At 66.8% G+C, this 113,624-nt stretch carries 104 protein-coding genes, 1 tRNA gene and 1 pseudogene (1 of these 106 running past the window's edge); 47 read left to right on the top strand and 59 right to left on the bottom strand.

The features are described from left to right. Positions 1-164: 164 nt before the first annotated feature. The 7 genes from RTX79_RS08460 to aspS form a co-directional block, all read right to left on the bottom strand. Positions 165-2,075, bottom strand: coding sequence for a potassium transporter Kup (locus RTX79_RS08460; RefSeq protein WP_123700595.1), 1,911 nt, complete (start codon positions 2,073-2,075; stop codon positions 165-167). A gap of 39 nt (positions 2,076-2,114) precedes the next feature. Next, a complete protein-coding gene (ruvA, locus tag RTX79_RS08465) occupies positions 2,115-2,708 on the bottom strand; it encodes a Holliday junction branch migration protein RuvA (RefSeq protein WP_042613465.1) in 594 nt (197 codons plus the stop codon). 13 nt (positions 2,709-2,721) lie between these two features. Further along, positions 2,722-3,243 (bottom strand): crossover junction endodeoxyribonuclease RuvC, encoded by a 522-nt coding sequence (gene ruvC / locus RTX79_RS08470; RefSeq protein WP_057506871.1) that lies wholly within the window; start codon positions 3,241-3,243, stop codon positions 2,722-2,724. Positions 3,244-3,251: 8 nt separating this feature from the next. Then, the gene (locus RTX79_RS08475) at positions 3,252-3,977 is read right to left on the bottom strand and encodes a YebC/PmpR family DNA-binding transcriptional regulator (protein ID WP_312683184.1); all 726 of its coding nucleotides are present in this window, start codon (positions 3,975-3,977) and stop codon (positions 3,252-3,254) included. 94 nt (positions 3,978-4,071) lie between these two features. Beyond that, positions 4,072-4,704 (bottom strand): esterase/lipase family protein, encoded by a 633-nt coding sequence (locus RTX79_RS08480; protein WP_312683185.1) that lies wholly within the window; start codon positions 4,702-4,704, stop codon positions 4,072-4,074. 90 nt (positions 4,705-4,794) lie between these two features. After that, positions 4,795-5,328 carry a GNAT family N-acetyltransferase gene (locus tag RTX79_RS08485; protein WP_312683186.1) on the bottom strand — a complete coding sequence of 178 codons (534 nt, stop codon included), beginning with the start codon at positions 5,326-5,328 and terminating at the stop codon, positions 4,795-4,797. Between the two features lie 81 nt (positions 5,329-5,409). Beyond that, the gene (aspS, locus tag RTX79_RS08490; RefSeq protein WP_312683188.1) at positions 5,410-7,161 is read right to left on the bottom strand and encodes an aspartate--tRNA ligase; all 1,752 of its coding nucleotides are present in this window, start codon (positions 7,159-7,161) and stop codon (positions 5,410-5,412) included. A gap of 159 nt (positions 7,162-7,320) precedes the next feature. On the opposite strand from aspS, the gene RTX79_RS08495 reads away from it, so the two are divergent. Next, the gene (locus tag RTX79_RS08495; RefSeq protein WP_312683190.1) at positions 7,321-8,076 is read left to right on the top strand and encodes a DUF3011 domain-containing protein; all 756 of its coding nucleotides are present in this window, start codon (positions 7,321-7,323) and stop codon (positions 8,074-8,076) included. 30 nt (positions 8,077-8,106) lie between these two features. Here RTX79_RS08495 and RTX79_RS08500 read toward each other — a convergent pair whose 3' ends face one another. Together RTX79_RS08500 and RTX79_RS08505 are read right to left on the bottom strand one after the other, a co-directional pair. Continuing rightward, entirely contained in the window at positions 8,107-8,778 is a 672-nt protein-coding gene (locus RTX79_RS08500; protein WP_123700591.1) for a hypothetical protein, read from the bottom strand. Positions 8,779-8,824: 46 nt separating this feature from the next. Next, positions 8,825-9,061, bottom strand: a complete 237-nt coding sequence (locus tag RTX79_RS08505; protein ID WP_057506877.1) for an FmdB family zinc ribbon protein — start codon at positions 9,059-9,061, stop codon at positions 8,825-8,827. Positions 9,062-9,178: 117 nt separating this feature from the next. Between RTX79_RS08505 and RTX79_RS08510 the strand changes: the two genes are divergently transcribed. Then, the gene (locus RTX79_RS08510; RefSeq protein WP_312683193.1) at positions 9,179-10,420 is read left to right on the top strand and encodes an MFS transporter; all 1,242 of its coding nucleotides are present in this window, start codon (positions 9,179-9,181) and stop codon (positions 10,418-10,420) included. A 68-nt stretch (positions 10,421-10,488) separates the two neighbouring features. Beyond that, positions 10,489-12,735: a glucosylglycerol-phosphate synthase gene (gene ggpS, locus RTX79_RS08515; protein ID WP_312683405.1), complete on the top strand. Its 2,247-nt coding sequence runs from the start codon at positions 10,489-10,491 to the stop codon at positions 12,733-12,735. 77 nt (positions 12,736-12,812) lie between these two features. Here the strand turns inward: ggpS and bla are convergent, their stop codons facing one another. Beyond that, positions 12,813-13,709, bottom strand: a complete 897-nt coding sequence (gene bla, locus RTX79_RS08520) for a class A beta-lactamase (RefSeq protein WP_312683194.1) — start codon at positions 13,707-13,709, stop codon at positions 12,813-12,815. Between the two features lie 178 nt (positions 13,710-13,887). On the opposite strand from bla, the gene RTX79_RS08525 reads away from it, so the two are divergent. Then, on the top strand, positions 13,888-14,751 hold the full coding sequence (locus RTX79_RS08525) for a LysR family transcriptional regulator (protein ID WP_312683196.1): 864 nt from the start codon (positions 13,888-13,890) through the stop codon (positions 14,749-14,751). Between the two features lie 45 nt (positions 14,752-14,796). Here RTX79_RS08525 and RTX79_RS08530 read toward each other — a convergent pair whose 3' ends face one another. Next, the gene (locus RTX79_RS08530; protein ID WP_057506881.1) at positions 14,797-16,662 is read right to left on the bottom strand and encodes an ABC-F family ATP-binding cassette domain-containing protein; all 1,866 of its coding nucleotides are present in this window, start codon (positions 16,660-16,662) and stop codon (positions 14,797-14,799) included. A gap of 326 nt (positions 16,663-16,988) precedes the next feature. Here RTX79_RS08530 and RTX79_RS08535 point away from each other — a divergent pair, with 326 nt between their 5' ends. The 5 genes and pseudogenes from RTX79_RS08535 (at position 16,989) to RTX79_RS08555 (ending at position 26,173) form a co-directional block, all read left to right on the top strand. Beyond that, a complete protein-coding gene (locus RTX79_RS08535; protein WP_312683197.1) occupies positions 16,989-19,370 on the top strand; it encodes a TonB-dependent receptor plug domain-containing protein in 2,382 nt (793 codons plus the stop codon). Positions 19,371-19,496: 126 nt separating this feature from the next. Continuing rightward, positions 19,497-21,200: a YbaL family putative K(+) efflux transporter gene (ybaL, locus tag RTX79_RS08540; protein WP_057506883.1), complete on the top strand. Its 1,704-nt coding sequence runs from the start codon at positions 19,497-19,499 to the stop codon at positions 21,198-21,200. A 329-nt stretch (positions 21,201-21,529) separates the two neighbouring features. Further along, positions 21,530-23,479 (top strand): M28 family peptidase, encoded by a 1,950-nt coding sequence (locus RTX79_RS08545; protein ID WP_312683198.1) that lies wholly within the window; start codon positions 21,530-21,532, stop codon positions 23,477-23,479. A gap of 283 nt (positions 23,480-23,762) precedes the next feature. Further along, positions 23,763-24,794 (top strand): annotated as a pseudogene (locus RTX79_RS08550) (hypothetical protein); the annotation flags it as partial. Between the two features lie 35 nt (positions 24,795-24,829). Next, on the top strand, positions 24,830-26,173 hold the full coding sequence (locus RTX79_RS08555; RefSeq protein WP_312683199.1) for a M13 family metallopeptidase: 1,344 nt from the start codon (positions 24,830-24,832) through the stop codon (positions 26,171-26,173). Between the two features lie 66 nt (positions 26,174-26,239). Here the strand turns inward: RTX79_RS08555 and clpB are convergent, their stop codons facing one another. Continuing rightward, positions 26,240-28,825, bottom strand: a complete 2,586-nt coding sequence (clpB, locus tag RTX79_RS08560; protein ID WP_312683407.1) for an ATP-dependent chaperone ClpB — start codon at positions 28,823-28,825, stop codon at positions 26,240-26,242. Positions 28,826-29,010: 185 nt separating this feature from the next. Between clpB and RTX79_RS08565 the strand changes: the two genes are divergently transcribed. Further along, positions 29,011-29,721, top strand: coding sequence for a glutathione S-transferase (locus RTX79_RS08565; RefSeq protein ID WP_312683200.1), 711 nt, complete (start codon positions 29,011-29,013; stop codon positions 29,719-29,721). A 96-nt stretch (positions 29,722-29,817) separates the two neighbouring features. On the opposite strand, the gene RTX79_RS08570 is transcribed toward RTX79_RS08565, so the two are convergent. From RTX79_RS08570 to RTX79_RS08585, 4 genes are all read right to left on the bottom strand, one after another. After that, the gene (locus tag RTX79_RS08570) at positions 29,818-31,416 is read right to left on the bottom strand and encodes a hypothetical protein (protein ID WP_312683201.1); all 1,599 of its coding nucleotides are present in this window, start codon (positions 31,414-31,416) and stop codon (positions 29,818-29,820) included. A 152-nt stretch (positions 31,417-31,568) separates the two neighbouring features. After that, complete coding sequence (locus RTX79_RS08575) at positions 31,569-33,287, bottom strand: thiamine pyrophosphate-dependent enzyme (RefSeq protein ID WP_312683202.1); 1,719 nt, start codon at positions 33,285-33,287, stop codon at positions 31,569-31,571. Between the two features lie 66 nt (positions 33,288-33,353). Further along, on the bottom strand, positions 33,354-34,223 hold the full coding sequence (locus RTX79_RS08580; protein WP_312683204.1) for an XAC2610-related protein: 870 nt from the start codon (positions 34,221-34,223) through the stop codon (positions 33,354-33,356). 5 nt (positions 34,224-34,228) lie between these two features. Further along, positions 34,229-34,705, bottom strand: coding sequence for a DUF3574 domain-containing protein (locus RTX79_RS08585; RefSeq protein ID WP_312683205.1), 477 nt, complete (start codon positions 34,703-34,705; stop codon positions 34,229-34,231). Between the two features lie 249 nt (positions 34,706-34,954). Between RTX79_RS08585 and RTX79_RS08590 the strand changes: the two genes are divergently transcribed. The 4 genes from RTX79_RS08590 to otsA all read left to right on the top strand — a co-directional run bounded on the left by RTX79_RS08590 (position 34,955) and on the right by otsA (position 41,487). Further along, positions 34,955-37,384, top strand: a complete 2,430-nt coding sequence (locus tag RTX79_RS08590; RefSeq protein WP_312683207.1) for a TonB-dependent receptor plug domain-containing protein — start codon at positions 34,955-34,957, stop codon at positions 37,382-37,384. A 165-nt stretch (positions 37,385-37,549) separates the two neighbouring features. Continuing rightward, positions 37,550-38,308, top strand: a complete 759-nt coding sequence (gene otsB / locus RTX79_RS08595) for a trehalose-phosphatase (RefSeq protein WP_057506893.1) — start codon at positions 37,550-37,552, stop codon at positions 38,306-38,308. Between the two features lie 36 nt (positions 38,309-38,344). Next, positions 38,345-40,126 (top strand): glycoside hydrolase family 15 protein, encoded by a 1,782-nt coding sequence (locus tag RTX79_RS08600; RefSeq protein WP_057506894.1) that lies wholly within the window; start codon positions 38,345-38,347, stop codon positions 40,124-40,126. Then, the gene (gene otsA, locus RTX79_RS08605) at positions 40,123-41,487 is read left to right on the top strand and encodes an alpha,alpha-trehalose-phosphate synthase (UDP-forming) (protein WP_057506895.1); all 1,365 of its coding nucleotides are present in this window, start codon (positions 40,123-40,125) and stop codon (positions 41,485-41,487) included. The genes RTX79_RS08600 and otsA overlap by 4 nt, the downstream gene beginning before the upstream one ends. 81 nt (positions 41,488-41,568) lie before the next feature. On the opposite strand, the gene pgeF is transcribed toward otsA, so the two are convergent. Next, positions 41,569-42,336 (bottom strand): peptidoglycan editing factor PgeF, encoded by a 768-nt coding sequence (gene pgeF / locus RTX79_RS08610; protein WP_312683208.1) that lies wholly within the window; start codon positions 42,334-42,336, stop codon positions 41,569-41,571. Beyond that, positions 42,336-43,331, bottom strand: coding sequence for a 23S rRNA pseudouridine(1911/1915/1917) synthase RluD (rluD, locus tag RTX79_RS08615; protein ID WP_312683209.1), 996 nt, complete (start codon positions 43,329-43,331; stop codon positions 42,336-42,338). The genes pgeF and rluD overlap by 1 nt, the downstream gene beginning before the upstream one ends. A gap of 114 nt (positions 43,332-43,445) precedes the next feature. Here rluD and RTX79_RS08620 point away from each other — a divergent pair, with 114 nt between their 5' ends. After that, on the top strand, positions 43,446-44,330 hold the full coding sequence (locus RTX79_RS08620; protein WP_312683211.1) for an outer membrane protein assembly factor BamD: 885 nt from the start codon (positions 43,446-43,448) through the stop codon (positions 44,328-44,330). A gap of 80 nt (positions 44,331-44,410) precedes the next feature. Here the strand turns inward: RTX79_RS08620 and RTX79_RS08625 are convergent, their stop codons facing one another. The 6 genes from RTX79_RS08625 to sucC all read right to left on the bottom strand — a co-directional run bounded on the left by RTX79_RS08625 (position 44,411) and on the right by sucC (position 50,835). Next, the gene (locus RTX79_RS08625) at positions 44,411-45,331 is read right to left on the bottom strand and encodes a hypothetical protein (RefSeq protein WP_312683212.1); all 921 of its coding nucleotides are present in this window, start codon (positions 45,329-45,331) and stop codon (positions 44,411-44,413) included. Positions 45,332-45,482: 151 nt separating this feature from the next. Continuing rightward, on the bottom strand, positions 45,483-45,695 hold the full coding sequence (locus RTX79_RS08630; protein ID WP_312683213.1) for a hypothetical protein: 213 nt from the start codon (positions 45,693-45,695) through the stop codon (positions 45,483-45,485). A gap of 177 nt (positions 45,696-45,872) precedes the next feature. Continuing rightward, a complete protein-coding gene (locus RTX79_RS08635) occupies positions 45,873-46,688 on the bottom strand; it encodes a hypothetical protein (RefSeq protein ID WP_312683214.1) in 816 nt (271 codons plus the stop codon). Positions 46,689-47,010: 322 nt separating this feature from the next. Beyond that, the gene (locus RTX79_RS08640; protein ID WP_312683215.1) at positions 47,011-48,645 is read right to left on the bottom strand and encodes an NAD+ synthase; all 1,635 of its coding nucleotides are present in this window, start codon (positions 48,643-48,645) and stop codon (positions 47,011-47,013) included. A 123-nt stretch (positions 48,646-48,768) separates the two neighbouring features. Then, the gene (gene sucD, locus RTX79_RS08645) at positions 48,769-49,644 is read right to left on the bottom strand and encodes a succinate--CoA ligase subunit alpha (protein WP_309687519.1); all 876 of its coding nucleotides are present in this window, start codon (positions 49,642-49,644) and stop codon (positions 48,769-48,771) included. A gap of 21 nt (positions 49,645-49,665) precedes the next feature. Beyond that, positions 49,666-50,835 (bottom strand): ADP-forming succinate--CoA ligase subunit beta, encoded by a 1,170-nt coding sequence (gene sucC / locus RTX79_RS08650; protein ID WP_312683216.1) that lies wholly within the window; start codon positions 50,833-50,835, stop codon positions 49,666-49,668. 296 nt (positions 50,836-51,131) lie between these two features. Here sucC and RTX79_RS08655 point away from each other — a divergent pair, with 296 nt between their 5' ends. Further along, positions 51,132-52,748 carry a sensor histidine kinase gene (locus tag RTX79_RS08655; RefSeq protein WP_083491858.1) on the top strand — a complete coding sequence of 539 codons (1,617 nt, stop codon included), beginning with the start codon at positions 51,132-51,134 and terminating at the stop codon, positions 52,746-52,748. Between the two features lie 60 nt (positions 52,749-52,808). After that, the gene (locus RTX79_RS08660) at positions 52,809-54,188 is read left to right on the top strand and encodes a sigma-54-dependent transcriptional regulator (RefSeq protein WP_312683218.1); all 1,380 of its coding nucleotides are present in this window, start codon (positions 52,809-52,811) and stop codon (positions 54,186-54,188) included. A gap of 180 nt (positions 54,189-54,368) precedes the next feature. On the opposite strand, the gene RTX79_RS08665 is transcribed toward RTX79_RS08660, so the two are convergent. Beyond that, complete coding sequence (locus RTX79_RS08665; protein WP_080335115.1) at positions 54,369-55,514, bottom strand: PilT/PilU family type 4a pilus ATPase; 1,146 nt, start codon at positions 55,512-55,514, stop codon at positions 54,369-54,371. Positions 55,515-55,601: 87 nt separating this feature from the next. Next, positions 55,602-56,639, bottom strand: coding sequence for a type IV pilus twitching motility protein PilT (locus tag RTX79_RS08670; protein WP_042613426.1), 1,038 nt, complete (start codon positions 56,637-56,639; stop codon positions 55,602-55,604). A gap of 87 nt (positions 56,640-56,726) precedes the next feature. On the opposite strand from RTX79_RS08670, the gene RTX79_RS08675 reads away from it, so the two are divergent. From RTX79_RS08675 to RTX79_RS08685, 3 genes are all read left to right on the top strand, one after another. Beyond that, a complete protein-coding gene (locus RTX79_RS08675; RefSeq protein WP_428695981.1) occupies positions 56,727-57,404 on the top strand; it encodes a YggS family pyridoxal phosphate-dependent enzyme in 678 nt (225 codons plus the stop codon). A gap of 18 nt (positions 57,405-57,422) precedes the next feature. After that, positions 57,423-58,244 (top strand): pyrroline-5-carboxylate reductase, encoded by an 822-nt coding sequence (gene proC / locus RTX79_RS08680; RefSeq protein WP_312683221.1) that lies wholly within the window; start codon positions 57,423-57,425, stop codon positions 58,242-58,244. Positions 58,245-58,398: 154 nt separating this feature from the next. Beyond that, positions 58,399-59,001 (top strand): short chain dehydrogenase, encoded by a 603-nt coding sequence (locus RTX79_RS08685; protein WP_312683222.1) that lies wholly within the window; start codon positions 58,399-58,401, stop codon positions 58,999-59,001. Between the two features lie 37 nt (positions 59,002-59,038). Here the strand turns inward: RTX79_RS08685 and soxR are convergent, their stop codons facing one another. Next, positions 59,039-59,473, bottom strand: coding sequence for a redox-sensitive transcriptional activator SoxR (soxR, locus tag RTX79_RS08690; protein WP_057506910.1), 435 nt, complete (start codon positions 59,471-59,473; stop codon positions 59,039-59,041). Positions 59,474-59,539: 66 nt separating this feature from the next. On the opposite strand from soxR, the gene RTX79_RS08695 reads away from it, so the two are divergent. Beyond that, the gene (locus RTX79_RS08695; protein WP_312683223.1) at positions 59,540-60,898 is read left to right on the top strand and encodes an MFS transporter; all 1,359 of its coding nucleotides are present in this window, start codon (positions 59,540-59,542) and stop codon (positions 60,896-60,898) included. A 164-nt stretch (positions 60,899-61,062) separates the two neighbouring features. Here RTX79_RS08695 and RTX79_RS08700 read toward each other — a convergent pair whose 3' ends face one another. Together RTX79_RS08700 and RTX79_RS08705 are read right to left on the bottom strand one after the other, a co-directional pair. After that, positions 61,063-63,045, bottom strand: a complete 1,983-nt coding sequence (locus RTX79_RS08700) for an esterase/lipase family protein (protein ID WP_312683413.1) — start codon at positions 63,043-63,045, stop codon at positions 61,063-61,065. Next, a complete protein-coding gene (locus tag RTX79_RS08705; protein WP_312683225.1) occupies positions 63,045-64,022 on the bottom strand; it encodes a DUF4105 domain-containing protein in 978 nt (325 codons plus the stop codon). Before RTX79_RS08705 ends, RTX79_RS08700 begins: the two co-directional genes overlap by 1 nt. Before the next feature lie 191 nt (positions 64,023-64,213). On the opposite strand from RTX79_RS08705, the gene RTX79_RS08710 reads away from it, so the two are divergent. Next, positions 64,214-64,627: a GFA family protein gene (locus RTX79_RS08710; RefSeq protein ID WP_312683226.1), complete on the top strand. Its 414-nt coding sequence runs from the start codon at positions 64,214-64,216 to the stop codon at positions 64,625-64,627. A gap of 4 nt (positions 64,628-64,631) precedes the next feature. Here RTX79_RS08710 and RTX79_RS08715 read toward each other — a convergent pair whose 3' ends face one another. The 3 genes from RTX79_RS08715 to RTX79_RS08725 all read right to left on the bottom strand — a co-directional run bounded on the left by RTX79_RS08715 (position 64,632) and on the right by RTX79_RS08725 (position 69,142). Next, positions 64,632-64,811 carry a hypothetical protein gene (locus RTX79_RS08715; protein ID WP_312683227.1) on the bottom strand — a complete coding sequence of 60 codons (180 nt, stop codon included), beginning with the start codon at positions 64,809-64,811 and terminating at the stop codon, positions 64,632-64,634. 112 nt (positions 64,812-64,923) lie between these two features. Then, positions 64,924-68,025, bottom strand: coding sequence for an efflux RND transporter permease subunit (locus RTX79_RS08720; protein ID WP_312683228.1), 3,102 nt, complete (start codon positions 68,023-68,025; stop codon positions 64,924-64,926). Between the two features lie 7 nt (positions 68,026-68,032). Continuing rightward, positions 68,033-69,142, bottom strand: a complete 1,110-nt coding sequence (locus RTX79_RS08725) for an efflux RND transporter periplasmic adaptor subunit (RefSeq protein WP_245625239.1) — start codon at positions 69,140-69,142, stop codon at positions 68,033-68,035. Positions 69,143-69,335: 193 nt separating this feature from the next. Here RTX79_RS08725 and RTX79_RS08730 point away from each other — a divergent pair, with 193 nt between their 5' ends. The 4 genes from RTX79_RS08730 to RTX79_RS08745 all read left to right on the top strand — a co-directional run bounded on the left by RTX79_RS08730 (position 69,336) and on the right by RTX79_RS08745 (position 72,809). Beyond that, positions 69,336-70,019, top strand: coding sequence for a response regulator transcription factor (locus RTX79_RS08730; RefSeq protein WP_123700571.1), 684 nt, complete (start codon positions 69,336-69,338; stop codon positions 70,017-70,019). Then, positions 69,997-71,382 (top strand): ATP-binding protein, encoded by a 1,386-nt coding sequence (locus RTX79_RS08735; protein ID WP_057506917.1) that lies wholly within the window; start codon positions 69,997-69,999, stop codon positions 71,380-71,382. Before RTX79_RS08730 ends, RTX79_RS08735 begins: the two co-directional genes overlap by 23 nt. Positions 71,383-71,508: 126 nt before the next feature. Continuing rightward, positions 71,509-72,648 (top strand): PepSY-associated TM helix domain-containing protein, encoded by a 1,140-nt coding sequence (locus RTX79_RS08740; RefSeq protein WP_057506918.1) that lies wholly within the window; start codon positions 71,509-71,511, stop codon positions 72,646-72,648. Then, a complete protein-coding gene (locus RTX79_RS08745; RefSeq protein ID WP_170183996.1) occupies positions 72,645-72,809 on the top strand; it encodes a hypothetical protein in 165 nt (54 codons plus the stop codon). Before RTX79_RS08740 ends, RTX79_RS08745 begins: the two co-directional genes overlap by 4 nt. Positions 72,810-72,843: 34 nt before the next feature. Here RTX79_RS08745 and RTX79_RS08750 read toward each other — a convergent pair whose 3' ends face one another. The 4 genes from RTX79_RS08750 to RTX79_RS08765 all read right to left on the bottom strand — a co-directional run bounded on the left by RTX79_RS08750 (position 72,844) and on the right by RTX79_RS08765 (position 76,310). Then, entirely contained in the window at positions 72,844-73,578 is a 735-nt protein-coding gene (locus RTX79_RS08750; protein ID WP_312683231.1) for a class I SAM-dependent methyltransferase, read from the bottom strand. A gap of 89 nt (positions 73,579-73,667) precedes the next feature. Continuing rightward, positions 73,668-74,399, bottom strand: coding sequence for a class I SAM-dependent methyltransferase (locus RTX79_RS08755; RefSeq protein ID WP_312683233.1), 732 nt, complete (start codon positions 74,397-74,399; stop codon positions 73,668-73,670). 104 nt (positions 74,400-74,503) lie between these two features. Beyond that, the gene (locus RTX79_RS08760) at positions 74,504-75,385 is read right to left on the bottom strand and encodes a LysR substrate-binding domain-containing protein (RefSeq protein WP_312683234.1); all 882 of its coding nucleotides are present in this window, start codon (positions 75,383-75,385) and stop codon (positions 74,504-74,506) included. 25 nt (positions 75,386-75,410) lie between these two features. Further along, positions 75,411-76,310, bottom strand: coding sequence for an SDR family NAD(P)-dependent oxidoreductase (locus RTX79_RS08765; RefSeq protein WP_312683235.1), 900 nt, complete (start codon positions 76,308-76,310; stop codon positions 75,411-75,413). A 251-nt stretch (positions 76,311-76,561) separates the two neighbouring features. On the opposite strand from RTX79_RS08765, the gene RTX79_RS08770 reads away from it, so the two are divergent. The 4 genes from RTX79_RS08770 to RTX79_RS08785 all read left to right on the top strand — a co-directional run bounded on the left by RTX79_RS08770 (position 76,562) and on the right by RTX79_RS08785 (position 78,514). Further along, positions 76,562-77,302, top strand: coding sequence for an alpha/beta fold hydrolase (locus tag RTX79_RS08770; RefSeq protein WP_312683237.1), 741 nt, complete (start codon positions 76,562-76,564; stop codon positions 77,300-77,302). A gap of 3 nt (positions 77,303-77,305) precedes the next feature. After that, positions 77,306-77,683 (top strand): glyoxalase, encoded by a 378-nt coding sequence (locus RTX79_RS08775; RefSeq protein ID WP_312683239.1) that lies wholly within the window; start codon positions 77,306-77,308, stop codon positions 77,681-77,683. A 46-nt stretch (positions 77,684-77,729) separates the two neighbouring features. After that, a complete protein-coding gene (locus RTX79_RS08780; protein ID WP_312683240.1) occupies positions 77,730-78,062 on the top strand; it encodes a DUF6966 domain-containing protein in 333 nt (110 codons plus the stop codon). Between the two features lie 68 nt (positions 78,063-78,130). After that, on the top strand, positions 78,131-78,514 hold the full coding sequence (locus RTX79_RS08785; protein WP_057506926.1) for a YbjQ family protein: 384 nt from the start codon (positions 78,131-78,133) through the stop codon (positions 78,512-78,514). A gap of 37 nt (positions 78,515-78,551) precedes the next feature. Here RTX79_RS08785 and RTX79_RS08790 read toward each other — a convergent pair whose 3' ends face one another. From RTX79_RS08790 to RTX79_RS08800, 3 genes are all read right to left on the bottom strand, one after another. Further along, positions 78,552-79,931, bottom strand: a complete 1,380-nt coding sequence (locus RTX79_RS08790) for an alpha/beta fold hydrolase (RefSeq protein WP_312683241.1) — start codon at positions 79,929-79,931, stop codon at positions 78,552-78,554. 111 nt (positions 79,932-80,042) lie between these two features. Further along, positions 80,043-80,951, bottom strand: coding sequence for an alpha/beta hydrolase (locus RTX79_RS08795; protein WP_312683242.1), 909 nt, complete (start codon positions 80,949-80,951; stop codon positions 80,043-80,045). 180 nt (positions 80,952-81,131) lie between these two features. Further along, positions 81,132-82,055: a LysR family transcriptional regulator gene (locus RTX79_RS08800; protein ID WP_312683244.1), complete on the bottom strand. Its 924-nt coding sequence runs from the start codon at positions 82,053-82,055 to the stop codon at positions 81,132-81,134. Between the two features lie 98 nt (positions 82,056-82,153). Between RTX79_RS08800 and RTX79_RS08805 the strand changes: the two genes are divergently transcribed. The 11 genes from RTX79_RS08805 (at position 82,154) to RTX79_RS08855 (ending at position 92,472) form a co-directional block, all read left to right on the top strand. Continuing rightward, on the top strand, positions 82,154-82,483 hold the full coding sequence (locus RTX79_RS08805; protein ID WP_312683246.1) for a nuclear transport factor 2 family protein: 330 nt from the start codon (positions 82,154-82,156) through the stop codon (positions 82,481-82,483). Continuing rightward, on the top strand, positions 82,480-83,262 hold the full coding sequence (locus RTX79_RS08810; protein ID WP_312683248.1) for an SDR family oxidoreductase: 783 nt from the start codon (positions 82,480-82,482) through the stop codon (positions 83,260-83,262). The genes RTX79_RS08805 and RTX79_RS08810 overlap by 4 nt, the downstream gene beginning before the upstream one ends. 93 nt (positions 83,263-83,355) lie before the next feature. After that, positions 83,356-84,300, top strand: a complete 945-nt coding sequence (locus RTX79_RS08815; protein WP_312683249.1) for a hypothetical protein — start codon at positions 83,356-83,358, stop codon at positions 84,298-84,300. 53 nt (positions 84,301-84,353) lie between these two features. After that, the gene (locus tag RTX79_RS08820) at positions 84,354-86,015 is read left to right on the top strand and encodes a hypothetical protein (protein ID WP_312683250.1); all 1,662 of its coding nucleotides are present in this window, start codon (positions 84,354-84,356) and stop codon (positions 86,013-86,015) included. Positions 86,016-86,229: 214 nt separating this feature from the next. After that, on the top strand, positions 86,230-87,042 hold the full coding sequence (locus tag RTX79_RS08825; protein ID WP_312683251.1) for a S1 family peptidase: 813 nt from the start codon (positions 86,230-86,232) through the stop codon (positions 87,040-87,042). 119 nt (positions 87,043-87,161) lie between these two features. Continuing rightward, complete coding sequence (locus RTX79_RS08830; RefSeq protein ID WP_312683252.1) at positions 87,162-88,250, top strand: DUF5694 domain-containing protein; 1,089 nt, start codon at positions 87,162-87,164, stop codon at positions 88,248-88,250. 518 nt (positions 88,251-88,768) lie between these two features. Beyond that, complete coding sequence (locus RTX79_RS08835; RefSeq protein ID WP_312683253.1) at positions 88,769-89,134, top strand: hypothetical protein; 366 nt, start codon at positions 88,769-88,771, stop codon at positions 89,132-89,134. A 66-nt stretch (positions 89,135-89,200) separates the two neighbouring features. Beyond that, positions 89,201-89,959, top strand: a complete 759-nt coding sequence (locus tag RTX79_RS08840; RefSeq protein ID WP_312683255.1) for a hypothetical protein — start codon at positions 89,201-89,203, stop codon at positions 89,957-89,959. A 406-nt stretch (positions 89,960-90,365) separates the two neighbouring features. Next, positions 90,366-90,782, top strand: coding sequence for a hypothetical protein (locus RTX79_RS08845; protein ID WP_312683256.1), 417 nt, complete (start codon positions 90,366-90,368; stop codon positions 90,780-90,782). Then, positions 90,779-91,087 carry a DNA-binding protein gene (locus tag RTX79_RS08850; RefSeq protein ID WP_312683257.1) on the top strand — a complete coding sequence of 103 codons (309 nt, stop codon included), beginning with the start codon at positions 90,779-90,781 and terminating at the stop codon, positions 91,085-91,087. Before RTX79_RS08845 ends, RTX79_RS08850 begins: the two co-directional genes overlap by 4 nt. A gap of 62 nt (positions 91,088-91,149) precedes the next feature. Then, on the top strand, positions 91,150-92,472 hold the full coding sequence (locus RTX79_RS08855) for an SLC13 family permease (RefSeq protein ID WP_312683415.1): 1,323 nt from the start codon (positions 91,150-91,152) through the stop codon (positions 92,470-92,472). Between the two features lie 37 nt (positions 92,473-92,509). Here RTX79_RS08855 and RTX79_RS08860 read toward each other — a convergent pair whose 3' ends face one another. Beyond that, positions 92,510-92,926 (bottom strand): BLUF domain-containing protein, encoded by a 417-nt coding sequence (locus RTX79_RS08860; protein WP_312683258.1) that lies wholly within the window; start codon positions 92,924-92,926, stop codon positions 92,510-92,512. Positions 92,927-93,067: 141 nt separating this feature from the next. Here RTX79_RS08860 and RTX79_RS08865 point away from each other — a divergent pair, with 141 nt between their 5' ends. Then, a complete protein-coding gene (locus tag RTX79_RS08865; protein WP_312683260.1) occupies positions 93,068-93,472 on the top strand; it encodes a hypothetical protein in 405 nt (134 codons plus the stop codon). Between the two features lie 147 nt (positions 93,473-93,619). On the opposite strand, the gene RTX79_RS08870 is transcribed toward RTX79_RS08865, so the two are convergent. From RTX79_RS08870 to RTX79_RS08945, 16 genes are all read right to left on the bottom strand, one after another. Further along, on the bottom strand, positions 93,620-93,940 hold the full coding sequence (locus RTX79_RS08870) for a HigA family addiction module antitoxin (RefSeq protein ID WP_057506942.1): 321 nt from the start codon (positions 93,938-93,940) through the stop codon (positions 93,620-93,622). Between the two features lie 132 nt (positions 93,941-94,072). Then, positions 94,073-94,351 (bottom strand): type II toxin-antitoxin system RelE/ParE family toxin, encoded by a 279-nt coding sequence (locus RTX79_RS08875; protein WP_312683261.1) that lies wholly within the window; start codon positions 94,349-94,351, stop codon positions 94,073-94,075. A 204-nt stretch (positions 94,352-94,555) separates the two neighbouring features. Continuing rightward, a tRNA-Val gene (locus RTX79_RS08880) sits at positions 94,556-94,630 on the bottom strand. A 65-nt stretch (positions 94,631-94,695) separates the two neighbouring features. Further along, the gene (locus RTX79_RS08885) at positions 94,696-95,049 is read right to left on the bottom strand and encodes a PilZ domain-containing protein (RefSeq protein WP_057506944.1); all 354 of its coding nucleotides are present in this window, start codon (positions 95,047-95,049) and stop codon (positions 94,696-94,698) included. After that, entirely contained in the window at positions 95,046-96,017 is a 972-nt protein-coding gene (locus tag RTX79_RS08890) for a DNA polymerase III subunit delta' (RefSeq protein ID WP_312683262.1), read from the bottom strand. The genes RTX79_RS08885 and RTX79_RS08890 overlap by 4 nt, the downstream gene beginning before the upstream one ends. Continuing rightward, complete coding sequence (gene tmk, locus RTX79_RS08895) at positions 96,014-96,679, bottom strand: dTMP kinase (RefSeq protein WP_312683264.1); 666 nt, start codon at positions 96,677-96,679, stop codon at positions 96,014-96,016. Before tmk ends, RTX79_RS08890 begins: the two co-directional genes overlap by 4 nt. Next, positions 96,676-97,737: an endolytic transglycosylase MltG gene (gene mltG / locus RTX79_RS08900; protein ID WP_312683266.1), complete on the bottom strand. Its 1,062-nt coding sequence runs from the start codon at positions 97,735-97,737 to the stop codon at positions 96,676-96,678. The genes tmk and mltG overlap by 4 nt, the downstream gene beginning before the upstream one ends. Positions 97,738-97,886: 149 nt before the next feature. Next, positions 97,887-99,251: an aminodeoxychorismate synthase component I gene (locus RTX79_RS08905; protein ID WP_312683267.1), complete on the bottom strand. Its 1,365-nt coding sequence runs from the start codon at positions 99,249-99,251 to the stop codon at positions 97,887-97,889. A gap of 143 nt (positions 99,252-99,394) precedes the next feature. Then, positions 99,395-100,657 (bottom strand): beta-ketoacyl-ACP synthase II, encoded by a 1,263-nt coding sequence (fabF, locus tag RTX79_RS08910; protein WP_312683268.1) that lies wholly within the window; start codon positions 100,655-100,657, stop codon positions 99,395-99,397. 164 nt (positions 100,658-100,821) lie between these two features. Next, complete coding sequence (acpP, locus tag RTX79_RS08915; protein WP_057506950.1) at positions 100,822-101,061, bottom strand: acyl carrier protein; 240 nt, start codon at positions 101,059-101,061, stop codon at positions 100,822-100,824. A 150-nt stretch (positions 101,062-101,211) separates the two neighbouring features. Next, on the bottom strand, positions 101,212-101,955 hold the full coding sequence (gene fabG / locus RTX79_RS08920) for a 3-oxoacyl-ACP reductase FabG (RefSeq protein ID WP_057506951.1): 744 nt from the start codon (positions 101,953-101,955) through the stop codon (positions 101,212-101,214). An 82-nt stretch (positions 101,956-102,037) separates the two neighbouring features. Next, entirely contained in the window at positions 102,038-102,982 is a 945-nt protein-coding gene (fabD, locus tag RTX79_RS08925; protein WP_123700599.1) for an ACP S-malonyltransferase, read from the bottom strand. A gap of 166 nt (positions 102,983-103,148) precedes the next feature. Continuing rightward, positions 103,149-103,931, bottom strand: a complete 783-nt coding sequence (locus RTX79_RS08930; protein ID WP_123700548.1) for a serine/threonine protein phosphatase — start codon at positions 103,929-103,931, stop codon at positions 103,149-103,151. 72 nt (positions 103,932-104,003) lie between these two features. Further along, positions 104,004-104,981, bottom strand: coding sequence for a beta-ketoacyl-ACP synthase III (locus tag RTX79_RS08935; protein ID WP_312683271.1), 978 nt, complete (start codon positions 104,979-104,981; stop codon positions 104,004-104,006). 89 nt (positions 104,982-105,070) lie between these two features. Further along, complete coding sequence (rpmF, locus tag RTX79_RS08940; RefSeq protein WP_042613380.1) at positions 105,071-105,265, bottom strand: 50S ribosomal protein L32; 195 nt, start codon at positions 105,263-105,265, stop codon at positions 105,071-105,073. Between the two features lie 136 nt (positions 105,266-105,401). Further along, positions 105,402-105,911 (bottom strand): YceD family protein, encoded by a 510-nt coding sequence (locus RTX79_RS08945; protein WP_042613379.1) that lies wholly within the window; start codon positions 105,909-105,911, stop codon positions 105,402-105,404. Between the two features lie 114 nt (positions 105,912-106,025). Here RTX79_RS08945 and RTX79_RS08950 point away from each other — a divergent pair, with 114 nt between their 5' ends. Next, a complete protein-coding gene (locus tag RTX79_RS08950) occupies positions 106,026-106,598 on the top strand; it encodes a Maf family protein (protein ID WP_312683272.1) in 573 nt (190 codons plus the stop codon). Positions 106,599-106,709: 111 nt separating this feature from the next. Here RTX79_RS08950 and RTX79_RS08955 read toward each other — a convergent pair whose 3' ends face one another. Next, positions 106,710-108,551 (bottom strand): ArnT family glycosyltransferase, encoded by a 1,842-nt coding sequence (locus RTX79_RS08955; protein WP_312683273.1) that lies wholly within the window; start codon positions 108,549-108,551, stop codon positions 106,710-106,712. Positions 108,552-108,591: 40 nt separating this feature from the next. Between RTX79_RS08955 and RTX79_RS08960 the strand changes: the two genes are divergently transcribed. The 4 genes from RTX79_RS08960 to RTX79_RS08975 are packed head-to-tail and all read left to right on the top strand — an operon-like array spanning position 108,592 to position 112,961. Continuing rightward, positions 108,592-109,545 (top strand): AAA family ATPase, encoded by a 954-nt coding sequence (locus tag RTX79_RS08960; protein ID WP_057506956.1) that lies wholly within the window; start codon positions 108,592-108,594, stop codon positions 109,543-109,545. An 8-nt stretch (positions 109,546-109,553) separates the two neighbouring features. Then, positions 109,554-110,498 (top strand): DUF58 domain-containing protein, encoded by a 945-nt coding sequence (locus RTX79_RS08965; protein WP_312683274.1) that lies wholly within the window; start codon positions 109,554-109,556, stop codon positions 110,496-110,498. After that, a complete protein-coding gene (locus tag RTX79_RS08970; RefSeq protein WP_312683275.1) occupies positions 110,491-112,437 on the top strand; it encodes a DUF3488 and transglutaminase-like domain-containing protein in 1,947 nt (648 codons plus the stop codon). Before RTX79_RS08965 ends, RTX79_RS08970 begins: the two co-directional genes overlap by 8 nt. After that, positions 112,434-112,961, top strand: a complete 528-nt coding sequence (locus RTX79_RS08975; protein ID WP_057506959.1) for a Slp family lipoprotein — start codon at positions 112,434-112,436, stop codon at positions 112,959-112,961. Before RTX79_RS08970 ends, RTX79_RS08975 begins: the two co-directional genes overlap by 4 nt. Before the next feature lie 82 nt (positions 112,962-113,043). On the opposite strand, the gene RTX79_RS08980 is transcribed toward RTX79_RS08975, so the two are convergent. Further along, a complete protein-coding gene (locus RTX79_RS08980; protein WP_312683276.1) occupies positions 113,044-113,403 on the bottom strand; it encodes a histidine triad nucleotide-binding protein in 360 nt (119 codons plus the stop codon). 49 nt (positions 113,404-113,452) lie between these two features. Continuing rightward, positions 113,453-113,624 carry the final stretch of a recombination mediator RecR gene (gene recR / locus RTX79_RS08985; RefSeq protein WP_312683277.1) on the bottom strand. Its footprint extends 428 nt past the window's final position, so the window shows 172 of its 600 coding nt (coding positions 429-600); the start codon falls outside the window, past its right edge; its stop codon occupies positions 113,453-113,455.

Here is a 113,624-nt window from a genome sequence, read left to right on the forward strand (position 1 = left end):
TGGCGGGGGCGTTGAGCGCCATGGATGGCGCGAAACGAGGCCCGCAGGAGCGGCTGTTGCCGTCCCCCGCCAAGCCTCCCCGCCCCGCCAACCACTAGCCCGCAGGCTTTTGCCCTTGCAGTTGCCGTTGCTTGCGCCTCAAGCCGCGCGCAGCGCAGAAAACCCTAGATCTCTACCTGTGCGCCCAGTTCCACCAGCCGGTTGCCCGGAATCCGGAAGAACCCGGTCGCCGGCGCGGCGTTGCGGTGCATCAGCGCGAACAGCTTGTCGCGCCAGATCGGCATGCCGCGGTTGGCGGTGGCCACGATGGTTTCGCGGCTGGCGAAGAAGGTGGTGTCCATCGGATCGAAGTAGATCCCGCCGTGGTCGCACGAACGCATCAGCGCCAGCGGCACGTCCGGGGTCTCCATGAAGCCGAACTTGACGTAGACCCGGTGGAAATCATCACCGACCGATTCGATCTTCAACCGATGCCCCTCCGGCGCGTACGGCACCGGCAGGGTCACCACATGCAGGAACACATTGCGCTCGTGCAGCACCTTGTTGTGCTTGAGGTTGTGCATCAGCGCATGCGGCGCCACGGTCGGATCGGCGGTCAGGAACACCGCCGTGCCCGGCACGCGCACCGGCGGCGCCAGCATCAGCCCCGGCAGGAACGTATCCAGGCGGATACCGTCCTTGCGGATCTCGTCACGCAGCAGTTCGCGCCCGCGGCGCCAGGTGCGCATCAGGGTGAACAGCAGGATGCCCAGCACCACCGGGAACCACGCGCCCTGCATCAGCTTGGCACCGTTGGCGATCACGAAGCCCAGGTCGATGATGAAGAACACCACGCACAGCGCCACGATCCAGTGCCGCGACTTCGGCCACAGGCTGCGCGCCACCAGGGCCAGCAGCAGGGTATCGATCAGCATCGTGCCCGACACCGAAATGCCGTAGGCCACCGCCAGGTTGGACGAGCTCTGGAAGGCCAGCACCAGTCCGATCACCATCACCGCCAGGCCCCAGTTGATGCCGGGGATGTAGATCTGGCCGATGGTGTCGTGCGAGGTGTGCTTGATCCGCATGCGCGGGATGTAGCCCAGCTGCATCGCCTGGCGCGATACCGAAAACGCCCCGGTGATGACCGACTGCGAGGCGATCACCGCGGCCATCGTGGCCAGGATGATCATCGGGTACAGCGCCCAGTCCGGCACTGCTTCGAAGAACGGGTTCTTCACCGCCTCGGGATGCTCCAGCACCAGCGCGCCCTGGCCCAGGTAGTTCATCACCAGGCACGGCAGCACGAAGAAGTACCAGGCGTGGCGGATCGGCTTGGCACCGAAGTGGCCCATGTCCGCGTACAGCGCTTCGCCACCGGTGACCGCCAGCACCACCGCGCCGAGGATGAACACCCCGTGCCAGCCGTGGTCCATGAAGAAGCGGATCGCCCACCACGGGTTGAAGGCTTTCAACACTTCGGGGGCATCGACGATGTTGTACAGGCCGATCGCCGCCAGCGAAATGAACCAGATGCTGGTGATCGGCCCGAACGCCTTGCCGATCTTTTCGGTACCGAAACGCTGCGCGGCAAACACCGCCAGCAGCACCACGATGGTGATCGGCAGGATGAAGCGATGCAGGCCGGGCGCTGCGATTTCCAGGCCTTCCACCGCGCCCAGTACCGAGATGGCCGGGGTGATCACCCCGTCGCCGAAGAACAGCGAGGCGCCGAAGATGCCGAGGATGCCGACCACGTAGGCCGAACGCGAGCCCTTGCTCAGCGTCCGCTGGGTCAGCGCCATCAGCGCCATGATCCCGCCTTCGCCCTCGTTGTCGGCGCGCATGATGATGGTGACGTACTTCAGGGTCACCACCAGGATCAGCGCCCAGAACGACAGCGACAGCACGCCCAGCACCGTGTCGTGGTCGCTGGTCAGCCCGTAATGGCCGGAGAACGCTTCCTTCAGGGTGTACAGCGGGCTGGTGCCGATGTCACCGAACACCACGCCGATCGCACCGACCACCAGAGCCATGCTGCTCCCGGTGGGTGCATGGCCGTGGCTGCCATCTTGCGGGTTGCTGGGGGTGGACATGGCGGGGCTCGGTGGGGGTATCGAAAGGTAAAGGGGGCTTCAGCGCAGGGCCGACTGCAGCGCCTTGCGGATGACCATGGCGACGTCGTCGCCCTCGGCATTGGCGTCGCGCGCCATGCGCGCCGCTTCGGCTGGCTTGTAACCCAGCTGCTGCAGCGCCACGGTGGCTTCGGACACCGGATCGGCCGCGGCCGGCCCGCTGCTGGACGGCAGTGCGCCGCCTGCGCCCAGCTGCGCGGCACGGTCGCGCAGTTCCAGCACCATGCGCTCAGCGGTCTTCTTGCCGATGCCAGGGATGCGGGTCAGCGCGGTGACGTCACCGGACTGCACCATCCGCACGAATTCTTCCACGCTGGCCGCCGACAGCACCGCCAGCGCGATCTTCGCGCCGATTCCGCTGACCTTCTGCACGTCGCGGAACAGGCGGCGCTCGCCGTCGCGCAGGAAGCCGTACAGCGAAACGCTGTCTTCCTTCTGCGCGTAGTGCGTGTACAGGATCACCTCGCGGCCGATGTCAGGCAGGTCGTAGAACGTGCTCATCGGGGCTTCCAGCTCGTAGCCGACCCCGTTGACGTCCACCACCAGCCACGGCGGCGCCTTGTAGGCGACGATTCCACGCAGGCGACCGATCATGCAGCAGTGCTCCTCATTTCCGGCCCCACGCCTGGCGGGCGCTGAGCCCCAGGCGGTTGGCCGTGGCCCGTACATGGGCATGGGTGATGGCCACGGCCAACGCATCAGCGGCGTCGGCCTGCAGCTTCGTCTTCAGGCCGAGCATGAGCCCGACCATGTGTTGGACCTGTTGTTTTTCCGCCCCGCCGCGTCCGACCACCGCCAGCTTGATCTCGCTGGCCGCGTATTCGCTGACCGGCAGGTCGCGCAGCACCACCGCCGAAATCGCCGCCCCGCGGGCCTGGCCCAGCTTCAACGCCGAATCCGGGTTGCGCGCCATGAATACCTTTTCGATGGCCACTTCATCGGGCTGGTAGGTCACGATCAGCTCGGCCAGTCCGAGCACCAGGATCTTCATCCGCTGCGGGAAATCATCCGCACCCAGCAGCACCAGCGGCTGGTGGTGGACGTGCGTGACCCGGCCGGCCGCATCGACGTCGATGATGCCGACCCCGGTACGTTGCGAACCGGGGTCGATGCCGAGGATGCGGGTCATTGACAGGCTTAGGCGTGCGCGCCGAGATCGGCGTTGGAGTAGACATCCTGCACGTCGTCGAGGTCTTCCAGCATGTCCAGCAGCTTCTTCACCTGCAGGGCGGTGTCGCCCTCCACCGAGATGTCGTTGTCGGCGCGGAAGGTGATTTCGGCATGATCACCGGCCAGGCCGGCGGCGGCCATCGCATCGCGCACGGCGTGGAAGGCGTCCGGCGCGGTGACCACGTCGATGGAGGCGTCATCGGGATACACCACGATGTCGTCCGCACCGGCCTCGATCGCCGCTTCGGTGATGCGGTCTTCGTCGGCGCCGGACGCATAGCTGATCACGCCCAGGCGCTTGAACATGAACGCCACCGAGCCTTCGGTGCCCATGTTGCCGCCGCACTTGCTGAACGCATGGCGGACATCGGCGACGGTGCGCACCTTGTTGTCGGTCAGGCAGTCGACGATCACGGCCACGCCACCGGGCGCATAGCCCTCGTAGCGGATCTCTTCGTACTCGACGCCTTCCAGCTCACCGGTGGCCTTCTTGATCGCCCGCTCGATCACGTCCTTGGACATGTTCGATGACAACGCCTTGTCCATGGCCACGCGCAGGCGCGGGTTGTTGTTGGGGTCGCCTCCGCCACCGCGCGCGGCAACGCCGATCTCGCGGATGATCTTGGTGAAAATCTTGCCGCGCTTCGCGTCAGACGCGTTTTTGCGGCCTTCGATGGAGGGACCTCTACCCATGGGGGCTTCCGTTTGGCAGCTTCAGGAACAGGGCGCGGATTCTACCTGATCGGGCGCCACTACCGTGTCCACCCCGCCGCACGGCCCGCTGCGGTCAGGCCGCAGCCGACGCCTGCCCGGGATGGAAGCGCCCATGGCGCAGGAACTGCGCGGTCTGCCGCGCCGCGTCCAGCGAAAACACCAGCCCACTGTGGCTGCAGCGCACGACACAGTGATCGGCCAGTCCCGGCAGCCGGGTTTCCGCCAGCGCCACGGTGCCGTCGGAGTCGCCTTCCAGCGCCCCCAGCAGGCTGCCGAGCCCGTGCGGCACGCAGCCGGCGATCAAGCCCACCTTGGCCGCGCCCTGCCAGTCCGGCAGGCCATCCAGCAGCAGTTCGCTGCTGCGCCCGAGCGCGGCGGCCCAGCCGTGTTCGGCGAGGATGCGGGCCGTGCCGCTGCCGCGCAGCGGGGATCCCAGGCAGACCACCCGCTCTACCTGCAGGCCGGGATCCTGGCGCAGCGCCTCCAGCGCCACCAGCCCGCCCAGGCTGTGGCCGACCAGCGACACCGGACCGCGCTGCTGCAGGCGCTGCAGCAGTTGCGGCACGGCCACGTCCGGGCCGCCGAGCACGCTGGAATAGCCGAAGGTTTCGACCTGGAAGCCACGCGCGCGCAGGCGCCAGGCGAGCGGACCGACCCAGGCGCGGGCGTTCCAGATTCCATGCAGGAGCAGGACCGAAGCAGTCATCGATGTGGGCTGGCTGTGTGGCGTGGCATGCAGGGGCATGGTGCCACGATTGAGCGCCAGCCCGCAGAAAGCGTCAGTGAACGAATGCCCTCAGCCGGACGACGGTTCACGCCGCAGGATGAACTCCAGGTCGTTGGTGTCACCGACCGGGAACAGGTACTCGCCCACTTTGTGGAAGCCGTAGCGGGCATAGAAGCGCTGCGCGCCAAAGTTTTCCGACCACACCCCCAGCCACAGCGGACGCGGGCCGTCGCGCTCCAGCCAGGCCAGCGCGGTCTCCAGCAGCCGGCTGCCCCAGCCGCTGCTCTGCTCGGTCTTGACCAGGTACAGCCGCTTCAGTTCGCCATCGCCAGGCCTCACATCCGGATGCGGCAGGCCGCATGGGCCGGCCGCCGCGTGGCCGATCGCCACGCCGTCGTGCTCCAGCAGCCACACCGCGTAATCCGGGTGCGCCAGGATGATCCGCTGGCGGTCCACGGCGTAGTTCTCGTCGAGAAAATCCCGCAGGTGCTGCGGCGGGTACAGGTGGCCGAAGGTTTCGGTGAAGGTACGCGCCGCGAGCACTGACAAGGTCGCTGCGTCGTCGACAGTGGCACGGCGGATGCGGTAGGAACCCTGGACCATGTGCTTGCCCTTGTAGTGTCGAGCAGGCGCGACGGCGCTGCCGGAAGGCTGCCGGCGGGTGTCCGGCAGCCGTTGGATGCCTCAGGCCTTCTTCGGACGCACCTGGATGTGCACTTCGGCCAGCTGTGCATCGGCGATTGGCGACGGCGCATCGGTCATCAGGCACTGCGCGCCGGTGGTCTTCGGGAACGGGATGACGTCGCGGATCGACTCGGTACCGGCCATCAGCGCGGCGATGCGGTCGATGCCGAAGGCGATGCCACCGTGCGGCGGCGCGCCGTAGTTCAGCGCATCCAGCAGGAAGCCGAACTTGGCGCGCGCTTCTTCGGCATCGATGCCGAGCAGCTCGAACACCGCGCTCTGCATGTCCGGACGGTGGATACGGATCGAACCACCGCCGATCTCGTTGCCGTTGAGCACCATGTCATAGCCGCGCGACACCGCGGTCTTCGCGTGCGTGCGCAGGTCGGCGATGTCATCCACCGCCGGTGCGGTGAAGGGATGGTGCAGGGCGACGTAGCGCTGTGCTTCCTCGTCCCATTCGAACATCGGGAAGTCGGTGACCCACAGCGGTGCCCAGCCATCAGCGACCAGGCCGAAGTCCTTGCCGGCCTTCAACCGCAGCGCGCCCATGAAATCGGACACCTTGTTGTAGCCACCCGCGCCGAAGAACACGATGTCCCCATTGCCGGCGCCGACGTGGGCCAGCAGCGCGGCAAAGCCGTCTTCGCTGAAGAATTTCTGGATCGGCGAGCTGATTTCACCGTTCTCGCCCACCTTGATGTAGGCCAGGCCCTTGGCGCCGTACTTGGCGGCGTGGGCGGCGTATTCGTCGATCTGCTTGCGCGACAGCGTGGCGCCACCGGGGATGCGCAGTGCCGCCACGCGGCCGTCGGCATCGTTGGCAGCGGCGGTGAATACCGGGAACTCACTGGACTTGACCAGCTCGGCCACGTCCACCAGTTCCAGCGCGATGCGCAGGTCCGGCTTGTCCGAGCCATAGCGACGCATCGCCTCGGCCCAGGTCATGCGCGGGAAGCTGGCGTCCAGCTCCACGTCGACCACTTCCTTGAAGATGCCGCGGATCATGTCCTCCACGAAATCCTGCACGTCCTGCTCGCGCACGAAGGCGAACTCCATGTCCAGCTGGGTGAACTCCAGCTGGCGGTCGGCACGCAGGGCCTCGTCGCGGAAGCAGCGCGCGATCTGGTAGTAGCGGTCGAAGCCGGCCACCATCAGGATCTGCTTGAACAGCTGCGGGCTCTGCGGCAGGGCGTAGAACTCGCCCGGATGCATGCGCGCCGGCACCAGGAAGTCGCGCGCGCCTTCCGGGGTGGCCTTGGTCAGGATCGGGGTTTCGATGTCCTGGAAGCCACGCTCGTCCAGGTGGCGGCGCAGCGCCTGCACCAGCTTGATGCGGGTGCGCTGCATGCGCTGCATTTCCGGGCGGCGCAGGTCCAGGTAACGGTACTTCAGGCGGGTTTCTTCGCCCGGGTTCTCGTGTGCATGGAACGGCAGCGGCGCGGCCTTGTTGAGCACGGTGATGGCCGTGGCGATCACTTCCACCTTGCCGGTGGCCATCTTGTCGTTGACCGCGTGGCGGGCACGCACCACGCCCTCCACCTGCAGCACATCCTCGTAACCGAGCGAGGCGGCCACGGCGAACACTTCGGCGTTGTCGACCTCCACCGTCACCTGCACGATGCCCTCATGATCGCGAAGATCGATGAAGCAGACGCCGCCCTGGTTACGGGCCACGTCGGTCCAGCCGGCGAGGGTGACAGTCTGGCCGATCAGGGTCTCGTCGACCAGGCCGCAGAAGTGGGTACGCATGGGGGAAAGCTCCGCTGTTGTACGCCGGCGCCAGGAAGGACCGGAAAGCCCGTTATTCTGGGGCCGAGCCCCCACCGGGGGCAAATCCTTGGCAGTCACGCCGATTTAATCCGGTCCATCCCTATATTCGCCCACCATCGACCGCTCGGGGATGTCGCCATGAACCGCTGGACCCTGGCCTGCCTGGCCACCGCGCTTGCCTGCTCTACCCCGCTGTTTCCCGCCCATGCCCAGATCGGCACCCGCGCCTACGCGCCGGAAAACCTGTCCCAGCTTTCCGGCAATGATCGCAGACGGGTGATCGCCCAGGAGTATGCCGACCAGTCCAATGGGCGCCGCATCCCGGACGACCAGTTGCAGTTCTACCTGGCCCAGGTCAATTCCGGCTGGGGCTTTTCGCGCATCAAACAGGACATCGCCACGTCGCTGCGCGGAGGCGGAGGCGGAGGCGGCGGCGGCCACGGCGGCAACTGGGGCGGCGGCGGCGGCCAGGACAGTGGCAGCATCCGCTGCGAGAGCCAGAACAACCGCGAGCGGGTGTGCAACACGGGCTGGCGCAACGCGCGGCTGGTCCGGCAGATCTCCGGCACGGCCTGCGTGGAAGGCCGCACCTGGGGCACCCGCAATGGCGCGGTCTGGGTCAACGGTGGCTGTCGCGGCGAGTTCGCCGAAGCCCGCGGCTCCAGCGGGGGCAATTGGGGCGGCGGCTGGGGCGGGGCCAACAACAATTACAGCGTCACCTGCAGCAGCAACGACAAGCGGCGTTCCAGCTGCGCATGGGAAGCACGGCGCGGCCGGCCGGTGTTGATCGAACAGCTGTCCGGCAGCGCGTGCAGGGAGAACCAGACCTGGGGGTACAGCAACGGCAGCCTGTGGGTCAGCAACGGCTGCCGCGCACGCTTCGGCGTGCGCTGACCACCCGTCGGTAGTGACGGCCGCTGGCCGTCAGCCTCCTGCCCTGGTGGGTGACGACCGTTGGTCGTCACGCTGTTTGTCCGCGCCCCACGGCGCCGGCGGCAATGCCACCGGCCGGGCCAGGTCGAACACCACGCGGAAGCGTCGCCCATCGGGCCGGGTCAGTTCGTAGACGAACTGCCGATCCGGATCGATCTCCATCGCCCAGGTGTTGTGCGTGGAGGCCAGCATGTCGGCCTTGCGGAACATCGCCACCGAATCGGTATCGACCGGGAACTCCTGGCGCTGGGCCGTGCCCGGGCGCTTGCTGTCGCCGCCATACAGGGTGATCGCATCCGGGCTGCCGTCGGCATGCCGGTGGTCGTGCTTCAGGCGCAACCCGGTTTCGGTGCGGCTGAGCACCCAGGTGCGCGAATGGTCATCGCCGACATGGAACGGGATCCGCAGCTCGTGGGCCGGGTCCTCGCAGCCACGTACATGCATCACCAGCGGTTTTCCCGCAAACGGGTCCGGGCCGGTGCTGGCCGGATTGTCTTCCACCACCTGGCCGGCAAAGGCCTTGCCACAGTAAGCGGCCACGCTGGCAAGGAAGGCATCGGCCGGCGCGTTGGCCACCTCGTGCGCGACCGGGTCAGGGGAAGGGTTGCTGCAGCCTGCAAGGGCCAACAGCGCAGTGAGACAGGACGTCCGGAGCAGGTTCATCGCTCCACCCTACCCAGCCACGTCGCAGGGCGCAAACCCTGCCGGCTTATTCGCTCTTGGCAGACGCTGCCGCTGCCGGTTTCTCCGCCAGGTTCTTCTTGTTGGAACCGAAGTCGGTCTCATACCAGCCACCGCCGGCCAGTCGGAACGAAGGCGCGGTGATCTGCCGCTTCACCGTCTCCTTGCCACAGGAAGGGCACTGCGTCGGGTCTGCATCGGCAATTTTCTGCAGGCGGTCAAAGGCGTGGCCGCAGTCGGCGCAGGCGAATCCGTAGATCGGCATGGTAGTGGTCAGATGGGAATCAGGCGCGCATGTTAAGGCATTGCAGGCAGCCCGGCAGACCCCCTGTGTTAAGGTCGGTGACGTGTTTGCCCAACCTTCCCCACGAAGGTCGCACCCATGTTGCGGCTGACTTCACTGCTGCTTGGCGTGGCTTTGCTGCTTACCGGCGGCGGCCTGCTGGGCACCCTGCTGGCCGTGCGCGGCGGGCAGGAGGGCTTCAGCGCCAACGCGCTGGGCTGGGTGATGTCCGGCTACTTCGCCGGCTTCTTCGTCGGCACCTTCACCGCCCCGCCGCTGATCCGGCGCATGGGCCACAGCCGCGCCTTCGCCTTCCACGCCGCGCTCGCCACCATGGCGGTGCTGCTGCATCCGCTGTGGCTGGATCCGTGGGGCTGGGGCCTGCTGCGGGTAGTCACCGGCATCGCGCTGGTCGGCCTGTATACCGTCATCGAAAGCTGGCTCAACGCCGAACCCGACCCGCAGCGGCGCAGCCGGGTGTTTTCGCTGTACATGATGATCAACCTGTCCGCGCTGGCGCTGGGCCAGGTGCTGCTGATGCTCGGCGATGCCGGCGCGGCGGCGATGTTCACGGTCACCGCGCTGCTGGTCTGCGCGGCCATGCTGCCGGTCACCGCCACCCGCCTGCAGCAGCCGGACGTGCCCAACGTACCGCGCCTGAAGCTCGGCAACCTGTACTCCCTGGCGCCGGTGGCAACCGTCGCCGCCGGTCTGTCCGGGCTGGCCATGGGACCGTTCTGGGGCCTGCTGCCGGTATTTGCCGGGGACATCGGCCTGAGCGGCGATGGCGTGCCGTTGTTCATGCTGGCGGCCATCGCCGGCGGCGCCCTGCTGCAATGGCCGCTCGGCCGCATCAGCGATGGCCACGACCGGCGCATCGGCCTGATGGCGGTCAGCCTGGCCGCCGCCGGGCTGGCGGTGCTGGCGGCCATGCCGCTGATCCAGCAGCAACTGCATGTGATGTTCCTGCTGGTGTTCTGCTACGGCGGGCTGGTGTTCGCGCTGTACCCGTTCGCGGTGGCGCACATGCTCGATTACCTGGCCAGCGAAGACCTGCTGTCCGGCTGCAGCAGCCTGCTGCTGGTGCATGGCGTCGGCGCGGCGGTCGGCCCGGCCATCGCCGGCGCGCTGATGAGCCACTTCGGCGCCCCCGCGCTGCCGCTGTACTTCGCGGCCGTGTTGATCTGCCTGGCCGCCTTCACCGGCATGCGGCTGCTCTCGCACGCGCGCCTGCGCACCCATCCGGCACCGTTCCGCGCGATGTTGCGCACCACGCCATCGGCGCTGGAACTGATGCCCGAAACCGAAACTCCCCTCCACCCTGAAAAGGAAACGCATTGACTGTTGGAAGCCCTCCCTCTGCTACCGAACCCGTAATCCCCGTTGTCGAAAGCGCAGCACCGCCGCAACTGATATTGGCCACCGACCTGGATGGCACCTTCCTGGCAGGCAGCGCCGAACAGCGCCACCGCCTGTACCGGCTGATCGACCAGCATCCCGGGATCCAGCTCATCTTCATCACCGGCCGCGGCCTGGAAGCGGTGATGCCCCTGCTGTCCGATCCCTCGATCCCGCGCCCGGATTACATCGTCTGCGATGTCGGCGCGACCGTGGTCGATGGCCACACCCTGCAACCCCTGCAGCCGCTGCAGTCGATGATCGAAGCGCACTGGCCCGGCGAGCACGTGGTGGCCGCCGCGATGCGCCCCTACACCGCGCTGCAGCGCCAGGACGTGCCACAGGAACGCCGCTGCTCGTACTTCTGCGATCCGGAGACGCTCGCACCGCTGCGCGCGCAGATCGAACAGACCGCACGCGCGCTGGGCTGCGATGTGCTGTATTCGGCTGACCGTTACCTCGACATCCTGCCGCCGGGCACCGACAAGGGCCGCACGCTGGCCGCCCTGGCGCGCACCCTGGGCCTGCCGGTCGAACGCATCCTGGTCGCCGGTGACACCCTCAACGATCTTTCCATGTACGTCGCCGGTTTCCGCGGCGTGTGTGTCGGCCAGTCCGAACCGGCGCTGCTGGACGCCACCGCGGGCCAGCAGCGCACCCTGCATGCGCAGGCGCCCGGCTGTGGCGGCATCCTGGAAGCGATCACCCATTTCAACCTGCTCGACGCCCGCGATCCCCACCTGGCTGCACCCGCGCCGGTGTCGCACGAAGGCGCCCAGCTGCTGATGGTTTACCACCGCCTGCCGTTCGATGAAGCGATCGAGGACGGCAAGCTGGTGCAGCGTCCGCCGCGTTCGCCGAACGGCATCATTCCCTCGCTGCTGAGCTTCTTCAAGGGCGGGCAGAAGGGCAGCTGGATCGCCTGGGGCATCGATGACCCCAAGCACCGGCCGTTCCAGCGCCACGTGCAGGTGGACGAAACCCAGTACCCCACCCTGCGCGCCACCCGCGTGCCGCTGAGCCGGCAGGAAGTGGACATCTTCTACAAGCGCTTTTCCAAAGAAGCGTTCTGGCCGATGCTGCACGTGTTCTGGGAACGCGCGCGCTTCCGCGAAGACGACTGGCAGGTATTCCTGAAGGTCAACCGCAAGTTTGCCGAAGCCACCGCGGCCGAAGCGGCGCACGGGGCGACCGTGTGGATCCATGATTACAACCTGTGGATGGTGCCGGCCTACCTGCGCGAGCTGCGCCCGGACGTGAAGATCGCCTTCTTCCACCACACCTATTTTCCCTCGGCCGACGTGTTCAACGTGGTGCCGTGGCGACGCGAGATCATCGGCAGCTTGTTGTCGTGCGATTACATCGGCTTCCACATCCCGCGCCAGGTGGAGAACTTCGTCGACGTGGTGCGCGGGGCCGCGCCGGTGGAACGCCTGGCCTGGGAAAACTGCGCGCCGCGCTTCCTCACCTACGGCTGCGCGGTGGGGCTGGACACCATGACCACCCGCCTGCGCGTGGGCGATCGCGAAGTGGCACTCGGCGCACACCCGGTCGGCACCGACCTGCGCCGCATCCACGACACCCTGGCGCGCAGCGACGTGCGCAACGACATCTTCAAGCTGCGCCGCGAGATCGGTGCACGCAAGCTGGTGCTGTCGGTGGAACGGCTGGACTACACCAAGGGCACGCTGGCCAAGCTGGAAGCCTTCGAACGGGTGCTGGAGCAGCATCCGGAGCAGTGCGGCAAGGTCACCCTGCTGATGGTCTGCGTGCCGGCGGCACGCGAAATGACCGTGTACCGCACTCTGCAGAATCAGATTGAACAGGCCGTGGGGCGCATCAACGGCCGCTTCGCGCGGCTGGACTGGACGCCGGTGCGCTTCTTCGCCAAGGCGTTGCCGTTCGAACAGGTGGTGGCGCACTACGCAGCCGCACAGGTGATGTGGATCACCCCGCTGCGCGATGGCCTGAACCTGGTGGCCAAGGAGTTCATCGCCACCCACGGCATCGAAGGCAGCAACGGGGTGCTGGTGCTGAGTGAGTTCGCCGGTGCGGCCGCGGAGCTGAAAGGCGCGGTGCTGACCAATCCGCATGACCCGGCCGACCTGGCCGCCGGCCTGATGCAGGCGCTGCTGATGCCCGAAGAAGAAGCCGAAGCGCGCCAGCGCCAGCTGCACGGCATCGTCGAGTACTACGACGTGGACCGCTGGGGACGCGACTTCCTTGAAGCGGTGGAAGGCAGCGGCAAGGCCGCCTAGCCTGCAGTGCCGGGCACGGGCGGCACTCCCCGGCCGCCCGGCAACCTGCGTGGCGGGCGAGCCTGCTCGCCCCCACGTCAGCCGATCATTCCCTCCGCCAGCGCGGCGACCCGGGCCAGCACCGCATCGCGCTGGCCACTGTCCACGCTGGCACCCTGCAGGTAAGCGGTGAGCACCCATGCGCTGCCACCGCCCAGCGGCCACAGCACGCCGATGTCGTTGCGCGTGTCCTTGCCGTTGCTGCCGGTCTTGTCACCCACCCGCCATCGCGTGCCCAGCCCTGCACGCAACGTGGCGTCGCCGGTTTCATTGTCGATCAGCCAGTCCGCCAGCTGCTGCCGCGATGCCGGCTGCAGCGCATCGCCGAGCACGAACCGCTGCAGGCTGGCCGCACTGGCGGCCGGACTGGTGGTGTCGCGCGGGTCGCCCGGCGTGAACCGGTTGAGCTCCGGCTCGTAGCGGTCACTGCGGGTCACCGCGTCATCGTGGGAACGCATGAACGCGGTCAGTGCCGGTGGTCCACCCAGGCGGCGCAGCAGCAGGTTCGCCGCCGGGTTGTCGCTGGTCACCATCGTGGTCCGGCACAGGTCGCGCACGCTCAGGTCCTTGCCCACGTGGCGGCGGGTCGTCGGCGCATGCTCGATCAGGTCCTCCGAGCGCATCGGCAGGCGCTCATCCAGGAACCCCGGCTGGCCCTCGGCGCGATGCAGCGCCGCCGCGGCGATCATCCATTTGATCGTGCTGCACATCGGGAAGCGCTCGTCCTGGCGGTGCCCTGTCCGCTTGCCGGTGCGGGTGTCCAGCAGGGTCACACCGAGCCGCCCTCCGCTGGCCTTTTCCAGCGCGGCGAAGTCCGCAGCCGTGGCGATGCGGTCTGGTACCGCGGCGGGCGCGCCGCCTGCCAGGGCCGGCACAGCGAGTGACGAGGCCAGCGCGACGGCACTGGACTGCAGGAAATGGCGGCGCGACAGCATGGGCGTTCTCCAGTCGAGGTGGGCCCATGGTGGGGCCGCGGCGGGCAACCGACCAGCGCGACGTACTGGGGAGAGTCCCTCGAAAATCTCATGACGGAATGAGCGAATTCCGCCACCCGCGACGGCATCAAGGTGGCGCGCTACCATCCGCCATCAATCCAGCTCAGCACGGCCTGCCATGTTGTCGCCTTCGCTTCCGCTCAACGCCCTGCGCGCCTTCGAAGCCGCCGCCCGCCACCAGAACCTGACCCGCGCCGCACTGGAACTGTGCGTCAGCCAGGCGGCGCTCAGTCATCAGATCCGCGGCCTGGAAGACCGATTGGGCGTTCGCCTGTTCCATCGGCTGCCGCGTGGCGTGGCGCTGACCGATGAAGGCGCGGCGCTGTATCCGGTGATGAACGAAGCCTTCCACCGGATCAGCCTGGCCTTGGCACGCTTCACCGGCAGTGGCGAAAAGGAGGTGCTGACGCTGGGGGTGGTGGGCACCTTCGCCACCGGCTGGCTGCTGCCGCGGCTTGCCGACTTCGACGCCGCCCATCCGGATATCGAGCTGCGCCTGCAGACCCACAACAACCGCATCGACCTGGCCGGCGAAGGCCTGGACCTGGCCATCCGCTTCGGCGACGGCGACTGGCAGGGACAGGTCTGCACGCGCGTGCTGGCCGCGCCGTTTGCGCCATTGTGCGCACCGGGCCTGGCACGCCGGCTGCGCGTGCCGGGCGATCTGGCCGGCCTGCCGCTGCTGCGTTCGTATCGCAGTGACGAATGGCCGCGCTGGCTGCAGGCCGCGGGCATCAGCGGGGTGGAAGCGCGCGGGCCTGTTTTCGACTCCTCGCTGACCCTGGCCGCCGCCGCGACCAGCGGCGCCGGCATCGCGCTGCTGCCGCTGTGCATGTTCGAACAGGAACTGGCCGAGGGCCGGTTGCAGCAACCGTTCGCGCAGACGGTCGAACTGGGCAGTTACTGGCTGACACGGCTGCGTTCGCGCACTGAACGCGAACCTGCGCGGCGTTTCGCCGCGTGGTTGCAGGGCGCCGCCTGACCCACGGATGCAGGTGCGGACCGTGGTCCGCACGCGCAACGGCAGTCAGCCTTCCAGCAGCGCCATCCAGGCCGCTTCGGCCTTTTCCAGCTGCGCTGCCGTCGCTTCGCGATCGCGTCCCAGCACCGCCATGCGCGTGGCATCGGCGTAGTTGGACGGATCGGCCAACTGCCGGTCCAGTTCGGCCAGGCTGGCCTCCAGTTCGGCCACCTTGCCCTCCGCGGCCGCCAGCTTGTGCGGGTTCGGTGCCTTCTTCTGCACCACCTGGACCACCGGCTCGGTCTTCACCGCCACCGGGGCCACGGTTTCGGCCAGCTTGGCCTTGGTGCCCTGTGCCTGCGGACGGGTACGCAGCCACGCCGCGTACTCGTCCAGGTCGCCATCGAACGGCTCCACCACGCCATCGGCCACGCGCCAGAACGTATCGCAGACCAGGCCGATCAGATGCCGGTCATGCGACACCATCACGATGGCGCCCTCGAAATCGCTCAGCGCTTCGGCCAATGCCTCGCGCATTTCCAGGTCAAGGTGGTTGGTCGGCTCATCGAGCAGCAGCACGTTCGGCTGCTGGTAGGCGATCAACGCCAGCGCCAGCCGTGCGCGCTCGCCACCGGAGAACCCATCCACCGACTCGAACGCGCGGTCGCCGGCGAAGTTCCACTTGCCGAGGAAATCGCGGAACGACTGGTTCGGCGCGTCCGGGGCGATATCGCGGAAATGCTCCATCGGCGACTGCCCTTCGTGCAGCGATTCCACCGTGTGCTGGGCGAAGTAGCCGATCTTCAGGTCCGGGTGTGCCGCGCGATCACCGCTGATCGGATCCAGCTCGCCGACCAGGGTCTTCACCAGGGTGGTCTTGCCAGCGCCGTTCGGACCGAGCAGGCCGATGCGCTGGCCCGCTTCCAGACCGAAGCCAACGTTGTGCAGGATCACCGAATCGGCGCCGTAGCCGGCCTCGACATGGTTCAGCCGGATCAGCGAGAACGGCAGCTTGGCCGGCGGTGCGAACTCGATGCGGAACTCGCGTTCGGCACGCACCGCTTCGGTGCCGGCCATCTTGGCCAGGCGCTTCATGCGGCTCTGCGCCTGTGCCGCCTTCGAGGCGGTGGCCTTGAAGCGGTCGATGAAGCTCTGCAGGTGGGCGCGCTCGTTCTGTTCCTTCTCGTGCGCGATCTGCTGCTGGCGCAGCTGCTCCGAACGCTGGCGCTCGAAGTCGGTGTAGCCGCCGGTGTACAGCTTGGCGCCGCCGTTGTGCAGGTGCAGCGTGTGGGTCGCCACGTTGTCCAGGAACTCGCGGTCATGCGAGATCAGCAGCAGCGTGCCGGGATACTTCAGCAGCCACTGCTCCAGCCAGTACACCGCGTCCAGGTCCAGGTGGTTGGTCGGCTCATCGAGCAGCAGCAGGTCGCTGGGCATCATCAGCGCGCGTGCCAGGTTCAGGCGCACGCGCCAGCCACCGGAGAACGAGGACACCGCACGGTGGTGCGTATCGGCCGGGAAGCCCAGGCCGTGCAGCAGCTTGCCGGCACGCGCTTCGGCGTCGTAGGCACCGACTTCGGCCATCTTCGTATGCGCTTCGGCCACCGCTTCCCAGTCCTCGCGGGCGGTCGCAGCGGCTTCTTCGGCGAGCACCGCTGCCACCACCACGTCGCCGCCCAGCACGAAGCTCAGCGCCGGATCCGGCAGTGAAGGCGTTTCCTGGGCCACGCTGGCGATACGCACCTTGCCGGGCAGGTCGACATCGCCCTTGTCAGCTTCCAGTTCGCCCTGCACGGCGGCAAACAGACTGGACTTGCCGGCACCGTTGCGGCCGACCACACCCACCCGGTAACCGGCATGCAGGGTCAGGTCGACGTTGGACAACAGCAGCCGCTCGCCGCGGCGCAAGGCGAAATTACGGAGGGAGATCATCGGGGGGGTCCATATAACGGAATGGAATGTGCTGGTGAGCACCTTTCCTGCGACGCAATTCTAACGTTAACGAATACTTGACGTATCCCGGGGGCGCGCCAGGGTCGTTCCTCTCTCTCCCACGGAGGTCGGCCAGCGCCTCCCGGGCCCCTCCCCCAAGACCCTGTCATTGCGGCTAAATGGTTGCTTCTGCAATGGTTTTTGACGTTACCGTCATTTGACAGGGGATTAAATTGTCGTTAATTGCTGTATTGCGCACCGCAACAACGCCGTCCCGCTCCCCGAGATGTCGCCCCGGTGCCTCCCCCAACCGGAGCCACGTCCTGATGACCCGCAAGACCAGCCAACTCGCTGCCGCCGTCGCCCTGGTGCTCGGCGCGTCCGCCTTCTCCGCCGCCGCGCAGACCGCCAACACGCTCGACACGGTGATCGTCACCGGCACCCGCGTGGCCGACCGTACGGTCGCCGAATCGCAGTCGCCGATCGACATCATCACCCCCGAGGCGCTGCAGTCCACCGGCACGTCCGAACTGGCCACCGCGCTGTCGCGCGCCCTGCCCTCGCTGAACTTCCCGCGCCCGGCGCTGACCGACGGCACCAGCGGCATCCGCCCGGCGCAGCTGCGCGGCCTGTCCCCGGACCAGGTGCTGGTGCTGGTGGACGGCAAGCGCCGCCACACCTCGGCGATGATCAACGTCAACGGCAGCATCGGCCGTGGCTCCTCGGCGGTGGACATCAATGCCATCCCGATCGGCGCCATCGAACGCGTGGAAGTGCTGCGTGACGGTGCCTCGGCCCAGTACGGTTCGGACGCCATCGCCGGTGTCATCAACATCGTGCTGAAGGGCAGCGGCAGCGGCGGCAGCCTGGCCATCGACCACGGCCAGTACGCCGCCGGCGATGGCAACAAGAACCAGCTATCCGGCGATGCCGGCTTCACCTTCGGCGACGGCCGCGGCCAGGTCCACCTGGCGGGCCAGTACAGCCAGCAGGACGAAAGCAACCGCGCCGGCCCCTACCTGGGCACGACCCCCAATACCGGCAACTTCCCCGACATCGGCGAGAAGACCTTCGTGGTCGGCGATCCGCAGGTAGATGCCTCGGCAGTTTCTGCCAACGCCAGCTTCGCCTTCAGCGACAACGTCACCGGTTACGCCAACGCGCTGCTCAGCAACCGCGACATCACCTCGTTCGCGTTCTACCGTTCGCCCAACCACAGCGGCCAGACCGCATTGCTGGCCCAGATCTATCCCGACGGCTACGTGCCGCAGATCAACCAGTACTCCAAGGACCGTTCGGTCGTGGCCGGCGTCAAGGGCAGCACCGAAAGTGGCTGGACCTGGGACCTGAGCGCCAACCACGGCGAGAACACGCTCGACTTCCACACCCGCAACAGCATCAACTACAGCCTCGGTGCGACCAGCCCGAGCGACTTCTACGATGGCACGCTGAAGTACACCCAGGACATCTTCAACGCCGACTTCACCAAGTCGCTGGACTGGGGCCTGGCCTATCCGGTCACCCTGTCCTTCGGTGGCGAGTACCGTCGTGAGACCTGGGAACAGCGTCCGGGCGAACTGAACTCCTACACCGGCAGCGGCGCGCAGGGCTTCGGCGGCTTCACCCCGATCAATGCCGTCGACGAAGACCGCGACAACTACGCCGTCTATGCGGGGCTGGAAGCCGACCTGACCGATAAATTCTCCGCCGGTGTGACCGGTCGCTACGAGGATTACTCGGACTTCGGCGACAAGTTCTCCGGCAAGCTCTCGGCACGCTATGCGTTCACCGACAAAGTTGCCCTGCGCGCCACCGCCTCCAGCGGCTTCCGCGCCCCGTCGCTGGCCCAGCAGAGCTACCAGGCCGTCACCAGCACCATCGTCAACGGCAGCTTCGTCGAGCGCGGCACCTTCCCGGCCGCCAGCGCGGCCGCGCAGGCCCTGGGTTCGGCACCGCTGAAGGCGGAAACCTCCACCTCCTACAGCGTCGGCCTGGTGCTGCAGCCGGTCGACCGCCTGTACCTGACCGTGGATGCGTACCAGATCGAGATCGACGACCGCATCGCGCTGTCGTCCAACATCACCACCACCGGCAACACCGCCGTGGCCGACCTGCTGACCGGCCTGGGCCTGCCGCAGGTCACCGCGTTCTCGTACTTCACCAACGGCCTGGACACCCGCACCCGCGGCGTCGATGCCGTGGCCAGCTATACCGTGCCGTTTAGTGCCAGCAGCCTGGAACTGACCGCCGCCTACAGCTACAACGACACCGAAGTGAAGAAGTTCGACGCCTCGCCGGCTGCCTTCCAGGCCCTCGGCATCACCCAGGCGCTGATCGGTCGTGATGAAATCGGCCGCATCGAAGACAGCTTCCCGCGCGACAAGGCCATCGTCAGCGGCACCTGGCGTTCGGATCACTGGGAACTCGGCCTGGCCGCCACCCGATACGGCAGCTTCACCGTGCGCAACTCGGCCACCGCCACCCGCGACCAGACCTACGATGCGAAATGGGTGCTGGATGCATCGGCCAGCTACAAGCCCAGCGAGAACTGGACCCTCACCCTGGGTGCGGACAACCTGCTGGACGAGTACCCGGACCGCACCGTGGACCTGCAGAACTCCACCTGGGGCATGCTGCCGTACAGCAACTACTCGCCGTTCGGCTTCAACGGCGCCTACGTCTACGGCCGCATCCGCTACACCTGGTAACGGCGTCCGGGCCTGGCTCGGCACCCTCGCCTGCAACGCCAACAGACGCCGGGCACTGCCCGGCGTTTGCTGTATCCGGGCCCATCGGTGAAAATCGGGACATCCCCCGATTTACTGCGAGACCTGATGCACCATGACACCGACCTGATCAACATCGTCGCCGTTGGCCTCGGGCTCGCCTTCATCTTCGGCGCGCTGGCCAACAAGCTGCGTTTGTCTCCGTTGGTCGGGTATCTGGTCGCTGGCATCTGCGTAGGTCCGTTCACTCCCGGCTTCGTCGCCGACCAGGCACTGGCCAACCAGCTGGCCGAACTGGGCGTGATGCTGCTGATGTTCGGTGTCGGCCTGCACTTCTCGCTGAAGGACCTGATGGCGGTGAAGGCCATCGCCATCCCCGGGGCCATCGGCCAGATCCTGGTGGCCACCCTGCTCGGCTGGGGCGTGGCCAGCCTGATGGGCTGGCCGGTCATCCACGGCATCGTGTTCGGTTTTTCGCTGGCCACCGCCAGTACCGTGGTGCTGCTGCGCGCGATGGAAGAACGCCGCCTGCTGGAAACCCTGCGCGGCAAGATCGCCGTCGGCTGGCTGATCGTCGAAGACCTGGCCTGCGTGCTCGCCCTGGTGATGATGCCGGTGCTGGCCGGCGTCTTCGGTCCCGATGCCGCCAAGGAAAACCACAGCATCGGCAGCGTACTGGCCGACATCGGCTGGACCTTCGTGCAGCTCGGCCTGTTCGTGGCGGTGATGCTGGTGGTCGGCCGCCGGGTCATTCCGTGGATCCTGGAACGCATCGCCGGCACCGGATCGCGCGAACTGTTCACCCTGGCCGTGCTGGCGATCGCGCTGGGCGTGGCCTTCGGCTCGGCGATGCTGTTCGGCGTGTCCTTCGCGCTGGGCGCGTTCTTCGCCGGCATGCTGCTCAACGAATCCGAACTCAGCCACAAGGCGGCCACCGATTCGCTGCCGCTGCGCGATGCGTTCGCCGTGCTGTTCTTCGTCTCGGTCGGCATGCTGTTCAACCCGATGATCATCGTCGAACACCCGTGGCAGGTGCTCGCCACGGTGCTGATCATCATGTTCGGCAAATCGGCTGCCGCGTTCTTCATCGTGCGGGCGTTCGGCCACCCGACCAGCACCGCGCTGACCATCTCGGCCAGCCTGGCGCAGATCGGCGAGTTCGCCTTCATCATCGCCGGGCTCGGCGTGGCCCTGCAGATCCTGCCGCCTACCGGGCAGTCACTGGTGCTGGCCGGTGCGCTGGTGTCGATCATGCTCAACCCGCTGGTGTTCGGCCTGCTGGATCGCTGGCAGGCCCGCCAGCTTGCGCTGCAGCCGGCCGAACCGGAGCCGGAAGAAGCCGACGGTCCCTCGCGTGACCTGCATGACCATGCCATCGTCATCGGTTATGGCCGGGTCGGCAGCGAACTGGCCCAGGTACTGCGCGACAAAGGCGTGCCCGTGCTGGTCATCGACGACAACAAGGAACATGTGGAAAGCGCGCACGCAGCAGGCATCGCGGCGATCCGCGGCAGTGCCGCGGCCGACCGGGTGCTGGCCGAAGCGCATCCGGAACGCGCCAAGATCGCGGTGCTGGCCATTCCGCAGCCGCTGGAAGCCGGCGAGGCGCTGGCCAAGCTGCGCGCGATCAATCCCGGCCTGACCTTGCTGGCGCGCGCACACAGCGATGCCGAGGTGCGCCACCTGCTGGAACATGGTGCCGATGGCACGGTGATGGCCGAACGTGAACTGGCGTACTCGCTGGCAGAGATGATCATGTCCACCCCGCCGTACCGAACGATGGGCCAGCAGCACAGCATTCCGGTGGTGTAAGGCCGGAGGGGCGGGGCAGCACCTGAAGGTTGCCGGTCCGGCACCTTGGCAAGGTGTCCCCAGCCGACCCGCATCGGCCGGGGACGTTCGTTGCCACGCCCTTGGAGAGGCGCCCCCACCTTATCGCAGACGGTGACGGCCGGTGATGGCGTTGTGCCATGTCGACCAAGCGGCAGGTGATCAGCAATGCAACATTGCCCTGATGGTTTTCGGGCATCGCGCGCCGCTTGTCGCATTCGCCGATTCTGTACGTAGCGCCATCGCGCGATGGTGCGGTGAGCTGCACGAGTCGCTGCCGGCCCGGCACGACGCAGCATCCGGAGGCACCCATGCGTATGGACGTACATGCAGCCCATCGACACTGGACCGGCACCTTCAACAACCAGCGTTACGATGCACCTCGCACGGCGCTGGCGGCGCCGCTGAAGACGCTGAAGGTCGACAACCTCGCGGGCTACCTGACCGTCGCCGTGCTTTTTGGCAGCCTGGCGATGCCTGCGGCAAGCGCGCAGACATCGCCGCATGCTGAAACGAGTGCGCAGGCGTTACTGCCGGTCGCAACGCCGGCCAGCGGCCCGGCGCTCGCTGCGGACCGAACCTTCGCGCAGCTGGGGCCGTCCCTGCTGGCGGTCGCCAACAGGTTCGGTAGCGCCGCCGCGGGCACGTGCATGGCGCACCCACGCATCTGCGGCACCGTGGCCGGTGCTTCCATCGCCGGAAGCCTGATCGGTACGGCAGTGCTGGGCGCTTCGCCATCCCCACCAGGCCCGACGACCGCGCCCCTCCTGCTGCCCCCTTCAGGCGCCCCTGCGCCCCGTTCGCCTCATCCCCCTGTGCCGACACTCCCCGCCGCTGCTGCCGCAGAGATGGACGACCTGCAGCGTGAAATCGCCGGTACCACGCTGCCCGACGGAACGCCGCTGTCGCAGGCGCTGGCCAAGGCTGCAGGTGAGTGCGAAGGCAGCAGGCAGTGCTTGGCCGATCGGATCAATGCGATCCTCGCGCAGCTACCTCGTTTGACGGTCGCGCACCTGCAGGCCATGGTCGCCCATGCACGCATGCCGGCCTCGCCCACCGCGGCCGCCGGCTGGCCGCCGTTGGCAGACGCCTATCCGGTGCCGCCACAATGGGAAGCGCTCATCGAAATCCTGACGTCGATCTACACACCGGAGGTCGCGGCCTTGCAGGCCGACCTGGAACGTATCGTGGCTCGCCCTTCAAGCCTGGCAGGCGGGCCAGTGGCTGACTGGAACCATGTCAATGCACACCGCACCGACACGATCCAGGCCCTGTTGCAGGAGGCTGGCTGCCAGGTCGAACGACAGTCCTTCCCCGTCGGCACCGAACTGGCCGCCCTGCTGGATCGGCAGCACGGTGTGAACCTGTTGGCGCGGTTTCCGGCAGGCAGTCCCGCAGATGACGGCAGACGCCTGCTGCTGGTCGCGCACGGCGACATGATCGGTCTGTCGAGGGGCTCGCAGGGGGCGTACGACAACGGCGCCGGCGTCGCGACCCTGTTGCATGTCGCGCGCCAACTGCAGGCTGACATTGCCGGCCTGGACTGCCATGTGGAACTGCTGGTCACCGGCGATGAAGAAATGGGACTGGTCGGCAGCCGGGGCTACGCGGCGCAGTGCCGCGCCCACGGCGCCTGCCCCACATTCGCGGTCAATATCGACCTGGTGGGCCGCGGCGGCCTGGGTTACGCACTTTCGGACACCGCCGCCTTGGCATCGCAGCCCCGGCTGCGCGGTGCGGCAGCCGGTACGCCGCTACAGCCCTCTCCTGCCGAGACCTCCGCCAGCGCACTGCTGCAGGCCGTCTTCGCTGATCACGGCTTCCAGCGCTGGGCGCAGGCCCCGTCCGTGATCACCTCCGACCACCTCTCCTTCCAGAATGTGTCCATACCCGCAGTCGGACTGAGCCAGGTCAGCCAGGAGCAGGCCCGGCAATGGCGCCGCATCGACGATGCCCAAGCCCGGTGGCTGGACGCGTACGTGGCGGCCGGGCGGGGCAGCGACAGCACGCCTGGACTCGCCGACGCCGCCGAACAGCAGGCGTTCGAAGACTACTACGCACTGCGCCAGGCGCATCCCTTGGCCCCGCCTTCGATGGTCCACAGCGCGGGTGACCGGCTGTACCGCATCGACCCGCGCATGGCCGTGCAGTTCGGCGATGCACTGGCCGCCTTCGTCCGCCGCTGGGCAACGATGCCTGACCCCTCGCCCGTGCCCGGCCGCAGTGAAGCCGATGCCACCGATGCCCCCTTGGAGACCTGATCCGATGCCCGGCCATTTCTCGAGCATGTCCCAGCAGGCTGCGCGCTTCGAACGCAGCATGCAATGCACCCCCGCGGCGCTCTCCCGTCCGAGGGGCGACACGCACCGCACTGCGCTGCGGCGCATCGACAACCTGCAGGACCTGGACATGAGCGTGCCGATCCTGCAGCGCGCGGCGGCAGGGCACAGGCAGCCGGCGCTGCAGTTCCCGCGCAACGTCCTTGGCGCCGCCTTGCTTCTGTGGATGGCACAGCAGGCCAATGCGTCGTTGATCGGCGAAGGGATGGGCGGGGAACCGGCAGCACGCGGTCCGGCGCCCCCCGAAGCCGATCCGGCCCGCTGGCCGACGCCGAGGGACGTCGTCGATGGCCATGCCCACCAACGGGCCCTGGTTGGCGGCGGCGGCGGCTGGCCGCCGGGGGCTGCCGCCGCCGACACGCGTATCCCGCTGCAGGCACTGCCCGGGAGCGAGGCCACGGCCGCGGCGGATCGGCTGCTGCACGACGAGGCAGGGACGGTCGTGCCCCCTGCCCCTCCGGCGCTGGCCTTCGCCGCCGGAGCCTGCATACGCAACAAGCGACTGTGCGCGGCCGCCATTGCCGGCGCGGGCGTGTATGCGGCTGCGGACCTGCTGGGGACCCTCTACCGCCCCGTGCTGCAGCGACACTGGCAGGCAGTGCAGGCAGCCCTTGCTCCGGCGCCCGCTGCGCTGCCCCGCTTCACCCTGGACCTCGACGCGCTGCCACCGCAGGCGCGGTGGAACGCGAGCGGACGGGATCCTGCCCGCCCGCCCTGCACGTCCCTGGGCAACCACATCAATGGCCGTTGGCAGGATACCGAGGCGCTGGAGCGGAGCCGGACCCAGCAAGGGACCTTCGTGGACCTGCGTGATCGGTCACTGGCCATCCGCCAGCAGTTGGCGCGGCAGGTCGCTACCCTGCCCGATCCCTCCCCAGCCGAAAAACTCGTGTCCGACCTGTGGTCAGCAGGCATGGACGAAGGCCGCGTGGATGTCCTGGGCATCACGCCGCTACGACCGGCACTGGATGCCATCGATGCCCTCGATACGACCGCCGCATTGTCCACCTTCCTGTTTGCCCAGACAGCACGTGGCCGCAATGCGCTGTTCCAGCTCAATGCGCTGCCCGACATGGAGCACCCCGATCGCCTGATGGCCTATCTCAGCCAAGGCGGGCTGGGCCTTCCAGACGCCGATTGGTATACCCATCCACAGATGGCGCCGCGTGTGGATGCCTACCGCTCCTACATCATCCGCATGCTCTCGCTGTCGGGCCTGCCGGCGGTAGACGCCGCCCAGGCCGCAGGCGAGGTCGCGTTGCCCTGGAAAAAATGCTTGCCGCCGCCTCGGTACCCTTCTCCCGCCTCGCCAACGACATCACGCCTTACTACAACCCGCAAACGGTTGCCGAAGCATCCGCGCAGACACCGCGACTGCAATGGGAGGCACTGTTTGAACAGCATGGCGTGGATGCGCCCGGACAGCTGTCGCTTGGCATGCCGGACTATTTCAGGTGCCTGGATACCTTGCTCGACGCGCTTCCTCTACAGACCTGGAAGCATTACCTGCGCTTCCATGCACTGGACGATGCCGCTCCCTGCTTGGCACAACGGTTCGCGATGGCACACGCCGACTTCCATGACGGCGTGCTCAAGGGGCGGCGTTCGCCGGTCCCGCGCTGGGCGCGGGTCCTGGACATCATCGACCAGAACGCCGGGCTGGCCATGAGTGAGCCGTACATCGCCGCCATATGGAGCGCGCAGACCGGGCAACAGGTGCAGGCGCTCTCCTCCGATATCCATGCGGCCCTCAATCGCAGGCTGGCGGGTGCGGCGTGGATGGCGCCGGACACGCGCGGCCGTGCCCTGGCCAAGGCCGAACGCATCCGCGTTGATACGGGGCATCCCGCTACTTGGCCTGAGTGGGAAGGTGCAGGAACCGAAGGACGGGACTTCCTGCACGACGTCCACGCCGTGCAGGCGTTCGTGCACCACCGCAACATCGCCCGCATCGGCCTGCAGGTCGATCCGAACGAATGGAAGCTCAGCGCGCACAGCGTTGATGCTTACCAGGACACCTTCCAGAACCGCATCGTCATGCCGGCCGCGATCCTGCAGCCGCCGTTCTTCGACCCGGCCGCTGATGACGCGCTCAACTACGGTGGCATCGGCGTCGTGCTGGGGCACGAGATGGCCCATGGGTTTGATTCCATCGGAAGCCACATCGATGCTGACGGCGCCAGCAGGGACTGGTGGGCGGCAGAGGATCGACAGCGGTTTGATGCGATGGCCGCGCGCCTGGCCGCGCAGGTCAGCAGCTACCAGGTCGATGGCCGCGAGGTGGATGGCGACTTGACCCTGGATGAGAACCTGGCCGATCTGGGAGGGCTGGCGATCGCCTTGGATGCGCTGCGCGAGAAAACCCGCGGTGTCCCGGATCCGATGGTGGATGGGATGACGCGGGAGCAGCGATTCTTCGCCAATTTCGCCTTCTGCTGGCGACGCGCAGCGACCGCTGAGCGCACCGCACTGGACATGGACATGGAAAACCATGCACCCAGCCAGGTCCGCGCCGACCTGGGGCCCTCCAACCTGCCGGCTTTCAGCGAGGCCTTCGACTGCGCGCCCGGAGACCCCATGGCACGCAACCAGACCGAGCGGGTCAAGTTCCTTTGACCGGTGCGGCGGGTGGCCCTTGCACGGGCTACCCGCCACATCGGCGCGACGCGCAGGCAGTCGGCCTCACCCCTTCGCGAACACCAGGTGGCCGCCCTGCGCCTCCACGATCACGCTGTCGCCGCTGCTGAACGCACCGGCGAGGATCTTCTGCGCCAGCGGGTTTTCCAGCTGCGCCTGGATCGCCCGTTTGAGCGGCCGCGCGCCATAGATCGGGTCGAAGCCTACGTTGCCCAGCAGCTCGAACGCACCGTCGCTGACCTGCAGCTTGAGTCCGCGCTCGGCCAGCCGCGATTCCAGCCCGCGCATCTGGATCCGCGCGATCTGCTTGATCTGCGGCTTGTCCAGCGGGTGGAACACCACGATGTCGTCGAGGCGGTTGATGAACTCCGGACGGAAGTGCGCCTGCACCACGCCCATCACCGCGGCCTTCATCTGGGTGTAGGCCTCCGGTGAATCGTCACCGCTCATGTCCTGGATCTGGTGCGAGCCCAGGTTGGAGGTCATCACGATCACCGTGTTGCGGAAGTCCACGGTACGCCCCTGGCCATCGGTCAGGCGCCCATCATCCAGCACCTGAAGCAGGATGTTGAACACGTCCGGGTGGGCTTTTTCGACCTCGTCCAGCAGGATGATCGAATAGGGGCGGCGACGTACCGCTTCGGTCAGGTAACCGCCCTCTTCGTAGCCGACGTAACCCGGGGGCGCACCGACCAGCCGGGCCACGCTGTGCTTCTCCATGAACTCGCTCATGTCGATGCGGATCATCGCGTCGGTGCTGTCGAACAGGAACTCGGCCAGCGCCTTGCACAGTTCGGTCTTGCCGACGCCAGTCGGCCCGAGGAACAGGAACGAGCCACTGGGACGATCCGGATCGGACAGACCCGCGCGCGAGCGGCGCACCGCATCGGACACCACCTTGATGGCCTCTTCCTGGCCCACTACGCGGCGGTGCAGTTCGTCTTCCATGCGCAGCAGTTTTTCGCGCTCGCCTTCCAGCATGCGGCTGACCGGGATGCCGGTCCAGCGCGAGACCACCTCGGCGATCTCTTCGGCGGTCACCCGGTCCTGCACCAGCTTGAACTCGGTGTTCTCCGCCTCCTGCGCGGCGGCCAGCTGCTTTTCCAGCTGCGGCAACTGGCCGTACTGGATTTCGCTCATGCGGCCGAAATCCTGCCGGCGCTGGGCCGATTCCAGCTCCAGCTTCACCTGCTCGATCTGCTCCTTGATCTTCGTTGCGCCCTGCAGCGCCGCCTTCTCCGACTTCCAGATCTCGTTCAGGTCGGAGAAGTCGCGCTCCAGCGCATCGATGTCGTTTTCCAGGTCGGCCAGGCGCTGGCGAGACGCCTCGTCCTTCTCTTTCTTCAGCATCTCGCGCTGGATCTTCAACTGGATCAGCCGGCGCTCCAGGCGGTCCAGTTCCTCCGGCTTGGAATCGATCTCCATGCGGATGCGCGAGGCGGCCTCGTCCATCAGGTCGATGGCCTTGTCCGGCAGCTGGCGGTCGCTGATGTAACGATGCGACAGCGTCGCCGCCGCCACGATCGCCGGATCGGTGATCTCCACCCCGTGGTGCACGGCGTACTTTTCTTTCAACCCACGCAGAATCGCGATGGTGTCTTCCACCGTCGGCTCGCCGACCAGCACCTTCTGGAAGCGCCGCTCCAGCGCGGCATCCTTTTCAATGTATTTGCGGTATTCGTCCAGCGTGGTGGCACCGACGCAATGCAGTTCACCGCGCGCCAGGGCCGGCTTGAGCATGTTGCCGGCATCCATCGCACCGTCGGCCTTGCCCGCGCCGACCATGGTGTGCAGTTCGTCGATGAACAGGATCACCTGCCCCTCGCTCTTGGCCAGGTCGTTGAGCACGCCCTTCAGGCGCTCTTCGAACTCGCCGCGGAACTTCGCACCGGCAATCAGCGCGCCCATGTCCAGTGACAGCACACGCTTGCCACGCAGGCCTTCGGGCACTTCGTCGTTGATGATGCGCTGGGCCAGGCCTTCGACGATCGCCGTCTTGCCCACGCCCGGCTCGCCGATCAGCACCGGGTTGTTCTTGGTGCGCCGCTGCAGCACCTGGATGGTGCGGCGGATCTCTTCGTCGCGCCCGATCACCGGATCCAGCTTGCCGCTCTCGGCGCGCGCGGTCAGGTCGATGGTGTACTTCTCCAGCGCCTGGCGCTGTTCTTCGGCGCTTTCGGACTGCACTTTCTCGCCCCCGCGCAGCTTGTCGATGGCCACTTGCAGGCGTGCCTTGTCGGCACCGGCCGCGCGCAGCGCCATGCCCAGGCTGCCGCCGTCTTCCAGCGCCGCCAGCACGAACCACTCGCTGGCGATGAAGGCATCGCCCTGCTGCTGGGCGAGCTTGTCGGTATGGTTGAGCAGGCGGTTCAGGTCATTGCCGATGGACAGGTTGCCGGCCTGGCCGGACACCTTCGGCAACGCGGCAAGCGCCTCGTCCAGCCGCTCGCGCAGCACGGTCACGTTCACCCCGGCCTGCGAAAGCAGCGGCCGCGTGCTGCCGCCGGGTTGGTCGAACAGCGCACTGAACACGTGCACCGGTTCAACGATGGAATTGTCGCGGCCCACGGCCAGCGACTGCGCGTCGGCCAGCGCCTGCTGGAAACGCGAGGTGAGCTTGTCCATCCGCATGTCGAATCCTCGATCAGAGAAGCCGGCCACGCCGGCACTACCCATCAGATGCGGCTGCTGCCGCGGGTTTCAAGGGTGCTTGAGATCATGGTTCATGCGAAAGAAACACCGTGTGCAGACCATGATCACCGGGTCCTGCCATCGGCCACGCGATACTGCGCTGGCCTTCACCAGACGGGACCGACATGCATTACGAGCTCTATTACTGGACCGGCATCCAAGGGCGCGGCGAGTTCGTGCGCCTGGCCCTGGAAGACGCCGGTGCCGACTACACCGACATGGCACGGGTCCACGGTGATGCGGTCATGGATGCGTTCTTGGCCGGCAAGGCCGAGGGCGGCCGGCCGTTCGCGCCGCCGTTCCTGAAGGCCGGCCGCCAGGTCGTGGCCCAGGTGGCCGCCATCCTGGACTTCCTGGGCCCGACCCTGGACCTGGTGCCGCATGCGGCCTCACGCCGCGTGCAGGCGATCCAGCTGCAGCTGACCATCGCCGACCTGGTGGCCGAAGTGCACGACACCCACCACCCGATCGCCGCCTCGCAGTATTACGAAGACCAGAAGCGCGAAGCCATCGCACGGGCCGCGTCGATGCGCAGCGAACGCATGCCGAAGTTCCTCGGCTACTTCGAGGACATGGTCAAGGACAATGGCGGCCGCCACCCGCTGCGCGAGCACTCCTACGTCGACCTTTCCCTGTTCCAGCTGCTGGCCGGGCTGGACTACATGTTCCCGCAGCGGATGCGCGCCCTGTGGCCGTCGCTGCCGTTGCTTGCCGCACTGAAGGAGCGCGTGGAAAAACGCCCCGGCATCGCCGCCTACCTGGCGTCCGAACGCCGGCTGGCGTTCAACACCAACGGCATTTTCCGCCATTACCCGGAGCTGGACGGCCCCAGCTGACCCCGGTAGTGATGGCCGCTGGCCGTCATGCCCTGTCCCGGTAGTGACGGCCGCTGGCCGTCATGCGCCTGTCCCGGTAGTGACGGCCGCTGGCCGTCATGCCCCCCGCGGGGGCACCGGCTGCTTCTGCAACGACAACAGCCCCAGCAGCACCGCAAGCGCCACATAGGCACCCGCGAACTGCCAGCTGATGATCCGCGCCAGGCCCTGCAGGTCCCATGGCAGGTAGATGCCGCCGCGCGGGTCCACCGAGTGGATCAGCCCGAACACCGTCAGTCCGGCAGCCACCAGCAGCAAGCCACAGGCGCGGCGCAGGCGCCCGTCCACCATCGCCGCCACCGTGGCGATCCACAGCATCGAGGTGATGATGAAGCCATTGCCCAGCGCGAAGATCACCGCCAGCTCCGGCAGCCCATGGCCGTCCACCTTGGTCAGCATGGCCACCATCTGCTCCGGCGCGATCCAGCCCGGCGCCTTGATCGCCAGCAGGTAGGCGGCCGACGGCAGGAAGCCCAGCACCATCGCGCCGGCGTGCTGCTTCGGCGTGGCCTGGAAGGCCTGGGTGGTGATGTCGATGCCGACGTACACGATGATCGGCGCCAGCACCGCCAGCGGCAGCCACTGCACCAGTCCGGAGACGATGCCGAGCATGCCGCCGATGCCGATGAACAGACCCGTCAGCAGCGTGTAGCCGCTGCGTGCGCCCATGTGCTTGTACGCCGGCTGGCCGATGTACGGCGTGGTCTGCGCCACGCCGCCGCAGACACCGGCCACCAGCGTGGCGATCGCCTCCACCAGCAGGATGTCGCGGGTGCGGTAGTCATCGCCGGCCGCGCGTGCGCTTTCGGAAACGTTGATGCCGCCGACCACCATCAGCAGGCCGAACGGCAGCAGCAGCGGGAGGTAGGTCATCGCCGTCGGCAGGCCCTCCAGGAAGCCCAGCGAAGGCAGCGGCAGCACGATCTGCGGCGCATTCCACGCCGGCACCGCGAAGCCCGGCGCGCCCAGCCCGGCCAGGCCCAGTCCGTAATACAGCACCGTGCCGAACACGAAGGCCAGCAGCACCGCCGGCCCCCGCACCGGCAGCTTGCCCTTGGCGATCAGCACGTACAGCAGCAGGCCCAGGGTCACGAAGCCGACCAACGGCGAGCGCAGCGTTTCCAGCAGGGGCAGCAGGCCCATCAGCACCAGCGCGATGCCGGCGATGGACCCCAGCAGCGCCGCCCGCGGCAGCGCGCGGGTCACCGCTTCGCCGAAGAAGGACAGCACCAGCTTCAGCAGGCCCATGATCACCAGCGAGGCCATGCCGAGCTGCCAGGTGGCGATGGCCGCCGCATTCGGGTCCAGGCCCTGTGCCTTGAAGGCCACGAAGGCCGGGCCGAGCACCAGCAGCGCCATGCCGATGCTGGTCGGCGCGTCCAGGCCCAGCGGCATCGCGGTCACATCGTCGCGGCCAGTGCGGGCGGCCAGGCGCCGCGCCATCACCGTGTACAGCAGGTTGCCGACCAGCACGCCGAAGGCGGTACCGGGGAACATGCGGGTGAACACCACCTCGGCCGGGAACTGGAACATTCCCACCAGCGCCATGGCGATGAAACCGAGGATGGACAGGTTGTCGACCACCAGGCCGAAGAAACCGTTGAGATCGCCGGCGACGAACCAGCGCCGCGGAGCGGCAGGAGCAGGAACGGACATGAGGGGGCAGGAAGGGGTGTGGGGACCGCCGATGGTAGGCCCCGCAGGGTCCGCATGCCAATGATGATTGGTTGGGGTCAGAGTCAGGGGTCGGATTCCTTTTCCACGCAGAAGGAATCCGACCCCTGACTCTGCCCCCCGCTGCGGGGACCTCAGCGTTTGAGGAAGTTGTCCGCCAGCAGCTCCTTGACCTCGCCGATGCGCCCGGCCAGCACCGCCTTGGCCATGTAACGCGCGGTCCCGATCACCTGCCCCGCCTCCACCTGCGGCGGCATCACCAGCTCGGTCGGGGCGGTGTGCACGTCCAGCAACGCCGGCCCCGGCTGGGCCAGCAGGTCCTGCACGGCCAGCGCCAGATCCTGGCTGCGGGTCACCGTGCGGCCATGGAAGCCGATCACTTCGGCCAGCTTGCCGAAGTCCGGATTCTTCAGTTCGGTGTAGTAGTCCAGCAGCCCTTCGACCTTCTGTTCCAGCTCCACGAAGTTCAGCGAGCCGTTGTTGAACACCACGATCTTGATCGGCAGGTTTTCCTGCACGGCGGTCAGCAGGTCGCCCATCAGCATGCTCAGCCCGCCATCGCCGCACAGCGCGACCACCTGGCGGCCGGGGAAGGCTTTCTGCAGGCCCAGCGCCTGCGGCATCGCATTGGCCATCGTGCCGTGCAGCAGGCTGGTCAACGTGCGCCGGCGGCCGTTGACGCGGATATGCCGCAGCACCCATACCATCGGCGAACCGCAGTCGGCGGTGAACAGCGCATCGTCTGCGGCGTACTGGTCCAGCAGTGCGGTGAGGTACTGCGGGTGGATCAGTTCGCCCTCGCCGGGCGCCTCTTCTTCGGCCCGCTTGGCCAGGGCCTTTTCGCGGTGCCCGATGCACTCGTCCAGGAAGTCGGTGTCTTCGCGCGGCGGCAGCATCGGCAGCAGCGCCTCCAGCGTCGGGCCGATATCACCGACCACGCCGAGGGTCACCGGGTGGCGCCTGCCCAGGTGGCTGCCATCGTGGTCGACCTGAATGATGGTGGCCTTGTCCGGGTAGTACTGGCCCCAGGCGAAGTCGGCCCCGAGCAGCAGCAGGGTGTCGCACTCCATCACCGCATGGAATCCCGACTCAATGCCGAAGATGCCGGTCATGCCCATGTTGAAGGGGTTGTCCGGCTCGACGAAATCCTTCGCCCGCGAGGTATGGGCGATCGGCGCCTGCAGCCTGCGTGCCAGTTCCAGCAGCGGCGCATGGGCGCCTTGGCAGCCGGCACCGGCGTAGATGCCGATCCGCTTGCCCTGCCCCAGCAGTTCGGCGATGCGCAGCAGCTCGTCATCGCCCGGCCGCAGCACCGGCTGGGTGTAATGCACCGCGAACGGCGGATCGTGCTTGACCACCTGCTCGCTGATGTCCGACGGCAGGATCACCACCGCCACGCCGCGCCGGCTGATCGCTGCCTGGCAGGCCAGCGTGACCACGCGGCGCGCCTGTTCGGCGCTGTACACCTGTTCGCAGAACACGCTGCAGCTGGAGTAGACCGCCTTGAAGTCCACTTCCTGCGGAAACTCCATGCCCAGCTCGCTGGTGACCACCTGGCTGGCGATCAGCACCATCGGCGCCTTGTTGCGGTTGTTCTCGAATACGCCGTTGATGAAGTGCAGGCTACCCGGCCCACACGAGCCGGCGCAGGCCGTCAGCTGGCCGCTGATCAGCGAATCGGCGCCGGCCGCGAAGGCGGCGACTTCTTCATGGCGCACGTGCACCCAGTCGATGTCACTGCCGTGGATGGCGGTGGTCACATGGTTGAGGGTGTCACCGACAATGCCGTAACAACGCCGCACGCCGGCCTGCTGCAAAGTCTCGACGACGATATCGGCAACGCGCTTGCTCATGGCCTGGACTTCCTGGAACGAGGGAAGCCTGAGCATGGACCGGGGTCGGTGATACCGCCGTGGGGATCACCCCTGTTCCGGCAAAGCGACCTGTACCCAGCCGATCACCGGCCCGCGCGTGGGATTGCGGTAGCGCACCTGCAGCCAGCCATCGCGCGCATCCAGCAGCTCCACGCGGTCACCGGCAACCAGGTAACGGCGGGTGTCGGCATCGCCAACGGCGCGGTACAGCGCAAGGCGCGCCGGCACTACGCGTGCGTTCACGCCACGCAACGGCACCCCGCTCGCAGGCGGGGCGAGGCCATCGCCGATGGCATGCTCCAGCGCGCGGCCGGCTGCGTCGTAAGTCGTCCACACCGCCAACGGTCCGGCGTCGGCGCCGGCCTTGTCGACCGCCAGCACCGCAGCCAGCGCCTGCGTATCGAGCATCAGCAGCTGTTCGGCGCGGTACAGATAGAGTTTTTCGCCCTGGTACCGGTAGAAATCGGTGTACCACATCGGACCACCGCGGCAGGTGCTGACCAGGGTGCGGGTGGGCGCATCCACGCGCAGCGACCACAACCCATCGCAGTTGGCCGGGGCGCCGGTGGGCGCCGCCAGCGGCTGCAACCGCGCCGTCCGGGCATCGTAGCGGTACACCGCCACGGCTTCGTTGACCTGGCCGACGCTGGCGCGCACCACCAGGTCCTGCAAGCCGTCGAAATCGACGTCCTCATGATCCAGCCGTGAGCGACCTTCTTCGTCGGCCACACCGTCCAGCTGCTGCAGCGCGGCGTCCTTGCCGATGCGAACCTCCACGCCCCCGCCGTCCCGCACGCGCGCCCGTACCGGCACACCGGGCGCGGCGTCGAACGCCACGCCCCCGTCATCCTGCGCCTGCGCGGGCATCGCCATGCCGACGCTGCACAGCGCCATCAACAGCAGGCGAGCGCGCATCCGGTTCAGAAGGACACGTCCACCGGCTGCCGTGACCACAGCACCGACTGGTGCCTGGTGGCGGTTTTCCAGGCCAGGCGGATGGCCTCGATGTCGGCCCGGCGCTGCGGGCTGTCTTCGTGCAGCACCACCAGCACCTTGGTGCGCAGGCGGTTGGGTTCGGGATCACCGCGGAACAGCCACTGGCCGTAGGCGTCGAACACGGTCAGCCCGTCCGGGAAGCGTGGGGTCACTTCCTTGTCCAGGAAGGCGCGCCACTGCGCATCGCTGATGGTGTTGGCCTGCTCGCGTTCACCGGCACCGCGCTCTTCGCCCACCCCGAAGTACAGCTCGCTGCGCACCCAGCCTGCGGCCTGCGCCGGCCGCGCCGCATCGCCCTGCATCGTGGCCGTCGTCGCTGGCGTTCCCGGCCCGCTGGAAGCCAGGCTGGCGCAACCGCTGGTGGCCAGCAACACGGCAAAAACAAGGGACAAACGCTTCATATCAATCACTCTCCAGGAGACGGGTGCCCATCGCGCCGTGCACGACAGGCAAAACAGCGCAGCAGCGTACACGGCCCAGCCAGTTGCATCTGCAACCACCTTCATGCCGTCCGGTCATCTGCTGATGCCAATGAAAACGGGACTTGCGTCCCACAAGCCATCACGCCAAGATAATATATCGCTATATCCGGATGGATGTAATTGAAACCATCCCCTCCCCTTCCCCACGTTGTCGCTCCCGGAGTCCGCATGTCCCCCCGCCTGTCCGCGTCGCCGCTTGGCCTCGCCATCGCGCTCGCGCTTTCCCCGTTCGTCGCTTCGGCGCAGGACGCCACCAACCTGGACACGGTGATCGTCACCGGTACCCGCGCCTCCGACCGCACCGTGCTGGAATCGACATCGCCGGTAGACGTGCTGACCGCCGAAGACATCCGCAAGGCCGGCGTCATCAACGGTGAGCTGGGCAGCGCGCTGCAGTCGCTGCTGCCCTCGTTCAATTTCCCGCGCCAGTCCAACTCCGGCGGCGCCGACCACGTGCGCGCCGCACAGCTGCGCGGCCTCTCGCCGGACCAGGTGCTGGTGCTGGTGAACGGCAAGCGCCGCCACCACAGCGCGCTGGTCAGCACCGGCAGCAAGATCGGCCGCGGCACCACGCCGGTGGACTTCAATGCCATCCCGGTCAGCGCGATCAAGCGCATCGAAGTACTGCGCGATGGCGCCGGTGCGCTGTACGGTTCGGACGCGGTGGCTGGCGTGATCAACGTCATCCTGGACAACACCCCGGAAGGCGGCGCCATTGAAGCCAGCTTCGGTGCCCACCACACCGACCTCAAGCCGATCGGCCGCACCCTCACCGACGGCCAGACCGGCAACTTCAGCGCCAACGTCGGTACCGCGCTGAGCGATGACGGCGGTTTCCTGCGCGTCGGCGTGGAATACAAGAACCGCGAAGCCACCAACCGCGCCGGCTTCGACCAGATCCCGCCGTGGGACCAGACCGATGCCAACCTGGCCCTGCAGGGACAGCGCAACTACGTGCTCGGCGACGGCGCCAGCAAGGACCTCAACGCCTGGTTGAACACCGAAATCCCGTTTGGCGAAACCAGCACCTTCTACGCGTTCGGTACCTACAACCAGCGTGACAGCGAAGGCGCGAACTACTTCCGCTACCCGGACGGCGAAGCCAACTGGAAGGAGATCTATCCCAACGGTTACCGCCCGATTTCCGAAGGCGAGAACCGCGATGTGCAGGCCGTGGCCGGTGCGCGTGGCCAGTGGGGCGAATGGACCTACGACGCCAGCCTGGACTTCGGCCAGAACGACTTCACCTACCGCATGCGCAATACCTTGAACGCTTCGCTCGGTCCGACCAGCCCGACACGCTTCAAGACCGCCGATTACCAGTACGCGCAGTCGGTGGCGAACCTCGACCTGGGCCGGGTGTTCGAACAGAGCGAGACCATCACCCACACCCTGGGCCTGGGCGCGGAAGCCCGCCATGAGCGCTATGAAACCCGCCCCGGCGATCCAGACAGCTACGCTGCCGGTCCGTTCACCGACCGTCCCACCGGTTCGCAGGCCGGCGGCGGCCTGACTCCGCAGGATGCGGCGGACCTGGCGCGCGACGTAGCCAGTGTGTATGCCAGCGTGTCCAGCCAGATCGGCGATCACTTCTCCAGCGATATCGCCGCGCGCTACGAGCACCATGATGACTTCGGTGGCGAACTGACCGGCAAGCTGGGCCTGCGCTATGAGTTCACCCCGGCCTTCGCGCTGCGTGGTTCGGTGTCCAACAACTACCGCGCGCCGTCGCTGGCGCAGATCGGCTACGAGTCCACCTCCACCGGCTACAACGCGGCCGGCCAGCTGGTGCAGGGCCGGCTGCTGTCGGTGAACAATCCGATCGCCCGCGGGCTCGGTGCCACCGACCTGAAGCCGGAGAAGTCGCTCAACACCAGCCTGGGCTTCACCAGCCGCATCGGTGACAACTTCGACGTGTCGCTGGACCTGTTCCAGATCGACATCGATGACCGCATCGCGCTGTCCGAAGCGATCACCGGCGATGCGCTGACCGATTTCGTGCAGCAGCAGTACGGCGTCAGCGGCCTGGAAAGCGCCAGCTTCTTCGTCAATGCCGCCGACACCCGCACCCGCGGTGCCGAACTGGTGGCCAACTGGCGCCACGCGCTGGGCGATGGCCAGCTGCAGCTGACCGGTACCTGGGCGTATGCCAAGACCGAACTGAAGAACGTGCTGCCGACCCCGGCTGCGCTGCAGGCCCTGGACCCGGCATATGTGCTGTTCGGCGTGGAAGAGAGCAACACGCTGACCGACGCCACCCCGCGGACCCGCGCGCAGTTCTCTGCTTCGTGGAGCAACGACCGCTGGTCGCTGACCAGCCGCGTCAGCCGCCACGGCAGCGCTACGCGCGTGTTCAACTTCGGCGGCGGCTTCGAACCGACCCAGACCTACCAGGCCGAGTGGCAGCTGGATGCGGAAGCCGAATACCGCATCACCCCGCAGTGGAGCGTGGCGATCGGCGGACAGAACCTGACCGACAACTACCCGGACCTGTCCAACGAAGACATCTACTACTACGGCAACCTGCCGTACGACGTGTTGTCGCCGATCGGCAGCAACGGCGCGTACTTCTACGGCCGCGTGCGCTACACCTTCTGACCGCCGACGGAAGCCCCGGATGTGACGGCCGCTGGCCGTCACATCCGGGGAAGCGGTGACGACCAAAGGTCGTCACCCACCACCAACGGTCGTCACCCACCGCCACCGGCCAAGCCCCCGCTGCGATGACCCCATGCTCACGCCTGCGCTGGCATCGTGCCGGGCATGGCAAACGACCTCCCCCTTCGTCCGCCACCGCCGTTGCTTGACGATGCCTGCGCATTGTTCCTCGACGTGGATGGCACCCTCATCGAGTTCGCCGACCGCCCTGACGCGGTGACCCTGCTGCCGGAAGTGCGTGAGGCCATCGGCCGTATCAGCGACCGCCTGGAAGGCGCCGTCGCGCTGGTCAGCGGCCGCCCGCTGGAACAGCTCGACGCGCTGTTCGCGCCGTTGCACCTGCCTGCCGCCGGCCTGCATGGCCACCAGCTGCGTGACGCGGGCGGCACCGTGCACGACAGTGCCGAGGATGAAAGCACCACCGAATGGCTGCATGCGCTGCATCAGCAGGCGATGCGCTTCGCCCACGGCCACCCTGGCGTGCTGGTCGAAGACAAAGGCCCCAGCATGGCCCTGCACTGGCGCGGTGCGCCGCACGCCGCCAACGACGTCCGCGCCTTCGCCGACCGCCACATCCGCGGCAATACCGGCTATCGGCTGCAGCCGGGCGACCACGTGGTCGAATTCGTCCCGGTCGGTAGCGACAAGGGACGTGCCGTGCGTCGGATGATGCAGTACCTGCCCTTCCGCGGTCGCCTGCCGGTGTTCATCGGCGATGACCTCACCGACGAACACGGCTTTGAAGCGTCCAACGGGCTGCATGGCTGGAGCGTGCTGGTCGGTGAACGCGAGCCCAGCGTGGCGGTGTTCCAGCTGCAGGACATACGCAGCGTGCACGGGTGGTTGCGTGAGAATGCGTGGTAGGCCGGCCCCCACGGCCGCAGACGAGAAGCTTTGCCCATGTCCCAACCTGATCTGAACCTCGGTGTCGTCGGCAACGGCAGTTTCGGCGCGTTGATCGACCGCCAGGCACGCGTCGTATGGAGCTGCCTGCCCACCTTCGACGGCGACCCCACCTTCTGTGCGCTGCTCAGTCCCAACCAACAGGAAGGCGGCGATTTCGCCATCGAACTGGAAGACCTGGCCAGCACCGAACAGGAATACCTCAGCAACACCGCGATCCTGCGCACCGTGCTGCGCGACAGCCACGGTGGTGCGCTGGAGATCATCGATTTCGCGCCGCGCTGGCGCCAGAACGACCGCTTCTACCGCCCGGTCAGCCTGATCCGGCAGGTGCGCCCGATCGCCGGCAGCCCGCGCATCCGCGTACTGGCGCGCCCGCTGGCCGACTGGGGCCAACGCGTGCCCGACTCCACCTGGGGCAGCAACCACGTGCGCTGGGTCCTGCCCGACCACGTACTGCGATTGACCACCGACGTGCCGATCCGCTTCGTGCGCGACAGCCTGCCGTTCGTGCTCAACCATCCCGTGCATCTGGTGCTGGGCGTGGATGAATCCCTCAACCGCTCGCTCAGCGGCTACGTGCAGGAGTCCTTCCAGCGCACGCGCGATTACTGGCGCGAGTGGGTGCGTTACCTGTCCATCCCGCTGGAATGGCAGGAGGCGGTGATCCGCAGCGCGATCACGCTCAAACTGTGCCAGTACGAGGACAGCGGCGCGATCATCGCCGCGATGACCACCTCCATCCCCGAGGCGCCGGGCAGCATCCGCAACTGGGATTACCGTTACTGCTGGCTGCGCGATGCCGCCTTCGTGGTGCGCTCGCTGAACCGCCTGGGTGCCACCCGCACCATGGAACAGTTCCTGGGCTACATCTTCAACCTGGCCACCGCCGACGGCACCCTGCAGCCGCTGTACGGCATCGGCTTCGAAGCCACGCTGGACGAGCACGAAGTGCCTTCGCTGTCCGGCTACCGAGGCATGGGCCCGGTGCGCCGCGGCAACCTGGCCTGGGTGCAGCGCCAGCACGATGTCTACGGCAGCGTGGTGCTCGCCTCCACCCAGCTGTTCTTCGACCGCCGCCTGCAGGATCCCGGCGACGAGCACGCGTTCGCGCGGCTGGAACCGCTGGGCGAACAGGCCTACCTGCTGCACGATGTCCCGGATGCCGGCCTGTGGGAGTTCCGCGGCCGCACCGAAGTACACACCTACACCGCGGCGATGTGCTGGGCTGCCTGTGACCGCCTGTGCAAGATCGCGGTGCGCCTGAAGCTGGATGACCGCGCGTTCCATTGGCGCGAGCGTGCCGACACGATCCACCGCCGCATCATGAAGGAGGCGTGGAGCGAGGACCTGGGCCACTTCACCGATGCCTTCGGCGGCCACCGCCTGGATGCCTCGCTGCTGCTGCTGGCCGACATCGGCTTCATCGAAGCCAAGGACGCCCGTTTCATCGCCACCGTGGAAGCGATCGGTCGCGACCTCAAGCATGGCGACGCGCTGTACCGCTACGTCGCCCCGGATGATTTCGGCGCGCCGGAAACCAGTTTCACCATCTGCACGTTCTGGTACATCGATGCCCTGGCCGCGATCGGCCGGCTGGACGAGGCGCGCGACATGTTCGAAGTACTGCTGTCGCGACGCAACCACCTGGGCCTGTTGTCCGAGGACCTTTCCTTCGAAACCGGCGAGGCCTGGGGCAACTTCCCGCAGACCTATTCGCACGTTGGCCTGATCACCGCCGCGATGCGCCTGTCGCGTTCCTGGCAGGAGGCCTCGTGAGCCGCCTGGTCGTTGTCTCCAATCGCGTCGCCATTCCCGGCGATACCCGCCCGGGTGGCCTGGCGGTGGGCCTGCTGGCCGCGCTGAAAGAGCGCGGCGGGCTGTGGTTCGGCTGGAGCGGCAAGTCGGTCAAGGACACCAGCGGCGCGCTGCACGAGCAGGTGGATGGCGATATCCGCTACGTCACCATGGACCTCAACAAGCGTGACGTGGACGGGTACTACAACGGCTTTGCCAACCGCACGTTGTGGCCACTGCTGCACTTCCGCCTGGACCTGGTGGACTACGACCGCGGTACCCGCGAGACCTACCACCGGGTCAACGAACTGTTCGCCAGCAAGCTGGCGCCCCTGCTGCGCGAAGACGATATCGTCTGGATCCACGACTACCACCTGATCCCGCTGGCGGCGATGCTGCGCGAACGCGGCATCGGCTGCCGGATCGGCTTCTTCCTGCACGTGCCGCTGCCCTCGGCGGACCTGCTGCAGGCCATGCCCGACCACCTGCGGCTGTTCTCGGCGCTGTACGCCTGCGACCTGGTCGGCTTCCAGACCCAACGCGATGCGGACCGCTTCCAGACCTACCTGCGATTGTTCGGCGGTGGCCGCGTGCTCGGCGACGGCAAGCTGGAAGCACCGGACGGGCGCACCTTCCGCGCGGCTGCCTTCCCGATCGGCATCGACACCGAACGCATCGCCCAGCAGGCCAAGGCGGCGGCCAACAAGCCGGCGGTGAAGGACCTGCGCAACAGCCTGCGTGACCGCCAGCTGGCGATCGGCGTGGACCGGCTGGACTACTCCAAGGGCCTGCCGGAGCGCTTCAAGGGCTTCGAGCGCTACCTGGAACGGCACGCCGACCAGCACGGCAGCCTGACGTACCTGCAGATCGCCCCGGTGTCACGCGGCGATGTCACCGAATACCGTGACCTGCGCAGCCAGCTGGAGCAGATCGCCGGCCACATCAACGGCGGCCACGCCGCCCCGGACTGGACCCCGCTGCGCTACGTCAACCAGAACTTCACCCATTCCACGCTGACCGGCTTCTACCGCGCCGCTGCGGTGGGACTGGTGACGCCGCTGCGCGATGGCATGAACCTGGTGGCCAAGGAGTACGTGGCCTCGCAGGATCCGGACAATCCCGGCGTACTGGTGCTGTCACTGCTGGCCGGTGCGGCCGATGAGATGAAGCAGGCGCTGCTGGTCAATCCGCATGACCTGGACGGTGTCGCCGATGCGATCGCCACCGCGGCCACCATGCCGCTCAAGCGCCGCCAGGAGCGCTGGAACGCGATGATGGACCACCTGCGCCGCTACGACATCAACCACTGGCGGCAGACCTTCCTGCAGGCCCTGGAGGCCTGAGGAGGCAACGGTAGCGCCGACCCAGGGTCGGCGAGCGCAGCGGGCCGTTGCCGGACACATGCCGCCGGGCACCGCCCGGCGCTACTCGATCCAGGCCAGCGTCGCCATGCGCCCGGTACGCCGGTCGCGGCGGTGCGAAAACAGGTCGGGGTCGGCCATGGTCGACAGGGTGCCGCCATGGATGTCGGCCGGCTGCATGCCCGCGGCGACCAGGCGCATCCGCGCCAGCGCGTACAGGTCCACTTTCCAGTGGCCCGGGCGCGTCGCCACGAAGGCAGCCGCTGCGGCAGGGTCATGGCCGACGAAGGCATGGTGGACCTCTTCGCCGATTTCATAATCGGCCGGTCCGGCCGCCGGCCCCAGCCAGGCCAGCAGCGCGGACGGTGGTGTCTGCATCGCCGCCACGGTCGCTTCCAGCATGCCATCGGCCAGCCCGCGCCAGCCTGCGTGCGCGGCCCCCACCTCGCTGCCATCGCGTGCAGCCAGCACCACCGGCAGGCAGTCCGCGGTCAGGATGGCCAGCACCACGCCAGGCACCGATGTCACCGCCGCATCGGCCACCGGTTCGCATGCGCCGGCCACCGGCGCCGCGTCGAACCGCAACACCGTGGTGCCATGCACCTGGCGCAACCAGTGCGCCGGCGAAGGCAATGCCAGGCCGGCGTGCAGCAGGGTGCGGTTGCGCTCCACGTGGGCCGGCTGGTCGCCATCGGCGGCATGCCGGTTGCCCAGGTTGAACTGGTCGAACGGCGGCAACGACACCCCCGCCCCATGCCGCCGCGTGGTCAGCGCGCGCACGCCGGCCGGGGCAGGCCACTGCGGCATCAGCAGGGGCAGCGCGCCGTCCATCAGCGGCGGTCGCGGCCGCGCTCGCGCTCGGCGAACAGCTCGCTGTCCTCGCGCAGGGCCTTCAACAGCTGCAGCATGTCCTCCGGCGGCGGTGCGGTGTTGCGCACCGTCTCGCCGGTGATCGGGTGCACGAACTCCAGCGTTTCGGCATGCAGGGCCTGGCGCTTGAAACCGCGCAGCGCGGCAACCAGTTCGTCGCTGGCGCCCTTCGGCAGTTTCAGCGCCCCACCGTACAACTGGTCACCGACGATGGCGTGGCGCAGGTGCGCCATGTGCACGCGGATCTGGTGGGTACGGCCGGTTTCCAGGCGGCATTCCAGCGCGGTGTGCGCGCGGAAGCGCTCGCGCAGGCGGTAGTGGGTGATCGCTTCCTTGCCGTCTTCGCGCACCCCCATCTTCAGCCGGTCGCGCGGATGCCGGTCGATCGGTGCATCGGCGGTACCACCGGCCACCAGCGCCCCGACCACCACCGCCAGGTACTGGCGATGCACCTGGCGTGCGGACAGCTGTTCCACCAGCGCGGTCTGCGCCTGGAGGGTGCGGGCGATCACCATGACGCCACTGGTGTCCTTGTCCAGCCGGTGCACGATGCCCGCACGCGGCAGCGCCGCCACCGACGGATCGCGGAACAGCAGCGCGTTGACCAGGGTGCCGCTGGAGTTGCCGGCGCCCGGATGCACCACCAGGCCCACCGGCTTGTTGATCACCAGCAGGTGTTCGTCTTCGAACAGCACGTCCAGCGGGATGTCCTCCGGCTCGGCGTGGGTCTGGGTTTCCAGCACCGCATTGAGCGTGGCGACCTCACCGCCGCGCACCGGGTCACGGCCGCGCACGGTCACCCCGTCCAGCAGCACGTCGCCGGATTTGATCCACTCGGTCAGCTTGGAACGGGAGTATTCGGGGAACAGTTCGGCCAGCACCGCGTCGAAACGACGGCCGGCGGCGGTATCGGGGACAACGGCCTGGCGGGCCTGTTCAGCAGCAGATTCGGACATGGCGGCAACTTTTGGAGACGAAATTGGGGGTCCCGTGGACAGGTTTCAGTCGCGGGACAGGACACTAGGCTATCATCGACCCTTCGTATTCCAGCCGCGTCCCGCCTTGACACCATGATCCGACGCTCTTCCCCGCTCTTTGCGCCCGTCCGCCTGACCGCCCTGCTGCTGGTCCTGGTGATCGCCGCCACTGGTTGCAACCGTGGCACCAAGGGGGACAACCCCGATGAAGGCCAGCCGGTCGAGACGTTGTACCAGAAGGCCCACGGCCTGATGGAAGGCGGCAACTGGAGCGGCGCGGAAACCAGTTTCCGCCGCCTGGTGGCCCAGTACCCATACGGCCCGTACACCGAACAGGCGATGATCGAAACCGCCTACGCCCAGTTCAAGGCCGGCAAGCACGACGATGCGGTGTCCAGCATCGACCGCTTCATCCGGACCTATCCGACCCATCGGAACGTGGCCTACTTGTATTACCTGCGCGGCCTGTCCAACAGCAACCGCGATACGGTTTTCCTGCGCCGCGTATGGTCGCTGGACGCCAGCCGCCGCGATCTGTCCACGCCGCGCCAGGCCTATGCCGATTTCAACATCGTCATCGACCGCTATCCGAACAGCCGCTATGCCGAAGACGCGCGCCGCCGCATGACCGAGCTGCGCAACGTGTTCGCCCAGCATGAGCTGGACAATGCGCTGTACTACCTGCGCCGCGAAGCGTGGCTGTCGGCCGCCGGCCGTGCCAACTACCTGCTGGAAACCTACCCGCAGAGCGCCTACCAGTACGACGCAGTCGCGGTACTGGCCGAGGCCTACACACGCGCCGGCAATGAAACGCTGGCCGGTGATGCACGCCGTGTGCTGGAACTCAACGCCCCGGACCACCCGTGGCTGCAGAACGACTGGCCGAACTACCCGTGGATGATCCGCAAGCTCAACCCGTTCGCGGGTGAGAAGTCGGCCACCACCGGCATGCGCAACGCGACGATGAATCGCAAGTAATCCGGCGCATCTGTCGTTGAAAACCAGAAAGCCCCGCAGTCGCACTGCGGGGCTTTTCTGTTCCGGGAGCCGGTCGCCGCTCAGCCGGCCGCGTCGGGGTCGCCGGCAGTGCCGGCGGCGATGCGGGCGTTGATACCCTCCAGCATCAGGCCAATCACGTGCCGGCGCTGGTGCGCGGTGATCGGCTCGGCGGCATCGCTGGCGAAGTTCCGTTGCACCCACTGCGCCAGTTCTTCACCAAGTGACTCCCGATAATGCTCCGGCCTGGCGTTGATCACTTCCCGACCGATCGATTCCAGCAGGTCGCCCAGTTGCAGCCCGGTCGCCCGGGCCGCCCAGTCGAAGCGTTCCATGCTGCTCGCACCGACCCGCTCGCCACTTCCGCTGCCGCTGTCGCTGTCACGCAGCAGCTGCAGCACGTTGCCCACCGTCAGCGGCGCGCGCTGTGCCTGCAGGTCCAGGCCGGTGAGGTCACCGAACTCGATCTCCATGTGTTGCATCGCATCCTGGTACACCGTCCTGCCGCGGAATTCGGCATGAATGTCCCTGCGCAGCTGGTCCAGCGAACGATAGGTGGCCAGCGGCAGCGGCCCCGGTTCGAGCGACGCCGCAAGCTGCTCCCCTGCTTGTGGAATCACATAGGTCGCGCTACGCAGAAGCGCATCGATGCACCACGGATCCTCGCCGCCAGCGCAGGTGTCGGCCGCCACTTCCATCAGGCACAGGGCCGCGCTGCGCGCTTCCGGCAGGCGGCGGGACGCTATCCGGTGGAGGCAACTTTCGAAGCGCGGCTCGGCCTCCGCAAACCCGACGGGCGCCTCCCTCAACTGAAGATCAGAGTCGATCGGCGCCATCCAGTTGCCGCCCTGGTTGCAGATATCGGCTATCGGCAGATCCACCAGTCGATGGCTGCGGACAGGATCACCTGCGCGCTGGAGCGTGGCATGGCCATGGGTAGCGTGCTGTAGTCCGGCCAAAGCGCCCAGGCCGGCGACGAACATCTCGGCGACTCGCATTGTTCTTGTGCTCCCTACTGTGGTGAGAGTCCACGATAGGTCGCGCCTTGGTGACCGTCGCGATGGGCGTCACAGCCTCAGCCACTGGCCCGTCAGGATGATCCAAATCTGCAAAGCGCGCAGGACCAGGCTCTCCTCAACGGGCGGCTGCGCCTGCGCGCTGGCTGAGATCTCTGGCCCGTCCCCCGATCAGGTGTCGTATCTGGTCGCCGTTGAGCGGCGCATCCTTTTCGCCGTAATCCTGAATACCACGGATCACCGCACGCCAGGCCCGCGCGTCGCTGCTTTCATCGTCGTCGTCCATCCAGTGGGGCGGCAGGAAGCGGCGACTGTCACCGTCGTCGTCCACTACCAGCCACTGCTGGGTGGCCGCGGCTACCGCGCACCAGCACAAGCAGAGGGTCGAAAGCCCCGCCGTTGCGCGGGGCTTTCGACCCTCTGGACCACACCCTGAATCCTGCCCCGGCGTTGCCCATGGGGACGCAGTTGCCGCCATCGCCCCACACGACAGCACGGTGGATGGTCCTCAGAATCTGATGAAGTCGATGACGTTGCTTACAACCCTGTTTTCATAGTTCGCGTCTGCGGTCACACACGCTTCGCCCTTATGGATCCGGTACTGCCCAGTAGCAAAGGCCTGCTCATCCTTCACGCGCGTAGTCTGATGGAACTGCGCGGCATTTGCCTGGCGGACTTCATGTTCCATCGGGGGCCGGAGTACCCCATCGCTGCATGCCTCGCTGTGTACGGCATTCACCACGTCGTCGGTTGTGAACAAACCGGGCTCCCCCAGGTTGTCATTGTCCACGCGCTCTTGCATGTTGCAGCTCGCCACCAGCGTGCGCGCGTCCTCATTGATCCTGTCTCGAACGTTCGGCAGCGCCAGGACGAGCCTGGCAGCGCTGTCAATATTGTCCTGCACCGTATCCGGATACGGTAGCGTGACCGGCATGTGCATGCCACGCTGGGCCAACGCTACATACTGCCCGGCCGGTGAACCGAGATCAGGTGTCACGCGGGCCATTTCGCGGATTTCATCCGGCCTGGATTGCCGGTTCATCGCATGGTCGAAGACTACCTGACCCATGCAGTGCGCTTCGGTAAGACGTGGCTCAAGGCCGTCGATGTGACGGCTGCGCATGCAATCGCCCACCTTCTTCCCGATGGCCTGGCCCCGCAGCGCCCACGGGTCGTCGGCCGCAGTGACTGGCATGGCGCTGCCGTGCTCGCTCATGGCCACAACGCGTCCGCCCAAAGGGGCAGCAGCGACCGAACGCACCCCGGCCAGCACCGACAGTCCGATGACCACGGCCTTCCCGGGCTCACGCAGCGCGTATTTCACGCCCCGCATCGTGGCGTTGGCTATCTGGGTCAAGCCGTTGGACAACCAGCCTGAGGATGTTGCGTGGGTACAGTGGACCGGCTTTCCCTCCGTGCTTGCCACTGCACGCGTGACAGTCCCAGCGATCATCATGCCCATGCGGCGCTCTGCTTTTGGTTGGGAGCCCCATGTTCACAACGTCACTGCAGCCCGCATCCAGATTGCGCTCAGATCTGGAAGAGGTCCGCGCCGATCAACGCCATGGGTTGGCCCACAGCGGATGTTCGTGACGCCGATGAGCGACCGGGCACCTGCATGTCCTATGGAGTTGCCCTGGCCCCCATCAGCCCTGGTAGCCATTACTGATCGGGTAGCGCCGCTCACGCCCGAACGCGCGGCGGGACACCTTCGGTCCCGGCGCGGCCTGGTGGCGCTTCCATTCGCTGATGCGCACCAGCCGCAGCACGCGGTCCACCACCTCGGGGGCATAGCCGGCCGCGACGATCTCCTCGCGCGACTGCTCCTGGTCGACGAAGCGGTACAGGATGCCGTCCAGCACGTCATAGGCCGGCAGCGAATCCTGGTCGGTCTGGTTTTCGCGCAGTTCCGCCGACGGCGGCCGACTGATCACCGCCGGCGGAATGACCGGCGCGCCGCCCACGGTGTTGCGCCACTTCGCCAGCCCGAACACCTCGGTCTTGTACAGATCCTTCAGCGGTGCATAGCCGCCGCACATGTCACCGTAGATGGTCGCGTAACCGACGGCGTACTCGCTCTTGTTGCCGGTGGTCAGCAGCAGGCCACCGAATTTGTTGGCCAGCGCCATCAGGATCACGCCACGGCTGCGACTCTGCAGGTTCTCTTCGGTGATGTCCGGCGTAGTGCCTTCGAACATCGGCCCCAGTGCTTCCATCAGGCCCTTGAACGCCGGCTCGATGTTCACTTCCTCCAGCTTCACCCCGAGTGCCTGGCACTGTTCGCTGGCCAGGTCGTTGGACAGCCCGGCGGTGTAGCGCGACGGCAGGCGCACCGCCGTGACATTCTCCGCGCCGAGGGCATCGACCGCCATCGCCAGCACCAGCGCCGAATCGATGCCGCCGGACAATCCCAGCCAGACCTTATTGAACCCGTTCTTGCCGCAGTAATCCTGCAGGCCGCGGGTGACCGCGCGCCAGGCCAGCGCGTCCATGCTCTCATCGCCGTCGTCCATCCACAGCAGCGGCATGAAGCGGCGCGCCTCACTTTCATACTCCACCACCAGCCACTGTTCGGCGAACGCCGCCGCCGCCGGGTGTACGGTGCCATCGCCGTCGGCCACCACCGACGCGCCGTCGAAGACCAGCGCGTCCTGGCCGCCGACCACGTTGAGGTAGGCAATCGCCGCGCCGGTCTCGCGCGTGCGCGCGGCCAGCACCGCATCACGCTGGGCGTGCTTGCCGCGCTCGTACGGCGATGCGTTGGGAACCACCACCAGCTGCGCGCCACTGCGCACGGTGTCGGCCAGCGGCTCGGCGAACCACAGGTCTTCGCAGATCAGCACGCCTACCGGCACGCCGTTGACCTCGAACACGCAGCTCGGGCCGTCCGGGTCGATATCGAAATAACGCCGCTCGTCGAACACCGCATAGTTGGGCAGCTCGCGCTTGCGGTAGGTCTTTTCCACGATGCCATCGCGCAGCACGCTGGCCGCGTTGTAGACCACCGCACCGGCCGGCTCGGGCCAGCCGACCACCGCCGTGATACCGGTGCAGGCCTGGGCGATGCGCTGCATTGCCTGCTCACAGTGCTGCAGGAACCCCGGACGCAGCAGCAGGTCTTCCGGCGGGTAGCCACTGATGGCCAGTTCCGGGAACACCACCAGGTCGGCACCGTGGTCATCGCGCGCCTGCTCGATCATCTCGATGATCCGGTCGGTGTTGGCGGCGACCGCGCCGACCGGGAAATCAAACTGCGCCATCGCGATGCGGATCGAAGCCATTAGAGGTTCCAGCCTGTGGTTGCCATGCCGCCATTGTAGCGCCGCGCCCAAACGCAGAAAGCCGCCCGAAGGCGGCTTTCCGTTACTTCTTTACAGACACGTAGCCGCTGCGCGGCTGCGGTGTTACTTCACCAGCTTGGCGATGGCAGCGCCCAGGTCGCCCGGCGAACGCACGGTGACGACACCGGCCGCTTCCATGGCGGCGAACTTGCCTTCCGCGGTGCCCTTGCCGCCCGATGCGATCGCACCGGCGTGGCCCATGCGCTTGCCGGCCGGAGCCGATGCGCCGGCGATGAAGCCGACGACCGGCTTCTTCACGAACTGCTTGATGTACTCGGCACCGGCTTCTTCCGCGTCGCCGCCGATTTCACCGACCATGATGATGCCTTCGGTCTGCGGATCTTCGTTGAACAGCTTCAGGCAGTCGACGAAGTTCAGGCCGTTGATCGGGTCACCACCGATGCCGATGCAGGTCGACTGGCCCAGGCCCACTTCGGTGGTCTGCTTGACCGCTTCATAGGTCAGCGTGCCCGAACGGGACACGATGCCGATCTTGCCCGGCTTGTGGATGTGGCCCGGCATGATGCCGATCTTGCACTCACCCGGAGTGATGACGCCCGGGCAGTTCGGCCCGATCAGCACGGTGTCCGCATGGGCGCGGGTCAGCACGTTCTTGACGCGCAGCATGTCCAGCACCGGGATGCCTTCGGTGATGCACACGATGACCTTGATGCCGGCAGCAGCGGCTTCCAGGATCGCATCAGCCGCGTACGGCGGCGGCACGTAGATCACCGACGCATTGGCGCCGGTGGCCTGCACGGCATCGGCCACGGTGTTGAACACCGGCAGGTCGATGTGGGTGGTGCCGCCCTTGCCGGGGGTCACGCCGCCGACGACCTGGGTGCCGTACTCGATCATCTGAGTGGCGTGGAAGGTGCCCTGCTGGCCGGTGAAGCCCTGCACGATCACCTTGGTGTTCTTGTTGATCAAAACTGACATTGGATTTCCTTCGGTGTCGGATCAGGCGGCGTTCTTGACAGCTTCAACGACCTTCTTGGCGCCGTCGTTGATGTTGTCAGCCGGGATGATGGCCATGCCGCTGTCACGCAGCAGCTGCTTGCCTTCTTCCACGTTGGTGCCTTCCAGGCGCACCACGACCGGAACCTTGACGCCCACTTCCTTGACCGCGGCGATGATGCCTTCGGCGATCATGTCGCAGCGGACGATGCCGCCGAAGATGTTGACGAAGATGCCTTCGACCTTGTCCGAGGACAGGATCAGCTTGAACGCTTCGATGACGCGCTGCTTGTTCGCACCGCCGCCCACGTCCAGGAAGTTCGCCGGCTCGCCGCCGTTGAGCTTGATCACGTCCATGGTGGCCATGGCCAGGCCTGCGCCGTTGACCATGCAGCCGATGTTGCCGTCCATGGTGACGTAGTTGATGTCCAGCTCCGAAGCGGTCACTTCGGTTTCGTCTTCCTGGGTCTTGTCGCGCATGGCGACCAGCGCCTTCTGGCGGAACGCGGCGTTGTCGTCGCTGTCGAACTTGCCGTCCAGCGCGTACAGGTTGCCGTCGTCCAGGATCGCCAGCGGGTTGATTTCAACCAGCGCCAGGTCCTTTTCGTTGAAGAGCTTGTACAGGTTCACCATGATGCTGGCGAACTGGCCGGCCTGCTTGGCGGTCAGGCCGAGCTTGAAGCCGAAATCACGGCCGTGGTAACCCTGCACGCCTTCGACGAAGTCGACGTTCAGCGAGTGGATCAGCTCCGGGGTTTCAGCCGCGACCTGCTCGATTTCCACGCCGCCTTCCGAAGAAGCGATGTAGGTGATGGTCTTGGTGCCGCGGTCGACCAGGACCGACAGGTACAGTTCCTTGACGATCTCACCGGCGGTGGTCACCAGCACCAGGTTGACCGGCAGCTCGACGCCGGCGGTCTGGTAGGTGGCCATCTTGGTGCCGAGCATCTTGGCCGCAGCGGCCTTCACGTCGTCGGTGGTCTTGCAGAACTTGACGCCGCCTGCCTTGCCGCGACCGCCAGCATGGATCTGCGCCTTGACCATCCAGGGGCCCTGGCCCAGCGAGATCGCTGCTGCGACTGCTTCGTCCGGGGTAGCCGCGACCTTGCCGGCCGGGACGGGAATGCCGTACTCGGCAAGCAGCTGTTTTGACTGGTATTCGTGGAAATTCATGCGTCACCGTGGGAATAGGAACGACCGCACGCATCTCCTCCAAGGCTCCCTCACGGGCACCGGCACGGACCGCGGCGGGCCCGCTATTGTGGCTGACCCCGGCGCGTGGCGCAAAGACAGCGGGATGACACACGGCGCGGCGCCGGATTTTTCTGGTTTTTCAGTTATTTGTGGCTGCCCCCCGGGATCGGCCGGCGCGCCTGGCGCGGGATGGCGCGCAGCCGGCGCGCGGCAACCGGCCGGCCGGGACCCCATCCATGCCTATACTGCACGCAAGCCAGAAGGGGAGTTTTGGCGTGGCACCGACCGCATCACTGATCGACCGCATCGAGTCCATTCCTCGACGCGAACTGTATTTCTTTGCCCTGTACCGGCTGCTGATCGCCACCGCGATCGCCGGGCTGATGTTCAGCCCGATGGCCGACCTGCTGGGGCAGGCGAACCACCCCGAGCTGGCCACTTACGTGTCCGGCGGCTACTGGCTGTTCTCGGTGTTGATGCTGCTGCTGGGGCGCAGCGAGCGCTGGCTGCAGCAGTTCGTGCTGGTCGGCGTCAGCCTGGACATCGTCGTCGCTTCGCTGCTGGCCCATGCCCTGCCCGGGGCCAGCGCCGGCATCTCGATGTCGCTGCTGTTCAACATCGCCGCCGCCGCGACCATGCTGCCGTTCCCGATGGCGCTGGGGCTGGCGGTGGGCGCCAGCGTCGCCACCGTGGCCGAGTATCTGTGGAAGCTGCTGGAAGGTGGTGCCCCTACCCGTACGCTGGCCGAACTGGCGATGTTCACCACCAGCTACCTGGCGCTGGCCTTCATCAGCTCGCAGGTCGCCAACCGCGCCCGCCACAGCCAGCAGCTGGCCAACCAGCGCGGCGACGAAGTGGCCAACCTGTACCAGATCAACGAACTGATCATCCGCCGCATGCGCACCGGGGTGATGGTGGTGGACGGCCAGAACCGCATCACCCTGGTCAACGAAGCCGCATCGGCGCTGCTCGGCGACCACGACGTCGGCAGCGGCGGTGAGCGGCCGGGCCTGACCCGCACAGCACCGGAACTGGCGCGCCGGCTGCATCGCTGGCGTACCGGCGGCAACCAGGAAGAGACGCCGCTGATGCTGTCCCCGGACCAGCCCGAAGTGCAGCCGCGATTCGCCCGCCTGTGGGCCGGCAGTGACCTCACCCTGGTGTTCCTGGATGACTCCAGCGTGGTGTCCAAGCGGGCCGAATCACTGACGCTGTCCGCGCTCGGCCGTTTCTCGGCCAGCCTGGCGCATGAAATCCGCAATCCGCTGGCGGCGATCAATTACGCGGTGCAGCTGCTGGAAGAAGAAGACGGCAACTTCAGCGAAGGCGACCGTCGCCTGCTGCAGATCATCCACCAGCAGTGCCAGCGCACCAACGGCATCGTGGAAAGCGTGCTGGGCCTGGCCCGCCGAGAACGCGCCAACCCGGAAAACGTGGACCTGGTCGCGCTGGTCCGCCGCTTCGTGCTGGAGTACAAACAGGGCCTGTCGCTGGAAACGGACAGCGTGGAATCGATCATCTCGGAAACCTCGGTCGCCGCCATGGTCGATCCGCGTCATCTGCACCAGGTGCTGACCGCGCTGGTCCACAACGCACTGAAGTATGGCCGCATCGGCGAACAGCCGGCGCGCGTACGCTTGCGTCTGGGGCGGCTGGAAGGCAGCCCGGTGATCGATGTGATGGACCGCGGCCCCGGTATTCCCGACGCCGTCGCCGCGCAGTTGTTCAATCCCTTCTTCACCACGTCCGAGCATGGCACCGGGCTCGGCCTGTACATCGCCCGCGAACTGTGTCGTGCCAACCAGTCGCGGCTGGAATACGTGCCCGTGCCCGCGGGCGGCGCCTGTTTCCGCATCATCCTGCCCGCCCCGCACACCTTTTCGTCAGGATGACGGCCCCCGCCGTGCGTCAATGATTTGTCGGCATCGCCCCCCTCCGCTATCTTCTTCCCCATGAACGAAACCCGTAGCGCACTGGTCGTCGACGACGAGCGCGACATCCGCGAACTGCTGGTGCTGACCCTGGGCCGGATGGGCCTGCGCATCAACACCGCCGCCAATCTCGCCGAAGCACGCGAGCTGCTGGCCAGCAATCCGTACGACCTGTGCATCACCGACATGCGGCTGCCCGATGGCAACGGCATCGAACTGGTCACCGAAATCGCGCAGCACTACCCCCGTACGCCGGTCGCGATGATCACCGCCTTCGGCAGCATGGACCTGGCCGTGGAAGCACTGAAGGCCGGCGCGTTCGATTTCGTCAGCAAGCCGGTGGACATCGCAGTGCTGCGCGGCCTGGTCAAGCACGCACTGGAACTCAACAACACCGAACGCCCGCCGGTGGCCGCCCCGGCCGAACAGCAAGGACGCCTGCTCGGCGGCTCACCGGCAATGGACACCCTGCGCAGCACCTTGAGCAAGGTCGCGCGCAGCCAGGCACCGGTCTACATCCTGGGCGAATCCGGGGTGGGCAAGGAACTGGTCGCGCGCACCATCCACGAACAGGGCGCGCGCGCGGCCGGTCCGTTCATCCCGGTCAACTGCGGTGCCATTCCATCGGAGCTGATGGAAAGCGAGTTCTTCGGCCACAAGAAGGGCAGCTTCACCGGCGCCCACGCCGACAAACCCGGCCTGTTCCAGGCAGCACACGGCGGCACCCTGTTCCTGGATGAAGTGGCCGAACTGCCGCTGCAGATGCAGGTCAAGCTGCTGCGTGCCATCCAGGAAAAGTCGGTGCGCCCGGTCGGCGCGTCAGCGGAAATCGCGGTGGACGTACGCATCCTGTCGGCCACCCACAAGGACCTGTCCGAGCTGGTTGACGAAGGCCGCTTCCGGCATGACCTTTACTACCGCATCAACGTGATCGAACTGCGCGTGCCGCCGCTGCGCGAGCGCCACCAGGACCTGCCCGAACTGGCCGGTGCGATCCTGGCCCGGTTGGCGCGTACCCACGGCTGTGCGGTGCCGCTGCTGGCACCGTCGGCGCTGGATGCGCTCACGGTGTACAGCTTCCCCGGCAACGTGCGCGAACTGGAAAACATCCTGGAGCGCGCACTGGCGCTGGCCGAGGGAGACACCATCGGCGCGGCCGACCTGCGCCTGCCACAGCCGAATGGCCGTTCCGGTGGCAGCGCCGCCGCGCCGCCGGTGGAAGCGGTGGTCGACCTGCCGGCCGGCAATGCCGCCCTGCCCTCGTACATCGAACAGATGGAGCGCACCGCGATCCAGCGCGCGCTGGAAGAAAACCGCTGGAACAAGACCCGGACCGCCGCGCAGCTGGGCATCACCTTCCGCGCGCTGCGCTACAAGCTGAAGAAGCTCGGCATGGAATGAGGGTAGTGACGACCGCTGGTCGTCAGCCATGCGAAATGACGGCCAGCGGCCGTCACTACCCGAATTCCGACGCCCTGGTAGCGCCGAGCCACGCTCGGCGAGCGCGCAGCGCGGCATCTCGGTTGACGGCCAGCGGCCGTCACTACCCGAATTCCGCCGCTCTGGTGGCGCGCGGCGGGCTCAGCGGACTTCGGAAATTTCCACGCCGTCCAGGCCCTGTGCCAGCGTGCGGGCGTCGCCGCCCTGGCTCAGCTTGATCTTCAGGCGCACTTCGTTCTGCGAATCCGCATAGCGCAGCGCATCTTCGTAGCTGATTTCGCCGGCCTGGTACAGCTCGAACAGGCTCTGGTCGAAGGTCTTCATGCCCAGCTGGGTAGACTCCTTCATCACTTCCTTGAGCTTGTGGATCTCACCTTCGCGGATGTAATCCTGCACCAGCGGGGTACCGAGCATGATTTCCATCGCCACCTTGCGCGAACGGCCGTCCGGCGAAGGAATCAGCTGCTGCGCGACCACGCCCTTGATGTTCAGCGACAGATCCATCAGCAGCTGGTTGCGACGGTCTTCCGGGAAGAAGTTGATGATGCGGTCCATCGCCTGGTTGGCGTTGTTCGCGTGCAGCGTGCACAGCACCAGGTGACCGGTTTCGGCGAAAGCGATGGCATGGTCCATGCCTTCGCGGGTACGCACCTCGCCGATCATGATCACGTCCGGCGCCTGGCGCAGGGTGTTCTTCAGCGCCGCTTCCCAGCTGTCGGTATCGATGCCGACTTCGCGCTGGGTGATGATGCAGCCCTCGTGGCGGTGCACGAACTCGATCGGATCTTCGATGGTGATGATGTGGCCGGTCGAGTTGTGGTTGCGGTAGCCGATCATCGCCGCGAGCGAGGTCGACTTGCCGGTACCGGTCGCGCCGACGAACAGGATGATGCCGCGCTTGGTCATCGCCAGCGTCTTGATGATCGGCGGCAGCGCCAGCTCATCCACGGTGGGAATGCGCGTTTCGATCCGGCGCAGCACCATGCCCACCTGGTTGCGCTGGTAGAAGCAGCTGACACGGAAGCGACCGACCCCGGACAGGCCGATGGCGAAGTTGCACTCGTGGGTCTTTTCGAATTCCTCGCGCTGCGCCGGCGTCATCACGTTCAGCACCAGGTCGCGGCTCTGCTGCGGCGTCAGCGGGGTCTGGGTGATCGGCGAGATCTTGCCGTTGACCTTGATCGCCGGCGGCATGCCCGCGGTGATGAACAGGTCCGAGGCGCGCTGGTGCGCCATCAGCTTGAGGAAAGAAGTGAAATCGATGGTATTGGTGGCGGCACTGTTCACGGCAGACTCCAGGAAACGGGACGGGGGCTCGGCACGGCGGCCCGCGGTGCGCGCCGAGCCGACGCGCGCCGCCCGCCGTCGCCTGCCTTACTCGAACAGGCGCTTGTCCTTGGCGTACTCTTTGGCCTGGTTGCGCGTGATCAGGCTGCGCTTGACCAGGTCCTGCAGGTGCTGGTCCAGAGTCATCATGCCGTGCTGCTGGCCGGTCTGGATGGCCGAATACATCTGCGCCACCTTGTCCTCGCGGATCAGGTTGCGGATGGCCGGGGTGCCGACCATGATTTCCCACGCTGCAGTACGACCGCCGCCCACTTTCTTCAACAGGGCCTGCGAAATCACCGCGCGCAGCGACTCGGACAGCATCGAGCGCACCATCGGCTTTTCGCCGGCCGGGAACACGTCGATGATGCGGTCGATGGTCTTGGCCGCCGAACTGGTATGCAGCGTGCCGAATACCAGGTGGCCGGTTTCCGCCGCGGTCAGGGCCAGGCGGATGGTTTCCAGGTCGCGAAGTTCGCCGACCAGGATGATGTCCGGATCTTCACGCAGGGCCGAACGCAGCGCTTCGTTGAAGCCGTGGGTATCACGGTGCACTTCGCGCTGGTTGATCAGGCACTTCTGCGAGGTATGAACGAACTCGATCGGGTCCTCGACGGTGAGGATGTGCCCGTACTCGTTCTTGTTGATGTAATCGATCATCGCCGCCAGCGTGGTCGACTTGCCCGAACCGGTCGGACCGGTCACCAGGATCAGGCCCTGCGGCTGCTGGATCACCTCGCGGAACAGCGGCGGGCAGGCCAGGTCCTCCAGGGTCAGCACTTCGGACGGAATGGTACGGAACACCGCACCGGCGCCACGGTTCTGGTTGAAGGCGTTGACACGGAAGCGCGCGAGCGACGGAATCTCGAACGAGAAATCGACCTCGAGGAACTCTTCGTAATCGCGACGCTGCTTGTCCGACATGATGTCGTAGACAAGCGCATGCACCTGCTTGTGGTCCAGCGCCGGGATGTTGATGCGACGGACGTCGCCATCCACGCGGATCATCGGCGGCAGGCCTGCGGACAGGTGCAGGTCGGATGCTTTGTTTTTTACGGAAAACGCCAACAGCTCGGCGATATCCATGAGCGGCTACTCCCCAATAACGGCTTCGACTGGAAGGATCTTTCCCCGGGCGTCAGTATAGCGTCCTGTCAGACCGGAACGCGTCACGTGCAAAGTCCCCTGCCCGGAATACTGAGCAACCTGCAGAACGCGGCACTGGCCGCCGGGCGGCCAGTGCCCACCCTGCTGGCCGTGTCCAAGACCCAGCCGGCCGCGGCGATTGCCGCGTTGGCCGCCGAAGGCCAGCGCGCCTTCGGCGAGAATTACGTACAGGAGGCCCTGGCCAAGATCGAGGCGCTGCAAGGCCTTGGGCTGGAATGGCACCTGATCGGCCACCTGCAGTCGAACAAGGCCGAGCCGGTCGCACGGCATTTCCAGTGGGTGCAGAGCGTGGACCGGCCCAAGCTGGTGGCCGCCCTGGCACGCCATCGGCCGGCTGACCTGCCGCCCTTGAACGTGCTGATCCAGGTCAACATCGACGACGAAAGCAGCAAGCATGGCTGCCAGCCCGCGCAGATCGATGCGCTGGCGGCCGCCATCGCCGCCGAGCCCACCCTGCAACTGCGCGGGCTGATGGCCATCCCCGCGCCGTGGCCCGACCCCGCGCGGCGCCACGCCGCCTTCGCCCGCATGCACGCGCTGCAGCAGGCGCTGCACGGCCGGTATCCGCAGGCCGACACGCTGTCGATGGGCATGAGCAGCGACTACGCCGAGGCCGTCGCCGACGGTGCCACCCTGGTCCGCATCGGCACCGCGCTGTTCGGCGCGCGCGTCCGTCCGGCTTGAACTGAAAGGAGCATCCGCATGACCGATTCCTCCATCGCCTTCATCGGCGGCGGCAACATGGCCCGCAGCCTGATCGCCGGGCTGGTTCGCCAGGGCACCCCGGCAGCCGCCATCCATGTCGCTGAACCCGTGGCGGCGCTGCGCGATGCTCTTGCCGCCGATTTCGGCGTCACCCCGCACGCCACCGCCAGCGAGGCCGCTGCCCAGGCCAGCACCTGGCTGCTGGCGGTGAAGCCGCAGGTGCTGCGTGAGGTATGTGCCACGCTGCAGCCCTTGGCGACTGCAAAGCGCCCCCTGCTGGTCTCCATCGCCGCCGGCATCACCAGCGCCCAACTGGACCGCTGGCTGGGCGGCAACATCGCCGTGGTGCGTGCGATGCCCAATACCCCTGCCCTGCTGGGCGCGGGCGTTACCGGCCTGTATGCCACCGCCCAGGTCACCGCTGCACAGCGCGCGCAGGCAGACCGGGTGCTGTCCAGCGCCGGCCGCACCGTATGGGTGGACGATGAAGCGCTGATGGATTCGGTCACTGCCGTATCCGGCAGCGGCCCGGCCTATGTCTTCCTGCTGGCCGAGGCGATGGAGGCGGCCGGCATCGCGCAGGGGTTGCCGCCCGAGGCGGCGCGCACGCTGGTGCAGCAGACCCTGCTGGGGGCCTCACGCATGCTGGATGAAGCCGGCGAAGCGCCGGCCGAGCTGCGCCGCCGGGTGACCTCGCCGGGCGGCACCACGCAGGCGGCGATCGAAGCGTTCCAGGCCGGCGGCTTCGAGTCCCTGGTCGCGAAGGCCCTTGCCGCCGCCCAGGCACGCGGCCGCGAACTGTCCGCCGCCAACGATTGACCCGCCACGGTAGTGACGGCCGCTGGCCGTCATGCTGTTGCTGCGCGCCCGCCGAGCATCGCTCGGCGCTGCAGATCCGCCGCCTCTCGCTTACGCCCCTTACCGAAACTTCAAGCCGGTAGCAGACTGGGCGTGTCCCAACCGGAGAAGCAGCATGAAGATCCTGATTGTCGGCGCGTCCGGCACCCTCGGCCAGGCCGTCGCCGCCCACCTGGGCCAGCAGCATGAAATCCTCGGCGCGGGCCGCCACAATGGTCAGTACCAGGTCGACCTCACCGACGACCACAGCGTGCAGGCGTTGTTCGAGGCCACCGGCCCGCTGGACGCGGTGATCGCAACCACCGGCCAGGTCCACTTCGGTCCCCTGCAGGACATGACCGCCGCCCAGTTCGACAGCGGCCTGCAGGACAAACTGCTCGGCCAGGTACGGCTGGCGCTGGCTGCGCAACACCACCTGCGCGCCGGCGGCTCCATCACCCTTACCAGCGGCATCATCAGCGCCCAGCCGATCCGCGACGGCAGCAACGCCACCGCCGTCAACGCGGCGCTGGAAGGCTTCGTGCGCGCTGCGGCGTTCGAACTGGCGGCGCGTGGACTGCGCATCAACATCGTCAGCCCGACCGTGCTGGAGGAATCAGCGGCCGCCTATGCGCCGTATTTCCCGGGCTTCGAGCCAGCACCCGCGCGCCGCGTCGCGCTGGCCTACCAGCGTGCGGTGGAAGGCATCCAGAGCGGGCAGACACTCACCGTGTGGTGAAACAGCGGATGCCGATCCAGGTCGGCCCGACGCCCCGCTATTCCCAGCGCTGTGGCCCGTCGCCCTGCGCAGCCAGCATGTCATCCGGGTTGGCCAGCCGGCAGCGCTTCAGCGAAAGACAGCCGCAGCCGATGCAGCCGGTCAACTGGTCACGCAGGAACTGCAGCAGCTGGATGCGCTCATCCAGCTCGGTACGCCAGCGGGCGGACATGCGTGCCCATTCGGCCTTGGTCGGCGTACGTCCTTCGGGAAGCTCGGCCAACGCCGCACCCACCGCTTCCAACGGCATGCCCACGCGTTGGGCCACGCGGATCACCGCCAGCCGCCGCAGCACCTCGCGCGGGAAGCGGCGCTGGTTGCCTGCGTTGCGCAGGCTGCGGATCAGCCCCTTGCGCTCATAGAAGTGCAGCGCGGACACCGCCACGCCGCTGCGCTTGGCCACCTCGCCTACACTAAGCTCCTGCGTCGCCATTACTTGACCTCAACCTTGGTTGAGGCGCGATGCTGCCGCCTCCGCTTCGCCAACACAAGTGCCTGCATGAACGCCCCCGCCGCCTCGATCGCTCCACCGGATGATGCTTCCATTCTTTCGCCGCGCTATCGCGCCACTACGCTCGGCATGGTCGCGCTGGTGGCACTGGTGGCGTTCGAAGCCTTGGCCGTGGCCGCAGCGATGCCCACCGTGGCGCAGGCGCTGGACGGCCTGCGCCTGTACGCACTGGCCTTCGGCGGTGCACTGGCGACCAGCGTGATCGGCATGAGCGTAGCCGGCCGCCTGTGCGACCAGCGAGGGCCGGCGCGTCCGCTGTGGTTTGGACTGGGCTTCTTCCTGGCCGGGCTGGTCGTGGCCGGACTGGCGCCGCGCATGGGCGTGCTGGTGGCCGGGCGCCTGCTGCAGGGCGTGGGCATCGGCGCGGTGTCGGTGTCGTTGTACGTGCTGGTGGCGCGCACCTTCCCCGAAGCGTTGCGGCCGAAGGTGTTCGCTGCGTTTTCCGCCGGCTGGGTGGTGCCTTCGCTGGTCGGCCCGGCGATCAGCGGGTTGATCGTGCAGTACGTCGGTTGGCGCTGGGTATTCCTGGCGGTCCCGGTGCTGGCCCTGCCGGCCGCGCTGCTGCTGGTGCCGGCCTTGCGTGCCAGCGCGCAGGATCCGCGCACGGACGTGGCGGCACGCCCGGTAGTGCGCTGGGCGATCGGCACCGCGCTTGCCGCGCTGCTGCTGTACCTGGGCGGCCAGCAGCAGGGAACCGTCGCCGTCGCACTGATGGCCGCGGCACTGGTGCTGCTCGTTGTCTGCGCCCGGCACCTGTTGCCAGCCGGGACCCTGCGCCTGGGCCGCGGCCTGCCCAGCGTGATCGCGATGCGTGGCATCGCCGCCTCGGCCTTCTTCGCCGCCGAAGCGTTCCTGCCGCTGCTGCTGCAGCGCGAGCGCGACCTGTCACCGCTGTGGGCCGGCGCCGCCCTGAGCATGGGCGCGCTGGGCTGGTTCTCCGGCTCGTGGATGCAGGGACACCAGCGCCACGGCTGGACCCGCGCACACCTGTTGCAGGCCGGTGCGTGGATGATGTGCGGCGGCCTGCTGCTGACCTCGTTGACCCTGCAGCAGGGCGTGCCGCTGTTGCTCGCCCTCGCGGGGTGGTCACTGACCGGGCTGGGCATGGGCCTGATCTACCCCAGCCTGTCGGTGCTCACCTTGTCGATGTCGGCGCCGCACGAACAGGGCGCCAACAGTTCGGCACTGCAGCTCAGCGAAGGCGTCGGCGTGGCGACCACGCTGGCGTTGTCGGGCTCGCTGTTCGCTGCCTTCATCGATGGCCGCGAGACGCTGGGCTACCTGCTCTGCTTCGCCGTGACGCTGCTGCTGGCGTTGCTGGCAACGGTCGTCGCGCGGCGGATCTGACCACAGCAGCTGCGGGTGGGTGACGCTGCAGGTGGGCGGTGCCGCTGGTGGGTGACGACCGTTGGTCGTCACCTCGCAGCTGATGGCGGCCCTGTGACGACCAACGGTCGTCACCCACCCATCGTCGCCCACCAAGCGCCTGACACCCAGCTCCGGACACCCGCTCAGGGCCGTGCGCCCACCTCGTCCACGTCCTCGCGCAGGATGCGGCGGATTTCCAGCACCGCCTGCGGGGTTTCCTGCACGCTGTGGCCGGAGATGATCACCTTCTCCGACACCGCCCCGTCCAGGTGCGCGCTCCAGTACGGCACCAGCCCGTCATCGGACTGCAGCAGCGGCACGTCCGGCTTGCGGTGGGCAATGATCGAGTGATATTTCAGCCCCGGCTGGATCGGCAATGAAGCCGCCGCCATCACGAAGGGATCGCTGGATTTGAGGTTGTCGATGCTGTTGGGCACGCGCAGCTTCTCGCTGCCACTGCGCTGCGCATCGGCCTGCTGCAGGGTGTTGAACGCATCCTCGAACGACCCCAGGATCGTCAGCGGCAGGCGCACCAGGCGCCCGATCAGGCGCCCCACCCGGTTACCGGCGATGTCCGTGCCTTTGTGCGGGGCGGCGATGAAGATCGCCCGTTCCACGTTCGGCTGCGGCTGGAACTGCAGCAACGGCCCCAGCTTGGTCTTTACCCGCTGCAGGCGCTCGCCCTTCAGGTCATAGCGCGCCATCAGGTCATTCCACAGCACATCGCCTGACGAACTGAGCATCAGGCGCCCCAGCACGCCGCCCATGCTGTGGCCGATGAACACCTGGTCCTTCGACGCACGCGATTGCCCGCCCGGATCGAAGTGCTTTAGGGTGCTGTTGAACGCACGCGAGATCTCGTAGCGGTTCAGGGCGATCGGCGCATTGGTCGGGTAATACACCTGCCACACCTGGAACTCACGGCGCAGCTCTTCTTCGCCCATGATCTCGTTGGCCACGTTCACCCAGGCCTCGGGACTGCTGCCCAGGCCGTGCAGCATGAAGATGATGCGGCGGTTCGGATCCCACGGCTGCATCAGGTAGATGTGCGGTTCCTTGATCCCTTCGGCCATGCCGAACAGGGTGCGCAGGGCCTGCGTGGCGAAGCCGCTCTGCGCAAGCCACAGCCCGTAGGCGGCGGTGAAATTGCCGGCCAGCGGTACCTGCTGGCCGTGCAGGTCCACGCGCTCTGTGGCCTCGGGCGAATAAACGTCCAGCAGCACCTGGCTGGTCTGCAGTACTTCATCCAGCGAATCGCCCTTGAAGCGCAGCAGCGCGGTGGCATTGATCGAAGACATCTCGCTGTACTGCGGCACCTCATGCCTGCGCTTGGGTGCCGCGCCATCCACCGGGGCATCGGCATCGGGCAGCGGCGTGCTCAACTTCGGCGGGTCCATCACCACCACCAGTTCCGCACCGAAACCATCGCGACGGTAGGTGCTGCGCAGGCCGACGAAACTGATCGTGGCCGCCGACACCAACCGGGTCGGGATGCTGGGCATCGACAGGCGATCGTAGTCGGAGGTGATGGTCCAGCGCTCACCGGCCACCGGGGCGTTGTAATCCTCGCCTTCCAGCGCGGAGGCGCGCGCCCGCCGGAACACCACCGATGCGGTCTGTTCGGCGGCGTAGTTGTAGTAGTCGCGCACCTGGGTCTGGCGGTCTTCAAAGGCGCGGTCGGAGGGTGCGCGCCCGCTGAAGAACAGGTACGCATAGGCGTAGCGGGCCGCTTCCAGCCAGGCATCCACCGCCGCATCGCTCATGGGTTCCTTGTCGGCGTGCTTGGGCTTGGGGCTGAGCGCCAACGCGGTCTGCACCCACAGCTCGGACAACGCCGACATGCGCTGTTCGGTGCTGATGCCATGGGTATCCAGCAGCGTCCTGCGGCATACCACCACATCCTTGCCACACTGGCTGGCGTCCAGCCCGACCACGCTCAGCGTCTCCTGCGACGCCGCGCTCAGCTTGCCGGTGGTCAGCACGTCTGACCGCTTGGTGGTCAGGTAGTCCGTGTTGGCGACCTGCTTCACCGTCACCATCGCGCAGCCACTGCCGATCAGCAGCATGGTGGCTGCCAGCAGCAGGCGCAGGCGGCGCTGCCAGTCCAGGGGGAATGCAGCGGCCATCATGGTTGGTCTTCCTGTGCGGTACCGGGAACGCCGCGGCGTATCCAGGCGGAGAAATCATTCTGCGCCTGCGGCTGCAGCGCACGCGCGGTGATCCGTGCACGTGCCTTCAGCGTGGCAAAGGAATAGCCCGGCGCCAGCGCGCCTTGGTCAAAGGCATACTCGTCCAGGTAGCCCGACGCCAGCAGGCGGTAGTCCAGCGGCAGCCCCGGCGCGATGTGGCGCGCCAGGTCGAACACGATGGTGGTGCAGTTGCTGGTCAGCGTGTTGTAGAACGCAGGTGCGGCATCCAGGCTGCGCGCCTGGTCGATGTAGCCGGCGAACAGCGTGCGCAGCTGCGCCTGGCTCAGCGCCTGCAGACGGTACAGATAGACGTCTTCGCCGCGTGCGTTGGTACGCGTGCGGATGATGTCGGTTTCCTCCGATGCCACCAGGGTCATCTCGAACTTGCGGAAGAAGCCGCCCAGCGCGGAGAACGACTCGCCACGTTCCTTGCGGATTTCCAGCGAGAACACCAGCTGGCGTCCGTCGGCGAAGCCGAACGACACCAGCGTGTGGGCGATGGCCGGGCCCATCCAGTACGACATCACCAGGTCGGCCGAGCGCAGCTGCTGCAGGTCGTATTCACGGCGTACCCAGCGCGCGTCGTAGTCCTGTTCGCTGCGCCAGGTGAAATCACGCACGTTGTCCAACACCACGTGGTGCCCATCAAAGGCGACCACGTGCAGTCGCTCGGCCACGTCATCGGCCCAGACGCGGTCCTGGCTGGGGCTCAGCGCCGTCCACCACAGGGCGGCACAGGCCATGCCCAGCACGTAGGCCGATCCCACCCGCTGGTCGGCGCGTCCGCGCGCAACGCGCAGCGCCATCCAGCCCGCAGCGAGCATCCAGGCCAGCGCCAGCAACCCTGCCAGCCATACCGGCCCGGGCATCTGGTAGAACAGCAGCCCGCCGGCCCACAGGGCGCCAAGCAGCATGATGATCGCGATCGTCCAACGTCCTGCTGCCTTCACTGTGGTGCTGTCACTTCATCCGTGGGGCGCCTAGTTAGCCACAAGCCGCGTCGGGGCGGAATGGATGCCTGTTCAGGTTGCGCCGGAAGGCGTGACGAACGGTCGTCACCCACCGATACCTGATACACAATGCGGGCATCCACGTGGAGGACCCCATGGGCATCAGATCGGTTGCCGGAATCCCGGTCAACGAGCACCACACCGCCACCTGCCACTGCGGTGCGGTTGAGCTGCGGCTGCAACTGCCGCACGGCATCGTCGAACCCCGTCGCTGCGATTGTTCGATGTGCCGAAGGCGCGGCGCCATCGCCGCCAGCGTTCCGGAAGACGGCCTGCAGGTGGTGCGCGGCGCCGAACAGCTGCGGCTGTATCAGTTCAACACGCACGTGGCCGAACACTGGTTCTGCAGCGTCTGCGGGATCTACACCCATCACCGGCGGCGCTCCAATCCACGCGAGTTCGGCTACAACGTGGCCTGCCTGCAGGGCATCGACCCGTTCGCGCTGGGCGAGGTGCCCACCAACGATGGAGTGCACCACCCTTCTGACCGCACAACGGAACGCGAATAGGCCGTCAGTGACGGCTGCGGCGGGACGGCGCGGCGACTTTCTGCCACGGAGAGATCGCCATGCGCCCGGCACGCGCGGGGCGCTTGAGGGTCAGCCGACGCGCGTGCGCTTCCGGCAAGGCTTCCGGTGCGGGGGCAACCGGCACCGGGGCCGGAACGGCAAGCAGTCGGTCAATGAGCCACATGGCAGCTCTCCGTTGGGGGCGGGTGCGTCCACCCTATCCCCGCCCCGGCGACCGCCATGTGATCCGGCAATGACACGGCGATGACCGCGCTGAACGGCACCGCCCAGCCGATTCAGGCGGGCGTTTTCCGCCGCGACAGCCCGCGCACCAGCACGAAGAACAACGGCACCAGCAGGATCGCCAGCACCGTGCCGGACACCATCCCGCCGATCACGCTGACACCGATCTCGCGGCGGCTCACCGCCCCGGCGCCGGTCGCCAGGGCCAGCGGCACCACGCCGGCCACGAACGCCAGCGAGGTCATCACGATCGGCCGCAGTCGCAGGCGCGCACCCTCCAGGGCTGCCTCCACCGCCGTGCGGCCCGCGTTGTATTCGGCCTCGGCGAACTCCACGATCAGGATCGCGTTCTTGGCCGACAGGCCGATGGTGGTCAGCAGGCCGACCTGGAAGTAGATGTCGTTGATGAAGCCCGCACCGGTCGTGGCCAGCACCGTGCCCAGCACCCCCAACGGGATCACCAGCACCACCGCCACCGGCACCGACCAGCTTTCGTACAACGCCGCCAGGCACAGGAAAATGAACGCGATCGAGGCCAGGTACAGCCACAGCGTCTGGCTGCTCGCCATCTGCTCCTGGTAGGACAGGCCACTCCACTGCAGGCTGACACCCTGCTCTTCGCCCACCAGCTGCTGCATGCGCTGCATCGCCTGGCCGGAGCTGCTGCCCTCGGCGGCACTGCCCTGCAGCTCCATCGCCGGCAGCCCGTTGAAGCGCTGCTGCAGCTGCGGGCCACGCGTCCAGTGGCTGCTGGCGAAGCTGGCGAAGGAGGCCATCTGGCCATCGCTGCCACGCACGTACCACTGGCCGATGTCTTCCGGCACCGACCGGTACGGCTGGTCGCCCTGCATGTACACGCGCTTGACCCGGCCACGGTCGAGGAAGTCATTGATGTAGCTGCCGCCCCATGCCGCCGACAAGGTGGAATTGATATCCGCCTGCGACAGGCCCAGCGCACTGGCCTGCGCATGGTCGATGTCCAGCTGCAGCTGCGCCTTGTCACCCAGCCCGTTCAGCCGCACCGAAGACAACCCGGCATCGGCGTTGGCCGCCTGCACCACGCGCTGCTGCGCACCCTGCAGGGATTGGCGGCCCGCCGCGCTGCTGTCCTGCAGCCACAGCTCGAAGCCGCTGGACTGCCCCAGCCCACGCACTGCCGGCGGAGACAGCACGTTGACCTTGGCATCCACCAGCCCGGCGAAGTGCTTGCTGGCCCGGCCGATGATCGCCGCGGCACTGTTGTCGGCATCGCGCTCGCTCCACGGCTTCAGCGCCACGAAGCCCTGGCCGGCGTTCTGCCCGGTGCCGGCGTTGTTGCGCCCGACCACCACGAAGGCCACGTCGACATTCTGCTTTTCGTTCTCGCGGAAATAGCGTCCGATCTCCTCGCCCAATGCCTCGGTCCTGGCCATCGGCGTGCCTTCGGGCGTAGTGAACTGGAACATCACCAGGCCCTGGTCTTCCACCGGCAGGAAGCCGGTCGGCATGCGCGTATACAACAGCCCGACCGCAACCAGCACCACGAGATAGAAGGTCATCCAGCGCCGTGGGTGGGCCACGATCCGGCCCAGCCGTCCCTGGTAGGCCTGCTGGGTACGCTCCACGCCGCGGTTGAACCAGCGGAAGAAGCGGCCCGGTGGGCGTTCCTTGTCGGCCGGCTTGAGCAGGGTGGCGCACAGCGCCGGCGTCAGGGTCAGCGCCACCAGCGCCGACAGCGCCATCGCCGATGCGATGGTGACGGAGAACTGGCGGTAGATGATGCCGGTGGCTCCGCCGAACATCGCCATCGGCAGGAACACCGCGCCCAGCACCACGGTGATGCCGATCAGCGCACCGGTGATCTCACCCATAGAACGTTCGGTTGCCTCGCGTGGTGGCAGGCCTTCCTCGTGGATGATGCGCTCCACGTTCTCCACCACCACGATCGCATCGTCCACCAGCAGGCCGATCGCCAGCACCATCGCGAACAGGGTCAGCGTGTTGATGGTGAACCCGGCCACCGCCAGGATGCCGAACGTACCCAGCAGCACCACCGGCACGGTGATGGCCGGAATCAACGTGGCACGCAGGTTCTGCAGGAACAGGAACATCACCACGACCACCAGCAGGATCGCCTCTATCAGGGTGTGCACCACCCCTTCCACCGACACCCGCACGAACGGCGTACTGTCGCGCGGATAGGCCACCTGCAGGCCCGGCGGGAAGGTCGGCTTGAGCCGCTCCATCTCCGCGCGGATCGCATCGGCGGTGGCCAGCGCGTTGGCGCCCGACGCCAGCGTCACCGAAAAACCAGCGGCCGGATAGCCGTTGAGGAAGCTGCTCATCGTGTAGCCTTCCGCGCCGATCTCCACCCGCGCCACCTGGCCCAGGGTCACCGCCGCGCCATTGGGCAGTGTCTTCAGGATGATCTCGCGGAACTGTTCGGGGGTCTGCAGCCGCGACTGCGCGGTCACCGTGGCATTGAGCCGCTGGTCGGCCGCCGCCGGCAACGCGCCGAGCTCGCCGGCCGTCACCTGGGTGTTCTGTGCTTCCACCGCGGTGCGGATGTCCGAGGGCATCAGGCCATAGGCTCGCAGCTGGTGGGGATCCATCCAGATCCGCATCGCATACGGTGCACCGAACACATCGATCTCGCCGACGCCGGGAATCCGGCTCATCGGATCCTGCACGCTGCTGGTCAGGAAGTCCGACACGTCCACGCGCTGCATCCGCCCGGTGGTGTCATACAGCGCCACCACCATCAGTGCATCGCCCTGCGATTTGGCGACCGTCACCCCCTGCTGCTGCACCTCCTGCGGCAGGCGGTTGATGGCCTGGTTGACGCTGTTCTGCACCTGCACCTGGGCGATATCCGGATCGGCCCGCTGGTCGAAGGTGACGGTGATGCGCGACTGCCCGTTGGACGAACTGGTGGATGAGAAATACAGCAGGTTGTCGATGCCCTTGATCTGCTGTTCGATCACCTGGGTGACGCTGTCTTCCACCGTCTGCGCGGAGGCGCCGGTGTAGCGGGCGGTGATGTTTATCTGCGGCGGGGCGATGTCCGGGTACTGTTCCACCGGCAGCTGGACGACCGCCATGCTGCCCAGCGCCATGATGCAGATCGCCAGCACCCAGGCAAAGATGGGGCGATGGATGAAGAAGCGCGAGAGCATGCGCGGGTCAGTCCTTGTTCGCTGCGGCAGGCGCTGCAGGCGCCGGGCCCACGGTCACCCTGGCCCCATCGGCCAGCCCCTGCCGGCCACTGGTCACGATGCGCTCGCCCGGCTGCAGTCCATCCAGCACCAGCCACTGATCCCCCACCGCACGCACGGTGCGGAACTCACGCTGGCGCACGATGTCCTGTGCATCCACCACCCAGGCCAGTGCATTGCCACGGGCACTGCGGTCCACCACCGCCTGCGGCACCAGCAGGGCCTGCTGGCGCGTGCCCTGCCCGACCATCGCGCGCACGTACATGCCCGGCAACAGCTGCCCGTCCGGGTTCGGGAAGGTGGCCCGCAGCGTGATGCTGCCGGTGCCCGGATCCACGTCCAGATCGGCGAACTGCAGCGTGCCCGGCAGCGGATACTCGCTGCCGTCGGAAAGCTTCAGCGTCACCGGCGTGGTCGAATCCTGCACCCCGCCTTCGGCCACCGCCCGGCGCAGCGCCAGGAACTCGTTGCTGGACTGGGTGATGTCCACGTTCATCGGATCCAGCCGCTGGATCTTGGCCAGCGGCTCGGCCTGGCCGGAGGTCACCAGCGCACCGGGAGTGAACAGCGCGCGGCCGATACGCCCGCCGATGGGCGCGGAAACCGCGGCAAAGCGCAGGTTGGTGCGCGCGGTTTCCACCACCGCGGCCGCTGCATCCACCGCCGCGGCGGACTGCTTGGCGGTGGCCAGCGCATCGTCCACGTCCTGGCGCGAACTCAGCTGTTCCCTGCCCAGTGCCTGCAGGCGCTGCGCGCGCAGGCCCTCGGCCACCGCCGTGGCCTGGGCGGTGCGCAGGTTGGCCTGGGCCTCGTTGGCCGCGGCCTGGTACAGCGCCGGTTCGATCTGGAACAAGGGCTGCCCGGGCTTGACCACCGCGCCTTCTTCAAACAGGCGCTTCAGCAGCACGCCCGATACCTGCGGCCGCACGTCCGACTCCTCCGAGGCCGCCGTGCGTCCGGGCAGTTCCTGCTGCAGCGGCACGGCCTGCGCCTGCAGGGTGAGTACCTGCACGGTGGGCGGGACCGGTGCCTGCTCGGCTTTTTCACGGCTGCAGGCAGCAAGGATCAGGCAGGTCATGCCGGCACACGCCAGCCTGCGGGGAGCGGAAAGCCACATCGGGGATGTTTCCTGGGGAGGAACGTGGAAGGTCTGGCGGCGAATATAGAAGACCCGGGCGACGCTGGACGTGGATTCCAGATGAAACATTTTTCATTTGCAGTCCCTGCCCCGGGTTGCGAGGATGCATCGGACCTCCTTTCCGTATCGGTCCATGCCGCGCGTACTGACCATAGAAGACGACGCCGTCACCGCCGAAGAGATCGCCACGGAGCTGCGCAGCCATGGCTTCGAGGTCGAGCTGGCCGCCGATGGCATCGCCGGGCTGGCACTGGCCCGGCACGGGGGCTACGACGTGATCACGCTGGACCGCATGCTGCCCGGGCTGGATGGCCTGGCCCTGGTGGCGCGCCTGCGCAACGAAGGCATCACCACGCCGGTGCTGATGATCAGCGCGCTGTCGGACGTGGATGAACGCGTGCGCGGGCTGCGCGCCGGCGGCGATGACTACCTGACCAAACCGTTCGCGTCCGATGAAATGTCCGCACGCGTGGAAGTGCTGCTGCGGCGCCATGCGCAGGTAGCGCCAGCGGACAGCCAACTGCGGGTGGGCGACCTGGAACTGGACCTGATGGCGCGCTGCGCGCGTCGCGGCGGGCAGGAGATCAGCCTGCTGCCCACCGAATTCAAGCTGCTGGAGTTCCTGATGCGCAATGCCGGCCAGGTGCTCAGCCGCACCATGCTGTTCCAGGAAGTATGGGGCTACCACTTCGACCCCGGCACCAACCTGATCGAGGTCCACATCGGCCGCCTGCGCCGCCGCATCGAACAACCGGGCCGGCTGCAGCCGATCAAGACCGTACGAGGAACCGGCTATGTCTTCGACCCGGCTTACTGAGGGCTGGCGCTCGTCCAGCAGCCGGTTGCTCGGCCTGTATTCGCTGCTGTTCATCGCCTGGTCCAGCGTGCTGCTGGGGGTGATGTACTGGCGTGTCTCGGATTACCTGGATGGCCTGTCCGAATCGGCGCTGCTGCAGCGCGCACATCTGTTCCAGCGCTTCCAGGGCCCCACCATGGACGAAGCGCTCAGTGACAGCCTGCGCTATGACATCCACGGTACCTACGCCTACGGTGTGTTCACCGAACAGGGCAAGCATCTGTCCGGCCCGCTGATCGCGATGCCCCACGGCGTACAGCCCGACCAGCGCTCGCGCGAAATTCCCGGCTGGCGATTGGCCGATGGGGTGCGCGCCGAAAGCGGGCGTGCGCTGGCCGTCCGCACCCAGGACGACCGCGTGCTGGTGCTGGTACGGCAGAGCGGCAAGCTGACCGCGGTCAACAGCATCATCCTCGATGCACTGTGGTGGGGCGTGTCACTGACCGTGATTCCCGGGCTGGCCGGCTGGCATTTCCTGCGGCGCCGCCCGCTCAAGCGCATCCAGCAGATCGAAGCGGCCACCAACCGGATCATCGCCGGTGACCTGGGCCAACGCCTGCCGGTGTCCGACCGCCGCGATGAGATCGACCGCCTGTCCAGCATCGTCAACGCCATGCTGGAGCGCATCGAACAGTTGATGACCGAAGTGAAAGGCGTGTGCGACAGCATCGCGCACGACCTGCGTACCCCGCTCACCCGCCTGCGCGCGCATCTTTACCGCACCCGCGTGGCGCTGGGCGATGACGGCCCGCAGGCGATGCAGATCGACCGCGCCCTGGCCGAGACCGATCTGCTGATGACCCGCTTCAGCGCGCTGCTGCGGGTATCGGAACTGGAAAGCGGCCAACGTCGTTCGGCATTCGAAGACGTGCAGGTCGCCGCACTGCTGGAAGAACTGCACGCGTTCTACCTGCCACTGGCGGAAGAGAAAGAGCAGACGCTGGAGCTGGAAATCGGCGACGGCGCAAGCACCCTGCGTGGCGACCGCGAACTGCTGTTCGAAGCCCTGGCCAACCTGCTGTCCAATGCCATCCGTTTCACCCCCGAACACGGCCGGATCGTGCTGCGCGTGGTGGAAGACCAGGGCGCACCGCGCATCGACATCATCGACTCCGGTCCCGGCATCCCTGCCGAAGACCGCGAGCTGGTGTTCCAGCGCTTCTACCGGGGCCAGAACGAGTCCGGGCGGGCCGAGGGCTTCGGCCTGGGGCTTTCCATCGTGGCTGCCATCGCAGGGCTGCATGGCTTCCGGCTGCGCGCCGGCGGTGCCGACGACGGCGGGGCGTGGTTGAGCCTGCGCTGCGCACCCGAATCTCCGGTCTGATCCACGCGCGCCGCGCCTGCGAATCATTTGTATTCACATCTCCGCATCCGGATAATCCGCGGCATCAGTCCTCGCCGGTTCTGATCAACGCTCCACCTCCAGCCGTCGCCCGAGGATTCCTGCTGCATGCAACGCTCCGCCATCAAAGCCTGGTTCGTGGTCCACAAGTGGACCAGCCTGGTCTGCACCCTGTTCCTGCTGCTGCTGTGCCTGACCGGCCTGCCGCTGGTGTTCGGCCATGAAATCGCCCACCTCACCGGCGCCGATCCCGAAGTGCCGGCCGCACCCGCCGATGCCACCCTGCGCGACCTGGACGCGCAGGTAGCGACCGCGCTGCAGCACTTCCCTGGCAATGTCCCGCTGTTCGTCGGCTGGGACCCGGACGCTCCACTGATGTACGTCAACACCGGCGCGCGCACCGATACGCCGGCACCGCAGATGCAGACCGTGCTGCTCAATACGATCAGCGGCGAGCAGGTGCCCGCACCGCAGTTCAACGAAGGCGTGATGTACTTCCTGTACCGCCTGCACACCGATCTGTTCCTCGGCCTGCCCGGGCTGTTGTTCATGGGCGCGATGGGGCTGCTGTTCGTGGTGGCGATCATCTCCGGGCTGGTGCTGTATGGCCCGTTCATGCGCAAGCAGCGCTTCGGCACCCTGCGCACCGGCCGCAGCCGGCGACTGGCCTGGCTGGACCTGCACAACGTCATCGGCATCGTCACGCTCGGCTGGGCACTGGTGGTGGGCCTGACCGGTGCCATCAACACCTTGGCCAAGCCGCTTGAGCAGGCCTGGCAGACGCAGCAGCTGGGTGAGTTCGCCGCGCAGTATGCCGGCCAGCCCAAGCCCACCCAGCTGGCTTCGCTGCAGGCGGCAGTGGCCACCGCGCGCGCCGCCGAGCCGGAGATGCGACCGGCCTTCGTCAGTTTCCCCGGCACCGGCTACAGCGGTGACCATCATTTCGGGGTGTTCATGCAGGGCAATTCGCCGCTGACCGAACGCCTGTACCGCCCGGTACTGATCGATGCGACCACCGGCGCGCTGACCGCGCAGCCGCAGTTGCCGACCTACATGACCGTGCTGCTGCTCAGCCAACCGCTGCACTTCGGTGATTACGGCAAGCTGCCGCTGAAGATCCTGTGGGCCCTGCTGGACCTGTTGACCATCGCCGTGCTGGTCAGTGGCCTGTACCTGTGGTTCAAGCGCGGCAACACCGCCACGCGCGTGGCGGAGATCGAACGCGCGCAGACCCAGGAGGTGGCATGAACAGTCCCTTCGTCGCACCGGCCTGGATAACGCTGGCAAGCCTGGTCGGGCTGGTCAGCGCGTTGATCGGCGATGGCTTGTTCGACGTCGTCTCGTGGGTGATCTTCAGTGGCCTGATCGCGCTGTTCCTGCGCGCGTGGATGAAGCGCGACCGGCGCTGATCCGCGCTGCGCGCTCGCCGAGCATGGCGCGGCGCTACGGCCTGGTGCAGGAGAACCACGCCGCCAATCCGTTGCGCAGCAGATCGTCCCAGTATCCCGCTGGCTGGGCCAGCCGGTCCTGCTCCAACAGACAGGGGGCCTGCCACACCAGTTCGGTGAAGCCTGCCTCTGCGAACGCACGTTCGTAGTGCTCACGTGCCCAGCGGAACACGGTGATCCGCGCCGGTGGAGCGCCCGGGAACTCGATCTCCATCTTCGCACCCTCCTTCCAAGGCACATCGTCCAGCACCCGCAGGCCGTGCTTCGAACAATCACCCTCCGCCAGGCAGTACTGCGGATTCATCGTCTCCACCGCGATCCTGCCGCCTGCACGCACATGCTGGAACGCCGCCTTGGCCATCCGCGCCAGCTCGTCCAGCGACTGCGCGTAGTTGAACAGGAACGCGGCCACCGCAACGTCGTACTCGCGCACTGGGGCCAACTGCAGGAAGTCGCTTACCTGGAAGGTCATCGCATCCCCCGCATGCGCTGACATCTGCCGCCCGATCGCCACCATTTCCGGCGACTGGTCCACCCCATGCGCGCTGGCGGCGCCGGCCCGGAGCATCGCCCGGCCATAAAAGCCAAAACCGCATGCAAGATCCAGCACCCTGCGGCCCTCCAGCTCCCCGGCCATGTGCAGCATCGTGCGCAGTTCAACCACGCGGGTGGGCGACGCATTGGCATACGCTGCGTACTGGCCTGCGATGTCATCGTAATGCGCATTCATGACGGAAAACTCCCTGTGTAGAGTGCTTTCCACGCTACGCAACGTCGGCTACGCATTGAAGAGGCGAATACGAACACAGGCTTTCGGTTTCAGCGTTCGCACACCAGATTCACCGACATGCAGTTGTGCACGTAGCCCTCCCAGTACCCGTCAGCACGCGCATCGATATCGGCCTGTTCAAGTACCGGCGCATGCCATTCCACGGTGCTGAAGCCTGCCGCACGGACCGCCTGTTCGTAGTGCGCCCGTTCCCAGCGATAGTTGATGATCAACGCCGGCGGTGATCCGGGGAACTCCAGGCACAGTCGCGCGCCCTGCTGCCACGGTTCCTCTCCCAGGACCTTTACCCCATAGGCCGCATAGTTGCCCAGCGCCAGGCGATAATCGGGATTCAAGGTCTGCACCACCAGCCGGCCGCCCCGCTTCACATGCGGCACCACCGCGGCGAACATCCTTCCCAGCTCGTCCAGCGAAGCGGCGTAGTTGAACAGGTACGCTGCCAGCACGATGTCATATGCGCCAGTGAACGGCATCTCCATGACATCGTGCTGCTGGAACGTCATCTCGTCACCACGATACGTGGACAGGGCACGTGCGAAATCGATCATGCCCTGCGACTGGTCCACGCCATGGGCACTGCGCGCCCCGTGGCGAAGGAACTCGCGGCCGTAGTAACCCGATCCGCAGGCCAGGTCCAGCACGGACTTGTCCTCCACTGCGCCCGCCAGCCGCAGCATCGTGCGCGCTTCGATGGGCCGCGTCGGGGAGGCGTTGGCATACGCCATGTACTGGTCGACGATACTGTCATAACTCGCGCTCATCAGATCTTCCTTGGAGTTCCAGAAACGTGATCTGAGACGCTATCCACTGGAATCACGCAGTTGAAGAGGCAAACGCGACGCGTCGCATCGCTGCATGCACCTCATCACGTGCAGCCGGCGCTCCCCATGAACGCATGCACGGCCGGATTATCCACATCGGTGCGCACGCAGAAGCTCAGGCTGAAATGCGCATCGTCCGACTGCACGGGCCGGTAGCAGACTTCCGTATCGCGGAACCCGGCCATGCTGGCCGGCACGATGGCGATACCGGTCTCCACCGCCACCAATGACAGCACCGCATGCATGCCGTGTGCTTCCTGCACCACCTTGGGCATGAATCCAGCGGCCACGCATTGGCGCATCACGTGCGAATGAAAGCCTTCGCCTTCGGCAGCAGGCCAGGCGATGAACTCCTCGCCCGCAAGGTCCTGCATCCGCACCGAAGGGCGCGCGGCCAATGGATGCACGCGCGGCAACGCAATGACCAGCGCATCGGTATCGAACGCGTGCAACTCCAGCTCGGGCGCGGACGGGATCGGAGGGATGAGCACGCCCACGTCCACTTCGCCCTTGGCCAGCATGTCCTGTTGCTGGCGCGAGGTCGCTTCGCGCAGCTCCAGCAGCACCTGCGGATGGCTTCGCCGGAAGGCACGGATCAACTGTGGCAGGCGCCCGTACAGTGCACTACCCACGTACGCCACGCGCACCCGCCCACTACGCCCGGCCGCGGCCTCGCGCGTGGCATCCAGTGCGTGTGCGGCCTGGTGCAGCGTATGCCGTGCTTCCACCAGCAGCACCTGGCCGGCTGCGGTCAGCCCCACGGTGCGATGGCCACGGATCACCAGCAGCGTGCCAACCTGCTCTTCCAGCCGGCGGATCGCCGCGGTCAGCGGCGGCTGTGACATGTGCAGGCGCGCGGCGGCACGGTGGAAATGCTGTTCTTCGGCAACGGCGACGAACTGGCGCAGCAAACGTAGGTCGATCATGGCAGCTGCGATGGACAGGAGGTGCTCAGGGTAGCAGTGCCTGCTGCCTGCTCCGCGGTTCGATGGCCGGCAGCGCGATCTCCGGCCATGCCGCATCGAAGGCATCCACGCTGTCGGCGGCCACGCCCTGCAGGTCGCGCGGGTAGCTCACGCCGGCAGGCTCCTGCGCGCGGGTGGCGTGGAACTGGCCATTGCTCGCGCGCAGTACCCAGCCGCCCTGCACGCAGCGCGACGAGGCCAGCCAGGCCACACCGGGCGCTACCGCATCGGGATGCAGCTCGTCGGGTTCGCCGTATACGCCCCACATGCGCGTCTTGGCGACCGGCGATACCGCGTTGACGATGATGTTGTCGGCCTCACCCTCCGCCGCCAGCACGTTCATCAGGCCCACCGCCGCGCTCTTGGCCATCGCGTAGCTGGCCAGCCCGTGCTGCACGTACTGCGGATACAGGGCACGGTCGGACGTGGTCAGTACGATGCGCCCGCCGCCCGCCGCACGCATCGCCGGCCACGCTGCCTGGGCCAGCCATAACGGCGCCTTGGCGGCGATATCCAGCATGCGCTCCAGCGGCAGCTCGCCGATGTCCTCAATGGGCTGGTAATGCACCCAGCCGGCGTTGTGGATGATGAAGTCCAGCCGCCCGTGCTGGCCCAGCACTTCATCCACCAGCGCGTGGCACTGTGCCCGCGTATCGATGGAAAGCCCGCGGCTGGTGACATCCAGTCCTTCTATGCGCAGCCGTGCAGCGGCACGGGTTACCCGGTCCGGATCGCGCCCTTCGCCATCGCGGTCGGCGCCGACGTCCTGCATCACCACTTTGGCGCCCAGGCGTGCCAGCAGGCGCGTATAGGCCAGGCCCAGGCCACCTGCCGCGCCGGTGATCAGGCCTACCTGTCCGTTGAAACTGAGGGGGGTATCGGTCATCCACACAGCGTGGACTGGCAGGGGCAGCGGCGGCCAATACCGTTCACAGGCAGGAGTGATCCGTTGCGGGTATCAACCAGCGTAGAGTCAACGCTGGTACGACCGTGAGCCGAATAGAGGGTCTATTCGGCTCACCGGATGAGCCGAATAGGCGTCGCTTTCGACACAATGACATCCCCAGCTCCCTCCGTACTATCATCAAACGCTCTGAAACCTTTCTGTTTCAGGCCCACCTGACCTTCATATCAACAATGACCAACGGCTCCGCACCCCTGCTGATCATCCTGCCAGGGCTGGATGGAGGCGGCCGCCTGTCCGTCCCGTTCATGCAGGCGTTGGAGGCGCATGGGATCCAGTCCGAGGCCATTGCATACCCGGTCAGTCAGACCATGGGCTATGACGCATTGAGGGATTGGCTTCGCCCTCAACTGCTCCAGCGACCGCCCTTCGTGTTGCTCGGTGAATCATTTGCGGGGCCGTTGACAGTGATGCTCGGGGCAACCGGCCTGACATCGCTTCGCGGCATCATCCTTTCCACCACGTTTGCACGTGCCCCGGTGCCCGTCCCGTCAACCTTGGCCCGCGTGCTGAAGCTACCGCTGCCTTTGCCGCCCGTCGCGCTGTTGGCCCGGCTTCTGTTGGGACGCTGGCGAACGCCATCACTCCAAAGCGCGCTGCGTGATGCGCTGGCTACGACGTCGCCGCCCGTGCTGCGTGCACGCGCAGTGGCGACACTTCGGATCGACGTTCGCGGGTTGCTTCCCGCGATCTCCGCGCCAGTCCTTTGCCTCCATGCAAACGAGGATCGACTGTTGCAGGCCGGCGCCCTGCAATCGATCGAGCGCGGCCTGCAGCGTCCCCCTGAAACGCACCTTCTGGACGGGCCCCACCTGCTGCTCCAAGCCCAGCCCATCGAAGCCGCAGCCCGCGTCGCAGGTTGGTTGAGGACACTGGACCGTGGCACCCTCGCGCATGCAGCCACAGAGGCGTAGAACATGATCGACCTTCAGGCCACCGACGTCAGGACATTCCTCCCTTCCCAGGATTTCGCCCTCTCGCAGGCCTTCTATGCAGCGCTGGGCTGCGAGCGCGAGTGGTCGGACGACACTCTGGCCCTGTTCAAGCTGGGCCCTTCGCGGTTCTACCTGCAGCGCGGCTACGCGAAGGAATGGGCGGAAAACACCATGCTGCATGTTTCCGTACAGGATGCCGCCGCCTGCTTCAGCGCCATCCGCGCGCTGCTGGACACCGGCAGGTACCCTGGCGCGCGCGTGGCACCGCCGCGGGCTGAGCCCTATGGTGCGCGGGTAACCTACGTGTGGGACCCCGCGGGCGTGCTGCTGCACCTGGCGCAATGGGATGCCAAGGACTGAGCGCGGCATGCTTTCCTGACGTGGTCTTGCCCGTATAGTCAGCCGCATGGACGACAGAGCCGCGCAACTGGATGAGCTGATCAGGGAACTGGGTACGCTCTGCGATCTGCTGGCACGCGACAGCGCGTGCGAATGGCGGCGGCACTTCGTTTCCTGCCTGCACCAGGCCGAGGCGCTGGCGGGTAACCCGCTTGACCAGCAATCGCTCAACCTGCTCTCCGGCTCGGTCATGTCGGTGTTCGGCGGCATGGGCAGCTTCAACGACTACGTGCCCTTCAAGCATGGCCGCCTGATTGCCGGCATGGAAGCGCTGGACGAAGCATCCGGGCGGGTCTATGAGGCCGCCCTTGCGCTGCGGGTGATCGCAGTGCGCGACTGACACCAACCTGCTGCCGCGCCTGCCGCGCGATCTACCTTCACCCTTCACCCCCAATCTCCGAGACACCCATGGCTGATCCTTACAACACGGCTCGTCGTCCTGCTGGCGAAGCGCGTCTGGACGATTCGATGATCACAACCGCACTCGAGCTGCCCGGCTTCCGCGTGGTGCAGAACATGGGCGTGGTGCGCGGCATCACCGTGCGCTCGCGGTCGATCGTCGGCAACTTCCTGGGCGGCATCCAGACCCTGTTCGGCGGCAACATCACCATCTACACCCAGTTGTGCGAGCAGGCCCGCGAAGAAACCTACCGGGACATGATGAAGCATGCACGGATGCTGGGCGCCAACGCGATCATCGCCATGCGCTACGACGCCACCGACATCATGACCGGCCTGACCGAGGTGCTGTGCTATGGCACGGCGGTGATCGTCGAACCTGCACGCAGCTGACGCGTCGGCAGGCGGCTGATCGCCTGCCGGTGAGTGCTCAGGGGGAGGCCGGCTCCGCGCAGCGCGCTGCAGCCTCCCTGCCATCCACGAACGCCTGCACCGCGGTGACAAAACACGAAGGCGCCACCAGCGGCAACAGGTGCGCACCCCGCTCCACCGTGTGGAACTGCAGCGGGCCGGCCTTGGCCAGGGTGGCGGCGTGTTCGAGCGCGCCGGCGTAGGCGGTGTTCGGGTCCAGCGTGCCATGCACCACCAGTGTCCTGGGCAGGGTCTTCGGGCTCTGGCCGAACCACGCATCCTTCGGATAGGCCGGCACCGGACTGCCCACCAGCAGGCCGGGAATCGGGCTGACGAACAGGGCATCCTTCTGTTCAGCCTCCACAGTGTCCTTGGTCAGCCCCGGCCGGGCATTGTTCTCCGATGCAGAAATCAGCATCACCAGCGGCAGTGCGGGCTGGTTGTTGCCGCCCTGCCCCAGCCGAACCAGCGCCGCCTTCCAGTCGGTCACAGTGGTGTCCAGCGAACGCGCATCGCCGTTGGACAGGTCCTGCACGATCTGCGGCATCCGATCGCGCAATGTCGGGAAGCTCAGCAGCGCGGCAAAGAAGCGACGCAGATCGCCTCCAGGTACCTGCGTGCGCCACGGCGCATCTGCCGGCGCGGCCAGCACGCGGCGGTACGTCGCCACGCCCGCCTCGCCGAGCGCCTGGCGCCCGACCTCATCGACCAGCGCGGTGCGACGGCTCAGGTCCCACTGCTCGGTGCGCTCCGGCGGCACCAGACCATCCAGCACCAGACCATCAAGCGGCAGCGAGGTGACCTGCAGCGCGCGCAGGGCAAGCTGGGTGCCGTAGGAAACGCCATACAGCAGCACCTGGCCGTCGGCAGGCCGCTGGGACATCAACAGACCGAGGTCCTGCGCGGCCTCGGTCGTGGAGAACGCTGCCGTGCGCGGCACGTTGGCATACATCGCGCCGATACAGGGGCCCCACTCGCTGCCAGCCAGTCCGGTGCCGTCCGCGCTGTCCGGCGCTTCCTGCTGCGGGCAGATGCGGGCCGAACGCCCGGTGCCGCGGTGATCGGGAATCACCAGGTCAAAGCCGGGAAACGCACGCTGGTAGGTCGCGATCGTCGGGTACAACGATGCCCCGGCCTCGCCCGGTCCACCGGACAGCAACCACACTTCGCCGCGCCGTTTGACTGAAGCAGGGGCCGGAAAGCGGCGCACGAACAGCGGGATGGTCTCCCCTTCCGGGGCGGCGTGGTGCAGCGGCACCGGCACCGTCATGCACAGTGAACCGTGCAGCTGCGCAGAGGTTTCGGCATCCTCACAAGGGCTTGGAACAGCGGGGGCCGCGGCATGCGCCAGCGTCGGCAGCGAAAACAGCAGGGCAACGCACAGCGCGGAGCGAAACATGACGACCACCTTCCCTGGAGTGAAGCGCGACAATGCCTGCTTGCCGGTATCCAGGCGAATGCCGGAAGTAACCTCTGGACGGAGGAAAGCGGAACCAACGCGGTATCAGGTTCATTGCAGTCTCCCGTGCTGGGTAACCAGGTGCGCCTCGATCCACTGCTGGAAGTCGCGCATCACCTGCTCGCGTCCGACATCGTTGAGCAGGTCATGCGCGTGCTCCGGGTACAGCCGCAGGGTCTTGTCGACGGAGCCTGCGGTGTCATGGAACAGCTGGCTGCCACCGGGCACGGTGACCTTGTCGGCGGTGCCATGGGCGATCAGTACCGGCAGGCGCAGCGTCGGAAAGCCACGCCGCAGCCGGTCGCTGCCAGCCAGCATCTGCGCCACGGTGAGCGCGGTCTGCTTCTCGCCCGCGATAAGCGGGTCGGCATCGAGCGCGGCGACCGCATCGGGCATGCGCGAAAACTCCTTGTTCGGCAGCGTCAGCACGCGCAGCTTCGGGAACGGTCCGCTGAGCCAGCGCACCAGCACCAGCACCGGCGCAGGTGCGGGGACCTGCAGGGCGAAGCTTTCGCAGATCAGCCCGGCCAGCGCGTCCTGGTGTTCCAATGCGTATGCGCTTGCAATCACCCCGCCGGCACTGTGGCCGAGCAGGAACACCGGGACGGCTGGCTCGCGTGAGCGCGCCACGTCCATCAACGACTGCACGTCGGCCAGGTAATCGTCGAAATGCTGCACATGGAAGCGCAGCCCGCTGGACTTGCCACGCCCACGCAGGTCGACGGCGTACACCGCCAACCCGATCGCGGTGAACTGCGCGGCGGCCCACTGGTAGTGGCCGCTGTGCGAGTTGAATCCCGGCACGATCACCAGCACGGCGCGTACCGGGCCAGTCGGCCGCCAGCTGCGGATGAACAACTCGCCCTCGCCACCGGCGATGAGCTCTTCGGTACGCAATGGGCCGGGCAGGCGCGCATCGATCGGTGGCGCATGTGCTGCAGCAGGAAGGGCGGTGTCCATGGCGGATCCTCGGTGAAGGGGGGAGGAAGCGAAGTCACGGACACCGCGGCCGCCCCTTCGGGCATCCGCCACGCTGTGTCACTGATGACCCCACACAGGGGGTCTACGCATATCCCGACCAGCACCGGCCACGGCCGGTGAGCGCGTCGTGCCAGCCCGCTTCGTCCCAGCCCCAGCGACCTATGGCTGATTGTCCCGTTCCTGTCCCAGGTCACGATCCAGCAGACAATCGATGAATGCACGCAGCGCCGGCAGCAGGTAGCGGCGACTGGAGTAGTACAGGAACAGGCCCGGTACGGTGGGCGACCAGTCGGCGAGCACGCGCTTCAACCGTCCATCCTGCAGTGCCTCGGCAATTCCGTCGTCGTTGTAGGCGTACAGGATCCCCAGGCCCTGCAGTGCGGCCGGCACCACGATGTCCTGGTGGTTGGACAGCACCTTGCCCTCGGGAACGAACTCCACGCTTTTCCCTTTCCTGCGGAACTCCCAACTGGCGATCTTGCCACTGCCCGGGAAGCGCCAGCCGATGCACGCATGCTGCTGCAGATCGGCCGGCACCTTGGGTTCGCCATGCCGCGCCAGGTACTCGGGGGACGCCACCGCCAGCAGCTCCACGTCCGGTGTCAGCCGCACCGCGATCATGTCCTTCTGCAGCCGCCCACCCACCCGGATGCCGGCGTCGAAGCCCTCGCCGGCGATATCGCGCAGGCCATCGTCGATCACGATGTCGAGCACCACATCCGGATGGGCCTGCGCAAAGCGGCCCAGCCGCGGGGCGATGAGCTTGCGGGCCGCCATGCCGAGCGTGTTGATCCGCAGCGTACCGGCCGTGCGCGCGGTGGTGCCTACCGCCTGCGCGACCGCGTCGTCCATCTCGCGCAGCATCGGCGCGATCCGCTCATGCAGCCGGCGTCCCGGCTCGGTGGGCGAAACACTCCGCGTGGTGCGGTTCAACAGGCGCACTCCCAGCCGCGCCTCCAGCTGCCGCACGATCTGGCTGAGCGCAGAGCGCGACAGGCCGAGATGGTCGGCGGCACGGGCGAAGCTGGCACGGTCGACCACCGCCGCGAATGCTTTCAGTTCTGCGAATTCGGAGCCGCGCATTGTGCCCTGATTCCTACATAGCCTGATCAGATAGTAGGCGATTCTGTTGACGGCAGGAACGGGCCATCCTGAGCCCGTACCTCAACCGGAGCCTGCCCATGAATGACCTGCACCTGCCCGAGCCGATCAGCGCCTACTTCACTGCCGATGCGCACGATGGCCCCGCCGTCGCCCGCTGCTTCAACCCAGATGGACGCGTGCTGGACGAAGGCCAGACCCACACCGGCCTTGCCGCCATCGAAGCGTGGAAAGCGCACACCGCCGACCGCTACCGCTACACCGCCACCCCCATCAACGTAGAGAAGGACGAGCGCACCTATATCGTCACCAGCCACGTGGTCGGCGACTTCCCCGGCAGCCCGGTGGACCTGCGTTACGCCTTCACCCTGGAACGCGGCAAGATCGCCACGCTGGAGATCTCCGCATGAACTTCGACCTTCAACTGGCCGGCAAGCGCGTACTGGTCAGCGGCGGTACGCGCGGCGTCGGCGCGGCCGTGGTGGACGTACTCCGCCAGGCCGGCGCCCGCGTGGTCGCCGCCTCGCGTTCATTGCCGGCGCAGCCCAGCGACGGTGTGCACTACCTTGCCGCCAACGTGGCGACCGCCGCAGGCGCGGGTGCGCTGGCGGTGGACGCGGTCCACCATCTGGGTGGCCTCGACATCCTGGTCAACGTGGTCGGCGGATCGTCCGCGCCTGCCGGTGGCTTCGCTGCGCTGGACGATGCCGAATGGAGCAAGGAGCTGGAGCTCAACCTGATGTCGGCCGTGCGGCTGGACCGCGCACTGCTTCCGGGCATGCTGGCGCAGCGGTCCGGCGTGATCATCCATGTCACCTCCATCCAGCGCACCCTGCCGCTGCCGGAAGCCACGATGGCCTATGCCGCCGCCAAGGCGGCGCTGTCCACCTACAGCAAGGCATTGTCCAAAGAGGTCACCCCGAAGGGCGTACGCGTGGTGCGGGTAGCGCCGGGCTGGATCGAAACGGAAGCCTCCGTCGCCCTGGTCGAACGGGTTTCCGCGCAGGCCGGGACAGACTACGCAGGTGGGCAGAAACTGATCATGGACCAGCTCGGCGGTATTCCGCTGGGGCGGCCGGCCATGCCCCATGAAGTGGCCGACCTGATCGCGTTCCTGGCCTCCCCACGCGCTGCCTCGATATCCGGCAGCGAGTACGTCATCGACGGCGGCACCATCCCCACGGCGTGAGCCGCGCACGCCGTGGCCGATACGCGCAACCAGAACGGCTATGCTTGATCCCGCATGACACCCGCTTTCCACACCCAGGCAGGACGCAGCACCATGAAGGTAAAGAAAGCTTCCGTGCTGTGTTCAGCCGCGCTGGCGATGTCTGCTGCGTTGCTCACCGTTGGGTGTGGGGGAACGACGCGGAAGACGATCCTATCGTCCGATAGCCTGAAGGTCGTGGCGATAACGCAGACGACCCTGGATATCAACGTCAGCAAGTACAAGCATTACACGACGTACGCGCTGTATCTGGAGGGCGACAAACTGTCGGACGCGGCATTCGCAGGCCTGCTGCAGGATGCCGCCGCGACCGGCGAACAGATCGTCCACACCGACGCCATCGTGGTCGCCGACGACGCCGTCCTGCTGGCGTCGCGCACCCGCGATGGGTCGGCTTGCTGGGCAACGCACCTGTCTGCACAGGGCGGCAAGGCGCGGTTGGAAAAGATCATCACCAGCACGACCGATTGCTCCCCACGACCCGCTTCGCCGGGCTGGAGTGCACTGTACGATGAGGCCAGCAACCTGGTTCTGGTGCGGACGCATCCCTTCGCGGTGTATCCGATCACCGGCTACTGGCAGGTGCTCTGGATCGAGGGCGACGTGGTGGCTCTGTACGACGACGAGCGCGCGAAGGAACGACTCGTCGTCAAGCTGGTAAGGATATCTGCGGACGAAACGCTTGCCGAACAGTACCTGCCGATGAACACCTATGCACAGCCTGATCTGCTCCATGCCGCGCCGGAAGCTCGCAGGCAATGGCTGTTCGACAACTTCTCCGTCAGCCTGGGCACGCCCGCCTCGATCCAGCTGCGTCCTGACAACACGCTGAAAACCATCACCCCGGAGGTCTGGGCGGAGTACCAGGAAATGGACCGTCAGAACAAAGAAGCCGATGCACGCGCGAGTGCAGAGGGCCAGGCCCGCCTGGAGGCGCTGTACCGGGAAGTGAGGGAAGCGGAGGCGACCAACAACCACCCCGCGAGCCGGATCAAGTAGACGGCGGCATTGCTACACTTCCCCGCTTTCGATGTATCTGGAGAGCAGGGCAAATGGATTTTCCCCGATGGCTGTGCGTGCTCACCGTAGCGGTGATGGCGATGATCACCGGCGCCGCATCCGCCGCCACGGCGGGCTCCAACCCTGCTGCCCCCTCTGTGTACTACGTGCGCCAAACCGTCAGCAGCGGCCCGGACGCAGGCGACGAGCAGACGCTGTCGAGTTACTACGAAGCGACATTGCAGCCTGCTTCGCGCGCAGGAACCCAGCTTCTGCTGGCGCCCATCTGGTCGCACCAGGTGGACGCGGCAGGCCACGCAAGCTACCTGATGGACCTGGACCCGAACGACGCGACCGAGGCGGCGCAACTGGCCGTGCTTGGCCACGGCTTCAGCGCTGCGGTAACGCGTTCTGGTGACACCGGCGCACTGCGTGCAACGAACCAGGGCGCGTGGACTGCACTGTCCAGGAGATCACCCGAAGCAGCCAACGCGCTGCTCTACCTGCACCAGGCGCCGGGACTGCGCCCGGTGCAACTGCCCGCCTCGGTGGCGGTGGGGGATATTGTTGCGGGAACGCTGCGCATCGAACCCCATGGCAGCGTCGAAACGAAGCTTCAGGTGATCGAAGTCACCCCGGACGCGGTGCTGATGGAGATGTCTGTTGCAGGCCCCGAAGCACAGGGCGACGGCCGGCTGGTGGTGGCACGTGGCGACGGCATGCCGATCGAGCTGCGGATGGAAGTGCGGTACGCGGCCAGCAAGGGCCTGCCCGCATCCGTCCACCGCGTGCACCTGGCCGACACCGCCTACGACCCGATGCTGCAGATGAGCGACGATGTCGACAGCTACGTCAGCTATGCCGAGCAGGTGAGCCAGACGCTGCAGCGCGCGCCCTTCAGCGCCGTTGCGCCTGATCCTTCCGCATACACGCATCGCGCGGCGGTACTGGGTGAGCTGGAAGACTACATGGTTGGCGCGGCCTCGCTGCCTACGCTGATGCCCTACATGGGCGCGTTCTGGGTTCCCGCAGAGCGCGGCACAGGGCGCTGGCTGGCGATCGGCGCACGCTCCAGCGTGGAACGCGCCTCATCGGCCGGGCAAGGACAGCACGAGCGCATCCTGATGTCCCGCCTGCACCGCGTGGCGATGCTGGATGCGGATGGGGCGGAGATCGCCGGGCTGCCGACCAAACGGGTCACGCCGACGCTGTTCTTCCCGGAAAAATACGCGGCCACGCAGAACGAGGTCAGCTTCCCCTTCCATCTGCCACTGGGCGCGCCGCGCGACGCGTTGGGCCGGATCGAAGCCGTGCGCATGTCCGTCGACGCCGAAGTCTATGCGTTCGAAACGACTGAAATCCTGCAGCCCGGTGAGCGTTCGGCACTCAACCCGGACATTACGTTGCTGCGCCCCGCTGCGCACAGGGCGACGCTGCTGCAGGGCAGGCAGTCGTGGAGGGCGAAGACCGGCCTGTACAGCGTGGTCGTCCCGCTGGACGAAGACGGAACCGTACTGCCCTCCGAGCAGATGACCATTGCCCCGCTGAAGCCGGCGCAACCAACGCGGCTGGCGCAGGTGCCACTGGCCTGGGAGAACGGCAGGCTGCCGATGCGGACCGAGATCGCCACCGCCCGGCCCATCGCCGCGCTGCAGGTTCGCCACTATCGCTGGAGTTCGGTGCCCACGACATGGACCTTCCCGATGCGGGAGTGACGCCAGCCGGTGCGCCCACGCGCGCGGACGGTGGAGGCGGTGCCCCTTTTCCAGCCCGCCAATTCGCAGCTTCGTCGCCGTGACCGCGGCTTTGTCGCATGATCGTTACCGCTCTGCACCGGATCCGCTAGCGTGTCCTGATGGCCCGCCACCGCGCGCTATCGCCGCACAGCGGCTTGCTCTGGACCGAATGCTGACAGGGACGTAGATACCCATGAAACGCTGGCTCTTCCTGGCTGTGATCAGCCTCCCCTTCACCGCTGCGGCAGTTGTCATCCGCGGCGATGTGGACGATGCCCAGTACCGCATCGACGGTTCGGCATTTCCCGCATTGGCCGACATGCCCGGCGAAGGCCATGGCGCCCTGATCGCCCCGCGCTGGGTGGTTACCGCAGCACACGCAGCGCCGATGGAGGGAATGCACGCAGCGGTGATGATCGACGGCCAGCACCATGCAGTGGAGCGCGTGTTCCTGCATCCCGGCTACCGGCGCATGCCGGATGCCCTCGGGCAGGAAGCACTGGCGACGGGAAGCCCGTCCCGCATCCATGCCTTCCTGGCGGCCTCCGACGATATCGCGCTGGTCAAGCTCGCCTCGCCCGCAGCAGGCGTGCGGCCCATGCGCATCTACCGGGGCAACGAGGAAGTCACCCGCATCGCCACCTTCATCGGCAAGGGTGCCAGCGGCAACGGCGACCGCGGCCAGAACCCGCACGACGCGCACCGAACCCTCCTGCGCCGCGCGGAGAACGCCATCACCGGAGCCAATGCGCGCTACCTCTGGTACCGCTTTGATGCCCCGCCGCACGCGTTGCCGCATGAAGGCGTGCTGGGCAGTGGAGACAGCGGCGGGCCACTGATGATCCAGGATGAGGACGGCTGGCAGCTCATCGGGCTGGGCTCGTGGATCACCGCAGTGCCAGAGCACGCATTGGAGGCGGGATTCTATGGTCAGGTCGTCCACAACGTGCGCATTTCGCGCTATGCCGACTGGATCGACAGCGTGATGCAGCGTGAGGGTGACTGAATTACCGCCGATGCAGCGGCCGGCGAAAAGGTTGCAGTGACCAACGGGGCTTACCAACGCCCCGCCCGTGCACCACCATCGGCCGCAGGCAAGGCATCCGCCCTTGCAGGGACGGCAGCATGATCAGGCGCATCGGCAGTATGTTCATTCTTGGGCTGTGCAGCGCCGCCGCGCTTGCCGCCACCCCCGGCTATCAGCCGAACTTCCACCCGGATCAGCTGAAGGGCCCGCCCGCTGGCCGCCCCAACGAGGTGCTGGTGCTGGGTTCACCGCATCTTTCCGCCCTGCCCGACACTTTCGCACCGGCCCAGTTGGAGCCGTTGCTGGAGCGTCTGCAGGCCTGGAAACCGGAGGCGATCGCGGTTGAAGCGATATCCGGTATGCAATGCGATTACATGCGCCGGTTCCCCACCCGCTACGTGGACAGCATCGACAGCTACTGCCCGGATCTTGCCCCGGCCAAGGCCGCCACCGGACTGGATGTGCCGGCGGCAAATGCGGAAGCGGAACGCCTGCTGGCCACCTGGCCCGCCGAGCCGACTGCGGCGCAGCGACGCCATTTGGCCGCCGTGTTCCTGGCCGCGGGCGAGCGCAATTCGGCCGTAGTGCAATGGCTGCGGCTGCCGACGGCGCAGCGAAAGGCAGCCGACGGCTTGAACGACGAGTTGGTCGTCTATCTGGACAAGCGTCTGCAACGTCGCGACGAGTCCCTGCTGGTGGCGGCCACGCTCGCCGCGCGGCTCGGCCTGGAGCGGGTATGGGCGGTGGATGACCACACCGCTGATTCGGCTACGCCAGAAGCCTCGAAGAAGGCCGCCGGCGAGGCGCTCATGAAGGCGTGGGACAACCCGCACACCAAGGCCCGCGCCGAGGCGGACGAGGCGCTGCACGCCAACCTCGGCAAACCCGATGGCCTGCTGGCGATCTACCGCGCATACAACGCACCGGAAGCGGCGATGCAGGCCTTCCACAGCGACTTCGGCGCCGCCCTGGTGGAACCTTCGCCGCAGGCGTTCGGCCGCGATTATGTGGGTTACTGGGAAACCCGCAATCTGCGCATGGTCGCCAACATCCGCGACATACTCGGGCACACGCCCGGCACGCGCATGCTGGCCATCGTTGGCGCATCGCACAAACCGTACTACGAGGCCTACCTGCAGCTGATGCACGACGTGCAGCTGGTGGATGCCGGGGAGGTGCTGCACTGAGGTGACACGCTGTCGCGTCCTGCTACATAACGCCGTGCGCCGCGGACGGGCAAAGGCGCCCATTCCGCATCGGCCGCCAGCTCGGACCGTTCGACCTGCGCATGCAGCTCGGCCAAGACCTCCAGCGTGTCCCTCGCCCGGCAGAGGCTGATTACGCCGGCGCGGTACGCGCGTGCTGGAGAGCCGTAGAAATTTCTCGAAAACTTATTACGCAACAATACGTTAACGTGATCCTTTACTGGAATCGGCAGTCATCTAACCAGCCATGGAACCGAAAAACCCACATTTTTTTCACTGATGTACGATGCCCCATATAACTCCAATCGATCGGGCTGCGATGAAGCTTCGAAAGCGTGGGAGGAAGGCAAGAACCGGCTTGCGCATCCGTCCAACCTCGACGAACTGGGCATGACGCCAGAATGGGGGGACCAATCGTCGGACGTGCGTTGCAGCTCCACCCGCCGGCATGGCTCGAACCGGATGCCACGCGCCCACCGTCACGCTGAAAAGGACGTCCCGTGACCCACCACATGAGCCACGAAGAGTATGTCATCGACGTCCGGCGCCAAGCCGTGGCGCTGTGCTCCGGCATCCTGGACGGAACGATCAATGTGATTGCAGGCTGCCATTCGCTACATAGCCTGCGCTGGGAAGTCGACGTTGAGCAACACGATGAAGACTTCTTTCTATTCGCCATGATTTCATCGGAAATCGAAACTCTGCCCACTGGTGCCGAAGGCGATCAATGGGCCGCCGCTGCGCTGGCCGAAAGGGAGCCGGAAATCCAGAAAGCCATCGAATGGGCCCTGCCGCAAGCCGTTGTGGCGTGCAGATCGGTGGTGCAACGCTTCGGCCCGGATGGCTCCGGAAGCGGCAGCGCTTGATCAGTTACTAACCCGCCCTCGGCTACCTTTCGGGGACGCCTGAACTCCATACGCAAGGACGCCGTTATGCCCAGCTCGCGCTCATTCCGCCCTGCCCTGCTCGCCAGCGTGCTTCTGGCACCGCTGGCGGCGCTCGCCCAGCCGGCGCAGACCTCTGCCGCCGCACGGCAATACCAGGCCATGCAGACGCTCAAGACGATGGCCGCTTCTACCAAGAGGCCTGCAATAGGCGAAATCGCGTCCCTGGTACGCAGCGCCAACAATCCAGATGTGCTGGTTGGCATGGCGGCCATGACGCCCAGGCAAGCACTGCGGATCTGTGGCTTCGCCGAACACGCCGTGCTGGTCTCCTCTGACATGATAGCTGACGGCGCCAACCGGACCGTGCTGCAGCGGATGGCGCCGGCGTGGAATGACGCAAAAGTGTTCGCGTTGGAGTGCACCGCCAGGTACGTATCGCTGCTCGGAACCAGCATGGCAAGACAGCCAGATGCACAGCGGACCGATGACTATCTGCTGCCCCTGCGCATCCATGCCGAGCTGCTGCTTCGCGACTATGCACGTGTGAGCGTCATCGTAGCCTCGCCCGGCACACCGCTGATGCAGCGCCAGGCCATCCTGCGCGAGGCATTGCCGGCGGCCAACATGGCCGTTCGCTCGCTATCGCTGCATTCACGCGCGCAACATCAGAAAAATGTGCAGCAGCAGGTCAATCAAGTAGCGAATGCAGATAAATCGCTCGTTACACCCCTGCTTGCTGTATTCAACACGACCGAATGCAACGATGCATGCAAGCTGCTCAATACGCAGCCTGCTACGTTGTGATGGCTTGATCGGCTTCCTTCCGGATCGACACGACACATGAGCGCTTAAGCATGCGTTCGGCGTGGCGCGCCTGGCTGTCTGCGATGACGTAGGCATCCACACACTGCCGTACTTTTGCAGATCGGCTCATGTACGTGCACCCCTGCGGCTGTTGGTATGTAGGTGCTGGCGACGTAGAAGCGTCAGTCGGGATTGGCATCCTGTTCGGCAAATACAATTTTGGCTCTGTTTTGCCCTCTGGGCACGGCGGAGAATGCACTGCATCGCGCGCCGTATTTACGGTGGGCGATGTGTGGGGATCCCTGATCCGCCGGCCATTTTTGTGTTTGCCCCGGTATGCCAACCCGCATCGCCCGCCACCTCGCGCGTCTGCGCAGGTGGCCACACGCCTTGGGAAGGATGACCGATGGAATCGCAGAATCCGCTTAGTGCCAAACGCCTGCACGCCTTGATCGGCGACAAGATCCACGAGTTTCCACCGTACTTCATAGAGCGGCTGGAAAAGAGGCTGGAAGAGTTCGAAACCTCCCGCGAAAGTTCGTCCGGCGTTGTGCATCTGCACCTGGTGCCCGACGTGTCCAACGACGCGCCAATGCTGGGCAAAGACAGCTACGCCGACCTCAAGCGCCACAGCAAGGTAGCCGTTCCCATCGCAACGCTGCAGGGCATCGGGGCAATCCTTGAAATCCTGCATTCGGTGCAGGTCGGCAGGCAGGATGGCGGCACGCAGGCCGTGCTGAGCGATCACCTGGTGGAGGGTCTTATCACCTCTGGCCGTGCCCTGGTGAAGTCATCCATCGAATCCATGTGGAGCGCGACATGAGCGATATCGAATTCAAGATTCCCCCGATCAACAGCGCCGCCGCACGCGCCGCCGAGCGCGCGGACTATCTGGACGTGCGGATGCGGATGGAGGGCTGCGACGAATCCAGCATCGCACGTGCCCTGCTGCTGATAGCAGAACTGGACGGCATGTCGCGCATCGCCCAGGCCTGCGGCCTGAGCGTGGAAACCCTGCGCCGCCAGTTGAACGGCACCCGCCCGCTGTACTTGGAAACCGTGCTGGGCGTGATGCGCGCAATGAACCTGCAGCTGCGGGTGGAAGATCGCGAGCCGTTGCAGAGCTGACCTCATTCCGCCGCGTCTGCCGGCGTCGATGGCAAAATGGCGAGGCGTGCGCCGGGCACGCACTGCCTCGCCCAGGACGCATAACCATCGACATGGACCTCCTCATCGCCGCCACGCTGGTGGTGGCCACCATCGCGCTGTGGGCCACGGCGCGCCTGCCCGAATACCTGACGGCGCTGTTGTTCTTCGCCGCTGCGACCGTATTCACCTCGGTACCGCCGGCGACCATCTTTTCCGGCTTCGCTTCCGCTGCGTTCTGGCTGGTATTGAGTGGTTTCGTGCTGGGCGCCGCGATCAAGAAAACCGGGCTGGCCGACCGCTTGGCCGCGGCGCTGCAACCGCATCTGGCTGGGTCGTGGACGCGCATGGTGGCCGGTACGGTGGCGGTCAGCTACGCGGCCGCGTTCGTCATGCCATCCAACATGGGGCGCATCGCCCTGCTGATGCCAATGGTGCTGGCCATCGCGGAGAAATCCGGCATCCGCGCAGGCTCGCGTGGCTGGTTCGGGCTTGCATTGGCGGTGGGCTTTGGCACCTTCCAGCTTTCAGCCAGCATCCTGCCCGCCAACGTGCCGAACCTGGTGATGGCAGGCGCCATCGAAGCCACGTACGGGCTGCACCTGCATTACCTGCCCTACCTGATTACCTTTACCCCCGTGCTGGGGCTGCTGAAAGGCGTGTTGGTCGTGGCGCTGGTATGCCTGCTGTTTCCCGCCCGGCCGACGCCGTTCAAAGCGGAAGCGCATGCCGTACCGTGGACGGGTAACGAGCGGCGGCTGGCGATCATCCTGCTGTGCACGCTGGCGATGTGGATGACCGACGCCCTGCATGGCATCTCGCCAGCGTGGGTGGGACTGGTGGCCGCGTGCGCCTGCCTGCTGCCGCGCGTCGGCTTCCTGACCAGCGATGAGTTCGGCCAAGCCAGCAATTTCCGCACCTGTCTGTACGTCGCAGGACTGCTGGGGCTGAGCGCGTTCGTTGCCGCAACCGGGCTGGGCAGCCGACTGGGCGAATGGATCATCCCGCTGCTGCCGCTGGATCCGGCGCAGCCGTTTGTCAGTTACCTGTCAGTATTCGGGCTGGGCGAACTGCTCAATGCGTTGACCACTGCCAATGGCGTACCTGCGGTATTTACCCCGCTGGCGCAGGAGATTGCCGATGCCTCCGGCATGCCGTTGAACACGGTGCTGATGTTCCAGGTGTTGAGCTATTCCACGCCGCTGCTGCCATACCAGGCATCGCCGATCGTGGTGGCGATGATGATGGGCAAGGTCCCATTGCGGGAGGGCGTGAAGCTGTCGCTGTGGCTTGCAGTCGCCACGTTGGTGATCGTGGCGCCGCTGCAATATGTATGGATGGGGATATTGGGGATGGTCGGGGGATAGGGGTCGCTTCGACTGCACCGTATTCGGCGTCGCCTGATCAGGCGTGGTTGAAACGTCCGTTCACTACGTCGAGCAGATGGTCCACCGCGCCCGGCCGGCGGTTTCCCTGTACGAAACCGGACCAGTCCGCACGGGCGATGGAGCCCAGCACGATGCTGTCCACGTCGAACTTCTTCAGCGGCCAATGGCGGAACAGACGCTTGCCGGTCACGCCCTTGGCGATCTCGGCGATGCCGGTGTGCAGGCTGGCCTGGCGCACGCGGCCATACGCCTGTGCCACGCCCTCGCCGGGGCCTTCGAGATACTGCAGAAACCGGCCGCCATCGAAGAGCAGTACACCACTGACATCAGCGGCACGGTTGAACGCTTCGGCATCGGAAACCAGCGCCTGAAGATCCTGCGGGTCGATGCGCTTGCTGACCCGGCTCGTGTACACCACAGCTTCCAAGGACATGAAACCTCCTTGCGCTTCTGCGCTAACCAAGCAAGCAGAAACCTTAGCAGCTGAATGCGTTCATAGTTTGGACGGAAGCTGAATAGGGGGCCCGGAGGGGCGGATGAGCGCAGAATCGGGCTTTAAGACCCGGGGGCGTGAATGAAGACTTCGCGAGAAGCTGCCACTGATAAAAAGCCTGCTGCGGACGCCGGGTCGACTGACCTTTTTGCTGCTCTGCGCGGGTTATTGCTTGCCCATGGAAGTGCGCTTTCTGTCGTGCATGACGACGACGGACATTTCTACGCGAACTGTCGAAAGCTCGATGCCAAGGGCAAGGCTCAGTTCTTCGGAGCGGTGAAGGTATCGGGTCGCAAGCATTCGTTTCACTTCATGCCGGTCTATGACTTTCCCGAACTGCTTGTCGAGCTGAGTCCTGCACTGAAGAAGCATATGCAGGGGAAGTCGTGCTTCAACTTCACTTCGCTCGATCCGGCCGTGCTTGGCGAACTGCAGGGTATTGTCGAACAGGGAGCGTCTCGCTACGAAGCTGTCGGTAAGCTTTGACATCGCCTTGCATATGCTGACTTTTTCGGCGCGCCCCACCCTTGCTGTCAGCGCGGTAACCGCCGATTAAAAAAGCCCCCGCCGAGAAGCAGGGGCTTTGTCATTGCATGACGCGGAGGCACTGACATCTACCGATGAACTATCCGGTCATGCCGCCCGTGGGCGGATATGTTCGATCGTTTCAGCCAGCTCGACGCTGGCGATCGCCAGATCGTAGTTGGTCTGCAGGTTCAGCCATACCTGGGCGGTCGTGCCGAAATAGCGCCCCAAGCGCAGAGCGGTATCGGCGGTGATGCCACGGCGTCCGGCAATGATGTCAGAGACGCGGGCAGGCGTTACATCAATTGCTGCCGCCAGCGCGCGTGCAGACATATTCAACGGGGACAGGAATTCTTCCGCCAGAATTTCACCAGGGTGGACCGGCGGGAGCGCGTTGGCGACATTCTTGTTCGCGATAGCGTTCTTCATGATCTATTTTTGCTACAGGTGTGGGCCTGTAGCGCCTCCTTGAAGGGGTCCAAGTCTTCTCTGACCCAAGGGTGGTTGGGCCGAGAGGCCCTCTCGGCAGCACCGAAGTTTTGCCCGCCGCTGCCGCGCTCCTCAGTGGTAGTCGGTGACCTCTACATCGTAGGCATCGCCGCCTTTCCATCTGAAACAGATTCGATACTGGTCATTGACCCTGATGCTGAACTGCCCATTCCGGTCGCCTTTCAAGGCCTCCAATCGGTTGCCCGGCGGGGCTCTCAAGTCGTCCAGCTCGACCGCGGCCTTGAGATAATCCAGTTTGCGTTGAATCTGTCGTTCAATGTTCCCCCAAGCCTTTACACGTCTGCCTTGGGCGAATTGTTCCGTGTCTTTGTTCGCAAATGATTTGAGCATCGGCCCTCCTTCACCAGGGCGAATGTATCGTATACCGATACACGATACAATGCAAGCCCCGTCAGGCTTGCTGCATCGCTGCACTCCGGCGGCGGCTGTGGCGGATATGCACCCTCGCGTACGCTGATAATCGCCTGCCTTTCGCACGTATCAAGCGCATACGAAAAAACCGGCCAAGGCCGGTTTTCGTGCAACACTTGAATATGGTGGGCGGTACAAGGTTCGAACTTGTGACCCTTGCCGTGTGAAGGCAATGCTCTACCGCTGAGCTAACCGCCCGATGCTGCTGAGCCGCTCATTATAGGGGCTTTCCCGAGAGCGTCAATACTTTTCAGATCACTTCTTCACATCGTGTGCGTCGGCTTTTCCGAAGAGGTCAGGCCGGCCAGCAGCGTCTCGATCTTGTGCCGTACCGCCTCGCCTTCCTGCCCGTCCGCCAGCTGCACGCCGATGCCCGAAGGCCGGTTGCCCTGGGCCCCTGCCGGGGTCACCCAGATCACCTTGCCGGCGACCGGCAGGCGCTCGCTGGAATCGGGCAGGGTCAGCAGCAGGAACACCTCGTCGCCGAGGAAATAGCGCTTCGGCGTGGGCACGAACACCCCGCCGTTCTTCACGAACGGCATGTAGGCGCCATAAAGCGCGGCCTTGTCCTTTACGGCAAGGGACAGGATGCCCTGTCGGGCGTTGGTGGCGCTCATCGATTACCCCTTGGGTGCTGCCGTTCGTTGACCTTGTTCCAGGCCAGCAACAGTTCTACCACGGCCAGGTCCGCACGCACGGTGGTGCGCAGCAGGTCGCGGGTCCGGTTGGCAGCGTCGAACCAGGCTGCCAGCTTGTTCAAACGTTCCGGCGCGGTCAAGCCATCGCTGCTGGCCATCGATAGCGCGAGGTCGGCGGCAAAGCGCAGCCGCAGGGCCGCGTCTTCGTCACCGGTCCATTTCTGAGCCAGCGCCACCGCCCCGGTGCGCCCGGCGGCCAGTGATTCCAGGTCCTTGGTGACCTCGCGGCGCAGCTCCAGGCCTTCCTCGCGCAGCCAGGAGTCGGCCAGCCCGGGATGGCCGCGCGCGGCGTCCAGCGCTTCCATCGCATCGTCCTCGCGGTGGCCCTGCTGCTGCAGCCACGCCAGTGCTTCCTCGCGCGGCGGCAGCTTGAACTCCAGCCGTTGGCAGCGGCTGCGCACGGTCTGCGGCAGGCGCGCCGGGTCGCTGCTCACCAGCCACAGGTAGCGGCCGGGCTGCGGTTCTTCCAGCGTCTTCAGCAGGGCGTTGCAGGCCGCGCGGTTGATTGCATCCGCCGGGTCCACGATCACCACCTGGGCGATGCCGTACTGCGGGGTCAGCGAGAGCTTCTGGCCGATCTCGCGCACCTGCTCGATGACGATCTCGGTACGCAGCTTGTCGCCGCTCTTGTTGGGGATGAAGCTGATGATCTGCAGGTCCGGATGGGTGCCGGACGATATCAGCTGGCGCGCACGGTCGGCCTGCGGGCCACCGCCCTGGGTGAGTACGTGTTCGGCCAGTGCATCGGCCACGGCACGTTGGCCCAGCCCGGCCGGTCCGCAGATCAGCAGGCCATGGCCCAGCCGGCCGGCGTCCAGCGCGGCGATCATCTGGTCATAGGCGCGCTGCTGCCACGGCGAAAATGCGCCCTTTCCGGTCGTGCTCATGCGCCCTCCCCGTTGTGCAGGAACTGCTCCACGCGGGCCACTACATCGGCTGCTACCTGCTGCTGCGCCTGGCTGGCGTCGACCAGCGCGAAGCGCTGCGGATCCTGCTGCGCACGTTCGCGGAAGATCGCGCGCACGCGCTGGAAGAAATCGTCCTGTTCGCTTTCGATGCGGTCCGGCCACAGGTCACGGCCGTTGGCGCGCGCACGGCCGGTTTCCACGTCCACGTCCAGCAGCAGGGTCAGGCCCGGCAGCAGGCCGACCACGCGGCGTTCCAGGTCGGCGATCCACGTGGCATCCAGCCCGCGCCCGCCGCCCTGGTAGGCGTAACTGGAATCGGTGAAGCGGTCGGTCAGCACGAAGGCACCGCGGCGCAGTGCCGGCTGGATCACCTGGCGCACGTGCTGGGCGCGTGCGGCGAACACCAGCAGCAGTTCGGCTTCGGCGCTCAGCGGTTCGCCGGCGATCGCTTCATCGGGCTTCAGCACCAGCGCGCGGATGCGTTCGGCCAGCGGCGTGCCGCCCGGTTCGCGGGTCAGCACGACCTCGTGGCCATGTGCGCGCAGGCAGGCATGGATGGCATTGATGGCGGTGGTCTTGCCCGCGCCTTCGCCGCCTTCCAGGCTGATCAGACGCGGGTGGCGCAGCAGCGCGGCACTCATTGCGCTTGGCTCTCCTTGGTGCGGTTCTGGCGCAGCTGCTGCAGGTAACGCGCCACGGCGACGTTGTGCTCTGCATAGCTGGCCGAAAAAATGTGCGCGCCACTACCATCGCCCACGGCGACGAAGTACAGCGCATCGCCCGGTGCGGGCTGCGCAGCGGCGTTCAGCGCGTCGCGGCTGGGCATGGCGATGGGTGTGGGGGTCAGCCCGGCGCGGGTGTACGTGTTGTACGGCGTATCGGTGGTCAGGTGGACGCGGCGGATGTTGCCGTCGTAGGCCGGGCCGATGCCGTAGATCACCGTGGGATCGGTCTGCAGGCGCATGCCCATCTTCAGGCGGCGCGCGAACACGCCGGCAATCTGCGGACGCTCGCTGGCCAGTGCGGTTTCTTTTTCGATGATGGAAGCCAGCGTCAGCAGCTCGTACGGCGAGTTGATCGGCAGGCCGTCGGCGCGCGAATCCCAGGCTTCGGTGAGCGCTTTTTCCATCGCCTCATGGGCGCGCTTGAGCACATCCACGTCGGTGTCGCCGCGCTGGTAGACGTAGGTCTCCGGCAGGAAGCGGCCTTCGGGATGCTGGCCGCCGAAGCCGAGGCGCTGCATCAGCGCGGCGTCACCCAGTTCATCGGTGGTGTGCACCAGCGGTTCGGCACGCTTGAGCGCGGCGCGCACCTGGCGGATGTTCCAGCCTTCGATGAGGGTGACGCGGTGCTGCAGCACGCGGCCCTGGCGCATGCGGGTCAGCAGCTCGCGCGGGGTCAGCGTGGCGTCCAGCGCGTACTCGCCGACTTTCAGCTTGCCGGCGGCGTCCATCTGGCGGGCGAGCAGCTGCCATTGCGCGTCCTGGCCTTCGTCCACGCCGGCGTCGCGCAGCTTGCCGAGCACGGTGCTGAAGCCATCACCGCTGGCGATGACCATGCTGTCCTGGCTGGGGCTCAGCGGGCGGTCGGCGAACTGGCCCTGCTGGTAGAAGAACCATGCGCCGGCGCCTACGGCTATTGCACCGAACAGCACCAGGACGGTCACCACCATCAGACATCCGCGCTTGGCTGCCGCCATGGATTACCTCGAAGAATTAATCAGGTGAGCAGGATACCGCGAACGTGCAGCACCGAGCCGTGCCCTGCGGGAGCGCAGGCGGGCTGGAGCTGACGGCCAGCGACCGTCACTACCGGCCCTTCTTGACGGCCAGCGGCCGTCACTACCGGTCAGCCTTGCTGGCCGAGGGCGCGCATCAGGCCGCGGGCTTTGGCGCGGGTTTCGTCCAGTTCCTTGTCCGGGTCCGAATCGACCACGATGCCGGCGCCGGTGCGGAAGCTGACTTCGTTGCCTGCTACTTCGGCGGTGCGGATCAGGATGTTCAGGTCCAGGTCGCCGTCGCGGTTCAGCCAGCCGAAGGCGCCGGTGTAGGCGCCGCGCGGCACCTGCTCCAGTTCGCTGATGATCTGCATGCAGCGCACCTTCGGGCAGCCGGTGATGGTGCCGCCCGGGAACGTCGCGGCGATCACCTGGCCGGGGGTGACGTCATCGCGCAGGGTGCCGCTGACATTGCTGACGATGTGGTGCACGTGGGCATAGCTTTCCACGGTCATCAGTTCGTCCACCACCACGCTGCCCGGCGTGCAGATGCGGCCCAGGTCGTTGCGCTCCAGGTCGATCAGCATCACGTGTTCGGCGCGTTCCTTCGGGTGGCCGACCAGTTCCTGGATGCGCGCGGCATCGTCGTCGCCGTCGAAGCGCGGGCGGGTGCCGGCGATCGGGCGGGTCTGCGCGTGGCCGCCGTGCACCGACACCAGCCGTTCCGGTGATGAGCTCACCACGTGGCGCCCGTGGCCGGTGAACAGGCCGGCGAACGGTGCCGGGTTGGCGCGGCGCAGCTGGGCGTACAGCGCCTGCGGGCTCACCGCATCGGCAAAGCGCGCGCACCAGCGGCGCGACAGGTTCACCTGGAACACGTCGCCAGCCAGCAGGTAATCGATCACCCGGCGCACGCCGTCGGTGAAGCGCGCAGGCGCGTCTTCTTCCACGCTGACCGGCGGCTGCCAGCCCTGCCCTGCGGCCGGCACACCAGCGGCAAGCTGCGCCTGCAGCGTGGCCAGCAGCGCCTGCTGGCCCGCTTCGGCCACCAGGTAGCTGCGTTGTTCCAGGTGGTCATGCAGCACGGCGGCCGGGCAGCGCAGCGCCAGCGCGGTGGGCTGGCCATCGGCGCGCGCCATCGGCGGCAGCACGGTTTCAATCTGGCTGGCTACTTCGTAGTCCAGCAGCAGCGCCCAGCCGCCCCTGAAGGGCAGCGTCGGGCCCTGCGCGGGGGGCAGGCGCTCTGCCTGCCAGGCGCTGTCCAGCAGGTCCAGGAAGGCCCCTGCGTGGGCGTGGCCGACATGGTCGCGGACGATGCCATCGGCATCCAGCCGCAGGAACGCCTCGCCCGCCACCAGCAGCAGGTCCCAGCGGCCTTGTGCGGTGCCCGAAGCGGTCGATTCCATCAGCAGCGGGAAACGCGCCGGGTCGGCCTGCTGCAGGGCGAGCAGGTCGGCAGGGGTGTCCAGGGGCTGGATCAGGATCGGGTCGGACATGTCGGCGCAGCGCCTGGAAGAGGAGGTGTCGGGCGCGGGGTGACGGGTGACGGTAGCGCCGAGCCATGCTCGGCGGCTGTTGCGGTCACGCGTGCCGCTGCGCTCGCCGAGCATGGCTCGGCGCTACCAGAGCTGGACAAACCTCAGACGCGCTTGAACACCAGCGTGCCGTTGGTGCCGCCGAAGCCGAAGCCGTTGGACATCACCACGTCCACCTTGGCCTGGCGTGCTTCGTTGGGCACGTAGTCCAGGTCGCAGCCTTCGCCCGGCTGCTGCAGGTTGATGGTCGGCGGAATCACGCCGTCCTGCAGCGCCAGCACCGAGAAGATCGCTTCCACGCCGCCAGCGGCGCCCAGCAGGTGGCCGGTCATCGACTTGGTGGAGCTGACCAGCATCTTGTACGCGTGATCGCCGAAGGCGGTCTTCATCGCCATGGTTTCGCCCAGATCGCCCAGCGGCGTGGAGGTGCCGTGCGCGTTGAGGTACCCGACCTCGTCCGGGTTGACGCCGGCGTCCTTCATCGCCGCGACCATGCAGCGTGCAGCGCCTTCGCCGCTCTCTGCCGGTGCGGTCATGTGGTACGCATCGGAACTGGCGCCGAAGCCGGCCAGCTCGCAGTAGATCTTCGCGCCGCGCGCCTTGGCGTGTTCGTACTCTTCCAGGATCAGGATGCCGGCACCGTCGCCCAGCACGAAGCCGTCGCGGTCCTTGTCCCACGGACGCGAGGCTGCGGTCGGGTCGTCGTTGCGGGTGGACATCGCCTTCATCGCGCAGAAGCCGCCCAGCGCGGTCGGCGAGGAGCCACGTTCGGCGCCACCGGCGACCATCACGTCGGCATCGCCGTACTGGATCATGCGCATCGCCGTACCGATGGAATGGTTGGACGTCGCGCACGCGGACACCGCCGAGAACGACGGACCCTTCAGCCCGGCGATGATGCTCAGCTGGCCCGGCAGCATGTTGATGATGGTCTTGGGCACGTAGAACGGCGAGATCTTCTTCCCTTCGTGGAAGTCGATGGTCTGTTCTTCGATGCCCAGCAGGCCGCCGATGCCGGCGCCGACGATGGCGCCAATGCGCTCGGCATTGCCTTCGTTGATCTCAAGACCCGAATCGGCCAGCGCCATGAAGGACGCGCCCAGGCCGTAATGGATGAAGGGGTCCATCTTCTTGGCGTCCTTGCCGGACACACGGTACTTGCCGAACAGGGGGTTGTCGGCGGTGATGTCGAAATCCTTGACCTCACCTGCAATCTTGGTGGTGAAACGGTCCAGGTAGGCGTCGGCAACGTTGGTCAGCGGACCGATGCCCGAACGGCCTGCGGTGATGCCCTGCCAACTGCTGGCAAGGTCATTGCCCAGAGGCGAAACCATGCCCATGCCGGTAACGACGACGCGACGCTTCATTGCTCTCTCCTGACCCGAAAGTAGTGCGGGTATGACACGGGGTGGAACGTAATTGGATCCGCGCCCGTATGCAGCAGCGCAAATACACAGGGCCGCATTCGCGGCCCCATGGGATGCCGTGCGCGGTTACGGTCGAGCCGCCGCCGCGCACCAGCCGCCTTGCATCAGGCCTTGGTGTGCGACTTGATGTAGTCGATCGCCGCCTGCACGGTGGTGATCTTCTCGGCTTCTTCGTCCGGGATTTCGCACTCGAACTCTTCTTCCAGCGCCATCACCAGCTCGACGGTGTCCAGCGAGTCTGCGCCCAGGTCATCGACGAACGATGCGCTGGTGGTGACTTCTTCTTCCTTGACGCCAAGCTGTTCGACGACGATTTTCTTGACGCGTTCTTCGATGGTGCTCATGGGGTATTGCTCCAGATGGAGTAGTGGTTCAAAAAGACGCCATCGCAGACGATGGCCGTGGGATAGTGTAGTGGAAACCGGCGGCGCCTTGCATGCAAGCAAAACGCCATCCAGATCAACCACTTGCGGCGCGCTCCGTGCGCCCCGTGCTTACGGCATGTACATCCCGCCGTTCACATGGAGTGTCTCTCCGGTGATGTAGTTGGCTGCCGGGCCGGCCAGGAAGGCCACCGCATGGGCGATATCCTCCGGCGAACCCAGGCGTTCCAGGGCGATGCTGTTGACCAGCGCGGCACGCGCTTCGTCGGTCAACGCCTTGGTCATGTCGGTGTCGATGAAGCCGGGCGCCACCACGTTCACGGTGACCCCGCGCGAGCCGATTTCCTTGGCCAGCGACTTGGAGAAACCGATGATGCCGGCCTTGGCGGCGGCGTAGTTTGCCTGGCCGGCGTTGCCGGTCACCCCCACCACCGAAGCGATGTTGATGATGCGGCCCTTGCGCGCCTTCATCATGCCGCGCATGACCGCCTTGCTGGTGCGGAACACGCTGGTCAGGTTGGTGTCGATGATCGACGCCCAGTCCTCGTCCTTCATGCGCATCAGCAGGTTGTCGCGGGTGATGCCAGCGTTGTTGACCAGGATGCTGATCGCGCCGAATTCCTTGGCGATGTCAGCCAGCACGGTTTCCAGTGCGGCGGCATCGGTGACGTTCAGCGCGCGGCCGTGGCCGCCCTGCGCGGCCAGGCGCTCGCCGATGGCGGCGGCACCGGAATCGGTGGTGGCCGTGCCGATGACCGTGGCGCCCTGGGCGGCCAGCAGGTCGGCGATGGCGGCACCGATACCGCGGCTTGCGCCGGTGACCAGTGCGATTTCACCCTGCAGGGGCTTGCTCATGATGCTGTCCTCGAATGGTGCGGTCGCCCGCGCGCGGCGCCATGCCGGGGGGGCACGACGCAGGCGGGCAACGGGAAGGGGGTCAGGCCGACCATGCCTCGCGGGCGGCTTCGACATCGCCCGGGGTGGCCAGCGAACGGCCGTCGATGGTCTTGTCGATGCGCTTGACCAGACCGGTCAGCACCTTGCCCGGGCCGCATTCGGCGATACGGGTGATGCCACGCGCGGCCAGCGCCTGCACGCAGCCGGTCCACTGCACCGGCTGGTACAGCTGCTGCACCAGCGCGGCGGCGATGGCGTCCACGCCGTCGTGCACCTGGGCATCGACGTTCTGCACCACCGGCAGCTGCGGCGCCTGCCAGGACAGGCCGGCCATGGTTTCGGCCAGGCGGTTGGCGGCTTCGCGCATCAACGGGGTGTGCGAAGGCACGCTGACGGCCAGCTTCACCGCCTTGCGCACGCCCTTTTCAGCGAGCAGCGCCAGCGCGCGATCCACCGCGGCGGCGTCGCCACCGATGACGATCTGGCCGGGCGAGTTGTAGTTGGCGGGCACCAGCACCTGGCTGCCGGCCGCTTCCTTGCACACCTCCAGCACCAGTGCGTCTTCGGCGCCGAGCACGGCGGCCATCGCGCCCACGCCCGCCGGTGCGGCGTCCTGCATGAACTGGCCACGCAGGCGCACCAGGTGCGCACCGTCGTGCAGGCTCAGGGCGCCGGCAGCGACCAGCGCGGAGTATTCGCCCAGGCTGTGGCCGGACAGCAGCGACGGTTGCGCGCCGCCCAGTGCCTTCCAGGTACGCCACACGCCGATGCTGGCGGCCAGCAGGGCCGGCTGGGTGTATTCGGTGCGGTTGAGCATTTCTTCCGGGCCGCCCTGGGACAGTGCCCACAGGTCGACGCCGGCACCATCGGATGCTTCCGTGAAGGCTTCACGCACCTGCGGGTGCAGCTCGGCCAGCTCGGCCAGCATGCCCACGGACTGCGAGCCCTGGCCGGGGAAAACGAAAGCAAGAGTGGAATCAGTCACGCGGTCATCCGCCTGGTTTGAATCGAAGCGGGCCATGATAAAGGCGATTGCCGCCTGCCGTCTGTACGTGCGCGTATGCAGGCAAGGTGGTAGTGACGGCCGCTGGACGTCAACCCAGTACCCGCCCGGTGCGGGAATGACGGCCAGCGGCCGTCACTACCCGGTGTCAGGTCAGCAGTTCCAGCAGGTCCAGCTGGCCATCGGCGAACCAGTCCACGCACACCACCAGCACCATCAGCACGCCCAGCGTGGTGGCGCCATGCACGATCAGGATGGCGTGGGCCAGCGCGCGTGCCGAACGGCCCATGCCCATGCTGGCCTTGGCCAAGCGCTGCAGCCGCCCGGTCACCGCGTGCGCGTGCTCGCGCACCGGCGCCTGCGCACCGTCCATCGCTTCGGCCATCATCGCCTGCAGCTGCTGCGGGCGATCGGCGTAGTACTTGGCCACGCCATAGCCGAACATCAGCCAGTCGCGCGCCTGCGCCTGGTCCAGGTCCATCACTTCCAGCGGGTCTTCTTCGAAATCGATGAAGCCTACGTTCTGCCCGTCCCAGGTCAGGTTGCGCGGCAGCGGCTGGCCGAAATACGCGCCACGCGCATGCGCGGCGGCCATCGCCTGCATGGCGGCGGACACCAGCACGTCGCGGCCGGCATCGTCGGCCTCGCGCAGGCAGGTATTGAAGGAACTGCCGTTGTCGCCCAGCACCAGCGCGGCATGGCCGCTGCCCAGGACCGTTGGCACGTTCACGCCCTGCGCCTGCAGCTCGCCCAGCCGGCGCGCTTCGGTCTGGCGGGCGGCATCGCCCCCGCGGTGCGGTGGCGGGCGCAGCGCATCCAGCTGGAAGCGGCGGGCGACGAAATTCAGCAGGCCCAGCGCGACCGCGCGGCTGCCTTCGCCGTATTGCTTCAACCAGGCCCGTTGCCCTTCAAGGGTAATCGGTTCAACCATGGGGATCCTCCATAACGCAGTACGGCCCCGAAGGGCCGTAACGACGTTTTAACGATGTCGTAACTGGCGCTATCAATAGCGCAGCAGTGCCGAACCCCACGTGAAGCCGCCACCGAAGGCCTCCAGCAACAGCAGCTGGCCGCGTTCCACCCGGCCCGAGCGCACCGCGTGGTCCAGCGCCAGCGGCACCGAAGCCGAGGAGGTATTGCCGTGCTTGTCCACCGTCACCACCACCTGGTCCATGGACATGTCCAGGCGCTTGGCAGTGGCTTCGATGATGCGCAGGTTGGCCTGGTGCGGGATCAACCAGTCCAGGTCGGCCTTGCTCAGCGCATTGGCTTCCAGGGTCTCGTCGACCACCGAATCCAGCGCCTTGACCGCGTACTTGAACACGTCGTTGCCCTTCATCAGGATCGCGCCGCGTGCCTGCTCGCCTTCGCCGAAGCCGGCCGAAACGCCGACCGGGTTCCACAGCAGTTCTTTCTTGCTGCCGTCCGAATGCAGGTGGGTGCTGAGGATGCCGGTCTCTTCGTCGGCCTTCAGCACCACCGCACCGGCACCATCGCCGAACAGCACGCAGGTGGTGCGGTCGTTCCAGTCGACGATACGGGTGAGGGTTTCCGCGCCGATGACCAGCACATGGCGTGCATCACCGGAACGAATGAATTTATCGGCCACGCCCAGCGCGAACACGAAGCCGGAACAGGCCGCGTTGACGTCGAAGGCAGGGCAACCGGTCGCACCGAGCTTGGCCTGGATCAGGCACGCGGTGGACGGGAAAATCAGATCGGGCGTGGTGGTACCGACCACGATCATGTCCAGCTGGCTGGCATCGATGCCGGCCGCCTCCAGCGCTTTCACCGCGGCGTGGTAGCCGAGGTCGCTGGTGGTTTCTTCTGCGGCGGCGATATGCCGCTCTTTGATGCCGGTGCGCGTAACGATCCACTCGTCCGACGTCTCGACCATTTTTTCCAGGTCGGCGTTGGTCAGCACTTTTTCCGGCAAATAGCTACCGGTGCCCGCGATCCTCGAGTAGATCCGCTTGCTCATCGACATTCCTGTTGCGCGGGCGGCCGTTGCCGGTGCCCGGGGGGATACGGCAAAGGCCGCTGCCTGGACGGCAGCGGCCTTCACTCACATCAATCTTCTTCGACGGAAGAAGTCTTGGTCTGGATGACCTTCTTGCCGCGGTAGAAACCATCGGCAGTGATGTGGTGACGCAGGTGCACTTCGCCCGTGGTCGGGTCGGTCGACAGCTGCTTTGCGCTCAGGGCGTCATGCGCACGGCGCATACCGCGGCGGGACGGGGTGACACGGGATTTCTGCACAGCCATGGGATTGCTCCAAACTCGGTTCGATGTTCTTCGTCGTTTCGTCGCACAGGACGCCAGCGCCCAGCACACTTTTCGCTTTCGCCGCAGCCGCCGACGATACCCGGCTGCATATTCGCTCGGTCGAGCCAGCCCGACCTTACTTTTTCTTCAACGCTGCCAACGCCGCGAACGGGTTGACCTTGTCGGTTTCTTCTTTGGTCGGGGCCCATTCCTGGTCCACCGCCTCGCCATCGGGCGAAAGGGGAACCACCGGGACCGCCAACACAAGTTCGTCTTCGACCAGCTCCAGCGGCACAAGCTGGCCATCCTCGGGCACCAGCAGGGCCTCGAAGTCTTCCGGAAGGGACGATTCCTCGTCTTCCTCACGGATCAGGCCGATCTTCTGCACCAGTTTTACCGGCAGCAGGAAACGCTGCAGGCTGCGCTGACAGATCAGCGGCAGCTCGGTATCGATGGTCAATTCCACATAGGATACCCGCAGGATGTCGTCGTGCGAGAATTCCAGTGCATACGTGCACTGGCCTTCAGCATCGGCAACAAGCCCTTGCAGGCGGGTGAATTGAGCCAGATCGACCTGGCCGTCGAAGCGCCTTCGCGCTGCGACCATCCGCCAAGCATCCAGCGTTTCGGGCACGTTCGCGGACATAAGCCGCTGAATGTTAAGGACCGTCGCGACCGCTGTCAATTACCTGCGGCTTCAGGCTTGTGGCGGGCCTCCGCCACGGGCCAGACTGGGCGGCCCAGAGCCCTGATTCTACGCATGAATAACCTGTTGCTGGCCTCTACCTCACCCTACCGCCGCGACCTGCTGCAGCGGCTGCGCCTGCCCTTCGACTGCGCACGCCCGCAGGTGGACGAAACGCCGCTGCCCGGCGAGGTGCCGGCCGCGCTGGCGGTGCGCCTGGCGGCCGCCAAGGCCGCCGAGGTCGCCCGGCGGCATCCGGGCGCCTGGGTGATCGGGTCGGACCAGGTGGCCGACCTGGACGGCCAGCCTCTGGGCAAACCCGGCACCGCTGAGGCCGCGCGGGCCCAGCTGGCCGGGATGTCGGGGGCGGCGGTGCAGTTCCACACGGCCATCTGTCTCATGCGCGACGGAGAACGGCTGGAAGCACTGGATACCACCACGGTGCGCTTCCGGGTGTTGAATGAGGCGGAGATTGCCCGCTACGTGGAGGCCGAACAGCCGCTGGACTGCGCCGGCAGCTTCAAGTGCGAGGGGCTGGGCATCGCCCTGTTCGAGGCCATCGACAACCGCGACCCTACCGCCCTGGTCGGCCTGCCGTTGATCGCGCTGTGCGCGCTGCTGCGCCAGGCGGGCATCGCAGTGCCGTAGTGACGACCGCTGGTCGTCAGAGGGCCTTTCCCGGCGCCTGACAGCGTGACGACCAACGGTCGTCACCCACCCCCACCTTGGTGGTCACCCACCCACACCACCCAGGGTTCCTCATCGCGCCGGCACCACGAACGGCTGCTCCTGCCACTGCTCCACGCTGCCATCGTGGCCATGCAGGCGCAGGCCCAGCCAGTGCCGCCCCGGCGCCAGCGCGCGGGTATCCAGGCGCGCGTCGAAGCCCACGTTGGGATGCTGCGGATCGGTAGACTGCGGCCACGCCGAACGGATGTCGAAGTTGCGTCCATACACCGCATCGGTCACCGGCCGCCCGTCCAGCAGCACTTCCACGCGTGACAGCCCCACCCCATCCTTGAACGCCCAGCCCTTCACGTGCAGGTCCGCCGCGACGATCTCACCGGATGACGGCGCATCGAACCAGGCCATCGCCGGGGTGATGCAGGGGCCTTCGTCGCGCTGCGCCGGCAAGCGGAACAGCAGGAAGCGCTGGAAGCCGTGGTCGTTGCTGACCACCCGCGGCGGCGGCAGCGGGCCGACCTGCCCGCAGATGGCGCGATAGCGGTCCAGCAGCTCGCGGTAACGCTGGTCACTGGGCGACAGCACCAGCAGCATCGGCCCCTCCCGCTTGCCGTCATGCAGCTGCCCCCACAGGCCCAGCTGCACGCTGCGACCATGCTTGTCGTTGAGCGGATGCGGCAGCACCGCGATATCCGCATCGCCCAGCTGGAAGCCCAGCTCCGCGCCGACCTTGAAGTTGCCGGCCAACACCTTGGTGCCCGGCGGCATCTGCTGCAGTTCTTCGCGCACGGCATCGGCCAGCGGCTGCCAACCGGCGAAATTGCGCGGGTAATACTTGTAGCCGGCCAGTTGCTCACGCAGCTGCGGCGTGGACGCCATCAGGTAGTAACTGAAGGCCAATGCCAGCCCCGCGCCCGCCATCCACCATGCGGTGCGGCGCAGCCAGCGCGGCCAGCCATTGAGCACCACCGGCACGGCCACCAGCAGCGCCAGGTAGCCCGGCAACGGCCAATGGAAACTGATGCGTTCCACGTCGGTGAAGAAGCCGAGCACGAAGATCGCCAGCGTGGACACGCCGCCGACCAGCCCGAAGTAACGCCACTGTGCGCGCGCACCGCCCCCGGCCCGCGTGCCGGCCACGGCCACTTTCCACATCGCCACGCACAGCAACGGGGTGACCAGCATCGGCTGGATCACCAGGAACCACAGCCCGGTCCATTGGAAATCCCACGGATGGCGATCGACCACCTGGAATTTAAGCCCGGCCTCGTGGTTGTCCGCATTCCATGCCAGCAACGGCAGCCACGCCAGCACGCCCACCGCCAACGCCACCCAGATGCGCGGATCGCGCAGCATGCGGCGGCCCTGCGGCAGCAGCAGCAGCGCGATGAAACCCACCGCGATCACGCCGATGAAACGGTAATGGCTGAGCGCACCGATCAGCAGGCCCAGCGCCAATCGCATCGCGGCCGCGGCATCGACGGTGCGCAGCAGCCGCGCACCGGCGCCCAGGCACAGCACAGCGGCCATCGCCATCGGCACGTCCGGCACCGCCAGCATGCCCAGCGTGGCCGACAGCGGCATCAGCAGGGTCAGGCTGCCGGCCTGCCAGCCCGCCACGTTGCCGAACCAGCGCGTGGCGATGCGCGATACCGCCCACGGCAGCCACGCACCGATGGCCAGGAACGGCAGGCGCAAGGCCAGCACATGGTGTCCGCCGATCTCCACGCCCAGCCGTGCCAGCCACGCGGTGAGTCCCGGCAGGTCGGAGTAGGCGGCGGCCAGGTGCTGGCCTTCCTGCCAATAGAACGCTTCGTCGACGAACAACGGCAGGCGCGCGGCCACGACCAGCTTCACTGCCGTGATCAGTGTCCATAGCCACAGAAATATCGTGCGTGCGCGTTGTTCGCCCTGCATTGCTCTATAGAATCGAAGGAAGACCTAGCCAGAGACGACGATGGATTCTTCGCCCCCCGTGTCCCGCATGCTAACCGATGAACTGCGCCAAGCCCTGCTTGATGCGCAACAACAGGTCAACGCCCTGGTGCTGGGCAAGGCCCATGAGGTGCGGTTGGCCTTCGTCGCCCTGCTGTCCGGCGGGCATCTGCTGATCGAAGATCTACCCGGCCTGGGCAAGACCACGCTCGCCCACGCGCTGGCCTCCAGCCTGGGGCTGGGCTTCCAGCGCGTGCAGTTCACGTCCGACCTGCTGCCGGCCGACGTGCTCGGTGTGTCCATCCTGGATCCGGGCAGTCGCGAGTTCGCCTTCCATCCCGGCCCGGTGTTCACCCACGTGCTGCTGGCCGATGAAATCAACCGCGCCCCGCCCCGCACGCAGAGCGCGCTGCTGGAAGCGATGGCCGAACAGCAGGTCACCCTGGATGGCCAGACCCACGCCCTGCCCGATCCGTTCTTCGTGATCGCCACGCAGAACCCGGTGGACCTGTCAGGCACCTTCCCGCTGCCGGATTCGCAGCTGGACCGGTTCCTGCTGCGGCTGGCGATGGGCTATCCCAACGTGGAAGCCGAACGCGAGCTGCTGCGTGGCGTAGACCGTCGCGACCTGATCGCGCGGGCCACCCCGAAGCTGGACGACCACCAGGTGCGCGCACTGCGCGAGGCCGTGCTGCAGGTGCATGCCAGCGACGCGCTGATCGATTACGTGCAGGCCCTGCTGACCCGCAGCCGGCAGCACGCCGGCGTACGCGTCGGCCTGTCACCGCGTGCCGGGCTGGCGCTGCTGCGTGCGGCGAAGGCCCATGCGCTGCTGCTGGGCCGCGCGCATGTCATTCCCGAAGACGTGCAGACCTTGTTCATCGGCGTGGCCGGGCACCGCCTGGTCGGCGAAGCCGAGTCGTCGGCCGGCGCCGCGCTGGCACGCGCGATCCTGCAGACGGTGCCGGTGGATTGAACGCGCCCGTGCCTACGCGCCGGCAGTGGCTGATCAACCTGGCGCGCCCGCGCCAGCCGGAAACCCTGCCGCAACGGCTGGACCGCCGCCGCATCTACGTGCTGCCCACGCGGTTCGGGCTGTTCGTGGCCGCGGTGCTGGCGGCGATGCTGCTGGGCGCGCTGAACTACAACAACAACCCGGCGCTGCTGCTGGCGCTGCTGCTGGCCGGCGCCGCGGCGGCCAGTGCGATCAGCGCCCACCTGACCCTGTCCGGCCTGAGCCTGGATGCCATCGCCGCCGAACCGGTGGCGGCCGGCCAGCCGCTGCGCGTGCGCGTTGCGCTTTCCCAGCGCGAACAGCGCGGCCGCCCGGGCCTGCAGCTGGACCACGGCGATGCACGCAGCTGGACCGCAGTGCCCGCCGGCGGCCGCGTGGAAGCCGAACTGGAGCTGCCCACTGCACAGCGCGGATGGCTGGACCTGGAGCGCATCCGCCTGTCCACCACCCAGCCGCTGGGACTGGTGCGCGCGTGGTCGTGGTTCTGGCCCGACCAACCGCTGCTGGTGTATCCGCACCCTGAAAAGCAGGGCCCCGGACTGCCCGAACAAGGCAGTGACCCGCTGCACAGCCGGATGGATGCGGCCGGCGAAGAACTGCATCAACTGCGCCCCTATCGCGCAGGCGACCCCCGCCGCAGCATCGCCTGGAAGCACTCCGCACGGCGCGACACGCTGCTGGTGCGCGAGTATGAAAAGCCGGCCGGCATCGAAGTGATGCTGGACTGGCGCCAGCTGCACGGACTGGGCACCGAACAACGCATCGCCCGGCTTGCGCGCTGGGTGGACCTGGCCGAACGCGAGGGCCGCCGCTATACGTTGAAACTGCCGGGCCAGCCGGCCATCGGGCCTGCACAGGGCGCTTCGCACCACCACCTCTGTCTGCGCGCCCTGGCGCTGCTGCCGCATGACTGACCCTGCCCCCTCCCTGCTGGACCGCCATGCACGTGGCTGGGCCCTGGCCAGCACCGCGCTGGCCCTGCTGCCGTTGCTGCTGCAGCTGCCCAGCGTGCTGGCTGCCACCATCGCCGGCGTCGCGCTGCTGACCGCCGTGGTGTCGCGCCGTGGCCTGCTGCCGGTGACCGTGCGGCTGTTGCTGGTGCTGGCGATGCTGGCACTGATCTACGTGCAGATGGGCATCCGCCCCGGCCGTGATACCGGCTGTGCGCTGCTGGCGGCGATGCTGGCGATCAAGTCCAGCGAACTGCATACCCTGCGCGATGCGCGCAGCCTGCTCGGCTTTGCCCTGTTCGCCCCGTTCGCCGCCTTCCTGCTCGACCAGGGGCCATTGACCACCCTGCTGGCCACCCTGGCCGGTGCCTGCGCACTGCTGTCGCTGCAGCGGCTGGCGCAGGTGGAAGGCCAGTCACCGACCCCTGCGCTGCGTGTGCAGGTGCAGGGCGTGCTGCGCCTGCTGCTGATCGGCCTGCCGTTGGCGATGGCCACCTTCTGGCTGTTCCCGCGCCTGTCGCAGCCGCTGTGGGGCCTGCCGGACCGCGCGGTCAGCCGGCCCGGCCTGTCCGACAGCATGGAACCCGGCCAGTGGCTGGACCTGATGGCCGACGACACCCCGGCCCTGCGCGCGCAGTTCCACGGACCGGTGCCCGCGGCAGAACAGCGCTACTGGCGCGGCCCGGTGATGACCCACTTCGATGGCCGCAGCTGGATCCGCGACCGCCGCAACGAAGAGCGCGCGCCGGTTCCGGTGCAGGCCGGTGCGCAGCGCTGGAACTACACCATCGACTACGAACCCACCGACCGCCGCCAGCTGGTCGCGCTGGACCTGCCGGGCAGCGCACCGGCGGGCGCGCGACTGACCGCCGATTACAGCCTGGTCAGCGATCGCCCACTGGCGTCGCTGAGCCGCTGGACGCTGCAGTCGGCGCCGCCGCAGGTGTTCGCCGCGTCCTTGTCGCCCTGGCAGCGCCAACTGTCTTTGCAGTTGCCGAAAGGCTTCAACCCGCGCACCGCCGCGCTGGCCCGCCAGTGGCGCGCCGAAGCAGGCAACGACGATGCCGCGCTGGTGCGCCGCAGCCTGGACTGGATCCGCGCCGAGTTCGCCTATTCGCTGGACACCGAACTGCCCGGCCGCAACGCCGTGGACGAATTCCTGTTCGATCAGAAGATCGGTTTTTGTGAACACTTCAGCTCTGCGTTCGTAGTGCTGATGCGCAACGCCGGGGTGCCCGCGCGGGTGGTCACCGGCTTTGCCGGCGGCGTGCGCAACCCGATCGGCGACTACTGGGTGGTGCGGCGCATGGATGCCCATGCCTGGGCCGAAGTGTGGCTTCCCGGACGCGGCTGGGTGCGCGTGGACCCCACCGCCGCCGTAGCGCCCGAACGCATCTACGACACCCTGGAAGACCGCCTGGGCGCCGAAGCGGGCGGCATGCAGGGGGCCTGGCTGCAGACCGGGCAGGCGATGGACTGGCTGCGCAGGGGCTGGAACGAGATGGTGCTGTCCTTCGACGCCACCCGCCAGCAGCAGCTGCTGCGGCCGCTGGGCATGCCCGACCTGTCGCCGGCACAGCTGATTTCCAGCCTGGTGGTGATTGCGCTGCTGGCGCTGGGGGCGATGGCCTGGGTGCTGGCCCGCGGCGAACGCGAGCGCGACCCGCTGCTGCGCGCCTGGCATCGACTGGGCCGCCGCTATGCGAAACAGGGCCTGGCACGCGAACCGTCGGAGCCTGCCATGGAATGGGCACGCCGCGTTGACGCCCGGCGGAGCGATCCTGCGTTGCTGGCACTCAGCCAGCGTTTCGTCCACGCGCGCTACGCTGGCACTCATGTCGACCACGCTTCATTATTGGCCGACCTGCGCAGGCATCGTCCGTCTTCCGGAGCCACACCATGAACATCAAGATTCTGCTTCCCCTGGCTGCCTCTCTGGCGCTGGCGGCCTGCGCGACGGCACCGAAGCCGCTGCAGGGCCAGTTCGCCGCCGTGACCCCGCGCGATACCGTGGCGACCCAGCAGGTGGGCGCGCCGGTGCGCTGGGGTGGCCGCATCATCGAAACGCTGCCGGGCCAGGGCCAGACCTGCTTCCAGCTGCTTTCGCGCCCGCTCAACGCCAGTGGCCGCCCGACCACCAGTTCCACCGATGCCAGTGACGGCCGCTTCGTTGCCTGCCGCGCCGGCTTCTACGATCCGGCGGTATTCGAAGAAGGCCGCGATGTGACCTTCATCGGCCGCGTGGACGGCTACGAGAACGTCAAGATCGGCGAGTACGATTACCGCCTGCCCAAGCTCGCCGCCGATGTGATCTATCTGTGGCCGGAACAGCGCCAGGTCGATGTGGTGCCCTACCCGTACGGTCCGTGGGGCCCGGGTCCGGGACCATGGGGCCCGTGGGGCTACGGCCGTTACGGCTGGTGGTGACCGCTGTTTGAGCTGTACTGAAAAAGCCGCCTTCGGGCGGCTTTTTCATTGCACACGGAAAGAGCAGAAGCGATCGCGCGGGTTACTGGCCGGGCGCGCCGAAGTGGCCCAGCGGGGCGCCGGCCAGCAGGTGCAGGTGGATGTGGAACACGGTCTGCCCGGCGTGCTCGCGGCAGTTCATGACGATGCGGTAACCGTCTTCGGCCAGCCCCTGCTCACGCGCGTACTGCGCAGCGGCCAAGGCCAGTTTGCCGATCAGGTGCGCCTGCCCTGGCGTGACATCGTCCAGGGTGGGAATGACCTCGTTCCTCGGAATGAACAGCACGTGCACCGGCGCCTGCGGCGCGATGTCCTTGAAGCCCAGGACCTCCTCGTCTTCGTAAACGATGGTGGCCGGGATTTCGCGGCGGATGATCTTGCTGAAGAGCGTTTCACTGGTCATGGGTATCGCCTCTGTTGGTAAGTGCCGCGCGCGGGCGGCACGCCTTCACTCATTCCCGTACTTCGCTGCGCGTACCGAAGGCATGCGACAGCGTGCCACGATCGACGAACTCCAGCTCGCCGCCCAGCGGCAGGCCCTGCGCGAGACGGCTCGGCCGCACCTGCCGCGCACGCGCGAGCTGGGCAAGGTAATGCGCGGTGGCTTCGCCTTCGACCGTGGCA

The sequence above is a fragment of the Stenotrophomonas chelatiphaga genome, from assembly GCF_032054965.1.
GTDB classification, from domain to species: Bacteria; Pseudomonadota; Gammaproteobacteria; order Xanthomonadales; family Xanthomonadaceae; genus Stenotrophomonas; species Stenotrophomonas chelatiphaga.

What these genes read in the sequence shown, in the direction of transcription:
- RTX79_RS08865 (WP_312683260.1), top strand. Translation starts at nt 93,068, where the DNA reads ATGAAGACTTCGCGAGAAGCTGCCACTGATAAAAAGCCTGCTGCGGAC.
- ruvA (WP_042613465.1), bottom strand. Translation starts at nt 2,708, where the DNA reads ATGATCGGTCGCCTGCGTGGAATCGTCGCCTACAAGGCGCCGCCGTGG.
- RTX79_RS08720 (WP_312683228.1), bottom strand. Translation starts at nt 68,025, where the DNA reads ATGCTCTCGCGCTTCTTCATCCATCGCCCCATCTTTGCCTGGGTGCTG.
- RTX79_RS08710 (WP_312683226.1), top strand. Translation starts at nt 64,214, where the DNA reads ATGGGCATCAGATCGGTTGCCGGAATCCCGGTCAACGAGCACCACACC.
- RTX79_RS08885 (WP_057506944.1), bottom strand. Translation starts at nt 95,049, where the DNA reads ATGAGCGCCACCAACGCCCGACAGGGCATCCTGTCCCTTGCCGTAAAG.
- RTX79_RS08950 (WP_312683272.1), top strand. Translation starts at nt 106,026, where the DNA reads ATGAATAACCTGTTGCTGGCCTCTACCTCACCCTACCGCCGCGACCTG.
- fabF (WP_312683268.1), bottom strand. Translation starts at nt 100,657, where the DNA reads ATGAAGCGTCGCGTCGTCGTTACCGGCATGGGCATGGTTTCGCCTCTG.
- RTX79_RS08805 (WP_312683246.1), top strand. Translation starts at nt 82,154, where the DNA reads ATGAATGACCTGCACCTGCCCGAGCCGATCAGCGCCTACTTCACTGCC.
- clpB (WP_312683407.1), bottom strand. Translation starts at nt 28,825, where the DNA reads ATGCGGATGGACAAGCTCACCTCGCGTTTCCAGCAGGCGCTGGCCGAC.
- aspS (WP_312683188.1), bottom strand. Translation starts at nt 7,161, where the DNA reads ATGCGTACCCACTTCTGCGGCCTGGTCGACGAGACCCTGATCGGCCAG.
- RTX79_RS08850 (WP_312683257.1), top strand. Translation starts at nt 90,779, where the DNA reads ATGAGCGATATCGAATTCAAGATTCCCCCGATCAACAGCGCCGCCGCA.
- RTX79_RS08875 (WP_312683261.1), bottom strand. Translation starts at nt 94,351, where the DNA reads ATGCTCAAATCATTTGCGAACAAAGACACGGAACAATTCGCCCAAGGC.
- RTX79_RS08785 (WP_057506926.1), top strand. Translation starts at nt 78,131, where the DNA reads ATGGCTGATCCTTACAACACGGCTCGTCGTCCTGCTGGCGAAGCGCGT.
- RTX79_RS08905 (WP_312683267.1), bottom strand. Translation starts at nt 99,251, where the DNA reads ATGTCCGACCCGATCCTGATCCAGCCCCTGGACACCCCTGCCGACCTG.
- RTX79_RS08770 (WP_312683237.1), top strand. Translation starts at nt 76,562, where the DNA reads ATGACCAACGGCTCCGCACCCCTGCTGATCATCCTGCCAGGGCTGGAT.
- RTX79_RS08970 (WP_312683275.1), top strand. Translation starts at nt 110,491, where the DNA reads ATGACTGACCCTGCCCCCTCCCTGCTGGACCGCCATGCACGTGGCTGG.
- otsB (WP_057506893.1), top strand. Translation starts at nt 37,550, where the DNA reads ATGGCAAACGACCTCCCCCTTCGTCCGCCACCGCCGTTGCTTGACGAT.
- RTX79_RS08475 (WP_312683184.1), bottom strand. Translation starts at nt 3,977, where the DNA reads ATGGGTAGAGGTCCCTCCATCGAAGGCCGCAAAAACGCGTCTGACGCG.
- ybaL (WP_057506883.1), top strand. Translation starts at nt 19,497, where the DNA reads ATGCACCATGACACCGACCTGATCAACATCGTCGCCGTTGGCCTCGGG.
- RTX79_RS08575 (WP_312683202.1), bottom strand. Translation starts at nt 33,287, where the DNA reads ATGAGCAAGCGCGTTGCCGATATCGTCGTCGAGACTTTGCAGCAGGCC.
- RTX79_RS08545 (WP_312683198.1), top strand. Translation starts at nt 21,530, where the DNA reads ATGCGTATGGACGTACATGCAGCCCATCGACACTGGACCGGCACCTTC.
- RTX79_RS08525 (WP_312683196.1), top strand. Translation starts at nt 13,888, where the DNA reads ATGTTGTCGCCTTCGCTTCCGCTCAACGCCCTGCGCGCCTTCGAAGCC.
- RTX79_RS08765 (WP_312683235.1), bottom strand. Translation starts at nt 76,310, where the DNA reads ATGACCGATACCCCCCTCAGTTTCAACGGACAGGTAGGCCTGATCACC.
- RTX79_RS08955 (WP_312683273.1), bottom strand. Translation starts at nt 108,551, where the DNA reads ATGCAGGGCGAACAACGCGCACGCACGATATTTCTGTGGCTATGGACA.
- RTX79_RS08530 (WP_057506881.1), bottom strand. Translation starts at nt 16,662, where the DNA reads ATGATCTCCCTCCGTAATTTCGCCTTGCGCCGCGGCGAGCGGCTGCTG.
- RTX79_RS08860 (WP_312683258.1), bottom strand. Translation starts at nt 92,926, where the DNA reads ATGTCCTTGGAAGCTGTGGTGTACACGAGCCGGGTCAGCAAGCGCATC.
- RTX79_RS08795 (WP_312683242.1), bottom strand. Translation starts at nt 80,951, where the DNA reads ATGGACACCGCCCTTCCTGCTGCAGCACATGCGCCACCGATCGATGCG.
- RTX79_RS08620 (WP_312683211.1), top strand. Translation starts at nt 43,446, where the DNA reads ATGATCCGACGCTCTTCCCCGCTCTTTGCGCCCGTCCGCCTGACCGCC.
- RTX79_RS08600 (WP_057506894.1), top strand. Translation starts at nt 38,345, where the DNA reads ATGTCCCAACCTGATCTGAACCTCGGTGTCGTCGGCAACGGCAGTTTC.
- RTX79_RS08800 (WP_312683244.1), bottom strand. Translation starts at nt 82,055, where the DNA reads ATGCGCGGCTCCGAATTCGCAGAACTGAAAGCATTCGCGGCGGTGGTC.
- RTX79_RS08930 (WP_123700548.1), bottom strand. Translation starts at nt 103,931, where the DNA reads ATGGTTGAACCGATTACCCTTGAAGGGCAACGGGCCTGGTTGAAGCAA.
- RTX79_RS08480 (WP_312683185.1), bottom strand. Translation starts at nt 4,704, where the DNA reads ATGACTGCTTCGGTCCTGCTCCTGCATGGAATCTGGAACGCCCGCGCC.
- RTX79_RS08670 (WP_042613426.1), bottom strand. Translation starts at nt 56,639, where the DNA reads ATGGATATCGCCGAGCTGTTGGCGTTTTCCGTAAAAAACAAAGCATCC.
- RTX79_RS08745 (WP_170183996.1), top strand. Translation starts at nt 72,645, where the DNA reads ATGAACAGTCCCTTCGTCGCACCGGCCTGGATAACGCTGGCAAGCCTG.
- RTX79_RS08590 (WP_312683207.1), top strand. Translation starts at nt 34,955, where the DNA reads ATGTCCCCCCGCCTGTCCGCGTCGCCGCTTGGCCTCGCCATCGCGCTC.
- RTX79_RS08535 (WP_312683197.1), top strand. Translation starts at nt 16,989, where the DNA reads ATGACCCGCAAGACCAGCCAACTCGCTGCCGCCGTCGCCCTGGTGCTC.
- RTX79_RS08485 (WP_312683186.1), bottom strand. Translation starts at nt 5,328, where the DNA reads ATGGTCCAGGGTTCCTACCGCATCCGCCGTGCCACTGTCGACGACGCA.
- RTX79_RS08700 (WP_312683413.1), bottom strand. Translation starts at nt 63,045, where the DNA reads ATGGCCGCTGCATTCCCCCTGGACTGGCAGCGCCGCCTGCGCCTGCTG.
- RTX79_RS08640 (WP_312683215.1), bottom strand. Translation starts at nt 48,645, where the DNA reads ATGGCTTCGATCCGCATCGCGATGGCGCAGTTTGATTTCCCGGTCGGC.
- ruvC (WP_057506871.1), bottom strand. Translation starts at nt 3,243, where the DNA reads ATGACCCGCATCCTCGGCATCGACCCCGGTTCGCAACGTACCGGGGTC.
- RTX79_RS08625 (WP_312683212.1), bottom strand. Translation starts at nt 45,331, where the DNA reads ATGTTCGTCGCCGGCCTGGGCGCTTTGGCCGGACTACAGCACGCTACC.
- RTX79_RS08870 (WP_057506942.1), bottom strand. Translation starts at nt 93,940, where the DNA reads ATGAAGAACGCTATCGCGAACAAGAATGTCGCCAACGCGCTCCCGCCG.
- fabG (WP_057506951.1), bottom strand. Translation starts at nt 101,955, where the DNA reads ATGAGCAAGCCCCTGCAGGGTGAAATCGCACTGGTCACCGGCGCAAGC.
- RTX79_RS08750 (WP_312683231.1), bottom strand. Translation starts at nt 73,578, where the DNA reads ATGAATGCGCATTACGATGACATCGCAGGCCAGTACGCAGCGTATGCC.
- RTX79_RS08500 (WP_123700591.1), bottom strand. Translation starts at nt 8,778, where the DNA reads ATGAACCTGCTCCGGACGTCCTGTCTCACTGCGCTGTTGGCCCTTGCA.
- RTX79_RS08735 (WP_057506917.1), top strand. Translation starts at nt 69,997, where the DNA reads ATGTCTTCGACCCGGCTTACTGAGGGCTGGCGCTCGTCCAGCAGCCGG.
- acpP (WP_057506950.1), bottom strand. Translation starts at nt 101,061, where the DNA reads ATGAGCACCATCGAAGAACGCGTCAAGAAAATCGTCGTCGAACAGCTT.
- soxR (WP_057506910.1), bottom strand. Translation starts at nt 59,473, where the DNA reads ATGGCGACGCAGGAGCTTAGTGTAGGCGAGGTGGCCAAGCGCAGCGGC.
- RTX79_RS08980 (WP_312683276.1), bottom strand. Translation starts at nt 113,403, where the DNA reads ATGACCAGTGAAACGCTCTTCAGCAAGATCATCCGCCGCGAAATCCCG.
- RTX79_RS08775 (WP_312683239.1), top strand. Translation starts at nt 77,306, where the DNA reads ATGATCGACCTTCAGGCCACCGACGTCAGGACATTCCTCCCTTCCCAG.
- bla (WP_312683194.1), bottom strand. Translation starts at nt 13,709, where the DNA reads ATGCTGTCGCGCCGCCATTTCCTGCAGTCCAGTGCCGTCGCGCTGGCC.
- RTX79_RS08755 (WP_312683233.1), bottom strand. Translation starts at nt 74,399, where the DNA reads ATGAGCGCGAGTTATGACAGTATCGTCGACCAGTACATGGCGTATGCC.
- sucD (WP_309687519.1), bottom strand. Translation starts at nt 49,644, where the DNA reads ATGTCAGTTTTGATCAACAAGAACACCAAGGTGATCGTGCAGGGCTTC.
- RTX79_RS08510 (WP_312683193.1), top strand. Translation starts at nt 9,179, where the DNA reads ATGTTGCGGCTGACTTCACTGCTGCTTGGCGTGGCTTTGCTGCTTACC.
- rpmF (WP_042613380.1), bottom strand. Translation starts at nt 105,265, where the DNA reads ATGGCTGTGCAGAAATCCCGTGTCACCCCGTCCCGCCGCGGTATGCGC.
- RTX79_RS08820 (WP_312683250.1), top strand. Translation starts at nt 84,354, where the DNA reads ATGGATTTTCCCCGATGGCTGTGCGTGCTCACCGTAGCGGTGATGGCG.
- RTX79_RS08935 (WP_312683271.1), bottom strand. Translation starts at nt 104,981, where the DNA reads ATGAGCAAGCGGATCTACTCGAGGATCGCGGGCACCGGTAGCTATTTG.
- RTX79_RS08715 (WP_312683227.1), bottom strand. Translation starts at nt 64,811, where the DNA reads ATGTGGCTCATTGACCGACTGCTTGCCGTTCCGGCCCCGGTGCCGGTT.
- RTX79_RS08580 (WP_312683204.1), bottom strand. Translation starts at nt 34,223, where the DNA reads ATGCGCGCTCGCCTGCTGTTGATGGCGCTGTGCAGCGTCGGCATGGCG.
- RTX79_RS08780 (WP_312683240.1), top strand. Translation starts at nt 77,730, where the DNA reads ATGGACGACAGAGCCGCGCAACTGGATGAGCTGATCAGGGAACTGGGT.
- RTX79_RS08730 (WP_123700571.1), top strand. Translation starts at nt 69,336, where the DNA reads ATGCCGCGCGTACTGACCATAGAAGACGACGCCGTCACCGCCGAAGAG.
- RTX79_RS08845 (WP_312683256.1), top strand. Translation starts at nt 90,366, where the DNA reads ATGGAATCGCAGAATCCGCTTAGTGCCAAACGCCTGCACGCCTTGATC.
- RTX79_RS08660 (WP_312683218.1), top strand. Translation starts at nt 52,809, where the DNA reads ATGAACGAAACCCGTAGCGCACTGGTCGTCGACGACGAGCGCGACATC.
- RTX79_RS08840 (WP_312683255.1), top strand. Translation starts at nt 89,201, where the DNA reads ATGCCCAGCTCGCGCTCATTCCGCCCTGCCCTGCTCGCCAGCGTGCTT.
- RTX79_RS08685 (WP_312683222.1), top strand. Translation starts at nt 58,399, where the DNA reads ATGAAGATCCTGATTGTCGGCGCGTCCGGCACCCTCGGCCAGGCCGTC.
- RTX79_RS08815 (WP_312683249.1), top strand. Translation starts at nt 83,356, where the DNA reads ATGAAGGTAAAGAAAGCTTCCGTGCTGTGTTCAGCCGCGCTGGCGATG.
- RTX79_RS08565 (WP_312683200.1), top strand. Translation starts at nt 29,011, where the DNA reads ATGCATTACGAGCTCTATTACTGGACCGGCATCCAAGGGCGCGGCGAG.
- rluD (WP_312683209.1), bottom strand. Translation starts at nt 43,331, where the DNA reads ATGTCCGAATCTGCTGCTGAACAGGCCCGCCAGGCCGTTGTCCCCGAT.
- RTX79_RS08945 (WP_042613379.1), bottom strand. Translation starts at nt 105,911, where the DNA reads ATGTCCGCGAACGTGCCCGAAACGCTGGATGCTTGGCGGATGGTCGCA.
- RTX79_RS08570 (WP_312683201.1), bottom strand. Translation starts at nt 31,416, where the DNA reads ATGTCCGTTCCTGCTCCTGCCGCTCCGCGGCGCTGGTTCGTCGCCGGC.
- RTX79_RS08825 (WP_312683251.1), top strand. Translation starts at nt 86,230, where the DNA reads ATGAAACGCTGGCTCTTCCTGGCTGTGATCAGCCTCCCCTTCACCGCT.
- RTX79_RS08790 (WP_312683241.1), bottom strand. Translation starts at nt 79,931, where the DNA reads ATGTTTCGCTCCGCGCTGTGCGTTGCCCTGCTGTTTTCGCTGCCGACG.
- RTX79_RS08740 (WP_057506918.1), top strand. Translation starts at nt 71,509, where the DNA reads ATGCAACGCTCCGCCATCAAAGCCTGGTTCGTGGTCCACAAGTGGACC.
- proC (WP_312683221.1), top strand. Translation starts at nt 57,423, where the DNA reads ATGACCGATTCCTCCATCGCCTTCATCGGCGGCGGCAACATGGCCCGC.
- RTX79_RS08495 (WP_312683190.1), top strand. Translation starts at nt 7,321, where the DNA reads ATGAACCGCTGGACCCTGGCCTGCCTGGCCACCGCGCTTGCCTGCTCT.
- RTX79_RS08505 (WP_057506877.1), bottom strand. Translation starts at nt 9,061, where the DNA reads ATGCCGATCTACGGATTCGCCTGCGCCGACTGCGGCCACGCCTTTGAC.
- RTX79_RS08725 (WP_245625239.1), bottom strand. Translation starts at nt 69,142, where the DNA reads ATGACCTGCCTGATCCTTGCTGCCTGCAGCCGTGAAAAAGCCGAGCAG.
- tmk (WP_312683264.1), bottom strand. Translation starts at nt 96,679, where the DNA reads ATGAGTGCCGCGCTGCTGCGCCACCCGCGTCTGATCAGCCTGGAAGGC.
- RTX79_RS08585 (WP_312683205.1), bottom strand. Translation starts at nt 34,705, where the DNA reads ATGAAGCGTTTGTCCCTTGTTTTTGCCGTGTTGCTGGCCACCAGCGGT.
- RTX79_RS08960 (WP_057506956.1), top strand. Translation starts at nt 108,592, where the DNA reads ATGGATTCTTCGCCCCCCGTGTCCCGCATGCTAACCGATGAACTGCGC.
- RTX79_RS08460 (WP_123700595.1), bottom strand. Translation starts at nt 2,075, where the DNA reads ATGTCCACCCCCAGCAACCCGCAAGATGGCAGCCACGGCCATGCACCC.
- RTX79_RS08975 (WP_057506959.1), top strand. Translation starts at nt 112,434, where the DNA reads ATGAACATCAAGATTCTGCTTCCCCTGGCTGCCTCTCTGGCGCTGGCG.
- RTX79_RS08555 (WP_312683199.1), top strand. Translation starts at nt 24,830, where the DNA reads ATGCTTGCCGCCGCCTCGGTACCCTTCTCCCGCCTCGCCAACGACATC.
- RTX79_RS08695 (WP_312683223.1), top strand. Translation starts at nt 59,540, where the DNA reads ATGAACGCCCCCGCCGCCTCGATCGCTCCACCGGATGATGCTTCCATT.
- pgeF (WP_312683208.1), bottom strand. Translation starts at nt 42,336, where the DNA reads ATGGACGGCGCGCTGCCCCTGCTGATGCCGCAGTGGCCTGCCCCGGCC.
- RTX79_RS08830 (WP_312683252.1), top strand. Translation starts at nt 87,162, where the DNA reads ATGATCAGGCGCATCGGCAGTATGTTCATTCTTGGGCTGTGCAGCGCC.
- RTX79_RS08760 (WP_312683234.1), bottom strand. Translation starts at nt 75,385, where the DNA reads ATGATCGACCTACGTTTGCTGCGCCAGTTCGTCGCCGTTGCCGAAGAA.
- RTX79_RS08705 (WP_312683225.1), bottom strand. Translation starts at nt 64,022, where the DNA reads ATGCTGCTTGGCGCCCTGTGGGCCGGCGGGCTGCTGTTCTACCAGATG.
- sucC (WP_312683216.1), bottom strand. Translation starts at nt 50,835, where the DNA reads ATGAATTTCCACGAATACCAGTCAAAACAGCTGCTTGCCGAGTACGGC.
- RTX79_RS08890 (WP_312683262.1), bottom strand. Translation starts at nt 96,017, where the DNA reads ATGAGCACGACCGGAAAGGGCGCATTTTCGCCGTGGCAGCAGCGCGCC.
- RTX79_RS08810 (WP_312683248.1), top strand. Translation starts at nt 82,480, where the DNA reads ATGAACTTCGACCTTCAACTGGCCGGCAAGCGCGTACTGGTCAGCGGC.
- mltG (WP_312683266.1), bottom strand. Translation starts at nt 97,737, where the DNA reads ATGGCGGCAGCCAAGCGCGGATGTCTGATGGTGGTGACCGTCCTGGTG.